Origin of the sequence: Denitromonas halophila (assembly GCF_007625155.1) — a bacterium.
GTDB classification, from domain to species: Bacteria; Pseudomonadota; Gammaproteobacteria; order Burkholderiales; family Rhodocyclaceae; genus Nitrogeniibacter; species Nitrogeniibacter halophilus.
Genome location: NZ_VMNK01000003.1, coordinates 220395 through 330904, shown reverse-complemented (window position 1 = coordinate 330904; position 110510 = coordinate 220395). Strand labels below are relative to the sequence as shown.

Here is a 110510-nt window from a genome sequence, read left to right as displayed (position 1 = left end):
AAGAAACCGGGCTGATCGGTGCGATCGGCGAATGGGCGCTGAACACCGCCTGCCAGACGCTGCAGCGCTGGCGCGGCGAGGGGCTGTGTAATCTGAGCATGTCGGTCAACCTGTCGGCCCGGCAGTTGCGCAACCCGGCCTTGCCGGCGCAGGTGCAAGGCGCGCTGGCCCGCAGCGGTATCCCCCCCGAGCGGCTGGAGATGGAGATCACCGAGAGCGTGGCGATGGAAGATCCGGCGCGCACGGTGGAGATCCTGCGCGAGCTGAAGGCGATCGGCATCAGCCTGTCGATCGACGATTTCGGTACCGGCTACTCCTCGCTCGCCTACCTCAAACTGCTGCCCATCGACTGCCTCAAGCTCGACCGCACCTTTGTGATCGATATCGAAACCGACCCGAACGACGCGGCCATCTGCGCGGCCACCATTCGTCTGGCGCATACGCTGGGCCTGAGCGTGGTCGCGGAGGGGGTCGAAACCGTCGAGCAGGCGCGCTATCTGGATGGCCTCGACTGCGATGTGATGCAGGGCTACTACTTCAGCCGCCCGCTGCCCGAAGATGCCGCGCGGGCCTTCATCATTCATGGCGTGCGCGGCGGCGAGCCCGCGATCTGACGGGCAGCGTCGCACCGAGCGCTGTTTGCACGCCCTCCCATTGCCGCCCTGCCGATCCGGCGATGGGCGCGACACGACGCATCGAGCGTGCCGAGCGTTTAGGTGGCGGACTCCGCCACCGGCCCAAGGCCTCGTCGCCCGGTCAGCCGGGCGACGAGGCCGTGCATGGCGGACGAGGTGAGTTCGGGTGCGTCGACAAGCGTGTCGGCGGCACGGCGAGCCGGGCCGGCGAGGCCAAGCGCCGCGCAGGCCGAGTAAAAACTGAAGACGTTGCGCTGTGGCAGCGCCAGCCGCCCGGCCAGGTCCAGCAGCGGCAGCGGGTGGTTGAGCCACAACGCGGCCATGCGCAGCGCCTGCGGCAGCGGGGTGAGCGCGTTGAGATCGGGCCAATGCTTGAGATACACAGGCTGGTCGAGCGGCGTGCCGCGCGGCACGCGGCCGCGGGCGGTCCACAGCGCCACTTTCCATAGCAAGGCGTCGCGACAGATGAAATCCGGCGCGCAGGTGATGTCAATGTCGGCCGCGACCGGCGCGAGGCGCACTTCTTTGGCCGCCATGCTGACCACGCACAGCGAGCGCAGTGGGCGGTCGGCCATGTTGACGTGCACCGCCCCGTTGCCGGGCGGAATGATCCACTTGCCCCACACGCCGCTTAGCGACACCGCGTGGCCAGTCGCGTCAGCCTGCGCGGCGGCCGATTGCAGATGGCCTTGCAGGAAGTCTTCCGGGGCGTACCAGGCACGTGTCCAGGTGTCGGGGTCGGTGGCGTCGACATCGAGGGCGGTGCCCATCAGCAAACTGGCGCTGTCGTCTTCGATGCCGGTAGCGGTGTCGGTCGTGCCGAGGGCGCCTGCGGCGGGCGCGGAGACCGACTCGGCCACCGGGTCGTCGCTCAGGCGCAGGCGTCGCCGCACGCTGAGCAGCGCACGGGCCATGCCCTTGGCGCGGATCGGTTTGCGCACGAACAGCGCCTCGTTGGTGTGATTCACACTCAGTTCGATGATCGGCACATTCGGCCAGCGCTGATGCGCCTCTTGCAGCCGGCGCGTGGCGTCGCCGCGATCGAGGTCGATCAGGATGGCTTGCGCGCGTTCCGGTTCGACCAGCACGCAGCGCGACTTGACGCCGACCCGGAAGAACTCGCGCAGCATGGCGTGGGAGCGCTCGTCCATCCACGGGGCGGCGATCTTGACCGGATCGAGCATCGGGCCGGCGTCGGGCGGCGTGTCGTCAGTGGCTTCCATGGGGCGCGGTCCAGGGTGAGCAAAAAAGTGCAATGTCATGGCAACGGCCAAAATTCGGCCGACTTGAGCGTGTGGTGAGCCTCGGGCTTATCGTGCCGCAGGCCGCGGTGGAAGCACAAGGATCTGCCCTGGATAGATGCGATCGGGATCTTGGATCAGCGTGGCGTTGTCGCGCTGGATGTCGCGCCACAGGGCCGGATCGCCATAGATGCGGGCGGCGATGCGCGAGAGTGATTCGCCCGGCGACACGTGGTACTCCATGGCGCGCCCCCGGCCGACGGCGAGGTTGTTCAGATGTGGCGGCAGCTGCTGGAGCGGATTGTCACCGGTGATGCGGTAGGCGGTTCCGCCGGCGCGCAGTTCGAGAATGTCGGGCACCGAGATCACTTGTCCGGGCACGATGCGATGCGGATCGGCAATCACCTGGCCGCCCATTCCGAGCTCGGCCAGTCGATTGTTGTAGGCGACCATCTCGCGCCAGTTGCGGCCGTCGCCAGTGAGGCGGCGGGCGATGCGCCACAGCGTGTCGCCACGGCGTACGGTATAGCGCATGGGGCCGCCCTCGTCCGAGGGGCCGGCGGCCGGTTCGATGCCGGCGGCGGGTGCCGCCATGGCCAGCCAGGGTGCCAGCCGTTGCATCAACGCAGCTTCAAGGGCCGGGTCGAAGGGCGCCATGGCGTCGAGCGCCGACAAGGCCTTTTGCGCGCCATCGACATCACCCGTCGCAAAACGCTGCTCGGCGGTGCGTGCCAGGGTGTCGGCCAGCTCGGCATGCGTTTGCGGGCCAAGACGGTCGAGCGACAGCGCTGCAGGATCCTGGTCGAGCGCCTGCGAGAGCAAGGCCGTGCCACCGATGGCATCGCCTGCGCGCAAATGGCTGAGCGCGAGGGCGGCGGTGTCGGTCGGGGCGGGCGAGGGGTGGGCCGTGGGGTCGACGGGCGCAGGCGGCGGCGGGGGGATGACGCCGGGATCGACGGTCGCAGGGGGAGTGGGCGGTGTCGGCGCAATCACCGCCGGTGCCGGTTCAGGTATTGGTTCGGGTTGCGGCGCTGGCGCCGGCGGGCGGACGACAATCGGGTCGGTGGGCGTGGGTGCAGGGGCCGTGTTGACCGGCGCCAGCGCGCTGTCCTCGCCGGATTGCAGCGCCAGCCACGCGCCGCCACCGAGCAGCAGCACGACACCGATCACCATGCCGATGCGGGCACCGCTGCTGCCCGATGCCGCCGGTGCGGCGGCGGTGGGCGGGACCGGCGGCGGCGTGGTCGCCGGCGGTGTCTGGCGGGCAACCATGGGGTCGGCGGCGCGTCCGGCCGGCGCCGGAGCGAGGTCAAACAGGCGGCCGTCGGGCGTGCGCATATGCAGTGCCGGCGCGCCCCATTCGACCGCGTAGCCGCGCGCATACAGAAAGGCACGAGTGGAGGTGAGCGCGGCGTCGACCGGTTGGCCGGCGGCGAGGTAGCGGTAGAAGTGGCGTGCCATCGCCACGGCGGCGCCGTCGGGCACCGGAAACTGCATGGCGATGACGGCCGGAATACCGCGCCGGATCAGGCTCTGCGCCATGCCGCCGAAGGGGTCGCGGGCCGAGGCGGTGGCGCCCATGCAGCTGTTGAGGAAGACCAGCCGCAGCGAGGTGAGGTGGTTGCGCAGCAGCACCGCGAGTTGGCGCCCGGCGATGGTGTCGGCAGTGCCGGGCGTGGTGTCCGATTCGAGCACCAGCACGCCTTCATCATCCACAAAATCGCCGTGGCCGATGAAGTGCAGCACATGCGGGCGGTGTTCGAGCAAGGCGTTGTCGAGGCGCTCAAGCGTGGCGTGGTCGAGCCGCACGGTTTGCATCACGCCGCGTTCGGTGAGCTCGGCCAGCGCGGTGTCGAGATGGGCGATCTCCTCGCCGACCTCCAGGCCGGGGCGGTCGCTTGGCGCGGCGATGGCGATCAGCAGGCGCAGCGGCGGTTCGACGGTGAGCGTCGGTGTGGCGGCGTCCACATCGAGCCAGCGCACCACCGGCAGCATGCGGTCGGAGAACAGAAAATCGTCCTTGGCCGGGCTGTACAGAAACTCCCACGGCAGGCGGGCGAGCTCGGGCGCGTCGGTGGTGTTGATGACAAAGCGCAGGCCGCTGCCGCGTTGCGGATCGATGCTGCGCAGGTTGTCTTCTAGGCAGGTGCGCAGCGGTGAGTCGAACAGCGCGGCGTAGAGCTGCTGGCCGATCTGCCGGGCGTTGGCGCCGGCCGGCAGCAAGGCATCGACCGCGGCGTCGTTGACCGCGCGGCGGGTCGACCCGTCGATGGGCTGGGCGGCGTGCCACAGGCCGTGTTCCAGCGCGGCGGTGTCGAGCGGCAGGCGGGTGGCGGGTTGCTCGCCGGCGGGGGACGCCGGCACGGCCAGGGTGTAGCTGCCCGCGCCATCAAGGCTGAAGCGCAGTTGCACCGACTGGTAGCGCACGCCGCCGGGGTCGGCCTTGGGCGGGGCGGTCGGGGTGCCGTCGGGCGCGGTGTGGCGGCGTACCCGCTCCTGCACTTCGAGCACCACTTCGGCGGTGAGATTGCCCTCCGCCTGCATCAGCGTGAGCGCGCGCAGGTAAGCGGGGATGGTGTCCAGCGGCGTGGGTGCGACCACCACGGGCAACACATGCCAGCCCGGCGTCGGCCATTTGCGGCTGACGATCTTCAGCTCGGTGCGGGTGTAGTGGCCGTCCGCGACGGCGGCGGGCGAGACCAGAAAGATGAACAGTTCGCAGTCGTCGATGGCCTCACGGATGCGGTCATCAAAGCTCGCACCAGCGGGCAGGTCTTCGCGGTCGAAGAACACCTCGTGTCCGGCCGCCTGCAGCCGGCAACACATGTCGTCGGCAATCTCGCGGTAGTCCGAGGCGTAGGACAGGAAGATGTTCAATGGACGCTCAGGTGGCCGGGCTCACTTGAGTATAGTCAGTCGATGACAATGCGCTGCGGCGCGACGGGTCAGGAGGTGGCGGGCGACAGGGAATTGCGGCCGCGCTCGGGGTTGGGTTCGACGACGCAATGTAGCCGCTCCGAGAGCTGATCGGCGCCGCCGATGTAGCTGCCGTCCAGCCAGATCTGCGGCACCGTGACCGGCGTTTTCGGCCCGATGATGGGCTTCACCCGAGCCAGCATTTCGTACAGCGCGCGTGGGTCTCGCACCACGTCGTGATAGGTGTAGGGCATGTCGGCGTGGTCGAGATACTGCTTGGCGCGCTGGCAATGCGGGCAGCTGGCCTTGCCGAAGATGTGGTTGCCGGTTACCGCGGTGCGTGCGGCGGCGGCGTCGATCACCGCCTGGGTCAGCACGCCGCGGTTGAGCGCCTGGCCCTGGCTCACCACGCGGCCCGCGACCATCACGATCGGCGCATGCCAGCCGCCGCGGGCGAGCGGCCGCCACCATTCGGACAGCCAGTCGCGCACGTCCAGCGTGACGGCCACGCCGTCGAGTTCATGCGCCAGGGTGTCGGCGATCACGTCGCGCGTGAGCGCGCATTCGCCGCAGGGAATCTTGACCGCGAAGGGCCCCCAGGCGCCGGCCCAGCGGTAGACCACCACCGCTACCGCGTCGTTGTCGGTCGTCGTCGCCATGCGCTGCCCCCGGTGGATTCGTTGTCTCGAAAGAACAGACCGCCGGCACCCGGCAAGGCTTACATCGTGGCCCGAAACGCCCCCGGCCGGCGCGCCTGCACGAGGCGATCCGGCCGGGGTGGTTGGGGTGCTTGAGGCCCTCAGTACGCCGGTTTGCTGCCTTCCTGAGGCGTGCCCGAGGTGGGCGGGGGCGCCGACATGTCCGGCGGCGGTGCGCTGTCGGCCGGGCGCGGGGTGTTGGCCGGCGGCTCGGAAGATTGCGGTTCGCAAGCCTGCAGCAAGGGCAGGGCCAGCATGGCGAGTAGGGCGATAGATGTGCGTTTCATGGTTGGCTCTCCTGGGTTGATGGCTATTTGAGACGAATGTCGTTCTTGACGCTACGCACGCCGGGCACGTCGCGGGCCAGCTCGCCGGCCCGCTGGATCTCCTGGCGCGTATCGGCGAAACCCGACAGCTGCACCTCACCTTTGAAGGTGTCGACGCCGATGTTCAAGGCACTGACGGTCTTGTCCTTGACGAAGGCGCTCTTGACCTTGGTGGTGATGGCGCTGTCGTCGATGTATTGGCCGGTGCTCTCGCGTGTCGGCGAACCGGCACAGGCGGCCAGTGCCGTGACGAGCGCGAAGACGAGAGTGAGTCGTGGAAGGGTACGCATGATGTTCTCCTGGTGGTTGAGGCTCAGCCGCTGTCGGCGGCTTGCCGGTTCTTGTCGCGCAGGGCACGGATCAGGCCGTCGGCGCCGCCTTGCGCCAGTTCGGTGGCGAAACTGCTGCGGTAGTTGGTGACCAGGCTGACGTTGTTGACCACCACGTCGAAGACTTTCCAGTCGCCGTCGGTCCGGGCCAGCTGGTAGTCCATCGTGATCGGCGGCGCGCCGGCCTGCCGGATCTCGCTGCGCACCGTGGCTTCGTCCTGAGCACCGGCGGCGCGCGAAGGCTTGAAGTGGACCTTCTGGCCGGAATAACCGCCCAGGGCATTGGCATAGGTGCGGACCAGCAAGGTACGGAACTCTTCGGTCAGCGCGTCGCGCTGGCCCTCGTCGGCCTGGCGCCAGCCTTGGCCGACCGCCAAGGCGGTCATACGCGTGAAGTCGAAGTGCGGCGCGATCTTGTTTTCGATCAGGCGCATCGCCGTCTGCCGGCGGTCGGCCTGCGACTCGGGGGCTTCCGAGAGAATGCCCAGCACCTCGTCAGTCACGTTGCGGACCAGGGTGTCGGGGGTATCGGTCTGTGCCGTCGCGGCCAGCGCGACGAGCAACAGCAGGCTGGCGAAGAGGGATCGGAGCATGGGCATGTGCAGTTCCTCCTTTCAGGCGCGCACCCGCCCGACGGGCGGGCCGACCCGTGTGCGGGTCGTCACGGCCGGCGGCTGTGCCGGCCTGTGGCGCTTACTGTTTGGTGCCGCCTTGCTTTTCATGGGCGGTCCATTCCGCCACCGACAGCTTGCCGTTCTTGTCGGTGTCGATGCTGGCGAAGGACGCGCTGGCGTCGGCGGAACGCTTGGCCTCCTCCTTGTTGATCTGACCGTCCTTGTCGCGGTCGAGCTCCTGGAACATCGGCGGCACGGCGTCGGTGCCGCTGCCGCTGGCCGGGGTCGCCGGGGTGGGGTTGGCGGCCAGCGCCGCGAGCGGCAGCGAACCGGCGATCAGCAATGCGGCTAGACTGAGTTTGGAATTCATGACGGATCTCCTGACGAAAATGAGGGATTAGGTTCGTTGCCAAGGCATGCCGGTGCGCTGTCTGCCCGCGCCGTCGCCTTGTGTAGCGAACGATTGAAAGCGTAGGCGTTGGCCCCGGTCGGTCGCTATCGGAGGTGTCGGAATCGCATGTAGGACGATTCCTGCACGGTGGCGACCGGCCCGGGCCGCCACGGAGGAAGCCATGCCGGAACATCCACCCACCACCGAGCCCCGCCGATCACTGGGGCGCCACTGGCGCGGCCTGCTGCTGGGACTGGGCGCCGCGCTGGTCACCGCCTTGCTGGTCTCGAGCCACTGGCAGGCCACTGCCAGCCTCGGCGCACTGCGCCAGTTGCAGCTGCAGGCCGAACGCACCGGCCGGCTCGACAGCCTGCTGATCCAGCTGGTGGATGCCGAAAGCGGCGTGCGCGGTTATCTGCTCAGCGGTGAGCGCGCCTACCTGGAGCCCTATCTCAATAGCCTGGCGACCCTCGACTACACGCTCGAAGACATTCGCCAGGATCTCGCGCCGACGCCCGAAGATCAGAACGCACTGGCGCAGATCCGCGGGCTGGTGGTGCTCAAGAAGCGCCTGTTGGCCGATGCCGTGAGTCGTGGCCGGCCCGGGCCCGAAGGCTCGGCCGAGGGGCGGCGCTACATGAACGATCTGCGCAAGGCGGTGACCGAGCACAAGGGCCGTATCCTGGCGCGCGGGCAGCGCTCGCTCGACGCCTCGATCGCCCATGTCGACGCGACCCGCTGGGTGGTGCTGATCCTCGCCGGTGGCGCCCTGTTGCTGCTGGTGCTGCTGTTCGTCATGGGGCAGCGCCAGTTGCGGTTGCGCGAGCGGATCGCCGATCTGCTGCGACGCGAGAACCGGTGGCTGGACGAGCTGGTGCAGGAGCGCACCGCCGAGCTGTCCGAGCTGGCCAGTTACCTCACCCGCACGCGGGAAACCGAGCAGGCGCGGCTGGCGCGCGAGCTGCATGACGAACTCGGCGCCCTGCTCACCGCGGCGCGGATGGACACCGCCTGGCTGGTGCGCAAGCTCGACCCGGACGCGCTGGCGCCGCACCGCGAACGCTTCGACCGCCTGCTGGAGACACTCGACCAGGGCATCTCGCTGAAGCGGCGCATCATCGACGATCTGCAACCGCCGCTGCTGCGCGAGCTGGGGCTGGTGGTCGCGCTGCGCAGCCTGGCCGAGGATTTCGCCGAGCGCAGCGGCGCCGAGCTGCATCTGGATCTGCCGAAAGGCGATCTGCCGCTGTCGGCGGAAGCTGCCCTGGCCCTCTACCGCATTGCCCAAGAGGCGCTCACCAATATCCGCCGCCATGCCGGTGCGCGTACGGTGACGGTGGCGTTGTCATGCAAGGACGAGGCGGTGCAGCTGAGGATCGAAGACGACGGGACGGGCTTCGTTCCGGCCCGGGTCGGCCGCCGCCACTACGGTCTGGCGGGCATGCGTCACCGCATGCAGATGTTCTCGGGTGTGTGCGAGATCGACAGCCGCCCCGGGGCCGGCACACGCATCCGCGCCCGCCTGCCGCTGGTGGTCGAGTCGGCGTCGGTCAGCTGAGTGCGTCGCTCACTCGACCATCACGCCATGGCGGATGGCGTAGGCGGCCAGTTCGGCGTTGCTGTCGACGCCCAGCTTGTCGAGCAGGCGGGTACGGTAAGTGCTTACGGTCTTCACGCTCAGCGTCAGTGCCGTGGCGATCTCGGACACCGACTCGCCGCGCGCCAGTCGCTGGAAGACCTGCAGTTCGCGCGGCGAGAGCTGCTCGTGCGGCGCGGCCGTGCCATCGCCGGCCAGCTCGTCGGCCAGCAGGCCGGCCGCCCGCGCCGAGACATAGCGCCGCCCCTGCGCCACGGTGCGAATGGCGCGGATCAGCTCCTCGGCCTCGCAATCCTTGCACAGATAGCCGTCGGCACCCTGACGGATCAGCGCCACTGCGTAGCGCTCTTCGGGGAAACCGGTCAGTACCACCACGCGCAAGTCCTCATAGCGCTGGCGCACCGCATGCAGCACGTCGACACCGCTCTGGCCGGGCAGCGCCAGGTCGAGCAACATCACGTCGCAGGGCGTCTCGCGCAGTGCGGCCAGCGCCGCCTCGCCCGACGCCGCCTCGAAGGCGATTTGCAAATCCGATTCTTCGGCGAGCATTTCGCGGAAACCGGCGCGCACGATGTTGTGGTCGTCGACGATGGCGATACGTAGCATGGCCGTACTCTGGCGGGATGGGGGGCTGTCCATGATAGTGCGAGTCGCCCGATGCTGCCCTGCCGCACGGCAGCATCGGGCCGCCCCGGGTTGCCCAGCCTGCCGACGGCTCAGCAGGCGCTGGCGCGCTCGCAGGTCGAGGCCGCTTCGACCGCTTTGACCACCGGGCGCTCGGCCTTCACCCAGCCGCGAATGCCGGCCTCGACGTTGTACACCTTGGTGTAGCCCGCGTTCTCGGTGAGGAAGCGGCTGACCACCGTGCTGCGGTTGCCGCTGCGGCAGATCAGCACCACCGGCTGGCCGGGCTTGGCGATGGCTTGCAGGCGTGCCAGCCAGGCCTCGGGCTCGGCCTCGCCGCGCTTGTCGAAAAAGGTGAGCAGGTGGCTGCCCGGCACGATGCCGGTCTGCTGCCACTCGGGCGCGGTGCGGATGTCGACCACCGGCACACCGTCGGCGCGCAGGCGCTCCAGGGTGGCGTCGTCGATGTTGACCGTGTCCGCCACGGCGGAAAAACTCAGGCCGGCGAGGGCCGCGATCAGCCAGGCACGCATGGCAGTGACTCCGTCTATCAGGAAACGCTGATTATACGCCCGGCGCGGATTGTCGGCGTTCGCGGCGCCCGCGCTGCCAGCCGCGCAGGCTCTCCCACTGGTAGATGGCCAGCCCGGTGAGGATCAACGCGGTGCCGGCCCACAGGCGCGGGCCGGTCTCTTCGCCGTTGAGCGCCTGGCCGAGCAACAGCGCCAGCACCGGTGTCATCAGCGTGATCAGCGCCACACGCGAGGCCTCCATGTGGCGGATGCAGTAGTAATACAGCGCAAAGCCGATTACCGAGCCAAACACGCCGAGGTACACAATGGCCGCGCCGCTGCGTAGCGGAATACTCTGCGGCAGCGTGCCGTCGGTCAGCCACCACAGCAGCGCAAAGCCCGGTAGCGAGACGCTGAGCGTGCCCACCGTGGTGGCCAGCGGCGGGCTGTCGTCGCCGATGCGTTTGAGCCACACCATGGCCGCGGTGTAGCACACCACCGCAATCAGCAGCGCGCCCAGGCCGGCCAGCGCATTCGGCCCGCCGCGCGTGCCGCCATGCAGAAAGATCACCGCCAGCCCGGTCAGGCCCAGGCCGGCGCCGATCAGGCGCGGCCGGGTCAGCGAGCGCTCGCCCAGCCACAGCGCCGCGAGTACGCCGGCCACCAGCGGTGAGAGGCCGAACATGACCGAGATCAGCCCGGAGTGCACATAGCGCGCCGCCCAATAGGTAAAGCCCATGCCGGCGAGCAGGCCGAGGCCGCCCACCACATACGACTGACGCGCCTTGCTGTGCAGCGGAAAACGGATGCGACCGGCCACCAGAATGATTGTGCCGATGACCACGCCAATGACCATGCGCGCGAGCACCGCAAAGGCAAATCCCGTGCCCTCGGTGCTCCACTGGATGGCCAGCGGCGTGGTGGACCAGATCAGGATGACGCCAAGATAGGCGAGTGAGACCGGCATGACGGTGTGCTCGGGAGGTAAGCGTCGAGTCTAGCCGTTGCCCGCCGTGCCGGCCAGCGCGCTTCGTTACTCGAACAGCGCGCCCACGCTCTCGCCGCTGTGAATGCGCTCGATGGCCGAGGCCAGCAGCGGCGCGATGGTCAGCACCGTGAGCTTGTCGAGATGCTTGTGCTCGGGGATCTGCACCGTGTTGGTTACCACGATGGACTCGATCGGTGCCTCGCGCAGGCGCTCGATCGCCGGGCCGCACAGCACGCCGTGCACCGCGCCGGCATGGATCGTCCGTGCGCCGGCTTCGCGCAGGGTTTCGATGGTGGTGATCAAGGTGCCGCCTGTGGAAATTTCGTCCTCAAAAATCACCGCGTCGCGCCCCTTCACCTCACCGATCACCTGGCCCTGCTTCACCTGCGTGTCGCTGATGCGCCGCTTGTCGATGATCGCCATCGGGATGCCCAGCCGCTCCGAGAACCGCCCCGCGCGCTTGGCGCCGCCCGCGTCGGTCGCCACCGCCACCATGTTGGAGATGTCGTAATGCTGGCGGAAATGCTCGGCGATGGTCGGGATCGCGGTGAGGTGGTCCACTGGCATGGTGAAAAAGCCGTGCACCTGATCGGCGTGCAAATCCATGGTCAGCACCCGGTCGGCGCCCGCCGTGCGCAGCATGTCGGCCACCAGCCGGCCGGTAATCGAGATGCGCGGCGCGTCCTTTTTGTCGGAGCGCGCGTAGGAGTAATACGGAATCACCGCCGTCACCCGCCGCGCCGAGGCGCTGCGCAGCGCGTCGAGTGTGATCATCAACTCCATGATGTGATCGCTCACCGGCTCGGTGAACGACTGCACCACGAACACGTCGCGCTCGCGCACATTGGCCATCACCTGCACATGCAGGTTGTCGTTCGAGAAACGGGCGATCTCCAGCGGGCTGAGCGGAATGCCGAGCTTGCTGCAGATTTCGCGGGCCAGCGGATCATTGGAATTGCCGGCGAAGATGCGCAGGGCGTCGTTCATGAGGGGGCTCGTGTCGGGCGGGCGGGAGAAGCCGCCATTGTAAGCCGATGTATCGGCTGTGCCGAGGCATGCGCCACACTAGGACACGTACTGTCACCGTCGGCGTTGTCCTTGCCTGTGCGGAAACACCTCACTCCGTCGGCTGAGTGCCTCGCGGCCCACCAATGGGGTGGTGCGCCAATGCTGCATTGGCGCAGCCGTTTTGTACCCGGTGCTGGCCGTTACTTCAGATTCCCCAGATATGCGGTGATTGTGTCGATATTCTTCTCGCCCAATTGATAGACGGCTGCCGTCATCGGCGCGTAGAAACGCTCGCCCGACATCGTCAGATAACGATGGAGGGTCACGCGCAGGTAGTCCGCTTGCTGCCCGGCCAGTCGGGGCGTCGTCTCGCTGCCGTGCGCGGCTTCACCATGGCAGCGGGCGCAGATTTTGCTAAAGGCGGCCTTGCCGGCCGCCATGTCATTTGCCGTGGCCGGCCGAGGCGCCGGTGCCGCGAGCGAGGAAAAAAACACCACCAGGGCCGCCTTGTCCGCCGGCTCCATCACGCGCATCAAGCCTTCCATGAAAGCGTTCTTGCGTTTTCCGCTGATGAAAGCGTTGATCTGTGCGAGCAGGTAATCCGGGTTCTGCGCGGCCAGGTTCGGCACCTCCGGAATGGAACTCACCCCCTGTGCGCCATGACAGTTGGCACAGAAGGTAGCAAGGCCGCGCCCATGCTCGATCGCCTTGGCGCGGGCTGCTGCATCGTCGCTGAGTTGTGTGAGCAAAACCGCTGCCTCGTCGGCCCAAACCGGAAGCGCCGCCGCCCCCATGCACACGCCAAACATGATTGCCGCCACCCGGCGACGCCAGACCCTGCCCATGACACCCTCTCTTGCAGTTTTGCAACAAAGCGTAAAATTAATCCATATCAAGAATAGGGTTTTTGACCCAGCGCACAAAACCATGGTGCACGGCCGCACATCGCCTTGCTTGTCGTGATTTTGGTCACGCTGGCGTGTGTCATCTACGCAGGATTCAGAACAGGGCGACCCCGTCCTCGTCGTGCGCGGCCGGCTCATCGCCACCCCGCTGGCCGGTTTCGCCGCGCGGCATATCGACGGACTGCTGCTCACGCGCTTCGACTACCGGGTCGAGCGGCCGACTTTCGATGTCGATCCGTTTTTGCTCAACGGCGCACTGGTTGGGATCGCGCGGCTGAAGTTTGGTCGCTCGATCACAGCGGGGCGGTATCGATGGTGGCCGAAGCCGAGTGGTAGGGCCGGTTTTAACCGGCCATCGGTCCTCGTTTTGTCATCGGCTTTTCGACGGTTCGTTGGCCGGGTCTCGCCCCGGCGGGCGACATCCTTTCTTGTAGCGACAAGAAAGGACGCAAAGAAACGCCCCCGCTGTACCGCCGGCTTCGCCGGTCCCCTCTCTCCGCCCGCGGCCGGCGGGTCGTGTCGCAAACTCGCCCTTCGGGCTCAAACAGGCGACACGACAATTCCCGCCGGTCGCGTTCTCCGTTCGGCGGTACAGAAGGGGAATGGCACGCGGGCTCGGCTTCGCCATTGCCCTTGCGGGATGGTGCCGCTTCGTAGCGGTGTAATAGGCGCAGCCGTATTGCACCGAGCAGCGGTTGAAAATGGTGCAATGCCCTTCGGTTACTGCACCCGACGCGTGCTGCGACCGTCCGGCACCCGCAGGGCGCGAACTCAAGGCGCTTGTTGTGCGGACAATCGCTAGTCGATATGTGTCGCATGCTGCGCCATCTCCGCGAAACTGGCCTTTAGCTCCTCAAGTCGGCTCAGAGCCTGCCGGTCCTTGGAGTGCGTCTTGAGGTACTCCTCCAGGTACTTGAGCTCCAAGTGAGCCAGATCTATTCGGGCTCTCTGCAGCCAGTTTGGAAAGCCAAGATGGTGAGTCTCCCAGTTCCGGATCTGGAAGGGGTTCTCGTAGTAGGGCACATCCTCGAAGATGCTTGGATCTATGCCCTTCCGGCTCAGCATGCTTTCAAACTGCTCCTGAAGCGCCTCATCGGCCTTGAGTAAGCCCGCATGCAGTCGCTCGATCCCCTTCAGACTCGCGTGAATGCTCTCGAAAATTTCAGCATAGGTGCCCTGCACGTTGACTCTGAATGAGAGCTGCTCGTGCGAGTGCTCAAGCGTGTTGAGGCGCTCGATGTCGTCCCAGTACCTGGCCATCTCAGCCACGATCTGATGAAGAGCAGCTTCGTCAATCTTGAAGTCGTCCTTCTCGAATAGAGATTCGTGTGCTGCCTTCATAGCCACTAGAGAATCAACGTCGTACGCGTCCGTATCGTCCGTCTCAACGTGATGTGCATAGCAGAGCAAGAGGAGGTTCTCGTAGCCGCGGCGCTCCTCGTCGGTCATCTCGGCGTCGTAGCGTTCTCCTCCCAATGAGGCGGCGCGAATGTGACAAATCTGCGCAACGAACTTGTTCTTGGAGTTAATTAGCTCGTGCGAGCAGCCGGGATATGCGCACTGGTTGCCTGATCGTGCAAACAGCGCACGGATCGTGTCTGTTCGAGGGTTCAGACGTGCCACGACGGTCGCCTGGCTGCACAACGTGTTGTAGGCGTCAAAGGCGACGTATACATCTTGCGATTGACGTATACATTGGAGTCGACGTCAGGGTTGTGTAGCGCGTTCAACACCTGCAGTTCGTGACTGAAGTCGGTGTGCGCCGGGCGGTTTGGAGAAACTGTCATGACGGAAAAGTATATGCCCGAAGAATCGCCAATGCACCTGTCTCGTGGGGCACGGCCTACCCGCCCTCTGCCGCGCCAACCGGAGGACGTACCGGGCGGAAAAAGGGGCTTCGCTGTTTGAGCCCGCAGGGCGAGTTTGCGAAGCACCCCGCCCGGGGCGTCCGGAGGGCGGGAACCCCGTAGGGGCGCGAAAGCGGGCTGTGCTTCTTTGCTTAGCTTTCTTGCACAAGCAAGAAAGTAAGTCGCCCGCCGGGGCGAGACCCGGCCAATCCAAGCCGGCCGAAGGCAATGTAGTAACGAGTCGCCAACAAACAGATCAATACAACAAGAACGGCAACCGAGCCTCCCGCCAAGCCGCTTCATCCGGCGCGGTGATCGCCTCCAGATCCGCAGGCGTAGCAGACGCATCCTCAACCCACCCCCGCAACAAGGGCGAGCCATTGATCAGGTCAATCGCCAGCCGGTCGTACTCATACTCGTAGGCAAAATCCCGCCATAGCGGATAGTCCGCCCGCTGGCGCAGAACGGCCTTGAACGCCAGCGCCTGCAGGCGCCACGGCTGGAAGCGGTCGTGCTGGTAGGCGCCGTCGTCCACGTGAATCTGCACGCCATGGCACTGGGTGCCGGCGTGTTTGTGAAAGGTCGGCTCGAACCAGCATTCGCGCATGCGGCAGCCTTGCAGCCACTGGGGGGCGAGTACGTGCATGTCGCGCAGCAGGGCGGCGGCGTCGAGGTCGGGGGCGCCGAAGACTTCGAGCGGGCGGGTGGTGCCGCGGCCTTCGGAGAGGGTGGTGCCTTCGAGCATGACGGTGCCGGCGTAGGCGCGGGCCATGGAGAGGTTGGGGGCGTTGGGGCTGGGGTTGACCCAGCTGCGCTCGCCGAGGGGCCAGCCGTAGCCGGGCGCGGTGTCGGGCTGCCAGCCGGTCATGGGAATAACCTGGCAGTCGACGTCGAGCCCCAGCGTGGCGACAAACCAGCGCGCCATCTCGCCCATGGTGAGGCCGTGGCGCATGGGCATGGCGCCGGCGCCGACGAAGCTCTGCCAGTCTTCACGCAGGGTGAGGCCTTCGACCGGTCGGCCGGCGGGGTTGGGTCGGTCGAGCACCCACACGGCCTTGCCATGCGCGGCGGCGGCTTCGAGTACATAGCGCAGGGTGGTGATGAAGGTGTAGATGCGGCAGCCGAGGTCTTGCAGGTCGACGAGCAGCACGTCGAAGCTGGCCATCATGGCGTCAGTAGGTCGGCGGACGTTGCCGTAGAGGCTGAAGACGGGGATGCCGTGCGCCGGATCGGTGAAGTCGGGCGACTCCATCATGTTGTCTTGCTTGTCGCCGCGCAGGCCGTGCTGGGGGCCGAAGGCGGCGGTGAGATTCAGGTCGGGCAGGGCGGCGAGGGCGTCGAGGCTGTGGGTGAGGTCGGCGGTGACAGACGCGGGGTGGGCGAGCAGGGCGACGCGTTTGCCGGCGAGCGGGCGGCGCAGGGCGGGCTCGGAGATGAGGCGGTCGATGCCGAATTTCATGCGGTCGCATCCAGGGTAAGCATCAGCGCGAAGCTTTCGCGGTGATGGAAGTCGGGCTGGGCGGCGGGGTGGCGCTGCGCCCAGTAGGAAAGGCTGCCGTCGGTGGTTTCGAGTACGGCGGTGAGCGCGATCTGCAGGGGCTCGCGGCCGTTGGCGGGGAGCATGTGCTGCGGCAGCGTGATCTGCAGGCTCAGGCCGGACTCGTGGTGATCGATACGGATGTTGGCCGACCACGGCGGTGTGGGCGTGTTGCTGCGCTGGCGGTAGGCATCGAAGTCGTACACCGCCCATTGGCGCGAGGGCGAGAAGTTGAACTCGCGGTAGGCCGCCGCGCCGCCGAGCGCGACAAAGGCCTCGAAGCAGGTGTGCTGCCACAGACCGGCGGCCGGGCTGGCCAGGCGCAGTGTGGGAATGGCGAGGCGGTCGGTTGGCCCGGTGAGGACATAGCGCAGGTGCAAGCCGGCGGCAGCATCGAGGCGCGCGTCGGCGGTGAGCTGCAGGCCGGGCGGCGCGGGATGGCGGGGGTGGGGCGACAGGCGTGGCATGGCGGAGACGCTCGCGATCGGGACCGGCGCAGTCTACCGCGATCGCCGCTTCGCCGGCGGTGTCGGCGTCCACGAAAAACGGCGACCTCGCGGTCGCCGTGTCTGACGCGGTGTGACTGCGTGCCTCAGGCCTTGCGGCGACGCAGCGCCAGACCGGCCAGGCCAAGGCCCAGCAGGGCCAGCGAAGCGGGTTCCGGCACATTGTTGGTGCCGCCGCCGCCGATGTCGCCGGCTTGCAGGACGAAGCGCAGGGTGTCCTGATTGAGACCGCCGGACAGGTTCTGAATGTTGCCCGCCGTGCTCAAGGAAGCCCATTGCTGCGTGGTGCCGCAGGTGGCGCCGCAGGTGACGTCATAGGTGCCGGCATTCAGCCCGGTGAAGGTGACACCCTGCCACCAGATGACACCGCCAAACAGGTTCGGGTCGGTGGCAACCGGGAAGTCATAGCTGAAGCCCGGGGTTGAGCTGCTGTCCCAGAAGAAATTGTTGGTGCCGTCAATCAGGCCAGCAGGCTTGACGCCCACCGGGGTGATGTCAAACGCTTTAGTCACGGGGCCATACACCGTGCCGGCGGCGCCGACCAGCGTCAGGTCGGCCTCGTTGACCGGTGTGCCACCGTGGGCATAGGAACCGGTCCAGAATGTGACTTCACCCGGATTGACGCCGGCGACATAGCCGATGGACGTCGTGTGGGCCATGGCGGCGGCTGGCAGGGCCAGACCGATGGCGAGTGCGAGTGTGCGGATTTTCATGTGTGCCCCCTTCGTGTGCTGTGGGTGATGCAGATCACGGATGTCGACCTCACCACAGCATCTTCTAAAAATGTTGGTGCGACATTGTGTCTGATTGACATCATGCATAAGTCGTGCCACTTAAGTATTAGAAGATCGGTAATGTATGAATTAAAACAATGGTTTATGGTGAAATGACTGCTGCTTTTGGGAAGGATTGTGTCGGGTCGCTTCGCCAGCTTGTAAATAATTTCGACACGAATTTTTACCCTGCAACAATCGTATTTATGGCTGAGGCATCGGCGCTTGTTGATGCGGTGTCGCCGGCTATACTCGCGCCATGCGCCTGCCCGTTGTCCCCACCATCGTCATTGCCCAGTTGTTCGGCACTTCGTTATGGTTTTCCGCCAATGCGGCCGCGGGGGATCTGATCCGTGCCTGGGGCGTCGGCCCGGCGGATATCGGCCGGCTGACCAATGCAGTGCAGCTCGGGTTCATTGTCGGCACGCTCGGTTTTGCGCTGACCGGACTGGCGGATCGCTTTGCGGCGAGCCGGATTTTTGCGGTGTGCGCGGTGCTCGGTGCGCTGGCCAATGCTGGGTTTGCGTTGATGGCGTCGGGCATGGGCAGTGGTTTGGTGCTGCGTTTTCTGGTCGGGCTGAGTCTGGCCGGCGTGTACCCCCTGGGGATGAAGCTGGTGGTGAGCTGGGTGCCCGAGCGCGCCGGCCATGCGCTGGCGCAGTTGGTAGGCATGCTCACGCTCGGCACGGCGCTGCCGCATGGCGTGAAACTGGCCGGCGGGCAGTGGCCGTGGCAGGCGGTGTTGCTGACAGCTTCGGTGCTGGCGCTGGTGGCGGCGGTGATGATCTTCCGGCTTGGTGACGGGCCGCATCTCAAGCGTCGCGATGATGCGCCGCCCTTGCGCCTCGGCCGGGTGTTGATGGCCTTCCGCATCCCGACGTTTCGTGCCTCGGCCTTGGCCTATTTCGGCCATCAGTGGGAGCTGTACGCGATGTGGACGCTGGTGCCGCTGCTGGTGGCGGGCACTTCGCTGACCACGCTGGCGCCGGTGTCGGGGCTGAGCTTCGCGATCATTGGCATTGGTGCGCTGGGCTGCATCGCTGGGGGATTTGTCAGCCGGCGGGTGGGCAGCGCGCCGGTGGCCGCGACGGCGCTGACCGTCTCGGCGCTGTGTTGCGCGGCCTTCCCGTGGCTGGCCGATGCCGGGCCGTGGTTGCTGCTGGCCTTCATGTTGATCTGGGGCGCCAGCGTGGTGGCCGACTCGCCGCATTTTTCGGCCATGTCGGCGCGGGCCTGCCCGCCGGAGATCGTTGGCAGCGCGCTGGCGCTGCAGAACGCCTTGGGCTTTGCGGTGACCATGGTGTCGATCGCCTGGGGCACGTCGGTGGTGGCGGACTGGGGGTCGAAGGTGTCGTGGCTGCTGCTGCCGGGGCCGGTGCTCGGTGTGATTGCCTTGTTGCCTTTGTTGCGCAAACGTTCAGCGGGCTGAGTCCATTACCTGCAAACACGCTGCGACGCCCGTGGCGATGCCGTCGGCCATGCGGCGCTGGCGCGCGGGGTCGCGCAGCAGCAGTTCTTCGTCCCGGTGCTTGATCACGCCGGCTTCGAACAGCACGGCTGGTTTCGTGGTGCGGTAGAGCACCACCAGATTGTCGTACCAATGCACGGTGTTGGCCTGATCGGCCCAGGCGCGGCGGCGGGCGTTCTTGTCGGTGGGGACGAAGCCCATGCGCTGCAGCCGTGCGCCGATGGCGGAGGCGCAGGTGAGGCTGGCCTCGGGCGCGGGGTTGTCGTGCGAGACGAACAGCGAGTGGCCGGCCCAAGTGTCGCTGAAGCGCTGTGGTGTGCCTTGCCAGGTCCACGGTGTGAGCTCCTGTTCGCTGACCGAATCGTGATGAATCGATAGAAAGAAGTCGGCCTCAGGTACGGCTTTTGGGCGGTCGCGCAGCGAGGCGATCTGTCCGTCGTCATTCACCAGATGGGCTGCGATGCCGCGGTTGATGAGCGCGGCGGCCACTTCACGGGCGAGATCGCGGTTGAAGTCGAACTCGCTGCGCCCGCGCGCGCTGGTGGCGCCGGGGGCGACGAGGGTGTGGCCGATGTCGACCGCCACCACGGGCGGGCGCGCCTCGGCGGGCAGACTCAGCAGCGCGCTGATCAGGGCAAAGAAGACAGGCGTGGTGCGTGGCATGGCCGCCAGTGTAACGAGCCGGCTGCGCTCACCACCAGCGCATCAGCCCGAACACCGCAAAGCTCACCCCCAGCGACAGCAGCAGATGGCCACTGAGGCGCGCCACCACGGCGGCGACCACGGTGCCGAGCAGGTACGGATTGCCGAGAGACACGTCGACCTGCCCGCCCGGCGCCAGCGCTTCGGGCACGATGATGGCGGTGAGCACGGCGACCGGTACATGGTGGAGCGCCGCCTTGAGCGCGGGCGGAAAGCGCAGGCGGTGACCGAAGACCAGAAAGCTGGCGCGGGTGAGGTAGGTGGCCAGGAACATGCCGGCGAGCAGGGCGGCGATGGTCATGCGGCAGCTTCCCGTGCTTTGCGGCGGTGGTCCATCCACACGCCTGCTGCGACGCCGGCAAAGGCGGCGAGAATCAGCCCGAGCTTGAAGGGCAGGCCGCGCGTCAGCCAGGCGGTGGTGCCGGCGGCCAGCGCGACGACCACTGGCGTGGGCGCGCGCAGTTGCGGCGCGATCATGGCGGCGAAGGTGGCGATCATGGCGAAATCCAGCCCCCAGCCTGCGAGGTCGGGAAACTGCTGGCCCAGCCAGGCGCCGATGGCCGTCCAGGTGAGCCAGTTGAGGTAGAAGCCGCCGCCGGCGCCGAGGGCGTAAGGCAGCAGCGCGTCGTTGCCGCGTTCCATCAGGCGTTTTTCGATGACGGCGAAGACTTCGTCGGTCAGCCAGAAGGCGACCAGCGCGCGCCAGCGCAGCCCCCAGCCTTGGGCGGCCGGGTGCACCGTGGCGCTGTACAAGGCATGGCGCAGATTGACCACGAAGGTGGTCAGCCAGATCACCGGCAGCGCCGCCCCGCCGCTGATCAGGCTGACTGCGATGAACTGCGCCGAGCCGGCGAAGACGATTACCGACATGGCCAGCGCGGCCAGCGGCGACAGGCCGGCAGCCACCGCCGAGGTGCCATAGATGACGCCGAAGGGCAGGGTGCCGATCATCAGCGGCAGGGCGTCGCGGGCGCCGGCGAAGATGGCGTGGCGAATGGTGGTCATCGGTTCAGTGGCTCATGCGGCGACAATGTCGGCGCGGAGGGCGTGGGTGTATTCAGGGCGCGCGCGCATACAGGTATTGTCGACAGTTGAACGCCATCCTGTCACGGACGCGCGCATCGCGTCTTGAACGATTTTGGCAGCGACAGCCGCTTTTTTGACTCAAGGGAGAGCTTATGCCGACCACGGAATTTGTCATCACCGGCCTCGAGACCGATGACGATCTGCGCAATGTGATGAACGCGATCCAGGATTTGCCCTGCATCGAGCACTCCGAGGTCGCGCTCGATACCGGCGTGGCCACCATCGAGCACACGGCAATGCTCGACGAAGGAGATATTCGCGCGGCGGTGGAGGCCGCCGGCTATGCGGTGGTGGATTGAGCGGCCCGGCGGGTGATGACGGCCACTGCGCTCCAGAAGCTCAGGCGCAGGGTCAGCGCGCCGACGCTGCGCAACTCGTAGGCGCCACCGCCGAGCACATGCAGGCCAAACAGCGCGGCGATGATCGCGGTGAGCAGCGCCAGCAACGCGGCACCGCGCACGGCCCAGCGCCGTCGGCGCCATAGCCCGAGGCCGACGGCGGCATAGGCGAAGCCGGCAAGAAAATTGAACCACAGCACGAAGCCGACCACCTGGCCGGCCTCGGCGCCGCCAAACAGCACGCGCCCGCCGCTGAACACGGTGAGCGCGCCGAAGGCGATGGCGAGGGCGGCGAGTACGGCAAGGAGGCGGCGGTGGCACATGTGGGACTTGGTCAGGCGAGGGCCGGCGCGAGGTCGATGGCGCGCCCCTCGCCGGCTTCTTCGTGGGTCTTGCCGTCGCGGATGTGGTAGATGCGGCGGAAGGTGGGGATGATCTTTTCGTCGTGGGTGACGACGATGATGGCGGTGCGGTATTGCGCGGCCATCTGGTTGAGGATGCGTATGACGGCCAGCGCGCGTTCGGAGTCGAGCGGCGCGGTCGGTTCGTCGGCGAGGATCACCGGCGGCTGGTTGGCCAGCGCGCGGGCGATGGCCACGCGCTGCTGTTCGCCGCCCGACAGTTCGGACGGTTGGGCGTCGGCGCGGTGGGCCACGTCCAGCGCGGCGAGCAGCTCGCGTGCGCGGGCGCGGGCGACGGCGTTCTTCTGGCCGGCGAGCATGGGCAGCAGGGCGACGTTGTCGGTCACGTTCAGGAAGGGGATCAGGTAGGGTGCCTGGAAAACGAAGCCGATGTGGTCGCGGCGCAGGGCGCGCAGGTCGGGGGTTTTCCAGCCGTTGTCGTAGATCGTCTGCTCGCCGAGGATCATGCGCCCGGCGGTCGGCTCGATGACCGCGCCCAGGCACTTGAGCAGGGTGCTCTTGCCCGAGCCGGAGGGGCCGATCAGGCCGACCACCTCGCCGGGCGCGACCTGCATGTTGACGTCCTTGAGCGCGTCGACGGCGGTGTTGCCCTCGCCGTAGCGCTTGCGCAGGCCTTCGATGCGGATGCCGTGTTCGGGTGAGTGCATGTCAGCCTCCAATGGCCGCGGCCGGGTCGACCTTGAGCGCGGCGCGAATCGCCATCAGGCTGGCCAGTGCACAGATCGCCATCACCACGACAAAGCCGCGCAGGGCGTCGCCAGGCAGCAGCAGCACGTATTTGGGGAAGATCGGCGCCCACAGCGTGGCGGCGGTCTTGCCGACCATGAAGCCGATCAGGCCGAGCCCGAGCGCCTGCTGCAGGATCATGCCGGCGATGGTGCGGTTGCGCGTGCCGATGAGCTTGAGGACGGCGATTTCGCGGATCTTGCCGAGCGTCATGGTGTAGATGATGAAGGCCACGATAGCTGCGCTGACCACCGCCAGGATGACCAGAAACATGCCGATCTGGCGCGCCGAGGTGGCGATCAGCTTGGCGACCAGAATCTCTTCCATCTGCGTGCGGGTGAACACCGTGAGGTGCTTCCAGCGGCGGATCGGCTCGGCCACCGCCTCGGCGTCCAGCCCCGGGGCGATCTGCACCAGCACGGCATTTACATTGTGATTGCTGCTCTGCGCGTCGGTGATGGCTTCGAGCAGGCCGGGCAGGCCGGGGCGGTTGAGCGCCGGGTTGGCGGCGTTGCGGGCGCGCTCATTGACGATGGCGTCGTTGTCCTTGAGGAACTGCGCTTCCTGCGCGTCCTTGAGCGGGATGAACACCATCGGGTCGCCGCCCGAGGACACGGTGCGGCGGGTCAGCCCGACCACCGTGTAGTTGTGGCGGCGGATGCGGATGGTATCGCCGACGGCAAAGCCGGTCTTGACGTCGGCCACCGCTTCGTAGTGACTGCGGGTGATCCGCCGGCCGGCAATCAACTCGCCCGGCGCGCCCGGCAGGCCGGGCTCGAAGCCGACCACCATGGCCCGCACATCCCGCGCGCCGCGGGCGACCTGCATGGTGAAGTAGGTGACGTTGGCCGCCCGCGCCACGCCCGGCATGCCGCGCACGCTGTGCACCACGTCGTCGCGCAGGCTGGACGATTCGGCGTAGGGGCCCTGGGTGTCCTTCTGAACCACCCACAGGTCGGCGCCGCTGTTGTCGAGCAGGGCGCCGGCGTCGTCCACCATGCCGCGATAGATGCCGGCCATCGACAGGGTGACGCCGATCAGCAGGCCCAGCCCCATGCCGGTCAGCACAAAGCGCGACCAGGCATGCAGGATGTCGCGACCGGCCAGGCTGATCATTGGCGCACCGCGTTCAGGCTGTCGACGATGCGGACGGCGGCGTCCGGTTTCAGCTTACCCTCGCTGTGGACCACGATCCGGTCACCAGTGCTCAGGCCGTCGAGGATCTGCACCTGGCCGTCCGGGCCGGTGGCGCCGGTGCGCACGGCGGTGAAGCGCAGGGCGTCGCCGTCCAGTTGCCACACGCCGGTCTGACCGTTGCGCTGCTGTAGGGCGGCATTGGGCACCACCGGGCCGTTGGCGGCGGCCGGCAGTTGCACCGTCACCTCGGCCATCTCGCCGATCGAGGTGCCGGCCGGCAGCGTCGCAAAAGTGACCTGGGCGAGCCGCTCTTCTGTGATCGCATCGCTGATCAACTCCACCCGCTCGACCTGGCCGGCGAGTCGCTCGCTCGGGCGCGAGCGCAGAACGATCTGCGCCGGCAAGCCGGCTGCTAGCCCCTGCGAGCGGCCCTGGTCGATGCGGGTGCGCACCCACAGGCTGGCCGGGTCGATCAGGCGCAGCGCGGCCTGGCCGGCGACCAGCGTGGTGCCGGGTTCGGCCTCGCGGGCGGTGACCACGCCGTCGACCGGCGCCACCAGCGTCAGGGTGTCGCGTTGTTCGACCAGCGCCTGGCGCTCGGCCTGCAGGCGGGCCAGATCGCCGCGCGCGCTGTCGGCGCTGGCGGCGGCGGCATCGACCGCGGCGCGGGCTGAGGTGTGTTCCTGAGTACGCGCTTCGACCGCGCTGGCGCTGACAAACTGTTGCTGGCCGAGCGAGACATAGCGGCGTGCATTGATGGCGGCCACTTCGGCGCGGGCGTGCATGTCCCGTTGCTGGGCCTGGGCGGCGGCCAGCGTGCTGCGGGTGCGATCGGCCGAGGCGTCGAGCGCGGCAATGCGGGCGTCGAGGTCGACCGGGTCGAGCCGCGCCAGCAACTGACCGGCGCGCACCGTGTCGCCGGCGTCGACCTCGACTTGCATCAGCCGGCCCGGGGCGGTCGGACCCACGGCATAGGCGCGCCGGGCGTCGACGGTGCCGATGCCGAACAGCACGGGTGCGACCTGGCCCTCGGTGACGGTGGCGACGGTGACCCGGACCGGCGCCAGCGGGCCGGAGCGGGCGACCACGTAGGCGAAGCCGGCGAGCAGCATGAGGGCCAGCGGCAGCCAGGCCCAGCGGCGGAGGGCGTCGATTTTCATGAGGCGAGCTCCACAAGGATGGCGGACCGGTAGATTGCGAAGACGGCCTCGGCGGCATGGTGCATGTCGGCGGTGTCGCCACGCAGCATGGCCTGCATCACCAGCCCCTGCAGGCTGCCGATGAACAGGGTGGCCGCGGCGTCGAGATCGAGCCGGGGGCGCAGCGCACCCAGTGCCGCGGCGTGCTGGAGCCGTGCCTGCAGCAGTTGGCGATAGCGGACGAGCATGTCGCTGACGCGGTGTTTGAGCGGCGAGTCTTCGGGCTGTTGCAGCTCATTGAAGATGAAGCGCGGCACCCCCGGGTGGGCGACGACAAAGTCGGTATGGGCCATGAACACCGCCCGCAGCGCGGCCACCGGGTGGTCGTGGTCGTTGGCGGCAGCGTGTAGCCGGGTCATCAGTTGCGCGTCGACCCAGTCAATGACCGCCAGCCATAGCGCCGCCTTGGTCGGAAAATGCTTGAACAGGGCGCCATGGGTCAGGCCGATCGCCGAGGCGATGCCCTGGGTGGTGATGGTGCCCGGCCCCTGGCTGGCCGAGAGGGCAAGCACGGCGGCGATGATCTCGGCCTGACGGGCCTGGGTGGACTGGCGGTCGGCGGTGTGAGGCATGGTGCTATCGCAGTAAGTAAGTAGTTGCTTACCAGTTTAACTGGAATATAAGAAAAGTCTAATTTTTTTGATGTCGTGGTGTGCCGCCGATGCCGGCGCGAAGGCCGGCCTCGCCACCCCGAAGCGCTCGTCGCTGTCGTTATAATCGGCGGCACGTTCTCTTCATGCTGGATGTCCTGTGTCCGATCGCCTCGCCGTCATTCCCCAATATCTGCTGCCCAAGCGCGCGCTGACCGTGCTCGCTGGCAAGCTCGCTGGCCTGCGTGGTGGCAAGCTCACCACCGGCGTGATCCGTTGGTTCATCCGGCGCTACGCGGTCGACATGAGCGAGGCGGCCAATCCGGATCCGGCGGCCTATCCGACCTTCAACGAGTTCTTCACCCGCGCGCTGCGCGACGACGCGCGCACGCTGGTCGACGCGGATTTTGTCTGCCCGGTGGACGGGGCGATCAGCCAGTTCGGGCCGATCCGTGGGGATCAGGTGTTTCAGGCCAAAGGCCACAGCTACAGCTGCAGCGCGCTGCTCGGTGGCGACAAGCATCTGGCCGCCAAGTTTGACGATGGCCAGTTCGCCACGTTGTACCTGAGCCCGCGCGACTACCACCGCATTCACATGCCTTGCGACGGCCGCTTGACCGAGATGATCTACGTGCCCGGCGATCTGTTTTCGGTCAATCCGACCACCGCGCGCGGCGTGCCCGGCCTGTTTGCGCGCAACGAACGGGTGGTTTGCGTGTTCGAGTCCGCAGCCGGCCCGTTTGTGATGGTGCTGGTCGGCGCCACCATTGTGGGCAGCATGGCGACGGTGTGGCATGGCGTGGTCAATCCGCCGCGCCGACCCGACATCACCAAATGGCGTTACGACGACCAGGACATCGTGCTGGCGCAGGGCGAGGAGATGGGCCGCTTCCTGCTCGGCTCGACGGTCGTGATGCTCTTCCCCAAGCCGATGATGGCCTTCAACCCGGCCTGGGCACCCGAAGCCGCGGTGCGACTGGGCGAGCGCATGGGGCGGGCGCTGCCGCCGCCGGTCTTTGAGGCCGAGACCGTGCTGGCGTTGTATGACTGAGACGATTCCGATCCGCTATGTCGAGCCGGTGTTCCGGCCGCCAAGCGAGGCGCAGTCGCTGATTCTGCCGGTGACGGATGGCTGCTCGTGGAACCAATGCACGTTCTGCGAGATGTACACCGCGCCGCAAAAGGCATTTCGCGCGCGTGGCGAAGATGAGGTGATCGACAGCATCCGCCGGGTTGCTGCCCTGTATGGCGATCAGGTGCGACGCGTGTTTCTGGCCGACGGCGACGCGCTGGTGCTGCCCACCCGGCGCCTGCTGGCGATTCTCGAGGCGATCCGCATCCATCTGCCGGCGGTGCGGCGCATCTCCAGCTATTGCCTGCCGCGCAACCTGCGCAAGAAGTCGGTGGCCGACATGCAGGCGTTGGCTGCGGCCGGTTTGCGCATGGTGTATGTCGGTGCCGAATCGGGCGACGATACGGTGCTGGCGCGGGTGAACAAGGGCGAGACTTTCGACACCACCCGCGAGGCGCTCGACAAGCTCGGCGAGGCCGGCATCACCCGCTCGGTGATGATCCTCAATGGCCTCGGCGGACCGGTGTTCAGCGCCCAGCATGCCGAAGCCTCGGCGCGGCTGGCCAATGTCACGCAGCCCGAATATCTCGCCACCTTGGTGGTGAGCTTTCCCACCGGCGAGCAACGCTTTCGGGCGGGCTTTCCCGAATGGGAGCCGCTCGATCTGCGAGGTCTGCTACAGGAAATGGAAGCGCTGCTGTCGCAGCTGGACTTGAAGCGGACGGTGTTCCGCTCCGATCACGCGTCCAACTGGCTGGTGCTCAAGGGTACGCTGGGTGCCGACAAGGCGCGCTTGCTTGCGCAAGTACGCGGGGCGCTTGAGGCGCCGGCGCAAGCCGGGTTGCGGCCGGCCTGGGCGCGGGGTCTGTAGGCGGGGCTAGGCGTTGGTGTCGGTCGATTCGGTTTGGGTGGCGCTGCCGGCCGCGGTGTCAGCTGGCGGGGCCTCGTCGGTGTCCGCGGCGGCGTCGGCCGGAGCGGTGTAAGGCCGGACAGGTGGCGCCGTGCCATCGAGCAGCTCCTGCACCCGTTCCGCCAGAATTGCCGGTTTGAAGGGCTTGAGCATGTAGCCCTGGATGCCCACTTGCATCAGCTTGGCGACAACGCTCCGGTTGCCCTCGACCGTGAGCATCATGATTGGGGTCTGGTCGCCACGTTCGCGAAGGGTTTGCACGAAGGCTTCGCCGCTCATGCCGGGCATGTTCAGATCACAGACGATGACGTCGGCCGGCATGGAGTCGAGCATGACCAGTGCCTGCTCGGCGCCCGAGGCTTCGCCAAAGTGCACATCGAGGTGCTTGAGCGCGCCTTTGACGAAACCACGAATGACAGACACATCGTCGATGACAAGAATGCGTTTTGGGGGCATGGTGCGATCGGGGTTTCAAGAGATGACGACAGCAGGGTCAACGGACGGTGTGCGTTTGATCTTAAGGGTTTTCCCTATATATTTTTGCCTGGGGGCGCGGCATGACAACTCACCAACACGTGCTCAGCATCACGACGCGCGGCCGGGGAACACGGGAGATGACTGACGCCGTCGCCACGGTGGTGCGCGACAGCGGCATCACGACCGGCCTCTGTCATGTTTTCGTGCAGCACACCAGTTGCTCGCTGACAATCACTGAAAATGCCGATCCGGATGTGCGGCGCGATCTGGAGACAGTGATGTCGCGACTCGCGCCCGATGGCGATCCGGCCTATCGGCACGATCTCGAAGGCCCTGATGACATGGCGGCCCATGCGCGCGCGGTGCTGACCGATACCAGTTTGACGGTGCCCGTGGGCGACGCTCGCCTGCGACTGGGGACCTGGCAGGGCATCTATCTGTGGGAGCACCGCACGCAGGGCGCGACGCGCTCGGTGGTCGTTACGGTGATGGGCTGAGCGCGATCACCCCGAGCATGCTGCGCAGGCGCGGCTGATTGACGATCAGGTCGGCCAGGGTGACCTCATCCAGCGCGGCCAGAAACGCCTGCAGCGCGGTATTCAGCGCGCCCTTCAGTCGGCAGCCGGAACTCAGCAGGCAGCTCGACTCGGCGCGAAAGCAGTCGACCAGGTCGAAGCCGGGCTCCATCTGGCGCACCACTTCGCCCACGCCGATCGCCTCCGGCGCCCGGTTCAGACGCAAGCCGCCGCCCTTGCCGCGCGCGCCCTCGACAAAGCCCAGCGTGACCAGTTGATTGACGATCTTCATCACATGGCTGCGCGAGATGTCAAAGGTTTCCGCCACTTCCTTGATGGTCACGCGCCGCTCGGGGCAGGCGCCCAGGGTGATCAGGACGCGCAAGGCATAGTCGGTGTGCTGGGTGATCTGCATGGGGTGTCCGGCGTCGATGGCACAAAGATTAAAGATACATTCGAGTTGACTCTTTAAAAGATACACTTAAAATACATCTTCGTGAAGTCGTTTCATTGACCCCGAGGATTTTTCCATGCGCCGCGACCCCCGTCTCGTCCCCTTGTCCCGCGAACACCATGCCGCCCTGCGGCTGGCCCGCGCGCTGATCAGCGGCACCGGCGTCGCGATGCTGTCGCAGATGCGGCCGGAGTTACAGGCGCACTTTGATGAAGAAGAGCGCGACTTGCTGCCGGTACTGCGCGCCGCCGGCGACCATGCGCTGGTGCGCCGGCTGCTGTCCGAACATGAACAGCTCCAGCGCTTGTTTGACGAGGCCGAAGCTGGCAGGCGCTGCGCCGAGGCGGGCGAGGCCTTGATTGCCCATGTCCGTTTCGAAGAGCGGGAGATGTTCCCTGCCGTCGAGCGTCGCCTGGCCCCGGTCGCCGCCTGAGTCGCGTTCCCGGCCCAAAACATGAATACCCCGAGGCGCCTCAAGGTGCCCACCCCCAGCCCCAAGCCCACCCCGGTGCGTCGTACGCTGGCGCCCGGACCTTTTCCTGCCGGGTGCCTGCGCGCCCGTTGATTTGATTCACGAGATTTCCGATGGCCATTATCCGACTCGAAGAACCCCGCCTCCGCCTGCCGGCCAGCCGCGCCGGCTGGTCGCCTTTCATGGCGATGGCGTTTCGCCCCTTCTACCTGTTCGCGGCACTGTTCGGGGTGGTCGCCATTCTGGCCTGGGTGGCCGGTTTCAACGGCACCGATGCGCTGCCCGGCATGCTGTGGCATGGGCACGAGATGATCTGGGGCTACGCGGGCGCGGTGATCGTTGGCTTTTTGCTGACTGCCGTCGGTTCGTGGACCGGCCAGCCGGCCTTCTCGGGCACACCACTGGCCGGCCTGACCGCGCTGTGGCTGGGGGCGCGCATTGCCGCCTCGACCGAGACCGGTGCGCCCTTGATCACCGGCCTGCTGTCGGTGAGCTTCTTCGTCTGTGCGGCTGCCGCGGTGGCTTTGCCGGTGTGGCGGGCGCGTAGCAAGCGCAATGCCGGCGTGCCCTTTTTGTTGCTGGCGTTCGCGTTGGCCAATGCCTTGTATCTGTTGACCGTCGCCGGCGTGCTGGACATGGATGCCCGGCGTCTGCTGTTCACCGGTCTGTTGCTGGTGGCCGGCTTCATCACGCTGATCGGCTTGCGGGTGATTCCCTTCTTTACCCACCGTGCGCTCAAGCGTCCGCAGGTCAGCCATCCGCGCTGGGCGGGCATTGTCGGTTTGCTGTCGCCGGTGATGCTGGCGGCACTGATTGCCACCGATGCGCCGTCGGTGCTGGCGCTGATCGTTGGCGCAGCCGGCATGGTGTTCAACCTGGTGCTGCTGATGCGCAATGCGCATGGTTCGATGCGCCAGCATCCGCTGCTGTGGGTGTTGTATCTGGGCTACTCGCTGACTGCCTTCGGCATCGGCATGGTGGGGCTGGCCTTGTCGGTGGCACCAGCGCTGATGTCGGCGGCGGTGCATTGCATCGCCATCGGCGGCATTGGTGTGCTGACCCTCGGCATGATGACGCGCACTGCGCTCGGGCACACCGGCCGCAACCTGGTCTTGCCGCCGTTGATGGTGCCGGCCTACGCCTTGATGCTGTTGGCGACGGTGCTGCGCCTTGGGGCAGCCTTCATCCCCGCTGCGTATCAACCGCTGATCCATGCGGCCGGCGCCAGTTTTGCGGCCGCGCTGCTGCTCTTTCTGTGGCGCTACGGCAAGTGGCTGGTGAGCACTCGCATCGACGGTATGCCGGGTTAACCCGGTAGCCTTTTCCCCGAAGGGCGCAGTATCGTTGCGCCATATTCAAGTGGCCCATCGACGGCCGCGATGCGAGGGGGAGAGGGCATGCAGGAACGGGGCAATACGGCACGAATGATTGAAGAGCTGCGCCGGCGTCGGCGTGGCAAGGTGGTGAGCGCCGCCGAGGCGGTGCAGCTGGTGCGCAGTGGCGACACCGTGGCCACCGGTGGCTTTGTCGGCATCGGTTTTGCCGAGGGCATCGCCGTGGCGCTTGAGGAACGTTTTCTCGCCGAAGCGCAGGAGAGCGCCGATGGCGTGGGCTATCCGCGTGACCTGACGCTGGTGTACGCCGCCGGTCAGGGCGACGGCAAGCAGCGCGGCCTCAACCACTTCGGCCATCGCGGGCTGGTCAAGCGTGTGGTGGGCGGGCACTGGGGGCTGGTGCCGCAGCTGCAGGCGCTGGCGGTGGCCGACAGCATCGAAGCCTACAACCTGCCGCAAGGCGTGATCTCCCATCTGTTTCGCGACATCGCCGCCGGCAAGCCCGGCACACTGACCCGCGTTGGCCTGGGCACCTTTGTCGATCCGCGCTTTGGCGGCGGCAAGATCAACGCCGTGACGCAGGAAGACCTGGTGCGTCTGATGCCCATCGACGGCGAGGACTACCTGTTCTACAAGGGCTTCCCGATTCACGTCGGCATTATCCGCGGCACCACGGCCGACCTCGATGGCAACGTGACCATGGAGAAGGAAGCCCTGACGCTGGAGGCGCAGGCCATTGCCATGGCGGCGCATAACAGCGGCGGCATTGTCATTGTGCAGGTCGAGCGGGTGGCTGATCGCGGCACGCTCAACCCGCGCCAGGTGAAGATCCCCGGCGTGCTGGTCGATTGCGTGGTGGTGGCCGAAAAGCCCGAGCACCACGAGCAGACTTTCGGCACGCCCTACAGCGCGGCCTACGCCGGCGAGATTCGTGTGCCGGCCACCAGCGTGGCCTCGCTGCCGATGTCGGAGCGCAAGATCATCGCGCGCCGCGCGGCCATGGAACTGCGGCCGAATGTGGTGGTGAATCTGGGGATCGGCATGCCTGAAGGCGTGGCGGCGGTGGCGGCTGAGGAGTCGATCATCGATCTGCTGACGCTCACTGCCGAGCCCGGCGTGATCGGCGGCATTCCGGCCGGTGGCATGGACTTTGGCGCGGCGGTGAATACCGAGGCGATCATCGATCAGCCCAGCCAGTTCGACTTCTACGACGGCGGCGGGCTGGACCTCGCTTTTCTCGGCTTGGCGCAGGCTGACCGGCAGGGCAACCTCAACGTGAGCAAGTTCGGCAGCCGTATCGCCGGCGCTGGCGGCTTCATCAACATCAGCCAGAACGCCAAGCAGGTGGTTTTTGTCGGCACCTTCACGGCGGGCGGGCTGGAGATCGCGGTCGAGGACGGCCAACTGCGCATCGTGCGCGAGGGCAAGTCGCCGAAATTCATTGAGCAGGTCGAACACCGCACCTTCAGCGGCGATGTGGCCAACCAGCGCCGCCAGCCGGTGCTCTACATCACCGAGCGCTGCGTGTTCCGCCTGACCGAGCGCGGGCTGGCGCTGATCGAGATCGCGCCGGGCATCGACATCGAGCGCGACATTCTCGCCCACATGGGTTTTGTGCCGCTGATCGAAGGCGCGCCGAGGCTGATGGACGCCCGCATCTTTGAGGAAGGCCACATCGGCCTGCGCGCGATGCTGCTCGACCGGCCCATCGAGGCGCGGCTGCATTACGATGCCGATCAGGATCTGTTCTTTGTCGACCTCGAGCGCTACACCGTGCGTGATCGCGCCCAGATCGAGCAGATCCGCCAGCGCGTGGCCGAAGAGCTCGCGCCGCTGGGGCGGCGGGTGCGGGCGGTGGTCAATTACGACCATTTCGACATCGACCCCGATCTGCTCGAAGACTACGCGGTCATGGTGCAGTCCCTGGTCGATACCTACTACACCACCGTGGTGCGCTACGCTTCCAGCGGTTTTGCGCGGGTCAAGCTGGGCGAGGTGCTGGGCGAAGATGGCCGCCTGTTTTCGACCTTGCAGGAGGCTCGCGCGGCACTGCGCGAGTAATCGATAGGCATTCGTCGTAGGATAAGGGCGGGGTTGCTGGTAGACCCCGCCCTTATTTGTCGACTTTCAGGAGGCCTTCATGACTGGCGTGTCCCCCGATGTGCTTGACCAGGCGTTTCGCGCCGCACGCACCTTCAATGCTTTCAGCGGCAAGGAAGTGCCCGACGCGCTGTTGCGCGAGTTGTACGAGCTGCTCAAATGGGGGCCGACCTCGATGAACTGTCAGCCCGCGCGCTATGTGTTCGTCAAGAGCGAGGCGGCCAAGGCGCGTCTGGCGCCAGCGCTGGCACAAGGCAACGTGGCCAAGACCATGGCCGCGCCGGTCACCGTCATCGTTGCCACCGATACCCGTTTTCATGAACACCTGGTAACGCAGTTTCCGGCTAACGCCAAGGCTGGCGAAATGTTTGCCGGCAACACCGCGCTGGCCGAGAGCACCGCGTTTCGTAATGGCACGCTGCAAGGGGGCTACCTGATCCTTGCCGCGCGCCTGCTCGGCCTCGACTGCGGCCCGATGAGCGGTTTCAATGCCGACACGCTCAATGCCGAGTTCTTCCCCGATGGCCGCTACACCGCGAACTTCCTGGTCAATCTTGGCTACGGCGATCCGGTGGCTAATTATCCGCGCGGCCCGCGTCTGGACTTCGAGACGGTCGCGCAGATTCTTTGAACAAGCTCAGATCCCGTATTGGTGCACTGCCTTGCGCAAACGCTCGGTGATGCTGTTGAGCCCGGCCACGGTCGCACGGGTTTGCGTGACGACCGCGACGTTCTGGTCGGTCATGTTGGCGACGCGCTCCACGTTTTGAGCGAGCAAGGTCATGGCCGACTGTTGTTCGCTGGATGCGTGCGAAATATCCGTCACCATGCCGACCGTGCTTTGCATTTCCTCGTTGATCTGACGCAACGCGCCTGAGGCTTGTCCGACCAAATCGACGCCATTTGCCACCTGGGCTGCGCCGGAGCGCATGCCATTCACCGCCGTATCCGTTTCATTGCGGATGCTATTGACCATGGAGCCAATTTCATTGGTTGCCTGGGATGTGCGCTCTGCCAGTTTTCGGACTTCATCGGCTACGACAGCAAAGCCACGGCCTTGCTCACCCGCGCGTGCCGCCTCAATGGCTGCATTCAGCGCCAGCAGGTTGGTCTGATCTGCAATCTCTTTAATGACGCCAGTGATCCGGCTGATTTCCTCCGAGCGCTCTCCTAAGCGTTCGACGTGTTCGGCCGAGCGGCTGACGGTCTCGGCCAGGACGTTGATGGTCTGGCACGCATCGTCGGTGATGCGCGCGCCGGCGGCAGAGGCTTTGGCGGCGTCGAATGCCTTGTCTCGCGTGCTGCCGGCGTTGGCAGCGACTTCTCCAATCGAAACCGTGACTTCTTCAATGGCGGCGGCGGCCGACGATGTCGCCTCGCTTTGAGCGCGGGCCGAGTGCTCGACGTTCTCGACGCCCGCTTTGACGTCGAGGTTTGCGGCGTTGACCTGATTCGCCACATCGCTGACCCCTTGAAGCATCGCCTGGATGCTGGAGGCGAGCTTGTCCGCCTTGCGTCCGACCGCGCCCACAACGTCGCGTCGCGGCATGTCGAGGCGCTTACGTAAATCACCGGTACACAACACGTCCTCAAGCCAGTTCGAGATGGTGCCGAGGTCCGAACTGGTGCGAGGTGCGTACCACAGGATGAAGAACAGCGCGTGGGCAGAGACAATGCCGGCAAGCGCCCAGGCGAGCCAACCCGGTACGTCCAGGCTGGACAGTCCGATCAAGCTGGCTGCCGCGAGTAGTGTGAACATCCCCGACAGCATCATCTGGAATCGTAATGAAAGCGCGGCGTTGAGCCAGGCCGCGCGATGATGTACGACGCGGCCATGTTCGATGTCGAGCTTGCTTTCCCCTTTGCGGATACGTGCGTACGCTGACTCAGCGGCGGCGATCTCGTTTTTTGATGGAACGCCACGCACCGATTGATAGCCAGTGACCCGGCCGTTTTCCCTCACCGGGGAGACGTTGGCAACCACCCAGTAGTAGCCGCCATCTTTGCGTCGATTCTTGACGACACCGCGCCAGGGGCGCCCACGTTTCAGGTCGGCCCACATGTCGGCAAAAGCGGCTTGCGGCATGTCCGGGTGACGGACCAAATTGTGGGACTGGCCAATCATTTCGTCGGGTGGATAGGCGCTGATACTCGCAAAAATATCATTGACCTCGACGATGATGCCTTTGAGGTCGGTACGCGAGTATATGAAGGCCCCTTCGGGTAGGCGGGTCTCCACCTCGGTGACGGGTAGATTGACTTTCATGTAGCGCTTTTCCTTCGTGTTGTTCTGTCGAGACTACGGTAGCCTCATCCGGAATGAGCTGATGGTGCCGGCTATAGCGAAACGCCTAGAAGCACAGCGTCCCACCAGACAGCAAAATCGACCTCTCAGCGGGACTATCGTCAAGGGGAGCGGGAGGCTTTAGTGTCTTTAATTGGAGCGTCACAAGCCATAACGTTGGTAATAGAGAAAATACATAACGTGTGTCTTGTGCTGGACGGGAGGAAGGCGATTCGTTCGGTATCGACGAAAAAAAAACCGGGCAATGCCCGGCCTGTCTTTCGTACTGCGTGGACCATATTATTGCAACCGGACCTCAACACGACGGGCTTCGGCGGCGTTGCCATCGCCCAGTGTCTCTGCCGGCTTGCTGAGCAAGACCTTGTCCGCCGGAACGCCGGCCGCGAGCAGTGCGTTGAGCACGTTCATGGCGCGGGTCTTGGCGATTTCGGCGTTGACCTCGGCGCTGCCGGAGGCGTCGTGAAAGCCCGAGACCAGCACCACCATGGTGCCGAGCTTGTCGGCAGCCATCTGGGTGAAGCTGGCCAGGTCGGCGGCGGCGACATCGCTGAGACCCGTTTCGCCGACGGCGAAATACACTTTGACCTGAGCGTCGCCCTGTGGGGCCACGTCGGTAAAGGCCATGGCTTCGGTCGGTACGCTGTCGGCGGCGGCGCGCATCACCTCGGCGATAGGCGTCGGTGCGGCTTCTACCACGGGCACGGCGGTGGCGCGGTTGAGCGAGTACACGCCCATGCCGATCACCAGCCCGATCACCAGGGCGAGCAGTCCGAACAGAACGCCGAGTACAACGCGCAGATCATCATCTTCGTCTTGCATGGTTCTGACCTCGAATCAAAAAAATGAAATTGGCAAGTGGCGGCATTCTAACGTGTTGAAATCGCCGCGTCTGCCGCGCAAATGTGTCAAGCCGTGGCGATGACCTGGCCGTGTTCGCGGGTGGCATGGAAGCCGACGTCCGGCCATTTTTCCATGGTCACCTGCAGGTTGTAGCGGGTGGTGGCCAGATACACCGGGTTGCCGTCGACATCGGTGCCCAGGCGCATGGCCTGTTCGCGCTCGAACTTGCGGCGAGTGGCTTCGTCCTTGAAGGTCAGCCAGCGCGCGGTGTAGATGTCGGCGGTCTCGAAAATGGCATCGACCTTGTATTCGTCCTGCAGGCGCTGGGCCACCACCTCGAACTGCAGCTGACCCACGGCGCCGAGCAGCATGTTGCCACCGATGGCCTCGAAGACCTGGATGGCGCCTTCTTCGCCCAGCTCGATCAGGCCCTTGTGCAGTTGCTTGGTCTTGAGCGGGTCCTTGAGGCGGGCAGCGCGGAACATCTCCGGCGCGAAGTAGGGGATGCCCTTGAAGTGCAGCGCCTCGCCTTCGGTCAGGGTGTCGCCAATCTGCAGCTGGCCGTGGTTGTGGATGCCGATGATGTCGCCAGCGTAGGCCTCTTCCATGTGCACCCGTTCGTTGGCCATGAAGGTCAGCGCATTGGCGATCTTGAACTCACGGCCCATGCGTTGGTGACGGGTCTTCATGCCCGGCGCGTACTTGCCTGAACACACGCGGAAGAAGGCGATGCGGTCGCGGTGGCGCGGGTCCATGTTGGCCTGGATCTTGAACACGAAGCCCGAGAACTTCGGCTCGGCCGGCGCCACCATGCGTGCGCCGGCGTCGCGCGGCTGCGGCGGCGGCGCCCAGTCGAGCAGCGCCTGCAAAATCTCCTGCACGCCGAAGTTGTTGATACCGGAGCCAAAGAACACCGGCGTCTGTTGACCGGCGAGGAAGGTTTCGAGCTTGAACGGGCTGCTCGCGCCTTCGATCAGCTCGACGTCGTCACGCACCTGGCCGATTTCGCCGGGGAAGAGCGTGTCGAGCTGCGGGTTGTCGAGGTTGGTGATGATCTCGGCCGCGCTCTTGCGCTCCTCGCCCGGGGTGAAGCGCAGGATGCGGTTTTCGAGCAGGTGGTACACGCCGCGGAAGGCCTTGCCCATGCCCACCGGCCAGGTCACCGGCGCGCACTCGATCTTGAGCACTTCCTCGATTTCCTGCAGCAGGTCGAAGGGCTCGCGCACCTCGCGGTCAAGCTTGTTAACAAAGGTGATGATCGGCGTGTTGCGCAGGCGGCACACGTCGAGCAGCTTGATGGTCTGCGCTTCCACGCCCTTGGCGGCGTCGATCACCATCACCGCCGCATCCACGGCAGTGAGCACCCGGTAGGTGTCTTCCGAGAAGTCTTCGTGGCCCGGGGTGTCGAGCAGGTTGATAGTGTGGCCCATGTAGTCGAACTGCATCACCGAGCTGGTCACCGAGATGCCGCGCTGCTTTTCCACTTCCATCCAGTCCGAGGTGGCATGGCGGGCGCTCTTTCGCGCCTTGACCGTACCGGCCAGCTGGATCGCACCGCCAAACAGCAGCAGCTTTTCGGTCAGCGTGGTCTTGCCCGCGTCGGGGTGGGAGATGATGGCGAAGGTGCGGCGGCGCTCGGCTTGCTTGAGCAACTCGGGCGGGAAGGGCGTGGCAGTCATGAAGATGAAGTCCGATGGGCGCGCACGGGGGGCCGTGTCGCCGAGGCAAACGCAAAGCTGGGCTTTTACCGAAAGCGGGGCGGCGGATCAAGCGGCATCGACCGATGGCACGATCCGGCCGCGCCGAGCGGCGTGAGCCCGAAGTGTCCTGCCCCGCGCGCGAGGCGTCAACGCGCGTGAGGGCGCTTGCCGGTGCGACATGCGATTCGGCTACAGTGCGGGCTGTGTTGGCCGATATACTTTTCCATGCTTTCACCGTCCGTGATCTGATGCCCGACTTCCGAGAACTGTCCGCCCTGGTGCGATCCCGCGTGCCGCTGGTGTGTATCGAAACCGTCGAAGAACCCAAGGTGCTGCGACTGATCGACCGCCTGGCGCGCGAAGACAACCATGACCTGTATTGCTGGAGTGTGGCCGACGGCCTGAGCCAGCAGAACTTCCGCTACGGCCCGGCCAAGTCCGCCAACACCTTGTTTGCCACGGTCGGGGATGTGCCGACTACCATGGGCCACAAGGACGGTCAGCGCCGGGCGATTCCCGACACCCGTGGCCTGGAGCCGGCCCTGCACTACATCGACAAGGATGCCAGCCGCGGGCTTTACGTGCTGCTCGATCCGCATCCGTTTCTCGACGACCCGGTGGTGCTGCGCCTGATCCGCGAAGTGGTGCTCAATCATCCGGTGTCCGAGCGCACCCTGGTGCTGGTCGCGCCGCGCGTGAGCTTGCCGACCGAGCTGGCGCGCCATGCCGCGCACCTGAAGCTGCGCATTCCGGACCTCGATGGCGTCAAGCAGTTGCTGCGCGAGGAGCTGGATTTCTACCGGCAGCAGAACGACCGATCGGTACGCGGCGAGTCGGCCATGGTGAATTCGCTGCTTCACCAGGTGCTGGGCTTGCCGGAAGAGGATGTGCGCCGCCTGCTGCGCAACGCAGTGCGTGACGACGGCCTGATCACCGTCGACGATCTCACCCGCGTCATCCGCCACAAACAGGAGATGCTCGGCGGCACCGCGCTGTCGGTCGAAATGACACCTTTGGGTCCCGACGACATCGGCGGCCTGAGCCAGCTCAAAAGCTGGCTGACCAAGCGGCGGCCGGTGTTTACCGGCGAACGCAGCGCCCCCGGCCTGCCGATACCCAAGGGCATGCTGCTGCTCGGCGTGCAGGGCGCGGGCAAAAGCCTGGCCGCCAAGGTGACGGCTGGCAGCTGGCGGGTGCCGCTGCTGCGCCTCGATATTGCCAGCCTGTACGACAAATACACCGGCGAAACCGAGCGCAAGCTGCGCGAGGCGCTGGAGAGCGCTGAAGCCATGGCCCCCGCGGTGCTGTGGATCGACGAGATCGAGAAAGCCCTGGCCAGCGGCGGCGATGGCGATGGTGGCGTGTCGCGCCGCCTGCTCGGCCACCTGCTGACCTGGATGAATGAACAGCAGGCGCGCCTGTTTCTGGTTGCCACCGCAAACGACGTCACTGCCTTGCCGCCCGAGTTGCTGCGCAAGGGGCGATTCGACGAGATCTTCTTCGTCGACCTGCCCTCGCCCGCGGTCCGGCGCGACATTCTGGATATCCACCTCAAGCGGCACGGTCATGATCCGGCGCGCTTCGATGTCGACGCGCTGGTGGTGGTCACCGACGGTTTCTCGGGTGCGGAGCTTGAACAGCTGGTGGTCGCCGGCCGCTATGAATGCCTGGCCGACGGCAGTGAGCTTGAGACGGCGCATCTGGTCGCCGAGGCGGCGCGGACCCGGCCGCTGTCGGTCATCATGGCGGAGCAGATCGCTTCGCTGCGCGAATGGGCGGCGGCGCGCTGTGTGGCGGCGGACTGAGTCGGGCGATGCGTCGCACCTGCTCGCGACGGTGCACGCCGGCGCTCGTCGGAGCCGGGCGTCGCCACAGGGGGCAGTCTCCGTCGTCGGCGATTGCTCAAAACCATTCCTGCTGAAGGGTAATTGCGTATGCTGTCGATGTCCCCTCAACGCCGAATGCCACTGAATGCGCGCTGATTCTGACGCCCAACCCACGCCCACCGCGCGAATGCGCCCCTCGCTGGTGCGGGGCTTGATGCGTCAGTTCGCCTTGCTGATCGTCGCGTGTTTTGCGGTGTTCGGCGCCGCTTTCTATGGTCTGATCCTGAAGCCCTCGACCACCGAACTGGCACGCAGTGCGGTGCATCAGGCCACCACCACCATCGACGCGCAGATCCAGCGTGACTTTCGTCAGGTCGAGCGCATGCTCGAGACCGCCGCGGCCTGGGGCAAGGCGGGCGTCTTTGATGTCGACACCCTGGCCGAGTTCAACCGTGTGTTGCGGCCCATGCTGAAGACCGATCTGCGGTTGTCGTCGGCGCTGCTGGCCAAGGAGGACGGGCGTGAGCTGCTGTTGCTCGAGACGGCTGATGGCCAGTGGCGAAACCGGGTCACTGGTTTGCCAGGGGCGGTTGAACGACATCGGACCATGCGGTGGTCTGAGACCGGCGAGCTGGTCAGCGATGCGGTCCTGAACAGCGACTACGAACCGCGAGGGCGGCCCTGGTTTCTTGGCGCCATGGCGACGCCGGCCGATGGCGCGCTGGCGTGGACGCCGCCCTATCAGTTCTTTACCACCCGCGAACCCGGCATGACGGTGTCCACCCGATGGACCGCGCCGGATGGTCAGCGTCGGGTGCTGGCCTTCGACGTATTGCTCTCGGACCTGTCCCGACTGACCACGGGCATGCGGGTCGGGCGGCGCGGCGGGGTGGCGATTCTGACCGACGCCGGCGAGGTGCTGGGCTTGCCGCACTCACCACGCTTTGAGGTGGACGATGCGGTGCGGGCGGCGGTTCTCCAGCGCGTCTCGGCGCTCGACGTGGCGTATTTGAGCGACGGCGTGAAGGCGTGGGAGGCGGCGGCGCGGCCCGTCGGCAATGTCGCCTTCATGCTCGAGGGCCGGCGTTGGCGGGCCGAGTTTCTTCCGTTGCATCTCGGGAGCAACGCCCTGTGGGTGGCAGCGTTTGCGCCCGACGCTGACTTCGTGCCGGCGCGAGCGCGCGATGCGGTCATTTTCGTGGCCCTGATGCTGGGCGTCATCGGACTTGGCCTGTTGATGGCAGTGCGGGTGGCCGAACGGGTGCGCCACCCCTTGCAGGCGCTGGTGGCGCAGAGCGAGCGGATCGGTCAGCTTGACCTGGCGCCCGGGCCGCCGATTGAAGGCCACTGGCGCGAAATGGCCGCACTGGTCGACAGCCAGGGGGCGATGCGGGTCTTGCTGGAGGATGCCACCCGGCGTCTGGCCACGGCCCGCGACGCGCTCGAAGACAAGGTGGCCGAGCGCACACGCGAGTTGGCCGGCAAACAAGCCGAACTGGCTGACCAACTGCTGTTTGTTGAAGTCCTGCTCGACACGCTCCCCAACCCGGTGTTTTACAAGGGGCCGGATGCGCGCTTTCTGGGGTGCAACCGCGCCTTCGAAGACAGTTTTGGCGTGCGCCGCGAGGCCTTGCGCGGCAAGACGATCGTCGAGCTGGACATCTTTTCGCCGGTCGAGCGGAAGGCGATTCACGCCGAGGACATGCGCCTGATCGCGACCAGCGCCTCGCGGGCCCGCGAGCAGGTCATTGTTATGGCCGATGGTTTGCGCCACGACACCTTGTACTGGGTGCAGGGTTTCCGGCTGGCGGACGGCCAGCCCGGCGGCCTGCTCGGGGTGGTGGTCGATATTTCAGACACCAAGGCGGCCGAACGCCGCGCCCGGGACGCCGAGGCGCAATTGAGCCGGATCCTCGAATCCAGCCCGATTGGCGTGGTGCTGACCAGCGAAGGCAGCGTGCCGGTGTTCGCCAACTGGCGCGCTTGCGCGCTGGCCGGGTTTTCGCGCGAAGCGTTCATGCAGACGCCGGTGCTCGAGCGCTATGTTGATCCGGCGCAGCGGCGCGCGGCGCTGGCGGCGCTCGATGCGGGCGAGGTGGTACGCGACCGCGAGGTGGCGCTGCGCCGCGCCGACGGCAGCATCTACTGGGTGCTGCTGAGCATGGAGCGCGGCGTGTTTGGTGGCCAGCCCGTGGTGCTGAGCTGGACCTACGACATTACCGAGCGCCGCGCCGCCGCGCGCCAGTTGCGCAAGCTGTCGCTGGCGGTCGAGCACAGCCCGGTAATGGTGGTCATCGCCCGGCGCACGGGCCCGCTCGAATACGTCAACCCGCACTTCACCCAAGTCACCGGCTACACGGTGGACGAAGTCGCCACTGGCTTGCCCTTGGTTCAGTGCGTCGAAGATCAGCCCTGCGACGTCGAAGCCGAGGCATGGCAGGCCGTGTCGGTGGGTGAGGAGTGGCGCGGCGAATGCCGGCTGCGCCGTCGTGACGGCACCTCGGTGTGGGTCAGTCTGGCGATGAGCGGCCTGGCCGAGCGCGATGGCCAGATCAGTCACGGCATCTGGGTGCTCGAAGACGTGTCGGCACGGCGTGCGGCGGACGCGGCCTTGCGCGAGGCCAAGCTGGCGGCCGAGGCCGCGACGCAGGCCAAGAGTCGCTTCCTGGCCAACATGAGCCACGAAATCCGCACCCCGATGAACGCCATCATCGGGCTGTCTCACCTGTGTTTGGGCGGTGATCTGCAGCCCGCCCAGCGCGACTATGTGAGCAAGATCCACCAGGCCGGCACCGCGCTGCTCGGGGTGATCAACGACGTATTGGATGTGTCACGCATCGAGGCGGGGGGCCTGTCGCTGGAGCAGTCGGTGTTCAGGCTGAACGAGGTGCTGGCACAGTTGATGGCCTTGTTCGGCGAGCAGGCGCGCGCCAAGCAGCTGGCGGTGCAGCTGTCCGTCTCGCCCAGCGTGCCCAATACGCTGGTCGGCGACGGCATGCGTCTGGGGCAGGTGTTGGTCAACCTGGTGGGCAATGCGATCAAGTTTACCGAGCGTGGCGAGGTGGCGGTCACCGTGCGCGCCGATCCGCCCAGAAACGCGCGTGTGCGCTTGCAGTTTGCGGTGCGCGATACCGGCGTGGGGCTCACGCCGAGTCAGATCGAGGGCTTGTTTCAGCCCTTTGCCCAGGCCGACGATTCCACCACCCGCAAATTCGGCGGCACCGGGCTCGGCCTGTCGATCTGTCGCCAGCTGGTGCGGCTGATGGGTGGCGACGTGGTCGTGCATAGTGAGCCGGGCCAGGGCAGCACTTTCTTGTTCGACGTGGAACTCGGCGTCGGTGCCGCCGGCGACGTTGCGCGAACCCCCCGGGTGTCGCCCGCCGCCGCCCCGGACCTCACTGGCTTGCGTGTGCTGGTGGCCGAGGACAATCTGGTGAATTTGCTGATCGCCGAAACCCTGCTGGCCGAGCAGGGCGTGCTGGTCGACACCGCCGGCACCGGGCGTGAAGCGGTCGATCGCGTGATGCGCGCCGACGCGCCGCCCATCGACGTAGTGCTCATGGACGTTCAGATGCCGGAGATGGATGGCCTTGAAGCCACGCGTCAGATTCGCGCCGATGCGCGCTTTGCCGCGCTGCCGATCATTGCCATGACCGCACACGCCATGGCCGATGAGCGGGCGCAGTGTCTCGCGGCCGGCATGAACGATCATCTCGCCAAGCCGGTTGATCCGCCCTTGTTTCTTGCCACGCTGGCCCGCTGGGCCGGCCGTGCGCAGATACCGGATGCCGCGCCGGCACCCACGCCTGAGCGCGGCTTCCCTGACATCGCTGGGCTCAACGTCGAGGCCGGTCTGTTGCGGATGATGGGCAAGCCCGCGCTGTATGCGCGCATGCTCGCTTTGTTCGAGCGCCAGCATGGCGACTGCGGCACGCAGTTGCGTGCCCGTGTGGCCGAGGGCGACCTGATCGGCGCCGCGCGGTTGATGCATACCCTGCGCGGTGCGGCAGGCAGCCTGGGCGCCGATGCCCTGGCGGATCAGGCCGCCGCGATCGAAGCCCTGGCGGCGCAAGGCCGTGCGCCCGATGCCGAAACTCTCGATGCGCTCGCGCAATCCATTGCCGCCCTGGTGACGGCGATCCGGGCGACGCCCTTGCCCGGCGCCTCGCCTCGCGCCGACCTCTGAGGGCCGCCCTGATCAGCCGATCATTTTGCCCGGCAGCCAGGTCACCAGACCGGGGAAGGTGTAGAGGCAGATCACGGCTGCGCACATCAGCAGGAAGTAAGGCAGGGCGTAGCGCGCCACCTCGGTGATCTGCCGCCCGGTCATGGCTTGCAGCACGAACAGGTTGAAGCCCACCGGCGGCGTGATCTGTGCCATCTCCACCACCACCACCACGAACACGCCGAACCACAGCGGATCGATGCCGGCCGTCTGGATGGTCGGCAGCAGCACGGCCATGGTCAGCACCACCACCGAAATACCATCGAGAAAGCAGCCGAGCAGGATGAAGAAAACGGTCAGCGCCACCAGCAGCCAGCCCGTCGACAGCCCCAGCCCCGAGATCCACTCCGCCAGATGGCGCGGCAGCCCGATGTAGCCCATGGCCAGCGTCAGAAAGGCCGATCCGCCGAGGATGAGCCCGATCATGCAGTACAGGCGGGTGGCGCCCATCAGGCTGGCAAAAAAGCTCTCGCGGGTGAGCGAGCCTTGCGCGGCGGCGATGATGAAGGCGCCGATCACGCCCAGCGCCGCCGCCTCGGTGGCGGTGGCCACGCCGGTGTAGATCGAGCCGAGCACCGCGCCGATCAGCAGTACCACCGGCATCAGGCCCCAGGACGCGCGCAGCTTGTCGATGAAGGCGGTGCGGCCTTCGCCGGCGGGGATCTTGTCGGGGTTGAGCAGCGACCAGACGATCACCCAGCCCATGAACAGGCCGGCCAGCAACAGGCCGGGCAGCACGCCGCCGATGAATAGCTTGGCGATCGATACATCGGCCGACACGCCATACACGATCATGATGATCGATGGCGGAATCAGCAGCCCCAGCGTACCGGCGCCGGCCAGCGTGCCCAGCGCCAGCGAGGTCGGGTAGCCGCGACGCTCCAGCTCGGGCAGGTTGATCTTGCCGATGGTAGCGCAGGTGGCGGCGGACGAGCCCGACACCGCGGCGAACAGCGTACAGCCGAGAATATTGGCATGCAGCAGCCGCCCCGGCAGGCGTTCGACCCACGGCGCCAGGCCGCGAAACATGTTCTCCGACAGCTTGGTGCGAAACAGCACCTCGCCCATCCACAGGAACAGCGGCAGGGCGGTGAGCGTCCAGCTCGAGCCGATGCCCCAGATCGCCACCGCCATGCCGTCGCCCGGCGCGCGCGACGTGAACATCAACATGCCAAGAGCGCCTACGGCGATCAGCGACAAGCCGATCCACACTCCGCTGGCCAGCAAAACGAGCATGACCAGCAAGAGCAGGCCGGCAACCATCAAGTCCATGGGATTACTCCATCCGCGCCGGTTCTTGGCCGGCGTTGGCGAGGCGGGCGCAAGGCCGGCCCAGCGTGGTCATCACCAGATCGTCGAGCATGGCAATGAGAAAAACCGTCGCGCCAATGGCCAGCGCCAGTTGCGGAATCCACAGCGGCGTGGCGTCCACGCCCTGCGAAATGTCACCAAAGGCGTGGGACTGCCAGGCCAGACGCAGGCTGTACCACGCCAGTGCGCCTGACACGCCGGTGCCAATCAATAGCGCGACCCACTGCAGCACGCGCTGAACGCTGCCGCCGATGCGGTCGATGAGCAGCGTGACGCGGATGTGCTCGCCATGCTTGAAGGTGTAGGCCAGCGCCAGAAAACCGCAGGCCGCCATGGCATAGCCGGCGTAGTCGTCGGTGCCGCGCAGGTAGATGCCCAGCGGGCGGGTGACGATGCCGGTGGTGACCATCACCAGCGTGGCAATCATGCCGACCGCGGCGAGCGCGCCAGCGAGTCGGTACAGGGTGTCGAGCGTTGTACGCATGCAGAATTCCCCGAAGAAATACAGCACGGGGGCGCATGGCCCCCGTCGTGGTCTTACTGCGCGGCGCGGTAGGCGTCGAGCACCGACTTGCCGTCGGCGCCGGCACGCTCAAGCCATTCGGCCGTCATCGTGTCGCCGACCTTCTTGAGATCCGCGCGCAGGGCATCGCTGGGCGGCAGCACCTGCATGCCGTTTTTCTTGAGTTGATCGACATACCACGCGGTCTTCTCTTCGGAGACCTGCCAGCCGCGGGTTTCGGCGGCGGCCGCGGCCTTGAGCAAGGCCTCGCGGGTGCCGGCGTCCAGGCCGTCAAAGACTTTCTGCGACACGAACACCATGTTTTTCGGCAGCCAGGCCTGCACATCGTAGTAGTGCGACAACTGCTCCCAGCTCTTCGAGTCGTAGCCGGTCGAGGAGGAGGTGATGTTGGCCGACACCACACCGGTGGCCAGCGCCTGAGTCAGATCGGCGGCTTGCACGGTGACCGGCTGGCCGCCCATCAGTTCGATCATGCGCGCCACGGTCGGACTGTAGGAGCGGATCTTCATGTTCTTGAAGTCACCCATCGCGGCCACGGCGCTCTTGCTGTAGATGCCCTGCGGCGGCCACGGCACGGTGAACAGCAGCTTCAGGCCGTGCTTGGCCAGACGCGCTTCGACCGCGCTGCGCGAGACCGACCACAGCTTGGCCGACTCGGCGTAGCTGGTGGCCAGAAAGGGCACGGTGTCGAGTGCGTACATGGCGTCTTCGTTGGCCAGCGAACTGATCAGCAATTCGCCGATCTGCGCCTGTCCGGCCTGCACCGCGCGCTTGATTTCCGGCCCCTTGAACAGCGCACCGCCCGGATGCACGGTGATCTTCAGCTGGCCGGCGGTGGCGCTGGCCACGTCATTGGCAAATTGCTGAATGTTCTCGGTGTGAAAGTTGGTCGCCGGGTAGGGCGTGGGCATGTCCCAGGTGGTTTGAGCCAGGGCGGCCGTGCTCAGGCCGAAGGCGGCGACGGTGGCGCACAGGGCGGAACGGAAAGGCTGGGTGGATCGCATCGGTGTCTCCTCGCGGGGCGTTCGTGCATGCGAACGCCTGGGGTTATTGGCTGCGGCACAAGGGTGTTTTCTTTTTGCCGGCCTTGCAACTTTGGTGTTTTGTCTATAATTTGTCAACAAAATATCGATGAGGTGACAACAACATGCCAAAAACTTTGCTCCCCGATGGCCGCCCCGCGCCGAGCCGCATCGTCTCTTCAGAGCACTTGGTGTCGGCCAAATCGCCCGAGCTGTCGGAGTTTGAGTACGGCATGATCGTGGCGTGGCATGGCTTTTCGCGCTGGATGATGCGCTGCATGGCCGCCGCCGGCTTCGAGGACATGACCACCATCGATGTGCTGGTGCTGCACCATGTGGTGCATCGTGAGAGCGCCAAGCGCCTCGCCGACATCTGCTTTGTGCTCAACGTCGAAGACACCCATGTGGTGTCTTACTCGCTCAAGAAGCTGCTCGCGCTCAAGCTGGTCACCAGTCATCGCAAGGGCAAGGAGGCGTTCTACAGCGCCACCGACGACGGTCGTGATGCCTGCCTGCGCTACCGTCAAGTGCGTGAGGCCTGCCTGATGCCCGGTTTCTCCGGCTCGACCGAGGAGAACGCGCACATCGGCGATCTCGCCCGCCTGCTGCGCACGCTCTCCGGGCGCTACGATCAGGCGGCCCGCGCCGCCTCGACCTCGAGCCTGTGAGCATGCGTATTCTCGATCTCGGTGACGCCGCGTTGACGGTCGAGTTCGGTGACGCCATCGATCCAGCGCTGCAGGCCCGGGTCAATGCGCTGGACGTGGCAATCGAACGCGCCCGCGCCGCGGGGCAACTCGGTGGCGTGATTGAGACCGTGCCCACCTTCCGCTCGCTGACGGTCGTCTACGATCCGCTGCTGACCCGTCGCGCCACACTTGAAGCCGCGTTGGGCGAGTTGATCGACGCGGCCGACCACGCTCCGGTCGGCGATGGCCGCCACTGGTGCCTGCCGGCCTGCTACGGCGGCGCGTTCGGGCCCGATCTGGCCGACGTGGCGGACGCCGCCGGCCTGACGCCCGAGGCCGTGATCGATGCGCACAGCACCACCGAATACGTGGTCTACATGCTCGGCTTTCTACCGGGCTTTCCTTTCATGGGCGATGTACCCGCGGCCTTGCAACTGCCCCGCCGCAGCGAGCCCCGGCTGCGCGTGCCACCCGGCAGCATTGCCATCGCCAACGGTCTCACCGCCATCTACCCCTGGGAGAGCCCCGGTGGCTGGCACTTGCTCGGCCGTTGCCCGGTGCCACTGTTCGATGCCACGCGCGATGCGCCGGCCCTGTTGGCCGCTGGCGACCGGGTACGCTTCACGCCGGTCAGTGTCGATGAATTTGACCGACTCGATGCCGAACTCAAAGCCGGTCGGCTCGATCCGCAGCAGTGGTGCTCGCCGCCCGGGGTGACATCATGAGCGCGCTCGAGATTCGGTCGCCCGGCGCGCTGGCGTCGATTCAGGACATTGGCCGTCGTGGCTGGCGGCGTATTGGGGTGCCCTGGGCCGGTACGCTGGCGCCGCAGCTATTGCGCATCGCCAACACGCTGGTCGGCAATGACGCGCTGGCGCCGGCCATCGAATGCTTCGATGGGGGCCAGCAGTTTGTCGCCCGCGAGGGCGCGGTTCGCCTCGCCGTCGCCGGCGATGCCCAGCTCGAACACCTCACCGCCGAGGGCAAGCGTTCGCTTGTCGCCTGGCGCAGCCTCACGCTGGCCGACGGCGAAACGCTGCGCGTGGTGCACACTGGCACCGGCAGATTGGCGGTGGTCGCAGTGTTCGGTCTGGCCCGCCCCTTGGTGCTCGGCAGCGCCGCCACCTATGCGCGGGCGGCGCTGGGCGGGCTGGAGGGCCGGGCGCTGCAAGTGGGCGACCGTCTGAGCGTGATCGAACCGGCGCCCACTCCGGAACACCATTTGCGTCAGCTGCCCACGCCCGACGCGGGGCCGATACGTGTCGTGCTCGGGCCGCAGGCGGATCACTTCGCGCCGGCGAGCATCGAGGCCTTTTTGAGCATGCCCTTCGAGGTCACCGCCGAGGCCGACCGCATGGGCGTGCGCCTGGCCGGCGAGGCGCTGCTGCATCGCGACGCCGCCGCGCGCGAGATCGTGTCGGATGCTGCCGTGCCCGGCGCCATCCAGGTGCCTGGCAACGGCCAGCCCATTGTGCTGCTGGCCGACGGCCACACCGCCGGCGGCTACCCGAAAATCGCCACCGTCATCACCGCCGATCTGGCGCGGCTGGCCGAGCGCAAGCCGGGCGAGGCGGTTCGCTTTGTTGCGGTGAGCGTCGCCGCGGCCGAAGACCTCGCCCGCGCGGCCGAGCAGGCGCTGCAAGCGCGCCTCGGCAACATCGTGCCGTTGGCCGGTGACGGCATGATCGACCTCGACGCGCTGTATTCCCGCAACCTGCTCAGCGGCATCATCGATGGCCGCGACGACGATGGAGACGCCGCATGAAACTCAACCTCAACGCCGACCTCGGCGAATCCTTCGGCGCCTGGTCGATGGGGGCCGACGAGGCCCTGTTGCCCATCGTCGATTCGGCCAACATCGCCTGTGGCTTCCATGCCGGTGACCCGCTGGTGATGCGCACCACCGTGCGCACCGCGCTGGCCAGCGGCACCACGCTCGGTGCCCACCCGGCCTTCCCCGATCTGCAAGGCTTCGGCCGGCGCAAGATGCACGTGTCGCCCGATGAGCTCGAAGCCCTGCTGATCTACCAGATCGCCGCGCTCGCGGGCATGGCGCAGGCCGAAGGCGGCCGCATCACCCATGTCAAACCGCATGGCGCGCTCAACAACATGGCCTGTGAAGACGCCATGTTGGCCGACGCGGTGGCCCGCGCCGTGCGCGCCTTCGACCGCAGCCTGATCCTGCTCGCACCTGCCACCTCCGAGCTTGCCACCGCCGGCGAGCGCGCCGGCTTGCCGGTGGCGCTCGAAGTCTTTGCCGACCGAGCCTACACCCCGCGTGGCACGCTGGTGCCCCGCAGCCAGCCCGGTGCGGTGCTGCATGACCCGGCCGAGTGCATCGCCCATGTCCGCCGTCTGCTTGCCGCCGGTGGTTTGGTCGCGCTCGATGGCACCGTGCTACCGACGCCGATTCACAGCATCTGCGTGCATGGCGATAATCTGGAAGCGGTTGACACCGCCCGCGCCCTGCGCGCCGCGCTGGAGGCCGACGGCCATGTTATGGTCGGCCTTCCGGACATGATTTAGGGGTTTGTCATGCGCTTGCTGATCCTCCTGCTCGCCGCTGCAGCGCTCACCGCCTGCGGCGCGGAAACCGCCACCAGCGCCGCCACGGTGGCCGCCGCCAAGGCCAAGGAAGTCGAACAGGCCCAGGCCGTGAAAGCGCAGGTGCAGACGCAACTCGATGCCGCCAATGCGCAGGCGGCAGCGCGCCTGGAAGCCGCCGAAAGGCAATAGCGCATCTGCGCCGCCGGTGCCATGGCGTGATTTGCCGCATCATGACCCGACCCGATCTCGATCTCATCATCCGGCCCGCCGGGCCGTCCGAGCTTGACGTGGTGCTCGCGCTCTACAATGTCTCGCGGGCGATGGCGGGGTGCTTCAACGGCGGTGACGCGACGCGCGTGGAATTCCTGGGGAGCATCGACGGCGAAGACGTCCATGTGGCCACGCGGGCGGACAACATCGTCGGCTTTGCCTCGGTGTGGGTGCCCGAGCGCTTCATCCACCACCTGTATGTGTCACCCGCGCACCAGCGCGCCGGTGTCGGCAGCGCCCTCTTGCGTGCCTGCGAGGCGCGCTACGGTCGCCCCCTGTCGCTCAAGTGCGTGACCCGCAACGTGCGGGCACGGTGCTTCTACGCACAACACGGCTGGCGCTGCGAGGCGGGCGGCGTCGGCGAAGACGGGCCGTGGGAGCATTGGCACTCGCCCCTGGCGTCACCGCCCGGACGTTGAGGTCAGCCGGCGCGTCCGGCGCGGCTGTGTGAGACAGGTATGGCCCCAGGTATCGCGGGGCCTTGCGGCATCCCGGTCGGGTGCGCCAAGCGCATCGCGATGGCCGATCTGCAGGGGCGCGCCTCGCGGGAAGCCGCCCGGCCCGCTGAACAGCTGACTGAAGAAGCCGCGCGTGGAGAGTTCGAACGCCTCGCCCCAGTCGGGCGGCGGTCGGAAGTCCTGACCGGCCTGGTGGTTCTGGCCGAGCCGATCATAGGCGGCCCGTTTCTCCGGGTCGGAGAACACGGCGTAGGCCTCGTTGCCCGCCTTCATGCGGGCTTCCGCGTTGGCTTCCTTCGAGATGTCCGGATGGTATTTGCGGGCCGGGCGGTGAAAGGCCTTCTTGATCTCGGCCGCAGACGCATCCCGGGAGACGCCAGAGGGTCTGGTAGTAGTCATGGAATGCGGAGCGATCGACGCGCCATCGACGAGCCATTCCCGGGCGGCGATGCGCGAGGAAGGCTGGCAACGATGACTATTACAGCATGCCGCTTAATGCCCGTCATGAAAGGCCGCCGCGTCGGCGGCACGTCGCTGCACCGTCGCGAAGGTCGACCGGCCTTGCGTCCGGGAGTCGTTGCTGAAAACCGGCAAAGGCGCCGGGCGCGGTGCGCGCCGGCTACCCCGGTGTTGGCGCCCCGGTGATCGCCGGCAGTCGGCGGCGCACATTGACCGACACCTCCATGCCCAGATAGTCACTCGGGTCGCCGGTCCAGCCGCCTGATACGGGGGCGGCCTGCTCGGGGGTGCGGGTGAAGGCGACGCGGATGAGGTCGGTGCCGCCGAACAAGGTGTTGGTCGGGTCGAAGGGCACCCAGCCGGCGCCGGGCAGGTAGACATGCAGCCAGGCGTGGGTGGCACCCGAGCCCAGGGTGCCGCCGCCCACGTCGAGACTCTGAACGCCTTGCCCCACCACCTCCAGGCCGTTGGCGCTTTCGTCGTCAAGCGCCGGATCATAGATGTAGCCGGACACAAAGCGCGCCGCCATGCCAAGGCCGCGTGCGGCTTCCATCATCAACAGCGCAAAGTCGCGGCAGGTGCCGCTGCGCAGCGCGAGCGTCTGGGCCGGGCTCTGGGTGCCCATGGCGTCGCGGGGGGCGTAGCTGAAATCGGCGCGGATGAACTGGTTGATATTGGACAGCACGTCGCGGGTGTGGATGGTGCCGCGCTGTGGCATGAAGCCGGCAACCCAGTCGCGCACGATGGCGGCGTCGTTCGGGTATTGCAGGGCGAGGAAGCCGGAGAGGTTGAGTTGATCGTCGGGCGCGTACTCGAAGGGGTAGTTTTCGGCGGCCGGGTCCACCGGCAGTTCATGGTTTTTTACCCCCAGATGCTCAATGGCAAAGCGCGCCGTAAAGCTCAGCGTGTCGGCCGGCACCAGAGGTTCGACCACCGCCACGGAGTTGGAAAAGACGTCGTGGATCCAGTGTTGCCGGCAGTGGGGAGAGGCGGTTAGATCGGCGTACAGCACGCGGATGTCATGCGCTGCGCGGGGGTGAAACGCGACCCGGTGGGTGCCGAATGTCACCTCCTTGGCGTAGCGATAGGTGGTGACGTGCTCAACTTCAAGGATGACGGACATGGGGCGAACCAGCAAAAAAGTGATGCCCATCATCGCTGATTGCGTTGGGATCTTGAAGCGCCGGCAGGAAATAGCGCACGGGTGGGGTCGCTGTGGCGAGCCGGCGCCGACTCAATGCGGGCTTATGGCGCGGTTGCGATCAAGGCCTTGGCATGCCCGACGACGCGCAGGCTTGGCCTTGCTCGTCCAGGCAGGACAGCCCCGGCGGAAACAGGCCGTTTTCGCCATGTCGGGCGAGGGTTTCCGGGTCGGGCAGGCATTGCAGTTTGCCCTTGTCCGAGGGCAGAGGCGTGCCGTTGAGCACATGCGAGAGCATGAACACCTGCGTGAAGGTGGTGAAGCGCTCGTTGTAGATGGCGTTGTGATCGGGGATGACTTTTTCGCCGGTCTTGACCACCAGGAAGGGGTAGTTTGCAGCGTAGCTTGCGCTTCCCGAGGGGCTCGGAACGGCCTTCAAGCTGAGGGGGTTTTTGCTCGGGTCGTCATCGCCGCCGTATTGATTCTGGCCGGCCTGAACCGCGAAGACGCCGCCCATGAGTTGCAGCAAACCTTGCTGTCCCCAGTTGGCGGTGGGTTCGAGGTAGGGGCAGCCGCAGTCGGAGGTGTCGACGACGTGCGGTGGGGTGCCGCCAGTGGTTTCGTCGATCAGGTCGTGGGTGATATAGCGCGCGTTGTGGCCGATGGTCTGGCGCATGCTGGCGAGCTGTGCGGGCGACTTCGCGTGCTGCAGCACGGAGTTCATCGCGCGGCCGGCGGGGAAGGCCAGCCGGGTGGCGGCGTCGGCCTCGGAGGTGACAATCATCATTGTCGGGCGCTGGGTCGGCTCGTAGCAGCGCTGGGTGGCGATATGAAACAGCGGCTCGTAGAGCGAGCCTTCAAAGGCGGGATTGACCAGCATCACGAAGTCGCCAAAGCTTTTGACCTTGACGTATTGCGTGCCGGCGGCGGCGTCGCCGGTGCGCGCGGCGCGTTCCATCAGGGCGTGGGACAGGGCGGAGTAAACCACCAGGCCGCCGAAGCTGTGGCCGGTGATGACCAGTTGCGTGCGGAGCGGGTCGGCGGTTTTGCCGAACTGGCGGCTGTCGCGGTAGTCATTGAGGCGGGTGAGGAGTTCGAACACGCCGCCACGGCCGACCCGCGCTGCGGTGTCCTTGCGCGACCAGAACGACAGGTTGTTGAGCGCCGTGCCAAAGGGCAGTCCGCGCCAGCCCAGATAGACGCCGACCACGGCGCGCTGGGTGGCGGGGTCATCGCTGCGGATTTTTTTCTCGGCCAGATCAAGCCGTTCGACCAGCCGCGAGAAACACACCACGTTGTTGTCGCAGGGGCTGGCGTTGTGCTTCCAGCCGTGGGCGTAGACGTAGATCAGCGTCTCGCGGCTCTTGCGTTTGAGGTCGGCGAGTAGTGTGAACAGGGCGTCCATCTGGCGGCGGTCGGCGAACCAGCCCTGATCGTCGAACTCGACGAAAGAGAGGAAATAATCGCCTTTGTCTGCCGGATCGGCGGCGCCGGTCTTGTCGCGGAAGGTGCTGGTGTAGTGGCGGTGCTGGAGCGCCGGGGCGGGAAGGGTGGTGTTGGCCGTTTCGCAGGGCGGCAGCGTCGTTGGCGCTGCACTGCCATCGGTCAGCAGGGCCGACACTTCGCAATCGACCCCCGTCGGCGCAGACCCCGCCGGAAGGGCGACGCGGTAGGGCGTGAATTGCGCACACCCCGACAGCAGCAGGCTGATCAACAGCAGGCCCAGAAGGCGTAGATGGGTCATGCGCGTTCCCCCGAATCAGATGGCGCTTCTGAGACTTTCCCCTGATGCGACTTGACCGTAACACGAAGGGCGGGGTGGCGGTGGTATTGAGCGGCGCCCCGCTTGAGGCCCGACCGGACGCGATGTGGGGTTTGAGTTTCCGCGTTTTCAAGCGATAGGGATCGGGCCGCCCGGTGGCGCGGTGGGGCTCAGGCGGCGGTGGCGCGGGGCTTGACGCCCTTCAGTGCCTGGTAGATCTGGTCAGGCTTGAAGGGCTTGCGGATAAAGCCGTTGATGCCCACGCTGACCAGTGCGGCAATCTTTTCGCGGTCGGTCTCGCCAGTGAGCATGACCACCGGCGTGCCTTTGTCGGTCTCGCGTAGTTGGGTGACGAAGGCTTCGCCACTCATCTTGGGCATGTTCTGATCACACAGCACCACATCGAAGGCGGTGCTCTGGCAGACGGACAGGGCTTGTTCGCCGTTGTTGGCTTGATGCACTTCAAAGCCGGCGTCACGGCCAATGGCCGACACCAGCGCCCGAATGGCGTCCATGTCGTCGACGATCAGCAATTTGCGGGGAGGCATCGTGGCGTACCTGTTGCGAAAGAAAGGATGCGTCGATTAACGGCGAGTCAACAATCGGACTTTAGGCGTAGATGCACGGTGGGTGCGCGTGTTGAAGCGCGCAGCAGGAGCCGGGTGCGTGGCTATACTGTGTCTCATATGCAAAAACACTGGGACGGCGCCAGCCCCGCGCTGCAATCGCCCGAAAAAGGAGACTCGATGAGACTGCACCGTGTTGCCGCCGTGATGCTGGCTGGCTGGATTCTGGGAGGGTGCGCGCTGGCGCCGTCGGTGAAGTCGGTGCCGCTGGCCGACGCGCTGGAGCAGCAGGCGTCGGCGGGGCCGTTGGCGCTGGTGTCGGGCGAGGTGCTCACCAGTAATGACGCGGCCTTCGCCGCCAAGCTGCGGGCGATCGAGTCGGCCACGCAAAGCCTCGACCTGGCCTACTACATCTTCGCGGACGACTACACCTCCGCACGGCTCAGCCAGGCCCTCATCGATGCCGCCGGGCGCGGTGTGCAGGTGCGGCTGCTGGTGGATTATTTCAGCGCCTACAAAGACCTCGACCGTTTCAGCTGGCTGGAGCAGGCCGGGCGTGGGCGTATCGCCGTGCGGTTCTACAATCGGCCGACGGTCGAGATCATCAAGGATGCGGCCTTCCTCACGCTCAGCTGCGCCGATGTGGGCGCGACGGGCAGCGCCTGCGACGAGGCCAAGCTGACCGAGGTTGGCCGCCGTTTTGCCCCCGGCGCGGCGGGCGCGCCGAGCGTGCTCAACCGCAGCGTGGCCGGTTCGGGGGTGTTCCTGTCGGGGTTGTATGGCAAGCACGCCAAGCTGATGGCCTACGCCGTGACCCGCGGGCAGGCAATCGACGCCGACGCGCTGGCGGCCGGCGCGGGCAGCGCCAACGCCGATCAGACCGCCAGGCTCAAGGAACTGGGCAAACTCTATTTCCGTGCGCGCTACATCGGTGGCGTGGACGGTTTGGCGGCCAAGTTCAAGCTCGCCGTGGTTCGCCTGGCCTTTGCCGAGCAGGTCAATCCGGTGTTCGATGCGGTGAGCAGCTATTTGCCGCTGGCACGCCAGAACGATGCGCTGGCCCAGCGCGACTGGGACTATCTCACCGAGTTCCTGCACCACAAATTCCTGCTGGCCGACGGGCGCACGCTGGTGCTGGGCGGGCGCAACGTGGCCGACGAATACCACATGTCGCCCAACCCGCTGGCCGACAAGTACATCTTCATGGATACCGATGTGGCGCTGACACTGGCCGATCGCACGCCTGCGCTGACCGCCAGCTTTGACCGCCTGTGGGGGCTGAGCAGCATGGTGGCCCGGCTGGACGAGGTGCGCCAGCACGCGCCCAATGAGCTGCTGGCAAACTTCGGTGTGGTCGAGGCGGCGCAAGCGGCTTGCAGCCAGGGCAAGGATGCGGCCTGTGTCGATCGCTATCTTGAGAAGCATTTCGTGCCCGTGTCGGCGCGGCTGGATGCCGTTGGTGAGCAGCATCGCGCGCGCCTGAAAACCTACGCGCGCAACTATCGCCCGAGCGTGGCGCCGAAACCCTTGCGGATCGACGCCGGTGCCCGGATCGACTACCTGGAGAATCTGCCGATCGCGAAGGGGGAACGCAGCTATGGCGCTCGGCACGACCACGAAGCGGCGTCGAGCAAGCATATTCAGGCCCTGTGGCGTGCTGCCTTGCGCGAGGCGTGCGCCGCGCCGGTCACCGCACGCCAGCCGGTGATCATTCACAACGCCTATTTCTTCTTGCCGGCCAATCTGCTGCAAGACGTCGCAGCCATGCTCGACGGGCGTCGCGCGTGTGCGAGTGTGGATCTCACCTTGCTGACCAATTCGCTGGCCACCACCGACCTGAACATCGTCAATTTGCTGGCGGTCTGGCAGCTCAAGGCGCTTGCCGATCATCTCAAGGACACCGGGTCGGCCGAGGGCGCTGCCACGCTGCGCTATCTTGAGTATCAAAAGGGCGACGATGCGCGACTGTCGCTGCACTCAAAAGTGATGGTGTTCGGCCCGGACATCTTCATCGGCTCCGCCAACGCCGATGTGCGCAGCCTGATGATGGATAGCAACAATGGGGTCTATGTCCGCAATGCGCCGCAGTTCGTCGCCCGCTATGTCGAAAGTCTGCAGGCGCTGATCACCACGCCAGGCAAAGTGGCCAACAACACCGCCCTGATCGGCCGTGACGCGGCGACGCTCGCGGTGGAGATGAATGATCTTGTGGATCAGTTGCTTGCCCGCTATGCCGGCGAGGATCGCCTCGACGACACCCAGCGGCGCGATCTGAAGGCGCGCATTCTGGCCACTACTGAGCGGGTCTACGCCTTGTCGCGGCGGATCATGCAGGGCGACGCGGCGGCCGCCGACGAATTCAACGCCTTGTTCAAGGCAATCTGACCGCCTGCGCCAGCTGCGCCTGCCAGGGCGCGGCCGTAAGGCGCTCGACAAACCACTGCAGCGCGCGGCCGTCGTGGTCGCGGCGCCAGGCCAGATGCAGCGGCTCCTGGAGGCGACTGGCATCGGTCTGACGCCTGACCAGCCGGCCGTCAGCCAGTGCCTCGGCCGCCAGAAAGTAGGGCAGATGGCCCACGCCCAGGCCGGCAATCTGCGCCTCGAGCTTGGCGTGATGGTCCGGCACCACCAGCGTGTCCTGACCGATCACCATCCCCGCGCTGCGCGCCTGCATGGTGCGCGTCGTATCGGCCAGCACCACTGCGCGATGCTGGCTTAATTCCTGTGCGCTCAGTGGTTCCGGCAGGGCGGCCAGCGGATGATCCGGCGCCATGCAGAAGATCATCGCGGCCTCGCCCAGCGGCCGGGAGACGAAACGGGTGTCGCGCGGCGCCTCGCCCGAGGCCCCCACCACCAGATCCGCGCGGCCGGCGCCGAGCGCATCCCAACTCCCCGCCAGCACCTCACCGCTGAAGCGCAAGCGTGTGCCGTGGTTCGCCGCGTCGAAGTCCCGAATGAGCGGCAGCATCAGCGCGAAAGGCACCAGCGCGTTGAGCGCGATACGCAGCTCCACCTCCCAGCCGGTCGCCACCCGTTTGGCGCGGCACTCCAGCGCGTCGGCGGCTGCGAGTAGCTGGCGACCGTCGGTAAGCAGCGAGCGACCGGCTGGGGTCAGCAGGGCGCGCCGGCCGACACGCTCGAAGATGGCGTAGCCCAGATCGTCCTCCAGTCGCCGTACGGCGTGGGTCAGCGCCGAAGGCACACGATGCAGTTGTCGCGCCGCCGCGGCAAAGCTGCCGGCGGTGTCGATGGCGTCGAGCATGAGCAGGGCGTCGAGGGTGAGTTTCATGTTGAATCTAGCTCAACAAATTGATCAAAATTTGTCGGTTTTTATTATCGATGGCTTTCCTGATAATGCATTCACAGTGAAGTAAATTCAATTGCGGCGTTGCCAAAGTCGGCCATTGCGCTGGCGGGTGATGCCCCGACAGGAGAAATCATCATGAAGAAAATCGCCATCGTGTATCACAGTGGCTACGGCCACACCGCCCGCCAGGCCGAACATGTCGCCAAAGGCGCCGCCTCGGTCGACGGCGTGCAAGTGCAGCAGATCGGCGCCGACGCGGTCGACGCCCACTGGGACGACCTGGCCGCCGCCGACGCCATCATCTTCGGCGCCCCGACCTACATGGGCAGCGTGTCCGCCCCGTTCAAGACCTTCATGGACGCCAGTTCAAAGGTGTGGTTCGGCCAGGGCTGGAAAGACAAGCTCGCCGCCGGTTTCACCAACTCGGCCTCGCAGTCGGGCGACAAGCTCAACGCGCTGGTGCAGCTGTCGGTCTTCGCCGCCCAGCACAGCATGACCTGGGTAAACCTCGGCCTGATGCCGGGCAACAACCACAGCAAAGGCTCGGTCGAAGACCTCAACCGCCTCGGCGGACAGCTCGGCGCCATGGCGCAATCGAACTCCGACCAGGGCGCCGAGGCCATGCAGGACTCCGACCTGCGCACCGCCGAGCATCTTGGCGCGCGCGTGGCCCAACTGGCGCTGCGGATGGGGTGATCGTCTGCTGCAGCCTTGAATGAAGAACGGCCCCGCCATGTTGGTGGGGCCGTTTTGCGTCTGGGCTTGGCGCGGGCTTTTTTTGGAGAGACTGGGCAGCTTAGGTTGGGTGCTTGTTTCCGAAACGGGCCGAGCGGTTTATGCTGAATGCGTTCGAGTGGGAATGTCGTATTTCAAGACCTGACCCCGACGATTCACCGAGCTCGGAGACGAAGGCGGCGATGGTGGTGAAGTGCGGGCAGCTGTCGCCGGAGACGGCCATGAACAGCACGTTGTGAGCACAGGCGGCAGCGATGGTGCGTGAGCTGCTCAAGCCGCGCGAATAACCGAGCAACACGATCTTGAGGAGCACCGCCGGATCGAAAGCAGGCGCGCCGCAGGCATCGTTGCAAAAGCGCTCGCGAAGCGCGGACAGATCAAGCTCGTGATCGACCAGATGACACAGCGCAAACTCGAAGGAGCCGGGCACGACCTGCGCCGCAAAATCCACCGGGACCATCTTCAGGCCGTAGTCGGGTGTCTTGAAGCGTGGCATCGCGAGACTCCGCAAAGGCGATGCCTGATTATACGAAAAGCATTATCTGGCAGGGGCGGGGTGAGGAGGTTTTTCTACAGCCTCAACGCCAAGGTAAGCGGCGGCTGGTGTGGAGCGGCGTTTGCGCAATCATGGCGAAGCCATGCGCAAAAAGCCGCGGAGCACCAGACGTCCGAGTGAGCGTAAGCGAACGGCTTGACCGCATTGTTAGCTGCCTCTCGCCACTGTGAGGCTGTATTTCGGTGATGCCTTCTTGTTGTTGAACTCGGGTAGTTCACCGTGCTCTTCAACGAACCGAGCCATGCACTCGTACTCAAATTTTGCCACCTCGCCCATTACGCGAAGATCGCCCGGCTCATTCGACGTTACCGAACACTCGAAAGAAGCCACTGCCACGAATAGCTGTTTGAGAAGTGCATCGTAATCTTGATGCTTGTACCGAACCCGATCTGCCCCGCCATGCTTTGGGGCGCCAACCCAAGTGCGATCAAACTGCTGCAGCCTACCTTTCAGCCCAGCTTTGGAGTTGGTCATTCCGATGTACACCACTTCATTCCGCCAGGAGAACGGTTCACCGTGCTCTATGCCAAGGCCGATCGCGCAAACGTAAATGCCTGGATAGCGGACTCCAGCAAGTTCGTTGCGCTTCGACCAAACACTCCAATTTGAGAATCGTTCTTCGAACATTTACACAGCTAACGTAGAGCTAAACGGCCGCCGGAGCGCGAAGCGCGGAGGGAACCAAAATGCGTAGCGTTTTGGCGGTCCGATTTGAGCGCCGTGTTAGAGCTGGATTTTTCCATAATGTACCTATTTGTTATTTGCGCGCAATTCCTTGACACCAAAAAACAAACTAGCCAAGCACATTGCAACACAGAAGCCAATCCCGGCTGCGTATATTGAAACCCACAACTCGAAATTGGTCGGATCGGTGCTGAGGGGTATTAACGTGACACCCCCTCTGCCACCAACTCGCAGAACTCCGCTCTCCAAACCCGCCTGGCGCTCATGATAAAGAGCGAGAGCCCCTGCCGCAGAAAATGCAGCGCCGAAGAACATCGAACGCGCTGATATGGTTGAGGCAATCATTGGAAAGCTCTAACGTGGAGCTAACCGGCGCTGTGCGGCTTTATCGCGCAGCGTCCAGCGACCGAAGGGAGCGAGGTTGAGCGCATTGTTATGCCCTTGAGCTCAGAAGCTCTGCAATTTCTTGCGCTATTTCTTCGATGGTGTGCGTTGCCGTGCTTCGGGCAACTTTGTCGGCTAGGGAGGGACTGAAATCCACAACCTGTTGTTTAGTGATGTTGTGCCAGATTGGCAACAGTACTTGTTCACCAGATACTGTTTTTGTCACAATTCCATCAAGCTCGTAGTTCGTCCAACCTTTTCTAATAAAGGATGGCGATAGCACGACTAGACCTACTCTACTATTTGCTAGCCCCTTGTCGATTTTTTGTCTCAGGCTATCCCCAATTCTGAGAGTCATTTCGTCATACCAAACGTTGAGTCCTTTCCCGACTAGGGCATTGGCTAACGGCCGAACAAAATTATCCTTGTCTTCCGATGCATGAGAAATGAATACGTCGTGGGTTTCTCCACCAGATTCTGTTGGTGGGGGAACGTTTTGACGAACAAGGCTTGGAATTTCCGACAAAGGCCGTTCTTGTATTTCAGGTAAGAGACCAGGGAGAACCCGAACCGATGCATTTGTGCTGCCCTGTAGCCCTTGCATGTCAACTACTACGTACCAATGACCAGAACTTGTGATTTGTAGCCGAATAGGTGAACGCTTGGCTAGCCCCCCGATAAAGCGATGACGTCTGCCGTTTTTATAATTTGAAAACTCGGAGCTTGTCATCAGGCGAACATTGGCACCGCTTGTTAACGTCACCTCCACGATTTCGCCACTTTTTCGACTTCCAAGGTCATATTGAAGAAAGTTCAAAGTGTTTCTCCTGTGTTGGCATAACGTTGTAGGTAAGGGGCGCTGCGCGGCGCTCTATCGCGCAGCATCCAGCGACCGCAGGGAGCGGCCTTGACCGGAATGTTAGGTGTGACCATAACGGGTGGCCAACTCAGAGCAAGCTGCAGAAAACAAGGAATAGTATTTTTCCTCGGCTTCAGGTGAGCCAAGGCTTTCAAGTAAGAGCTGAAGAGCGGGGAATGTTTCTGAAGCAGCAAAATTACTCAGTTCTTGAAGAGATGTAGGGTGTAACTCAAATACTGGCTCGAGAGTGCCTGAGTTTCTAATGGCATAGTCGATAACCCATAGGCAATAAACCGCTTTCTCGACAGAAGGAAGTGAGTCATAACCCTTGGCGGCTTTGTTTTGAATAACTACATCGCCTGTATCCAGTAGCCACGTTTCGTAGTCGATCACTGCAGACACCTAACTGTTAAGTAGACGACAAAACGGCGTGTACACGATTTATGCGACAGGTGGAGAATCTGGATTCCTCTCTCAACCTATTGATTTTATTTGCAGTAGATGCTGATGTTGCCGTCGCAATGTCGGATAAGACTTTTAGCACGTCACTTCTCCTCGCTTTCGCCAGCTTGCCGAAACACCCAACAGAGGCCGCAAAAAAGCCCCGACGCCAGCCCGTCCACACCCCCACCAGATATCCACAGAGATTAAACCCGACCGCCCCGTAAACGGCAAGCGCCACCCACAAGGGATGCCTGCATCCCCTTCGGGTGGCGCACCATCCAGCAGTCATTCGGGATCAAGTCTTGAAACCCAATAGGTCAGACCCGGCCAGCGCTACCCCGCCTGAATCAGCGGCGGCTCATCCATCAATGCGATCTGTTCGCGCAGATTCAGGATGTGGTCTTGCCAGTAGCGGGGGCTGTCGAACCAGCTGAAGGCGTGGGGGAAGGCAGGGTCGTGCCAGCGCTGGGCGATCCAGGCGGCGTAGTGGATGAGGCGCAGGGTGCGCAGGGCTTCGGCGAGGTGGCGCTCGGCGGGGTTGAAGTCGTGGAACTGACGATAGCCTTCGAGCACGACGTCGAATTGCCGGCGTTGCTGGTCGGGTTCGCCGGAGAGCAGCATCCACAGGTCTTGCATGGCGGGGCCGCTGCGGGCGTCGTCGAAGTCGACGAAGTGCGGGCCGTCGGGCGTCCACAGGACGTTGCCGCCGTGGCAGTCGCCGTGCAGGCGGATCTGGGCGACCGGGCCGGCGCGGTCGAAGCAGCGCTGGACGCCTTCGAGCGCCTGGTCGACTACGCTGCGCCAGCTGGTTTCGAGTTCCATCGGCAGATAGGGCGTGGCGAGCACGGCGTCGCGCGCGTCGAAACCGTAGGTCTGCACATTGATGGCGGGGCGGTGTTCGAAGGGCCGCATGGCGCCGACGGCGTGGATGCGGGCCATGAAGCGGCCCATCCAGCGCAGCACGTCTTCGTCTTCAAGCTCGGGCGCGCGGCCGCTGCGTCGCGGGAAAATGGCGATGCGGAAGCCGCCGGCGGTGTTGAGCGTGTTGCCGTTGATCGTCAGTGGCGCAACGACCGGGATTTCGCGCTCGGCCAGTTCGGCCAGAAAGCGGTGCTCCTCGCCGATGGCCGCGTCGCTCCAGCGCTCGGGCCGGTAGAACTTGGCGATGACCGGCGGCTTGTCGTAGATGCCGACCTGAAATACCCGGTTTTCGTAGCTGTTGAGCGCCAGCACGCTGCCGTCGCAATCGAGCCCGAGTGCTTCGAGGGCGTCGAGCAGGTGCTCCGGGGTGAGCGTGGCGAAGGGCGCGTCGAGATCGCTCATGAGCGTTCTTCGGTTGGGTCGGGCGAGTAGGGCTCGCGCAGGTCGACGGGTTTTTGGGCCTTTTTGCGCATGCGCAGGTTGAGCATTTCGACGGTGACCGAGAAGGCCATGGCGAAGTAGATGTAGCCCTTGGGCACATGGTTGCCGAAGCCGTCGGCGATGAGCACGACGCCAACCACCAGCAGGAAGGACAACGCGAGCATCTTGATGGTGGGGTGCTCGGAGACGAATTCGCCGATGGGTTTGGCGAAGAACATCATCAGCCCCACCGAGGCGACCACGGCGGCAATCATCACGCCCAGGTGATTGACCATGCCGATGGCGGTGATGATGGAGTCGAGCGAGAACACCAGGTCGATGACGATGATCTGCGCGATGACGGCGGCAAAGGTGCTGGCCACCGCCTTGGAGGCGCTGCCTTCTTCGCCCTCGAGTAGTTGGTGCACTTCGCCGGTGCTCTTCCACACCAGGAACAGGCCGCCGGAGACGAGAATCAGGTCGCGCCCCGAGAGGCCGTGCTCGATGATCGGCACTGTGAACAGCGGCTCGGTCATGCCGGCCAGCCAGGACAGTGCGGCGAGTAGGGCGATGCGCATGAACATGGCGAGGAACAGGCCCAGCCGGCGCGCAAAGTCGCGGCGCTCGCGGGGGAGTTTGTCGACCAGGATCGAGATGAAAATGATGTTGTCGATGCCCAGCACCAGCTCCAGCGCGGTGAGGGTGAAGAAGGCGACGATCAACTGCGGGTCGGTGAAAATTTCGAGCATGGAATCCTCAATGGCGGCGTTGCCGGCCCCTGCCGACAACGACGCGCCATGATACCAAGGCGCGGCGTCGCCACCTGTCGCGTCGCGCTACACTGCGGCCCATGAACGACATGAATGATTCCGACGCCCTGTTCAGCGGGCAGATGGTGGCCGCGCTGCGCGAGGCCCGCCATGTGGTGGTGCTGACCGGCGCGGGGGTGTCGGCCGAGAGCGGTGTGCCGACCTTTCGCGATGCGCAGACCGGGCTGTGGGCGCGTTACGATGCCACCGCGCTGGCCACGCCCGACGCGTTTCGGGCCGACCCGGCGCTGGTCTGGGGCTGGTATGAGTGGCGCCGCGCGGCGATGATGCGGGCGGCCCCCAACCCGGCGCACCACGCCATTGCCGCGCTGGCCAAACAGGTGCCGGCGCTGACCGTGATCACCCAGAACGTGGACGACCTGCATGAGCGTGCCGGCAGCGCCGGCGTGGTCCACCTGCATGGGCGCCTGATGCAGCCGCGCTGTTTTCAGTGCGGCACGCCCTGGCGCTACCCGGTAGGCATCCCGGACGAGCCCGAAGGCGGTCGCCGGGTGACCCCACCCGACTGCCCGCGCTGCGCCAGCCCGATACGCCCCGGCGTGGTGTGGTTTGGCGAAGGCCTTCCGGCCGACGAGTGGCAATCCGCGCTGGCGGCGGCCGCCGGTTGCGACCTGATGCTGGCGATTGGCACCTCGGCCATGGTGTATCCGGCCGCTGAATTGCCGCAGATCGCGGTGAATACCGGCGCCTTGCTGGTGCAGATCAACCCGCAATCGACCAGTCTGGACGGCATCGCGCATTGGAATCTGCCGGGCGCGGCGGGCATCACCTTGCCGGCCCTGCTGCACACCGCTTTTGCCGATGGCATGAACGAAACGGCTTAAGGCCAGTCTTTTAAAGGCGCCCGCGCGGCGCTGTAACCGAATTGGGAGAGAGCATGCAACTGAACGATAAAGTCAGCCTCATCACCGGCGCGGCCGGCGGCATCGGCCTCGGCATTGCCAGGCGCTTCATCGCCGCCGGAAGCAAGGTCGCGATTGCCGATATCAATATGGATGCCGCCCGTCAGGTGGTCGCCGAACTGGGCGAAGACCGCGCCATGGCGGTGGCCATGGATGTGACCGACGAGGACGCGGTCAACGCCGGCGTGCAGGCGGTGGTCGATCGCTGGGGCCGGGTCGATGTGCTGGTGTCGAATGCCGGGGTGCAGATCGTGCATCCGATAGAGGACTTCCCCTTTGCGGCCTGGAAGAAGATGCTCGCCATCCACCTCGACGGCGCCTTTCTCACCACCAAGGCCGTGTTGCCGCACATGTATGCGCAGGGCAGCGGCAGCGTGCTGCTGATGGGCTCGGTGCACTCTAAACTCGCTTCGCCGCTCAAGTCGGCCTATGTCACAGCCAAGCACGGCCTGATGGGGCTGGCGCGGGTGATCGCCAAGGAAGGCGGACCCAAAGGCGTGCGCGCCAACGTGATCTGCCCGGGTTTCGTCCGCACGCCGCTCGTCGACAAACAGATTCCCGAGCAGGCAAAAACGCTAGGCATCTCGGAAGAAGAAGTGGTGAATAACATCATGCTCGGCGGCACGGTGACCAAGGAATTCACCACCATCGAAGACGTGGCCGAAGTGGCGCTCACCTTTGCCGCCTTCCCGACCAATGCGCTCACCGGCCAGTCGCTGATCGTCAGCCACGGCTGGCACATGGAGTAAGCGGGCGTGGCAAAAGCGAAGCCGCACGGGTTTGAGCAAGTCGCGCTCGCCTTGCAAGGCGGCGGCGCGCTGGGCGCTTACCAGGCCGGCGCGTATCAGGCGCTGGCGGCGCGGGGCATCGTGCCGGATTGGGTGGCGGGGGTGTCGATTGGTGCCATCAACGCCGCCATCATTGCCGGCAACGCACCTGAGACGCGGGTGGCGGCACTCGAAGGCTTTTGGCAGCGCATTACGCGGTTTTTGCCCGGCAATATGGCTTTGCCCGAGCCGCTGCTGCCGGCGGCGGTGAACAACCTGATGTGGGCCGGCCGCAATCTCACCTTCGGCCAGCCCGGCTTCTTCACCCCGCGGCTGCCGCCGCCCTACCTGTGGCCCGACGACCGGCCCGAGGCGCTGAGTTATTACGACATCGCCCCGCTGCGCGACACGCTCTGCGAGTTCGTCGATTTCGACCGCCTCAACGACGGCCCGGTGCGCCTGTCGGTGGGGGCGGTGGACATCCACAATGGCAACTACATGTATTTCGATAACCGCGAGCGGCGCATCGGCCCGGAGCACATCATGGCCTCCGGCGCGCTGCCGCCGGGCTTCCCGCCGGTGGAAGTCGAGGGCCGCTTCTACTGGGATGGCGGGCTGGCGTCGAACACACCGCTGGACTATGTGCTGCACCACACCCCCCGGCCCGACACGCTGATCTTCCAGATCGACCTGTGGCCGGCCCATGGCGAGCTGCCGCGCAATATCCGCGATGTGGCCGAGCGGATCAAGGAGATCCAGTACTCCAGCCGCACGCGTTTGAGCAGCGACCACATGGTGCGAGAGATGCAGATGAAGCGTCGGGTACGTGAGTTGCTGGCTCGGCTGCCGCATGACACCGACGCCCGGGATCTGCTCGACGCCATGGAAAAGGACTGCGCCGGCGGCGTGGCGACCATCGTGCACCTCATCTATGAGAGCCGTCCCTACGAGCACGAAAGCAAGGATTACAACTTCAGTCGGCGCATGATGGAAGAGCACTGGCACAGCGGCGGCCACGATGTGAATCGCGTGTTGATGAGCCCCGGGGTGTTGGAGCGGCCTGACGACCACGAAGGCATTCGCGTCTTCGCCAGTGACCGGGTGTGACATCGCCCGCGTGCCGGACGCGCTAGACTAGCTGCATTCAGGATCGACTGGAGGAGATGAGCATGATCAAACCATCCCGTATCCTGCCCGGCCTCGCGCTGGGCCTTGCCGTCACCTGTGCGCAGGCCGAGCCTGGCCCGCTCAAGACCTACGACCCGCCGCTCGACCCGGCCTTTGCCGAGTTGATCCGCAACGCCGACCTTGAGGCAGGCGCGGCTTTTTTCGAGCGCAAATGCTCGCAATGCCATGACGGTTTCAAGGAAGGCGGCGACTTCAAAGGCCCGCACCTGTGGAACGTGATGGGCCGCATGTCGGCCGCGCGCGAGGGCTTCCGCTACTCGCCGGCGATGCGCGAGGTCAAACGCAAATGGACCTATGCCACGCTCAGCTACTACCTGCAGGACACCGAAACGGCCGTGCCGGGACGAGAGATGAATTTTGTCGGGATCTCGGATGACGCGACGCGCGCCAATGTCGTGGCTTATCTGCGGACCTTGAACGACGCACCGCCGCCGCTGCCGTGATCGACGCCGTCCTCGGTGCGCTATTCGAGGCGGTTGGCGAGGCCGTGCTTTGGCTGTCCAGCCGGGTGGCGGGTTGGCTGTTTGATCTGAATGCGGTCGATGCGCGTCGTGTCGGCGAGTGGGTCGTGCTGGTGTCTTTTGTCGTGATGCTTTTTCTGCTGACGGTGGTGGCGCCATTGCGGCGGTCGGTGCCTTCGGCATCGGGGCGTTGGTCGGGTCTCGCCCCGGCGGGCGAGTAACTTCTTTGTCGCGACAAAGAAGTCACCAAGAAAACGCCCCCGCTGTACCGCCGGCTTCGCCGGTGCCCTCGCTACGCCCGCGCCCGGCGGGTCATGTCGCAAACTCGCCCTTCGGGCTCAAACACGCGACACGACAATTCCCGCCGCTCGCGGGCTTCGTTCGGCGGTACAGAAGGGGAAAGGGCGCGCGGGCTCGGCTTCGCCATCGCCCGCTTGGGAAAGCGTCACTCCGTAGGTTGGGCGGCTTGCCGCCCACCAAGCAGCGTTTGTCGTGCAATACGATGGTGGGTGGCAAGCCACCCCGCCTGACGCTGCCGTAGGGCGGGAACCCCCGCAGGGGGCGCAGAAGCGGGCCGTGCTTCTTTGCTTGGCTTTCTTGCACGAGCAAGAAAGTAAGTCGCCCGCCGGGGCGAGACCCGGCCAATATCGAGGCGAAGCGCCTACCGCCGTGACCATTGTCAGCGTGCGGCCGACGCGCCGGTGGCCGGGACGGCCTATGCCTCCGGCACCGCCCGAATCGCCGGCAGATCCTCTCCTTCGGGAATGAACCGCAATGCCACCCCGTTGTTGCAATACCGTTGCCCGGTCGGCGCGGGGCCATCGCCAAAAACGTGCCCCTGGTGGCCGCCACAGCGAGCGCAGTGGTATTCGGTGCGCGGCACGATCAGTTTGAAGTCGGTCTTGGTTTCGACGGCGCCGGGCAGCGGCTGCCAGAAGCTGGGCCAGCCGGTGCCGCTGTTGAACTTGGTGTCCTGGGTGAACAGCGGGGTGTGGCAGGCGGCGCAGATGAAGGTGCCGGCGCGTTTTTCGGCGTTGAGCGGGCTGCTGCCGGCGCGTTCGGTGCCTTCTTCAAACAGCACGTGGCATGAGTCGGCGGGGAGAACGGCTTCCCAGTCGCGGCGAGTGTTTCCGGTCATGATGTCTCCTTCGGCAAGCGGTGAAGAGGGGTCAGGCTTGTGGACCGCGAGAATGCGCGACAGTTGCGTTCATTCTCGAAGCCGAAAAGCTTCGCATGTTCACTACCTTGTTCACGGGCGCAAGCGGTCAGCTGCGGCTCCCAGGTTCAACCGGGTCGGCGGGCGGTCATGGTGTCCAGCCAGGTGGTGAGCACGGAGCGCGCGATGGCGGCCAGCTGCGGGCCGTGCAGCGCGGTGGCAGCGCGCAAGGCGGGCAGATTGATGCCGGCGGCGGTCAGCTCTGCCGTGTGGCCGATGAGCCATTGTTCGATTCGGCTCGGGTCCATTTCAAGATGGAACTGCAGTGCCAGCGCATGGTGGCCGACCGAGAAGGCCTGGTGCGGTGTGTCGGCCGAGGCGGCCAGCCAGGTCGCGCCTTTGGGGATGTCGAAGGTGTCGCCGTGCCAGTGCAGCACGGGCAGATCGCCCACCGCGGCCAGCGGTGAGGCGCAGCCGGCTTCGGTGAGCTGGAGCGGGGACCAGCCGAGTTCTTTGTGTTTGCCGGGATACACCCGGGCGCCCATGGCGGCGGCCATCAGCTGGGCACCGAGGCAGAGCCCGAGCGTGGGCGCACCGATGCTGATGCGCTCGCCGATGGCGTTGATTTCTTCGCTGAGATAGGGGTAGCGATCGGTTTCGTAGGCGCCAATCGGGCCGCCGCAGACGATGAGCAGATCGGCGGTGCGCAGGCGTCGCGGATGGGCGTCGACGCCGGCATCGACCGTTTCGATGGTGTAGCCCCGCTGGCGCAGCGGCCCCTCGAACAGCCCCAGGTCTTCAAATGCGACATGACGCAGGACGAGCGCGCGGGGCATGGTGTTTATCCTTTATTGAAGCGCTGCCGGGCCGCGAGACCAAGCAGGCCGGTGAGCATCATCAGGGCGGTGGTCGGCTCGGGCACGGCGGTCACGGGTTGACTCAGGGCCGGGATGTTCAGGGTGGCCACGCCGGTGTCTTGCACGGTCGACCAGCCCAGGTTCAGAAAGGATGCGCGATAGGGGCGTCCGTTGCAACCCGCGCCGGTGAAGCCAGCCTGTTCGCAGGCGAGTTCGGACACGATGTGGGTGCCCGTCGGATCGATGATGGTGCTTTGCACGCCCATTGACAGCGAAATCCCGCCCCGATCGCTCAGGTCGTTACCGGCCACATCGAAGAAGTAGCCGCTGGCCATGGAGCCGCCGACGAGGTTGGCTTGCAGGCCGACGAGACGGGTGAGCGGGTCGATCTGACCGCCTGTGACCGCAAAGCTGGCAATGTGCGTGCCGTTGTTGGCGCCGTAGCTGCCATTGGTGCTGCCAAAGTCGAATACGCTGTCGGAGTAAAGGTCGATCACCCCGCCGGTAAAACCGTTGCTGAGCAGGCCGACTTCGCCGGTAATGTTGTAGCTGACGGTCAGGTCGTGGCTGGACGTTGGCGCACCGACGATCTGATAGGCACCGTGTTCTTCGAATGCGAAGCCAAGTGACTGCCACGAGAATGCCTGCTCAATGAAGCCGGCACCGGCGACATTGAGCGAGGACACGAAGCTGGCATCGGACCAGCCGGTGCCGGCGGCGTTGAGGTACCAGCCGCTGGTGGCCTGAGCCGATTGGGAGAGGGCGGCGAGGGCGGTGACAGCGGTCAGCAGGGTCAGACGGGTGGCGCGCATGCGGGGCTCCGGTCGGGGGAAAATGCGAACCTGCATATCCTAGCGCAAACCGCAATGCTGATCGCATTGTTTTATTCGTTTGGCACTCAGTCGTTGGATTCCAGCCAGCGAAGTGCGCCGGCGCCCGCAGCCCGCCCCGTGGCGAGGCAGGCGGTCAGCAAATAGCCGCCGGTGGGGGCGTCCCAGTCGAGCATCTCGCCGGCACAGAAAATGCCGGGGTGTTCCGTCAGCATCAGCGCTTCGTCCAGCCCGGCAAAGCGTACGCCGCCCGCGGTGCTGATGGCCTCGTCGATGGGGCGCGGCTTTAGTACTTGCAGCGGAAGTGCCTTGAGCGTGGCGGCGATACGGGTGGGGTTGTCGAGTGACTCGGCAGTGAGCACTTCACGCAGCAACCCGGCCTTGACGCCTTTGAGGCCAACGCTGCGTTGCAGGTGGTTGCTGAGCGAACGGCGGCCGCGCGGGGCGGCCAGCGCCTGGCGCAGTTGTGCTTCGCTGTGGTCGGGCAGGAGGTCGAGTGTGATGCCAACCGGTCCGTCGGCCAGGGCGTTGCGCAGCGCGGCGCTGAGGGCGTAGATCAGCGGGCCTTGCAGGCCGGCGGCAGTGACCAGGCATTCGCCTTGGCGGTGGTGCATATGACCGGCGGTGTCGGTGAAGCGCAGGGCGACGGTTTTGAGCGGCTCGCCAGCGAAGCGTTCGCGAAAGTGCGCGCTCCATGCGAGTTCGAAGCCGCAGTTGCTGGGAGCCAGTGGGGCGATGTCGATCCCGGCGAGCGATAGTGCTTCGGTCCATCGACCGTCGCTGCCCAGGCGCGCCCAGCTGCCGCCGCCGAGGGCGAGGATGGTGGCGTCGGCGCGGTACCTGGTGGGGCCGGTGGGGGTGTCGAAGTGCAGGCTGCCGTCCTCGCCCCAGCCGGTCCAGCGGTGTCGGGGGTGTAGTCGGACGCCCGCCGCGCGCAGGCGCTGCAGCCATGCGCGTAGCAGCGGTGCCGCTTTCATGCCGATTGGAAACACCTTGCCGGAGCTGCCGATGAACGTGTCGATGCCCAGCCCGGCCGCCCAGGCGCGGATGGCATCGGCGCCGAAATCGGCGATGAAGGGGGCGAGGTTCTCGCGCCCTGCGCTGAAGCGATCCAGAAAGGCGCTTGCCGGTTCGGCGTGGGTGAGGTTGAGTCCGCCGCGACCGGCCATCAGCAGTTTGCGGCCGGGGGTGGGCATGCGTTCGAACACGTCCACGGCGATGCCGGCCTGGGCGAGCGTTTCGGCGGCCATCAGCCCGGCCGGGCCGCCGCCGATGACGGCAGCGCGCGGGGAGGCTTCAGTGAACGGGTGAGGCACTGGCATGGCGGTGGCGAGGACGGTCGACAAGCGGGGATGATACCTGCCCCGCTGCGTGTGGCGTCACATGTGTTTGCGTCACCGACTTGCACGATGCTGCCATGCACCATAGGCTGAAGGCTAGGTTTGGGCTGGCGTACCCGCGCGGCTCGAACGCCCGACGGAAATTGTTTGAATGCACGGAGATGCCATGCTGGAAAATTTGATGAATACCGAGAAAGTGACCGCCTACGCCACCGACTGGGGCTTGAACCTGCTGTTTGCGCTGATGATCTTCATCGTCGGTCGCTGGGTCGTGCGTGGCGCGGTGGCCGTGGCGCGCCGGGTGCTGAACCGCACCGGGATGGACGAGATGCTGTCGCATTTTGTGTTGTCGATCCTGCACGGTGTGTTGCTGCTGGTGATCGTGGTGGCGGCGTTGAATCGGCTGGGGGTGGATACGACCTCGCTGGTGGCGCTGATCGGTGCGGCCGGTCTGGCGATTGGTTTGTCGCTGCAGGATTCGCTCAAGAACTTCGCGGCCGGGGTGATGCTGATCGTGTTCCGGCCGTTCAGGGCGGGGGATTTTGTCGAGGCGGGCGGCACGACCGGGGTGGTGGAGAAGATCAACATCTTTAGTTCGACCTTCCGCACCCCCGACAACCGCGAAATCATCGTGCCCAATGGTGCGATCTATGCTGACGTGATCACCAACTACTCGGCTCGCGAGACGCGGCGCATCGATCTGTTGATCGGTATCAGCTACGACGACGATATTCGCAAGGCCAAGGCGGTGGCCGAGGCGGTGGTCACGGCCGACGAACGTGTGCTGACCGATCCCGCGCCGGTGATCGCGGTGGCCGATCTGGCCGACAGCAGCGTGAACCTGCACATCCGCCCGTGGGTCAAGACGCCGGACTACTTCCTGACCATGTGCGAGCTCAAAGAGAAGATCAAGATCGCCTACGACGAAGCCGGCATCTCCATCCCCTACCCGCAGACCGATCTGCATGTGCATCAAACAGCGCCGAGCGTGCTCGCCCCGGCGGCGCCGGCCGGCACGAAGCCGGCGCAACTCGAAAGCGACTGAGCGTGGCCTCAGGCCGGGTGCGGGTAGTCCGTCACCTGGCTGTCGGGCTCGGTGATCGGCGCGCCGGCTGTCAGCGTCAGCGGCAGCACGCCCGCCCACACCGGCCAGCCAAGGTCGGCCTCGTCATCCTTGACGCCACCCGTGCGGATTTTGGCGGAGGCCTCGGTCAGCTTCAGGCGCAGCACGGTGGTGGCGTTCAATTCCTTGTCGGTGACCGGCCGCAGGCTGTCCCAGCGCGCCGGCGCGACCTTGTCGATGAAGGCTTGCATGGTGGCGAGTTTGTGGGCGTCGTCGTCCACCAACTCGAACCGGCCGTAGGCGACCACCGACCGAAAATTCATGGAGTGGTGAAAGGCCGAGCGCGCCAGTACCAGGCCATCGACCTGCGCCAGCGTGACGCAGGCGTCGCTGTCGGTGAGTGCCTTGAGCATGCGCGAGGCGCGCGCGCCATGGATGTACAGATACTCACCCACCCGCCAATGCGCGGTCGGCATGGCGTGCACCGTGCCGTCGAGCATGAAGGACACGTGACACACCCAGGCGTCATCGATGATCGCGGCCAGGGTGTTGGCGTCGTAGTGGCCGCGCTCGGGGTGGCGCCGTAGTTTGGTGCGGGCGCTGGGGGCGGTGGTTTGGGGCATGGCAGTGTCCAGGTCAGTCGGTGAGCAAACGGGGCAGGCAATGCAACTCGGATTTGACCGAGTTGGCAATGAAGCAGGCGTCGTGGGCCGCATGATGAAGCGCGGCGTGTTCGTCTTCGGTGGGCGCCCGGCCGTGAAAGCGGACGGCCGGCTTCAGGGTGACCAGGGTCATCATCAGCCGCCCTTCCGGGCCGGCCGCCATCACGCCTTCGGCGGCATCTTCGTAGTGATCGACGCAGAAGCCGGCGCGGCCGGCCAGTGACAGAAACCACAGCATGTGGCAGCTCGAGAGCGCGGCGACAAAGGCTTCTTCGGGGTCAACCGCGTCGGTGTCCGAATACGGCACAGGCACCACATGAGGCGAAGACGAGCCGGCGAGCGTCAGGCCGCCGTCGAAGTGGATTTCGTGACGCCGGCTGTAGCGGTTGTCGGTAAAGACTTGATCGCCGCGCTGCCACACGACGGTGGCGGTGTAAGTGCTCATTGAGGCCTCCGGGTAAGTGTGGCCAGATTAGCGGTTCGCTGGCACCATGCGAAGTGCCACAAACAAACCAAACCTTGGGGCCACGATGAATCTTCACTGGTTGCTTGCATCGCCCCGGCCGGACGGTGTGCCCTGTCAGCGGCTGCTCTATCAAGGCCTGCGCGCCGCGATTCTCGATGGGCGGCTGGTGGCCGGCGCGCGTTTGCCGGGCAGCCGTCAGTTGGCGTCGGAACTGGGCATTGCGCGCAACACCGTAATGTTCGCCTACGAGCAACTGGCCGCCGAGGGCTGTTTGCTGGCCGATCGCCAGGGCACGCGGGTGGCCGCCTTGGCGGTGGCACCGAGCGCGGTGGTGAAGGCCCCCGCATGGCCGGCGCTGGCGCGTCGTGCCGCGCTCGCGGAGTCGGCGCCGGCCGGACCGGAATTGGGGGCGTTTGCGCCCGGCGTGCCCGATGTGGCGAATTTTCCGTTTCGCGCCTGGCGCGGCTGCCTGGATCGGGCCTGGCGGGCCGCGCGGCCGCGTCATCTGGGCTATGCGGCACCCGGTGGCGAGCCCGAGTTGCGCGCGGCGCTGGCGGAGTATCTGGCGACGGTGCGTGGTTTTCGGGTGCGCCCCGAGCAAGTCATCGTCACCGCCGGCACGCAGGCGGCGCTCGATCTGTGCGCCCGCCTGCTGGCCGACAATGGCGAGACGGCCTGGGTCGAGAACCCCGGCTACCCGGCGGCGCGCACCGCTTTGGCGATGGCGGGGCTGGTCTTGCATTCGGTGCCAGTGGACGGCGAAGGCATGGCGCCGATGACGGCGGATTGGCAGGCGCATCCACCGCGTCTGGTGCTGGTCTGCCCGGCCCACCAGTACCCGTCGGGCGAGGTCCTGAGCCTGCCTCGACGCCTGGCCTTGATCGACGGGGTGTGCCGCAGCGGCGGCTGGATCATCGAGGACGACTACGATAGCGAGTTCGCCCGCGGCGGGCCGGCGCTGCCCGCGCTGTTTGGCTTGCAGCCGGATGCGCCGGTGGTCTACACCGGCACCTTCAGCAAGACGCTCTATCCCGGTTTGCGGTTGGGTTATCTGGTAGTGCCCGAGGCGCTGGCCGATGTGTTCGCGGCCGCCTCGGCATCACTGGCGCGGTCGGGGCAGGGGATTGAGCAGGTTGCGCTGGCGGACTTCATTCAGCGCGGCCACTACACCACGCATCTGCGTCGTATGCGACGCCTCTATCTGGCGCGACAGCAGGCGCTACGGACCGAGCTGGCGCGAACGCCGGGCCCGGAGACGGCGATTCGTGGCGGCGCCGCCGGCTTGCATGTGGTGCTGACGCTGCCCGATACGCTGGCCGATACCGCTGTGGCGGCGCGGGCGGCCGAGCGGGGCGTTGTGGTGCGCGCGCTGAGCCGCTACGCCTTGCCGCCCATGCGCTGTAATGGCCTGCTACTCGGTTACGGCGCGGTGCCTGAGGCGCAAATGCCCGAGGCGGTGCGGCGCCTGCGCTGGGCCATGCAGCCCGATTGAGTCAGCCCGTGCCGTGGGCGGGGTCACCGGGTGTGATGTTTTGCGCGATGCGCCAATGCACGCCACTCGGATCGGTGAGGGTGAACTCGCGCATGCCCCAAGGACGGTTCTCTGGTCGACCGAGTTTGACGCCATACACATCGGCCAGACGTGCGTCGTGAGCGCGTTGCCACCAGGCGTCGACATCGGCGACCAGCAAATGCAGGGTGAAATTTTCGGCCACGATGGCGAGGTAGTCGTTTTCGAGCAGGAACGCGGTACTGCCACATTGGAAATGGGCCAGATCTGGCGAGGCCCAGACGCGGTGGAAACCGAGATCAAGGTAGAAGCGCTGCGAGCGCTCGAAATGCCGCGCGGGGATGAAGGCTTTGATTTCGAGAGCATCCAGATTCGGCATGCGCGTCTCTCCTGGCGAGGCCGTGTTTCCAAAAGAGTGCCCTGCCTGGGCCCATTTCTGCAAGACTCGCGTTAGCCGCCGCGTTTGTTGCACTTCGTAACCGATCTGCGCGCTGCTCTCCCGTGCGTGGCAAGATGAAGCCGTTAAAGGTGCGCGCACTTTTGCAACATGAGGTGCGTAGCCTGGCCGGCCTGGCATCAACTCGCGGCCGCCGGTGTGTGTTGGTATCCCCCTCAGGAAGGAGAAGAATATGAAAAAGATGCTTATCGTTGCTGCCATGGCAAGTGTATTGGCGTTGCCCGGATGCACCACGACCGAAACGCAGAACAAAACCATTGGTGCCGTCTCTGGTGCCGTGCTCGGCGGTGTTGTCGGCAACCAGGTGGGGGGTCGGCGCAGCACGGTGGTGGGTGCCGCGCTGGGCGGCGCTTTTGGCTATCTGATCGGCTCCCAGGTCAAAGTGACCGAGCAGCCTGATGGCTCGGTGAAGCTCGATATCCCGGGCGCGGTGTTGTTCGACACCAATAGCGCGCGGGTCAATCCGGCCTTTGCGCAAACCCTGGACCAGATCGCCGGCACCCTCAACGAGCATCCGAATGCGATGGTCAACGTGGTCGGCCACACTGACAGTACCGGCGCCGCCGAATACAACCAGCGCCTGTCACTGGATCGCGCGACCAGCGTGACCAACTATCTGCAAGGCCGCGGGGTGGCGCCGGGGCGTCTGACGCCGACCGGGCAGGGCGAGGTGATGCCGATTGCCGACAACAGCACGGCTGACGGGCGTGCGCAGAACCGTCGGGTGGAAATGTTCGTGCGCTGAGCGTTTGACCCCTTCAGTCGAAGGATGACGGCGCGGCCTCCCGACGGGGGGCGCGCCGTTTTTACGTGTTGGCGCCGGCGTTGTGATTGGGGGGGATGGCGATCCGGCGTATCCTGAGCGCCCCGCCATTGCCACAGTGTTGTCTCATATGAAGATCGATGATCCCTTCGGGCGTAGCGCTCAGAAACAGGAACAAAACTATGTCTCCGTGCGCAAGGCCTTGCAGACCGCAGGCGTCACGACGCCGGCGCTGGCAGAGCAGTGTTTGCAAGGGATCACCCGCAAGGCGCTGATCAGTTCGGCCGTGTTGGCTGTCCTGGTCGCTGTGGTGGCGTTGCTGTATCCGCGCGGCCTGTCAGCGGCGCTGGTGTGCGCCGGCGTGGGCTGGCTGTGGATCAGCGTGACGGCCGTCAACGGTCGCCGTCACGTGCTGCGTTACCGCAAGGAAGAATTCGGCGACTAAGTGCTGGCCGGGGTGAGACTCGCAATGAACTCGGCCGTGGCGGCGATCACCGCGTCGGGCTGGTCGGCGTGGGGCGAGTGCCGGCAGTCGGGCAAGGCCAGCAGGCGGACATCGGGCGCGCCGTCGGCAATGCGATCGATCTGTGCCAGGGTGGCGTATTCGTCGTCCTCGCCTTGAATGGCGAGCACCGGGCAGTCGATGCCGGGGAGCAGGTGTTCGATGTTCCAGTCGCGGAAGGCTGGGTCCAGCCACACATTGTTCCAACCCCAGAAGACCGCGTCCGGATCGTCGTGGTGGCGGCCGAGGCGGTCGCGCATGGGTGTCGTCTCATAGCGCGCCCGTGCTTCCTGAATGCCGGCGATGGTGATGTCTTCGACCATCACGTGCGGTGCCAGCACCACAATGCCGCTCAGCGCCGTGGCGGTGGCGCCGGCGCAGATCAGGGCAATCGAGCCGCCGTCGGAGTGGCCGAACAGCACCGGCCGTTCGATGGCCAGCGCATCGAGCAGCGCCGGCAATATACGCAAGGCCTCGGTATGCATGTAGTTCACCGGGCGCGGGAGCTCGGCCGGGCTTGAGCGGCCATAGCCGGCGCGCGAGTAGACCAGTGCATCACCGCCCACCGCGTCGGTCAGCCGCTGCGGAAAATCCCGCCATATGCTGATCGCGCCCAGCCCTTCGTGAAGGAATACCAGCGTCGGCGCGCCTGCGCGGGGTGTGGCCGCGTGAAGGCGAACGTAATCCAGCGTTTGGTCGAGCAGGGATAGGGTTGGCATGGGGGCAGTTTAGTTGGCGCGTTCGAAGCGCAGATGAATCCAGTTGGCTCGCTCGGCGATGAAGGGGCGCTGCAGGCGCTGACCGAGGAAGGCGGCTTTGGTGATCAGTTTTCGGACGAATGAGCGCGGGGCTGCCTCGCCCAGGGGGTGATTGCAGTGTACACAGGGTTCGTCTTGGGAATATGTGCCGTAGGGATTGCCGGCCTGATCCATCAGCCATGTGCTGAGCGCGTTGGTGCGCTCGCGGGTGCTGCCGATCAACGAGCGTTCAGCCAGATGCAGCGATGGAAACAGGTTCGCAAGACGCGCCTCGTCGAAGCGATTGACATGGCCCCAGGGCGGATTGGTCTGGCCGCAGTGGCTGCAGGTGGTGCGCCCGACGCGAATATCCTGATCGAAAGGGACGCCGATCAGCAGTGTGCTGCGGCAGACGCGGGCGAGTTCGGTGCATGCCCGCTCCAGTGCAGGCGAGGGGATGTGCTCAAGCACCTCGGCGCAAAAAACCAGATCGAAGCATCGGTCCGGAAAATCAAGCGCTGCGGCATTGCCAGCAACGGAGTTGATTTTTGGGTGCGTGATTCTGGGTTGGCTCAGATCAAGCGCAGTGACGTTGTCGAAACGCTCGGCCATCAGCAGGGAGAAGTGGCCGTCACGCGCACCGACGTCAAGCGCTGATGCGCCATGCTTTGGCATCAAAGCAAGGAGATCGTCGGTTCTAAGACGCTCCGTTCCGCTTGCCCGATAGGCGTCCATGTCGCTCATGCTGACGATCCGTCAGAGGTGGGCCGTCAGCCTAGCGAATGCGCCGGCGACGTGTCCAGTGCTTACCGTGGCTGCGGGGCTTTTCCTGGGGCGGTTCGACTTTGGTTGGTGAACGCCGGCTTTTGCGGGGGCGTGAGCGGCCGGTGAGGCGCACCAGCGCGACCAAGGACCGGAAGCCAATGAATAACATCACCAGGGCGATGAAGGCCGGATGCGTCAGGGTATCCCAGACCAGGAAAGCAAATTTGGCGATCGCGTTCCGGCCAGACTCGGCATCCCATGGCGCGTCGTCCGCTTTGCTGGCTCGCTCGGCAGCATGGGCCATCCACGGCGGAGGGGTATCTTCGGCGGTGCGCTCGGCGATCATCAGTCGGGTGGTGGCGGTGTCGTCAATGCCCAGGGTTTCGAGGAGTTCGCGGCCGGCCTGGTTGATGGTGTCGTTGAGCTTCCAGTCCAGCAGTTCGCTTACCTGGGCGCGCACGTTGCGCATCCGGTCCATCAGGTTCTCGTCGTCGGCAAACCAGGCCTTGGCGCCGGGGTCGTCGAAGGCAAGGTCGTCGAGGCCGTTTTCGGTGTGGGTAAAGGGCATGGCCTCGGGCTTCTTGGCGCCGCCGCGTTGACGATCCGCGGGGCTGATCATGGCCTCGCTGGTGGGGAGGTCAGCGGTGCTGATCTCCGGCGGAAGGGGCGCATGCCGGTGTGCGGCCTCAGCGGCGGGGCTCAAGGTGTCGTCGGCCACGAAATCCAGGGCGTCAGGGTCGCGATGGGCGCCAGGGACTGTGCTCGTGAGTTGAGGCGCGCTGTCTGCGAGCGGCATGGCGCTGGCTGGACTGCTCAAGCTGAGGCACCAGAGAGCAAGCATGACTCTGGGCGCGGCGCAAAAAAAAGGACTCATGCTCGACAGAAGCAAACGCTGAGCCAGCTTTGCAAGCTATTGTTTCAGTGAAGTTTTTGTATTCCGTGTCAGCCTTGTTGGCGGTGCGTGTCAAGTTTACTGACGATCAGCGCGCGCGCCGAGGCTGTTGTCGGCGCGTGCGGGGAGCGTGGCGGTGACCCGGACACCGTCGTCCGATGGCAGGTTCCGGGCGGCGAGTTTGCCGCCATGGAATCCCGCAATCAATTGCGCCACATAGAGTCCAAGGCCGAGATGCGGCTCACCGCCAGGGTCGGCGCTGCGCCCGGACACCATCGAGTCGAAGAGCTTGCCTTCGAGCGCACTGGGCAGGGTGGGACCGTGATTGCTCACACTCAGTTCGGCCTGCGTGTCGGTCAGCGTGAGTTCGATCTTGATTGGTTGGCCGGCCGAGGTGAAGTCGATGGCATTGCTCACCAGTTTGTCGAGCATCTGCGCGGCCAGATCCGGTGCGCCGCGAACCCACACGGGTTGATCGGTGAGCCTGTCGTCAAAGCGCTGACTGGCGTGCGCGAGGCGGTAGCCGCTGAGGCATTCGGCGATCACGGCGCGCAGCTCGAACCATTCGGGGTCGGTGGTGGCGAGAGCTTGCTCCATGCGGGTGGCTTCGCTCATGCGGGCGAGAATCCGGGTCAGTCGGTGCAGGCCGGCATGGGCGCGATCGAGATAGGTGGCCGCTTCGGGCGGGAGTGCTTCGAGTTGCAGGTTTTCAAGCGATGAGCGCACCACGGCGACCGGCGTGCGCAACTCGTGCGAGAGCCGGCTGGCCATGGATTCGAGGTATTGGTGGTGTTGCGCGAGGCGGGCGAGCAAGGTGGAGAAGCTGCGCGACAGGTCGCCCACTTCGTCGCCCGCGGTTGATGCAGCGGCGAGGCCGGTGATACGGCCGCGGGCGTCGATCGCGCTTTCGGCCTCGTCGCGCAGGCTGCGGATGCGCCAGGACAGACGTGAAGCGAAACCGAGCACAACGATGGCAGCAATCGCCAGGCCGGCAAAAGTCAGCCAGGCGAGGCGTTCGACGGCCGCGTCGCGCACGGCCTGGATCGCCAGCGTGCTCTCTTCGACCACCACCGCGCCTTGCACCCTGTCGGCGACCCACACCGGATGCGCCGCCGCGACGATCAGCACATCGCTACCACCGACCGGGCGTAGCCAGGAGGTGGTGGCGCCGAAGAGGGTGCCGGAGATGGCTTGACCGCTGGGCGGCGGAATGTCGGCGAGCCGGGCGGCGATGTCGTCGGGCCGGTAGCCCACACTGCCGAGCAAGCCATGCCAGAACTGGACGAGCGGGGCCGGCGAGGCGGCTGGCGGCGGGGCCAGTGAGCCGGTATGGGTGAGTACGTCGAGATCGCGGTCGACGACCCAGATACGTGCGGTATTGCGCTCCAGCGCGCGCAGGATGGCGGCCACTTCCGCGGCGCCATCGATGGTCGGCGCCGGCGGCGGGGCAGCGAATGGTGCTTCGGTCGGCGTCTGCTGCGGCATTGCCGCAATGGCCAGCTCCAGCACCTCTTCGCCAGGCAGCAGGGAGTCGCTCAGGCTGACCATGCTGCTGCCGGGCGGGCGGCCGAACAGCTGAGGGCGTTCATGCAAGGCGGTGGCCACGGCGCGGGCCGTGGCGATCAGGCCCTGGCGCTGGCCGTCGAGCAGAAACCGCTCCATTTCCTGCACATATTGATAGCCCACCCACGGCAGCGCGAGCAACACCAGCGCCATCAAGGCGAGTTTGCTGCGCAGACTGATGCGAATGGGTTTCACGGCAGGGTGTCGGGCGGTGGCATGGATCGTGTCGGCAGCGTGAGGCCCGCAAGGTGTTTGGGTCAAGCCCTGGCCGACGATAGCATTGGTGCAATGACGCGGCCGCCGGGTTTTACGGATCAAAACGTAACCAATTCCTCAAGGATTACGGCATATTGCATGGTACAAAGTATGCTGATGTTGCAACGTGACATGCTTCGGGAGCAATAAGGGATGGGGCCCCTCTACGCGATTATTTTTTCTGGTGATTTGCTCGACGGTTTTGCCCCGGCGCAGGTCAAGGCGCGCTTTGGCGAACGCTTTGGCTTGAAGCCGGCGCAGCTGGCGCAGGTTTTCTCCGGGCGTGCCATTACGCTCAAAAAAGGCCTCGATGCAGAGCAGGCGCGCCGCTATCTGGCCGAGTTGACGGCGATGGGTTTGAACGCCCGTTCGCAGTCGGCGACTGGGCCGGTTGCCACGACGGCGGCACCGGCAAAGGCTGCGCCTGCGACGCCAAGCGCGCCGGGGTATCGCATCGTCTTTGACGGCAAGGTGTTGCCCGGTTTCTCGCGCGAGTCAGTGATGCGCCAGTCGGCCAGCCGCTTGCGTTTCGATGCGCGTCAGCAAGCGCTGCTGTTTTCGGGCCAGACGGTGACCATCAAACGCGGCCTGATCGAAGAAAAGGCCCGGACCTACATCAAGACCTTGCGTCAGATGGGCATGGATGTGTCGGCCGATCCCGCCTTGCCGCGCCCGGATCGGCTGCCGTCCGAGATCTCCGAGCCCGAAGCGGCGACAGAAGCGAGTTTGATGGAGACCCAGTTCAGCGCTTCGGTGCCCTACAACGTTCAACACAGTTTTGACAGCAGCGAGTCGCTCGACATGATCCGCGCCGCGCTGGGTGAAGCCGATGATAACCCGCCCCTGGGTAATCCGCGTTCGGCCATGATGCAGACGGTGATCAACCCGGAAGCCATCCGCGAGTACGAAAGCGCATTGGCCGACGATGACGACGCCTTGGCGGCATTGCGCGCGGCCCATGACGCGCCAGCGGCAAAGCCGGTTCAGAAACCCGTCACCAAGGTCGATTTCGATTTCACGGCGCCGCCACCTGCCAAGGCCGCGCCCGTGGCGCCCGTCGAACCGCCGCCGGCACCACCTCCCCCCGCGCCAGCCAAGCCCGCTGGCATGCCGGCACCGCCGCCCAGCCTGGCGCCCGAAGTCGTGCCGCCAGCCGCCGCGCGCACCACCAGTGCGGGTACGCTTGTCGCCGGCCTCGTGCTTGCCGTGGTAATCGCCTTGGTGCTGTTCTATCTCAACGGCGGCTGACGCACCATCGCTGGGGGCTCAGGCTTTCCAGCGGTAGCCCGCGCCGTAAACGCTCTCGATCCGGTCAAACCCCGGGTCGAGCGCGGCAAATTTTTTGCGGATCCGCTTGATATGTGAGGTGATGGTGCCGTCGTCCACTACCAGGTGCGCGTCGGCCATCAGCTGATCGCGATTCTTTACATGCCCCGGATGTCGCGACAGGGTATGCACCATCCAGAACTCGGTCAGCGTCAGGGGTACCGACTCGCCGCGCCAGCGAGCGCTCAGGCGGCTGATGTCCAGTTTGAGGTCGCCACGATCCAGCTGTTCTTCGGTGGGTTTTGCTTCGGCCAGGACTTCCACACGACGAAACAGTGCCGCCACGCGGGCCAGCAGGTGCGGCAGGCTGATGTCCTTGGTCAGGTAGTCATCCGCGCCCAGACGCAAGCCCGACACCACGTCGAAATCGCTGTCGCGGGCGGTCAGGAAAATGATCGGCAGGCGCTGCGACAGCGCGCGCAACTCGGCGCATAGCGTAAAGCCACCCTCGGGTTCGTTGCCCAGGCCGATATCGATGATCGCCAGCTCTGGCAGGCGGTCGCGAAAGGCGGCCAGTGCGCTGGGCCGATCGGCATAGGCCGACACCTCGTAGCCCTGGCGTGCAAAGGCATCCGAGTAGTTGGCCCGGATGGCGGCTTCGTCTTCAACAATGGCGATTCGGCGTCCCATGGGGCGCTACTTTAGCACCGCCGGCGGCCCCTCCGCTTACTGCCATTTTTCGGCCACATTTGATCAGCGCTTTGCCCTATTCGGTGCCCGAAGGGGGCTGTTTTCCTCGTTTTAATGGTTGTGTCCAAAAACGCCCATGAACGGAGAACGCCATGACCCCCGCCCCGCTCGCATTCCGAGATCGCGCCCGAGAAGTTGCTGAATTGCTCGCCCGCCTGCTGCTGATGTTCATCACCGGGCTTGGCGTGAGTCTGGCGCTCGGCGCGCTGGTGCTGTTGCTGGCGGGGCCGGCCGAGGCGGCGAGCCGCGACGAGGGCGCGGTACAGCAGGGCACGCTGTTGTTCCGCGGTGCCGGCGGCGATCCGGTGGCCGCCCCCTTGCTGCATACCGACGTCACGCTGCGGGTCAGTGGCCCGATCGTGCGCGCCAAGGTGGTGCAGCGTTTCCGCAACCCGGCCGACGACTGGCGCGAAGGCACGTATGTGTTCCCGCTGCCGGAGAACGCAGCGGTCGACCGCATGCGCATCCAGGTGGCCGACCGGGTGATCGAGGGCGAAATCCAGGCGCGTGCGCAGGCCCAGGCGACCTATGAGAAAGCCAAGGCTGAGGGCAAGGCGACCGCGCTGGTGTCGCAAGAGCGACCGAATATTTTCACCACCCGCGTGGCCAACATCGGCCCGCGCGATGAGATCCGGGTCGAGATCGAATATCAGCACACGCTGGATTATTCGGTGGCCGAGGGCGTGGGCCGCTACAGCCTGCGTTTTCCGATGGTGGTGGCGCCGCGCTACATCCCGGGCAAGGTGATCGCCGATGAGGAGAGCGGCGCGACGACCGGCACCGATGTGGTGCCCGATGCCGCGGCCATCCTGCCGCCGATGATGCTGCCCGACGAGGCCGGCCCGGTCATCAATCCGGTGAGCCTGAATGTGTATCTCGATGCCGGGGTGCCGATTGCCGCGGTCGACAGCCCCTTTCACCGCGTGCGTGTCGATACACTCAAACCCTCGGTGCGCCGCATTCGGCTGAGCGAGGGGCGCACCCCGGCCAACCGTGATTTCGTTCTCAACTGGACGCTCGCTGCCGGCACGGCGCCGTCGGCCACGCTGTTTGTCGAGCCCGGCAAGGATCGCGATCACGCGCTGCTGATGCTGGTGCCGCCGGCGCCGAGTGCGGTCGGCAAGCGGCTGCCGCGCGAGGTGGTGTTCATCATCGACACCTCCGGCTCAATGGAAGGCGAGTCCATCGTCCAGGCGCGCGAGGCGCTGTCCATGGCCCTGGCGCGGCTGGACGCCGAGGACCGCTTCAATGTTATCGAATTCAATTCCACCGCCTCGGCGCTCTACACCTCGGCTCAGTCGGCCAGCCGGGCCAATGTTGACCATGCGGTGCGCTGGGTGCAGCGCCTGCGCGCCAATGGCGGCACGGAGATGGCCGGCGCGCTGGATCTGGCGCTCGACGGCGGGCGCAACGCCGACCGGGTGCGGCAGATCGTGTTTTTGACTGATGGCGCGGTCGGCAACGAGGCGCAGCTGTTTGGCATGATCCAGCAGCGCCTGGGCGACTCGCGCTTGTTTACCGTGGGCATCGGTTCGGCACCGAACAGCCACTTCATGCGCAAGGCGGCGCAGGCCGGGCGGGGCACCTTTACTTACATTGGCAAGATCGAGGAAGTGCGTGCGCGCATGTCCGAACTCTTTACCAAGCTGGAGTCGCCGGTGGTCAAGGGGCTGAGCATCACCTGGCCGAGCGGCGCGCGGGCCGATGCCTCACCCGATCCCTTGCCTGATCTGTATCTGGGTGAGCCGGTGGTGGTGGCTGCGGCGATTGACCGCACGGTGGGTGGCGAAGTGCGCCTGAGCGGCGACGCCGGCGACATTCACTGGACCAGCTCGCTGGCGCTCGATGACGCCAACCCCGGTGAAGGCATGGGCGTGTTGTGGGCGCGGCAGAAGATCGACCACTGGATGGACACGCTCGCCGACGGTGCCGACGAGGCGGTCGTGCGCAAGCAGGTGCTGGCCCTGGCGCTGGAGTTCCAGCTGGTCAGCAAATTCACCAGTTTCGTGGCGGTCGACAAGACCCCGGCGCGTTCCGCCGACGCGCGTCTCCAGTCCGGCGCCGTGCCGGGGCTCCTCCCGGCGGGCTGGTCGCCCTCGGGGGTGGTTGGCGAGTTGCCGCAAGGCGCCACCGATGCGCGCTGGCATCTGCTGCTGGGCCTGATGGCGCTGGCCGCGTTCTTCCTCACCCGTACGTCACGCGTACGCCAACTGAGCATGAAGGGGTAAGTCATGAGCACCGTTTGCCACAATTGCAGTCATCATGAATTTCTCGGCGTCGAATGCGCCTGGCCGGCGCCGACATGCCGGGAGGGCGCCGTGCCGCGCCGTCAGCGAATCGTGTCCTGGAGTATCAAGGCGATTGCCGCGGTCAGCCTGCTGGTCGCGCTGTCGCAATTCGGTCAGGCCGGCTACATCCACGCCAAGGCCTGGCTGGCGCAGACCTTGATCAGCCAGGCCTGGCACAAGACGCTGGCCGGCGCGTCGCAGGTCAAACCCTGGCCGTGGGCCGACACCTGGCCGGTGGCGCGGCTGAGCGTGCCCGCGCGCGGGGTTGAACTGTATGTGCTGGCGGGTAGCCAGGGGCGTAGCCTGGCCTTCGGGCCGGGACATGTGTTCGGCACGGCCGATCCTGGTGCGGCTGGCAACAGCGTAATCGGTGGTCATCGCGACACGCACTTTGCCTTTCTGGAGTGGGTGCAGGCCGGCGAGGCGGTCGAGGTGGAGATGCCGACAGGCGAGGTGGCGGTGTATCGCATCACCGATCAGCGCGTGGTCGACAAGTCCGACACCGGCGTGCTGGCATCCCCGCCGGATACGCATCGCCTCACGCTGGTGACCTGCTACCCCTTTGACGCGCTGCGTGCTGGCGGCCCGTTGCGCTATGTCGTGACGGCGGAGCAGCCCGGCGCGAGCGAGACCTTGTAGGTCTCAACCGGACACGAAAACGACAAAGGCGCCCACCGGGCGCCTTTGTCATGGGTGCGACGCGCGCCGATCAGGCGCCGAGTTCGTAGCGCAACAGCCCGCGCTTGCCGGCGCCGAGCTTGAGGGCGTGCTCTTCCATCGAAGTGCCCGAGCACAGCTGCAGGGTGTACTCGCCGGCCGGCAGCGGGCCCAGCGTGATGTTGCCATGCGCGCGTGCCAGCAAAATGCGGCGACCGGCCGCATCCAGCACTTTGACCTGGATCGCCTTCTCGGCGGCTTCGGTGCCGGCGCTTGCCGCGGGGCGCAGCTTGAGCGGGAACAGTTCCGGGTGGGCCTCGTCGTGCTCGTTCTGGCGGGCGCTGCGCTTGGCGGCCGAGCTGCTGACCGAGGCCTTCTCGGTCATGGCGGGCGCCGCCGTGGTGGCTGCGGAGGCTGCGGTGGGGACGGCTAGCGCCATGGCGGCCGTGCTGAGAATCTTGCGGACGTTGCTTTCCGTTCTTCGGGTCATGCGGTGCTCCAGGACGCCGCTGGCTCTAGGTGGCCGGCGGGCGGGTCAGGGTCGGTCGAGGCTACATGGGGGCGCGAGTAAAAACTTCAAGTCCTCATGTTGGCACTATGGAACGCAAATGTGACCGGCATGTTTGTGGCGAGTTCTCGATCGTTACAATTGTAAAGGCGGTTTTACAAAAGCCCCGATTTGGGCTGCGGTGATCGGGAAAGGCGTCGGCCATCCGCGGACCGGCGCGCACTGGTGCGTCAGATCCGGGCTAGAATCCTCAGATTGGAAAGTGGATGGCGGCGACCGCTGCCCGTGGATATCGCATGTCTGGAACCCTGTTTATCGTCACCGCGCCGTCCGGCGCCGGCAAAACGACCTTGGTCAAAGGCCTGCTCGAGCGCGACGCCGCGGTGCATTTGTCCATTTCCTACACGACCCGTCCGCCGCGGCCGGGTGAGGAGAATGGGCGCGAGTATCATTTTGTGGACGTCGCCAAGTTTCGCGAATTGCGCGATCGGGGCGAGTTCCTCGAGTGGGCGGAAGTGCATGGCAATTACTACGCCACCTCGCGTGTCTGGCTGCAGGCGCAGATCGACGCGGGGCGCGACATGCTGCTCGAAATCGACTGGCAGGGTGCGCAGCAGGTGCGCAAGGCCTTTCCGGGTGCGGTTGGCGTTTTCGTTCTACCACCTTCGACCGAGGAGCTCGAACGCCGCCTGCGCGGCAGGGGGACCGACAGCGAAGACGTGATCGGCCGGCGCTTGCTTGCCGCGCGGGGCGAGATGCGTCATGTGGCTGAGTTCGATTACGTTATAATTAACAACGAATTGCCCGCAGCGCTGGACGACCTGGTGGCTGTCGTGCGCGCCGCCCGGCTGCGCTATGCCAATCAGCATGCGCGTTTCCCGACTTATTTTGAATTCCTCGAGAAGGATTGAGTTCCCATGGCCCGTATTACGATTGAAGATTGTCTCAAGCGTATCCCCAACCGCTTTCAGCTCACCCTGGCCGCGACCTATCGTGCGCGTCAACTGACCAACGGCAACGAGCCGCAGATCGAGATTGACCGCGCCGATCGCGACAAGCCAACGGTGATCGCGCTGCGCGAGATCGAAGCTGGCAAGGTCGGGCTGGAAGTGCTCAACCGAGGCCAGGCGTAAGCGTGCGATGACGCACCGCGGCGCCGGCATCTGAACTGAGCAGATCAGGTCTTTTATGGATGTCGGCCGCCCGGTCCCGATGCCTTTTGGCCCGCCCGTGTCCAGCGTTCCGACGCTGGATTTCGAGCGGCTGAAGGCCAAGATCAGTACCTATTTGCGGCCTGAAGATGTCGGTCGCGTTGAGGCGGCCTATCATTTTTCGGCAGCCGCCCACACCGGGCAGTACCGCATCAGCGGCGAGCCCTACATCACGCATCCGGTGGCGGTCACTGAACTGGTCGCCGAGTGGAATCTCGACGCGCAGGCGCTGACCGCCGCGCTGCTGCACGATGTGATGGAGGACACCTCCGTCACCAAGGCGGAAATCACCGAGCGCTTCGGCCGGGTCACCGCCGAGCTGGTTGATGGGCTGTCCAAGCTCGACAAGATCGAATTTCGTTCCCAGGAAGAGGCGCAGGCGGAAAACTTCCGCAAGATGCTGCTGGCGATGGCCACCGATCTGCGGGTCATCCTGATCAAGCTGGCGGATCGTCTGCACAACATGCGCACGCTGGACTTCGTCCGCCCGGCCAAGCGCCGCCGCATTGCCAGCGAAACCCTCGAAATCTACGCGCCGATCGCCAACCGGCTGGGCCTGAACGGCCTGTACCGCGAGCTGCAGGAACTGTCGTTCATGCACAAGCATCCGCTGCGCTACCAGGTGCTGGCCAAGGCGATCAAGGCGGCGCGCGGCAATCGTCGCGAGGTGGTGGGCAAGGTGCTCACCGCGCTGGAGGCGCGTCTGCCGCAATGGGGGATTTCGGCGGAGATTCAGGGCCGCGAAAAGCACCTTTACGGCATCTATCGCAAGATGATCGAGAAGCGGCTGTCCTTCTCGCAGGTGCTCGATATCTACGGCTTCCGGGTGATCGTTCCCGACGTGCCCTCGTGCTACCTGACCATCGGTTCGCTGCATGCGCTGTACAAGCCGGTGCCAGGCAAGTTCAAGGACTACATCGCGATCCCCAAGGCCAACGGTTATCAGTCACTGCACACCACCTTGATCGGGCCGTATGGCACGCCGGTGGAGGTGCAGGTGCGTACCCGCGCGATGCACCATGTGGCCGAGTCGGGCGTGGCCTCGCACTGGTTGTACAAGGATGATGAATCCAGCCTGTCGGAGCTGCATCAGCGCACGCACTCGTGGCTACAGTCGCTGATCGACCTGCAGTCGGCGTCGGCCGAGGCTACCGAGTTCCTCGAGCACGTCAAGATCGACCTTTTTCCGAGCGAGGTGTATGCCTTCACGCCCAAGGGACGCATCCTGTCCTTGCAGCGCGGCGCAACGCCAGTCGACTTCGCTTACGCGGTGCATACCGACATCGGCAATCGCTGCGTGGCCTGCCGGGTCAATGGCGATCTGGTGCCGCTGCGCACCGAGCTGCGCAATGGCGATCAGGTTGAGGTGATTACCGCCGCCCATGCCAGCCCCAACCCGGCCTGGTTGAGCTATGTGCGCACTGGCAAGGCACGGGCGCAGATCCGGCATTTCCTCAAATCGGCGCAGCATGACGAAGCGGTGGCGCTGGGCGAGCGACTGCTCAACCAGGCGCTGCGCGAGCACGGGCTGACGCTGGGGCAGATCAGCGTGTTTGCCTGGGACCGCTTCCTGGGCGATGCGGGCGTACGCGATCGCCGCGAGATTTTTGCCGATATCGGTCTGGGCAAGCGCCTGCCGGTGATCGTCGCGCGACGGGTGGCCGAGGCGCAGGACCAGGAGTCCGGCCGACCCGACGTAATCAAGCCCAAACCCTTGGGCGCGGTGTTGATCCGTGGCAGCGAGGGCACGGCGGTGCAGCTGGCCAAGTGCTGCCACCCGATTCCGGGCGATGACATCATCGCCACCATCCGCAAGGGCCAGGGTCTGGAGGTGCACACCGACGACTGCCCGGTGGTGGCTCGCCGTCGCGGCGACCGCGGGCGCTGGATCGACGTCGGTTGGGAGCCGGCGGAAGGGCGATTGTTCGAGGCCACGATCCGGGTGCTGACTATCGACAATCGCGGGGTGCTGGCCAAGGTGGCGGCGGCGATCGCCGACGCCAACGCCAACATCCTCAATGTCACCATGGATGTGGAGCAGGCGCCTTACACTGCCTTGCAGTTCGTCCTTGAAGTCGAGAACCGGGTGCACCTGGCGCGGGTGATCCGGGCGGTGCGGGTACAACAGTCGGTGACCCGGGTTTCGCGGCTAAAGAGTGATCAGCGCCGCTGAATGGCTGGCGCATTGGCGGCGACTTGCCTAGAATCGCGTCGCTGAATCAGGAGAAAGCAATGGCACTGTACGAATCCGAGCACACCAAATTCATGCGCGAGTGGATGGCCAATCACCCGCAAGAGAAGAAAGAGCAGCAAGCCGGTCGCGCCCTGTGGTGGGACAAGCCGCAGGACACCGACGCCCGCGCGCGCAACAGCGAAGCCAGTGTGCCGAGCAAGCCGTACTACTATCAGACGGACTGATGCCTCACGTGTTTTTGAGGGTGGCCGCGCAACGCGCCACCTGATGCCTTGACGCTGCCGCATCGACTGGCCGTGGTCGATCTGGAAACCACCGGAGCCCATCCGGTACGCGACCGGATCACCGAAATCGCCATCGTCCTGCTTGAAGACGGTCGCGAGCTTGAGCGCTGGAGTTCGCTGGTGCGGCCCGGGGTGCACATTCCGGGCATGATCCAGAGCTTCACTGGCATTACCGATGCGATGGTGGCCGATGCGCCCGAGTTTTCCGAGCTTGCCGACACCGTCCTCGCCTTGCTGGACGACGCCGTGTTTGTGGCCCACAATGCCCGGTTCGACTACGGCTTCCTCAAGACCGCCTTCGCCGCTCTCGACAAACCCTTTGATGCTGCGGTGCTGTGCACCGTCAAACTTTCCCGCGCCCTGTATCCGCAGCATCATCGCCACGGGCTCGACGCCCTGATCGAGCGCCACGGGCTGGTATGCACCGCCCGCCATCGCGCCATGGGCGACACCGAAGTGTTGTGCCAGTTTCTCGATCAGGTCCGCAGTGCCTTCCCGGCCGATACGCTGGAGAACGCCGTGGCGCGCGCCATGAAACAGCCCGCGCGGCCGCCGGGCCTGCCGGAGGGGGTGCTGGAAGGCATTCCGGACAGCCCCGGGGTCTATTTCTTTTACGGCGAAAACGATCTGCCGCTCTACATCGGCAAGAGCAAGCGCATGCGCACCCGCGTCATGTCGCATTTCGCCGCCACCCGGCTCAGCGGCAAAGAGGCGGAACTGGCGCGGCAGGTGCGGCGGGTGGAGTGGGAGCAGACCGCCGGCGAGCTGGGGGCGCTGTTGCTGGAGGCCTGCCTGGTCAAGCACGACACGCCGCTGCACAATCGACAGTTGCGCAAGAACGACGAGGTGTTCGGTCTGCGCATCCTGCCCAGCAACAAGCGCAAAGCCACGGTCCTCGAACGCGTGCCCCTCGCCGAGGGCGATCCGCGTGCCTGGGACAGCGTGCATGGGGCCTTCCGTACCCGCAAGGAGGCGGACAATCTGCTCCGGGAGCTGGCGTATCTGTATCAGCTCTGCCCGCGCCGGCTCGGCCTCGACAGTGGTCGCAACGGCGCCTGTATGGCGTATCAGATGAAGCGTTGCGCCGGTGTCTGTGCCGGCAAGGAAACCCCGGAGCAGCACGATGCACGTCTACTCGGCGCGTTGGCCGGCAAGGGGCTCAAGCCATGGCCGTGGGCCGGACCGGTGCTGCTCCATGAGCGCGACCCGGCGACCGGCCTGAGCGCCTGTCACCTGCTCGACGCCTGGTGTTATCTGTCGACGGGCGCGACCGAGGAAGAAGCCCGCGCCGCCTTGCCTGCGGCCCGCTATGCCTTCGACCTCGATATCTATCGCCTGCTGTTGCGCTGGTTCGATGCGCCGGCGCATCGTCAGGCCGTGAGCCCCGTCACCAGCTGACGTGCACGTCATGGCACTCTTTCCGGCCTGGTTTGATCGCAATCAAGTCAAACCGTTGTTCGCGGGTGTCCAATAAGAACCCACACGGTTTTTAGGGACTTTAAGTCCGATGGACGTCGCCCGTCGCGGTTTTCTCCGCGGCCGTTTCCGCCAAGTTGCTGCCGAGCCTCGCCCCCCTTGGGCGCTGGCGGAGGCAGATTTCATCCCGCTGTGTTCGCGCTGCGACGATTGCGTGGCCGCCTGCCCGACCCGGGTAGTGCGCGTGGGTGACGGCGGCTATCCCACGATCGACTTTTCCCTTGGCGAGTGCACCTTTTGCGGCGATTGCGCTGCGGCCTGTGAAACCGGCGCAATCCGGCGTGAAGCGGGTGCCCCGGCGTGGGCAATGAAGGCACATCTCGGCGAAGCCTGTGTGGCCCGAAAGGGCGTGGAGTGCCGGATTTGTGGTGAGAACTGCGAGGCCGGCGCCATTCGTTTCCGGCCCGCCCTGGGCGGTATTTCCCGCCCGGAAATGAACGAAGGCACATGCACCGGTTGTGGCGCTTGCGTAGCGCCATGCCCTGTCGGCGCCATTGCCGTCAGCAACCCGATGGAGAGTCAAAGATGAAAATCGCAAGTCTTGTGGTTCGGGTCAGCCCCGAACACATCCGGGCGCTGACAGAGGCGCTACTGGAAATTCCCGGTGTTGAAGTGCATGGCGCAGCGCCAGACCAGGGTCGCTTGATCGTGACCGTGGAGGACGGCGAAGGCTACTCGACAATGGATTCCATTCTGGCAGTCAACCTGAACAAGATGGTGCTCGGGGTGACGATGGCTTATGAATATACCGATGAAGGTCTCGAATTGCAGGAACAGGAGGCGTGAAATGACTATGGATCGACGTGGTTTCATCAAGGCCAATGCCGTTGCGGCGGCTGCGGCAACAGCGGGGATCAGCCTGCCTGTGACGGCACAGGCGGCAAATGCGACGGCAACCGATGTTCGCTGGGACAAGGCAGCCTGTCGCTTCTGCGGCACCGGCTGTTCGGTGCTGGTGGGCGTGCAGAAAGGACGCGTGGTCGCGACCCAGGGTGACCCGGATGCGCCGGTGAACCGTGGCCTGAACTGCATCAAGGGCTACTTCCTGTCCAAGATCATGTACGGCGAAGACCGCCTGACCAAGCCGTTGCTTCGCATGAAGGACGGCAAGTACAACAAGAACGGCGAGTTCACGCCGATCTCTTGGGATCAGGCCTACGACATCATGGCCGAGAAGTGGAAGGCCGCGATCGCTGCCGACCTGAAGGCCAACGCTGGCAAGCCGGCCGACCAGATCACCTCCAGCATCGCCATGTTCGGCTCCGGCCAGTGGACGGTGTGGGAAGGCTATGCTGCCGCCAAGCTTTGGAAGGCCGGCTTCCGCTCCAACAACATCGACCCGAACGCGCGCCACTGCATGGCCTCGGCCGTGGCTGGTTTCATCCGCACCTTCGGCATTGACGAGCCGATGGGTTGCTACGACGACATCGAGAACGCCGACGCCTTCGTGCTGTGGGGCTCGAACATGGCCGAGATGCACCCGATCCTGTGGTCGCGTCTGACCGACCGTCGTCTGACCCACAAGGGCAGCGAGGTGCATGTGCTCTCGACTTTTGAGCACCGCTCCTTCGAGTTGGCCGACAACGGCATGATCTTCACGCCGCAGACCGACCTGGCGATCCTCAACTACATCGCCAACTACATCATTCAGAACAAGGCAGTGAATCTTGAGTTCGTGCAGAAGCACGTTAATTTCAAGAAAGGCAACGACGACATCGGCTACGGTCTGCGCCCGACCGACGAGCGCGAAAAGAACGCCAAGAATTCCAGCAAGGTGGGCGGCGCAGCACCGATCAGCTTCGAGGAATACGCCGCGTTTGTGGCCGACTACACCCTCGAGAAAACTGCCAAGCTCTCTGGCGTGCCGGCTGAGCGCCTCGAGAGGCTCGCTCAGTTGTATGCCGACCCGAGCAAGAAGGTTGTCTCGTTCTGGACCATGGGTTTCAACCAGCATACCCGCGGGACCTGGGCGAACAACATGATCTACAACATCCACCTGCTGACCGGCAAGATCTCGACCCCGGGGTCAGGCCCGTTCTCGCTGACCGGCCAACCGTCCGCGTGTGGCACGGCGCGCGAAGTGGGCACCTTTGCCCACCGTCTGCCGGCCGACCTGGTGGTGATGAACCCGGCGCACCGCGCCACGTCCGAGAAAATCTGGAAGCTGCCCGAGGGTTTCCTCAATGGCAAGATCGGCTTCCACGCCGTGCTGCAGAGTCGCATGCTCAAGGACGGCAAGATCAGCTGCTACTGGACCTCGACCACCAACAACATGCAGGCCGGTCCGAACATCAACGACGAGATCTATCCGGGCTGGCGCAACGAGAAGGCCTTCGTGGTGGTGTCCGATTGCTACCCGACCGTCTCCGCGCTGTCGGCCGACCTGATCCTGCCGACGGCGATGTGGACCGAGAAGGAAGGCGCCTACGGCAACGCCGAGCGCCGCACACAGTTCTGGCGTCAGCAGGTTGCCCCTCCGGGTGAGGCAACGTCCGATCTGTGGCAGTACATCGAGTTTTCGAAGCGCTTCAAGGTCGAGGAAGTGTGGCCGGCCGAGATGATCGCCAAGATGCCGGAATACAAGGGCAAGACCTTGTACGACGTGCTCTACGCCAACGGCCAGGTCAACAAGTACCCGATGTCGGATGTCGCCAAGGCAAACGATCATGCCTGGAAGGGCTACATGAACGACGAGTCCAAGGCGCTCGGCTACTACCTGCAAAAAGGCCTGTTCGAAGAATATGCGGCGTTCGGCCGCGGCCACGGACACGACCTGGCTGACTTCGATGCCTATCACAAGGCGCGCGGCCTGCGCTGGCCGGTGGTCGATGGCAAGGAGACGCTGTGGCGCTTCCGCGAGGGCTACGACCCGTATGTCGAGAAGGGCTCCGACATCCAGTTCTACGGTCACAAGGACAAGCGCGCCGTGGTCTTTGCGCTGCCCTACGAGAATCCGCCCGAAATGCCGGATGCCGAGTACGACATGTGGTTGTGCACCGGCCGTGTGCTGGAGCACTGGCATACCGGCTCGATGACCCGCCGGGTGCCCGAGCTGCACCGTTCGGTGCCGGAGGCGCAAGTCTTCATGCACCCGGACGACGCCGCGCGGCGTGGCCTGCAGCGCGGCATGAAGGTCAAGGTGACCTCCCGCCGCGGCGACATGGTGGCGCAACTCGAAACCCGTGGCCGCAACAAGCCGCCGGTTGGGCTGATCTTCGTGCCGTTCTTTGACGAAGGCCGCTTGGTGAACAAGCTGACGCTCGATGCGACCTGCCCGATCTCGAAAGAGACGGACTTCAAGAAGTGCGCAGTCAAGGTCACCAAAGCCTGATATCGACCCATCTGAGTGAATGAGGGTAGTCGCGTGCGAGGCAGAGCATCGCCTCGCACGAGACGCCGCACACCATGAGCACGCAAAACACTCGTCCATCCGCGAACAGCAAATCCAGTCAGGCGCGTCGTCGTTTCCTCAAGGAAATGGCCGGCGCGGCAGGCGGGGCGTGCATGTTGGCCTTGGGCGTCGGACTCTACGGCGCGGAAGCCTCCGCCCGTCCGGCGGAGGCCATCCGGCCACCTGGCGCGCTGCCAGAGCAGGATTTCCTGGCGGCCTGTGTGCGTTGTGGACTATGTGTGCGGGATTGTCCTTTTGACACCTTGAAGCTCTCCGAGTTGGGCGATAACGTAGCAACGGGCACGCCTTTTTTCGAAGGGCGGAAAGTACCCTGCGAGATGTGTGATGACATTCCCTGTGTCAAAGCCTGTCCGACCGGTGCGCTTGATCGTGAACTCACGGATATTGGCAAGGCACGCATGGGCCTGGCAGTGTTGATCGACCAGGAAACCTGCCTGAACTTTCTCGGTTTGCGTTGCGATGTGTGTTATCGCGTTTGCCCGGTCATCGATAAGGCCATTACGCTTGAGCTGGTGCACAACCCGCGCTCCGACCGGCATGCGATGTTGCTGCCGACGGTCCATTCGGAACACTGCACCGGCTGTGGCAAGTGCGAGCACTCCTGTGTGTTGCCGGAAGCGGCGATCAAGGTCTTGCCGCACAAGCTGGCGCAGGGCAAGTCGGCCGAGCATTACCGCAAGGGTTGGGTTGAACGCGAGGCCGCAGGCGGTTCCCTGATTGGCGAGCAGCACCAGTTGCCGATGCGAGGGCTGGAGGATCGCAAGTACGGCGATACACGTGTGGCGCCGGGTTATGTGCCGCCGTCTGACGCGCCGGTTAAGCCGGGCGGTATTGATTCGGGGTGGAAGCCATGAGTGCCGCCAGTCATACGCAACCGGCGGTTCCGCCGGCGCCGACTGAGGCAAGCTCGCGCGCGTCAGTAATGACGCGCCCGGGGGCTGAGGCAGTCAAGGTCAAGGGCTGGCTGCGGGCGCATAAGTGGTTGTTGCTGCGTCGCGTCGTGCAGTTGGGCATCTTGGTGCTGTTCATGCTCGGGCCGTGGTTCGGTTTATGGATCGTGAAGGGCAATCTGTCGTCGAGTCTCACCCTTGGGGTGTTGCCGCTGACCGATCCCTACCTGCTGCTGCAATCGGTGGCGGCGGGGCAGGTGCCGTACAAGGAAGCCTTGCTGGGCGGCGGCATTGTGGCGGCGTTTTATCTGCTGTTTGGCGGTCGGTTGTTCTGTTCCTGGGTGTGCCCGGTGAACATGGTGACCGACGCGGCAGCGTGGTTGCGGCGGCGGCTGGGCATCAAGGGCGGCAAGGTGCCTAGCGAGTACACGCGCTACTGGTTGCTGGGTTTGACTGTGCTGGCCTCGGCACTGACCGGGAGCATTGCCTGGGAATGGGTCAATCCGGTGTCGATGTTGCATCGCGGACTGATCTTCGGATTCGGTCTGTCCTGGGGCATCGTGCTGGGTGTGTTTCTCTACGATTTACTGATCGCCAGCCGTGGCTGGTGTGGCCATGTGTGCCCCATGGGCGCGTTTTATGGTGTGTTGAACTCGGCGGCGTTGATCCGGGTCACGGCAGACAAGCGCTCCGGGTGCGACGATTGCATGGACTGTTTTGCTGTTTGCCCGGAACCGCAGGTTATCCGGCCAGCATTGAAGGCGGTGGCGCAGGACCACCCATTGATTCTTGACAAAGACTGTACCAGCTGTGGGCGTTGTATCGACGTTTGCGGCAAGGATGTATTTAGATTGACCACCCGATTCGATAGGAGCGAGTCATGAAAAACAAGACCCGTAATCTCGTAGTCGCCTTGCTGGCAACCATGAGCCTGGGCATTTCTCTCGGCGTTCAGGCAGCTGATAACGTTCAGTCCCTTCGGGGTCGGGATGTTGCCGCACCAGAGCTGGACCCGGGCGGCTATGTCGTACCCAAGGATCATGCGCCAACAGCGCGGGACTATGTCCAGCAACCGCCGTTGATTCCGCACAAGGTCGAGGGCTATGAAGTCAGCACCAACTTCAACAAGTGCATGGACTGCCATTCCTGGACGCGCTACCGCGAAACCGGCGCAACCAAGGTCAGCCTGACGCACTTCAAGGATCGCGACGGCAAGGAGTTGTCGAACATCTCGCCGCGGCGCTACTTCTGCAGTCAGTGTCACGTGCCGCAGACCGACGCACCGACCCTGGTCGATAACACCTTCAAGAAAGCCGAAGGCTTGCGCTGATCCACCGCTTCAAGGGAGCTAGATATGAGCTACGACAATAACAGGGGCGGCCTCTGGGGACGCCTGCGCGGAGCCGGGCTCGGGCTGGTGTTGCTGGTGTTCGTGGCGGGCATCCTGTTCTGGGGCGGTTTCAACACCGCCATGGAATGGACCAACCGCGAGGCGTTCTGCATCTCCTGTCACGAGATGGAAGCGAACGTCTATCAGGAATATCGCAACACGATCCACTTCTCGAACCGAAGTGGTGTGCGAGCGACGTGTCCGGATTGTCATGTGCCGAAAGACTGGACGCACAAGATTATTCGCAAGATCCAGGCCTCCAAGGAGCTGTGGCATCACTTCCTCGGTACGGTCGATACGCCCGAGAAGTTCAATGGGAAGCGCCTGCAGCTGGCCCAGAACGAATGGGCGCGGATGAAGGCGACGGATTCGCGCGAGTGCCGGAATTGCCACAACTTCGAGTATTTCGACTACTCGATCCAGGGGCGTCGTTCGACACGCATGCACCAGGACGGCTTCTCCGAAGGCAAGACCTGCATTGACTGTCACAAGGGGATTGCCCACTCGCTGCCGGCCGTGGAGCAGGATATCGGCAGCGACAAGGGCGGTGCCGCGCCGGAAGTCTTCCATCCGACGGAAGAAAAGCCGGCCGGCGCTCAGAACTGACGCTGCCGGAGCAAGAAACGAATCGGGCAAAGGGCCGCGCAAGCGGCCCTTTTTTTCGCGCCTTCGATTTGATTTCACACATATCCTTTTACGCCCCAATGTGATTGAATCGCGGCCATGCTGGAAGTCACTGAACTCGCCTGCCTGCGCGGCGATCGTATGTTGTTTGCCGATGTTGCCCTGACCGTCCGACCCGGTGAGTTGGTTCGTATCGCCGGCCCGAACGGGGTCGGCAAGACCAGTCTGCTGCGCTTGTTGTGTGGGCTGGGCATGCCCGAGCACGGTCAGGTGAGCTGGAAGGGGGTGCGTATCGACCGCGCCCGCGAGGCCTTCCATCGCGACACGCTCTATCTGGGCCACGCCGCGGCCCTGAACGATCTGCTCAGTCCGCTTGAAAACCTGCGCTTCGCGGCCGCCTGTCATGGTCTGAGTGCCGATGTCGGCCAGTCCGAACTGGCGCTCGAGCGCATCGGGCTCGGCCCCCAGCGCGACTTGCCCGCCAAAGTGCTGTCTCAAGGGCAGCGTCGTCGCGTCGGGCTGGCGCGGCTGTATCTGTCCGAGAATGTGCCCTTGTGGATACTTGATGAGCCCTTTACCGCGCTGGATGTCACGGCCGTGCGCGATCTGGCTGAGTGGCTCGACGCCCATTGCGCCCGGGGCGGCATGGTGGTGATGACGACGCACCAGGATGTCCCCTTTGCCACGCCGATGCGGACGGTCGATCTTGCGGAGTCGGCATGTTGAGCGTTTTTCTTGAAGTGCTGCGCCGCGATCTGCTGCTGGCCTGGCGCAATCGTGCCGATGTGCTGGTGACCCTGTCGTTCTTCACCATCGTCGCCTGTTTGTTCCCTTTTGGTGTCGGCGCCGAACCGAATCTGCTGCGGACCATCGCGCCCGGCGTGTTGTGGGTCGCGGCGCTGTTGGCAACGTTGCTGTCGCTGCACCGGGTGTTCTCGCAGGACCACACGGACGGTGTGCTCGAGCAGCTTTTGCTGTCGCCGGAGCCTCCGGTGCTGTGGGTGCTGGCCAAGGTCCTGGCGCACTGGCTGACCACCGCCGTGCCCTTGGTCATTGCCGCGCCGGCACTGGCCTTGCTGTTTGATATGACGCAAAGCGCAACCGGGGTGCTGATCCTATCCTTGCTGCTCGGTACGCCGATCCTGTCGCTTTTGGGCGGAGTGGGCGCCGCGCTCACGCTGGGGCTTAGGGGGGGGGGCATGCTGCTCGCGCTCCTGGTCTTGCCCTTGTTCGTGCCGATCCTGATTTTTGGGGCGGGCGCGGTGGATGCTTACCTGTCGGGCACGGGGGCGAATGCGCATTTGATGCTGCTGGGCGGTGGATCGCTGGCGGCGCTGGCGCTGGCGCCGTGGGCGTGTGCCGCCGCCTTGCGAATCGCGGTAGAGTAGGCCCCCGAAAAACTTGCGGTCGTCTTGCCGCAGCTACTGATTTCCTAAGGCCATGGAATCCGGACAACGCTTCAGTCTCTTTCGTTACGCCGCACCGAACGTGTTCTACCCGCTCGCGGGGCGTCTGGCGCCCTGGTTTGCGGCCGCCGCGGTGGGCTTCACCTTGATCGGCCTGTATCTCGGCTTTTTTGTGGCACCGACCGATGCGGTACAGGGCGAGGTGTATCGGGTCATCTTCATTCACGTGCCGGCGGCCTGGATGTCGATGTTCATCTATCTGATCATGGCCTTCTGGTCGGCGATCGGGGTTGTTTTCAACACCCGCCTGTCGGCCATGATGACGCAGGCGCTGGCGCCAACCGGCGCGATGTTCTGTTTCGTCGCCTTGTGGACCGGCGCCTTGTGGGGGCGGCCGACCTGGGGCGCGTATTGGGTCTGGGATGCGCGGCTGACCTCGCAGTTGCTGCTGCTGTTTCTGTATTTCGGCTTCATGGCCCTGACCCGCGCAATTGAAGACCCCCGTCGGGCCGACAAGGCCGGCGCCATTCTTGCGCTGGTCGGCGCGGTGAACGTGCCGATCATCTATTTCTCGGTGAAGTGGTGGAACACCCTCCATCAGGGCGCATCGGTCAGCCTCACCAAGGCGCCGAGCATGGCAACCACCATGTTGATGGCCATGCTGGTGATGGCGTTCGCCTCGTGGGCCTATACGATCGCCGTTGTGCTGTGGCGGGTGCGCTCGCTGATTCTCGAGCGTGAGCGCCATACCGACTGGGTGGGCGAGGTCCTGGATGCCAGGGGGGCGCAGGCATGAACTGGCAGTCGATGTCTGATTTCTGGTCCATGGGTGGGGCCGGGTTCTTCGTTTGGGGTTCCTATGGCGTCACATTTGCTTTGATCGCGCTGGAACTTGTCGTGGTGTTACGCCGTCGGAAGCAAGTGGTTCATCGGTTGCAGCGGCTGCGTCAGGCCATGAAGGCCAGTGCGCGGCGCAAGGAGATTCAAGAATGAAAGCCAGACAGAAACGTCTGATCCTCGTGGTGGCAGGTGTCGCCTTGCTTGGCGGTGCCGTGGCCCTGGTATTGTCTGCATTCCAGCAGAACCTGGTGTTCTTCCATACGCCGACCGAGGTGGCCGAAGGCAAGGCGCCGCAAGGGCGAACCTTCCGTATCGGCGGCATGGTCGAGGATGGCTCGATCAAGCGCGACGCCGACGGCATCACCGTGCGCTTCGCCATTACCGATACCGCCCGTTCGATTCCCGTGGCTTACAAGGGCCCCTTGCCGGACCTGTTCAAGGAAGGCAAGGGAGCCGTGGTGCAGGGCGCGCTGGGGGCTGACGGCCAGTTTGCGGCCACGGAAGTGCTGGCCAAGCACGACGAAAACTACATGCCGCCCGAAGCGCAGGACGCCATCGACCAGGCACACAAAACAGCCGCGACGGTGTCGCAATGATTCCAGAACTCGGACATTTCGCGCTCATTCTGGCTTTCCTGGTCGCGCTGGTGCAGGGCGTCGTACCGCTGGTCGGCGCGCACCAGTATCGCTCCGCCTTGATTGCCGTGGCGCGGCCCGCCGCGGTGGCGCAGTTTGCCTTCATGGCCCTGGCGTTTGCCTGTTTGACCTGGGCCTTCGTGGCCAACGATTTTTCAGTGGAGTACGTTGCCCAGCACTCCAATACCAAACTGCCCGTGCATTACCGCGTGACGGCCGTCTGGGGCAGCCATGAGGGCTCCTTGCTGCTTTGGGGGCTGATCCTGGCGGGGTGGACGCTGGCAGTCGCGATGTTCTCGCGCACGCTGCCCGACATTTTCGTCGCCCGCGTGCTCGGCGTGCTTGGCTTGGTCAGTGGCGGGTTCATCTCCTTCATCCTGTTTACGTCCAACCCCTTCAACCGTCTGTTGCCGGGTGTCGCCGAGGGCCAGGACCTCAACCCCTTGCTGCAAGACCCGGGGATGATCATCCATCCGCCGCTGCTCTACATGGGCTATGTCGGGTTCTCGGTGGCCTTCGCCTTCGCCATTGCCGCGCTCATCTCCGGCCGGCTGGATGTCGCCTGGGCACGCTGGTCGCGCCCCTGGACCAGTGTGGCGTGGGTATTCCTCACCTTGGGTATCGCGGTGGGCTCGGGCTGGGCCTACTACGAACTGGGCTGGGGCGGCTGGTGGTTCTGGGACCCGGTCGAAAACGCGTCCTTCATGCCTTGGCTGGTGGGCACGGCGCTGATCCATTCGCTGGCGGTGACTGAAAAGCGCGGCGCCTTCCGCAGCTGGACGGTGTTGCTCGCCATCGCCGCGTTCTCGTTGTCCTTGCTGGGCACCTTCCTGGTCCGTTCGGGTGTGCTCACCTCGGTGCATGCCTTCGCCACCGACCCGCGTCGCGGCATGTATATCCTCGGCTTGCTGGTGCTGGTGATCGGCGTCTCGCTGATGCTCTTCGCCTGGCGCGCGCCCAAACTCGCTGGCGGCGGCAAGTTTGCCCTGGTGTCGCGCGAGTCGGTGTTGCTGGCCAATAACGTATTGCTGTCGGTGGTTGCCACCTCGGTGCTGCTCGGCACGCTCTACCCCTTGTTCCTCGATGCGCTCAATCTGGGCAAGATCTCTGTGGGCCCGCCGTACTTCGAGTCGGTGTTTCTGCCGCTGATGGTGCCGGTCGTCTTGCTGATGGCGATGGGGCCCCTGCTGCGTTGGAAGGGACACGACGTCGGCGTCGTCCTGGGCAAGCTGGCGCCGTGGTTTGTCGCCAGTGTGGTGCTCGGGCTGACCGGTGCGTGGATGGCCGGCACGATGAGCTGGCGCATGATCGTCGGCATGTCGCTGGCCGCCTGGGTACTGATCGTGAATATCGTGCTGCTCGTCGAGCGTCTGCGTGAGCGGCCGGGTGCCGCGGCCGGCGTGCGCCTGAGCGGCATACCGCGCGCCTGGTGGGGCATGTGGATCGCTCACGTCGGTATCGGCTTCTTCATCATCGGGGTCGCCATGGTCAATGGCACGCAGACCAACATCGACGTGAAAATGCAGGTGGGTGACACGGCCACGCTGGCCGGCTACGACTTCGAGCTGACCGCCATCACCGATGCGCCCGGCCCGAACTATGCGGCAGCCCAAGGGACGCTGAAAGTCACCCGCGACGGTCAGTCGGTCGCGACGCTCACGCCGGAAAAGCGGATCTACCTCGCGCGCCAGATGCCCATGACCGAGGCCTCGCTGGATATCGGCCTGTTTGGCGACATTTACGCCTCGATGGGCGAGATGATCGATGACACGACCTGGATTGTGCGCCTCTATCACAAACCTTTTATCAGCTGGATCTGGTTCGGTTGCTTGCTGATGGCTTTCGGTGGCGGATTGGCAGCGGCCGACCGACGTTATCGCCGGCTGGCAGCACGTACTGCCCCTGACGCCGGCGCGCGCCAAACGGCCTGAAGAGTCCTATGAAAGCCAAGTTTCTTGTTCCCCTGTTTCTGTTCTTGCTGCTGGTGGGTTTCCTCGGATTCGGCCTGAGCCTGAATCCGCGGGAAGTCCCCTCACCGCTCATCGACAAACCCGCGCCGGATTTCACCCTCGCGCGTCTGGATAACCCCGAGCAAACCCTCGCGCTGGCCGACATGAAAGGCCAGGTGTGGTTGCTCAACGTGTGGGCTTCGTGGTGCGTCGCTTGCCGCCAGGAGCATCCGGTGCTGGTGGCGCTCGCCAAGCGCAAGGAAGTGCCTCTGGTCGGGCTCAACTACAAGGAAGTGCGCGGCGACGGCGGTATCGACATGCGCAAGGTGGCGGCCGAGAACGAATTGCCGATGGCCATCGAGCGCGCCCGTGGTTGGCTGCAGAGCCATGGCGACCCCTACGACGTGAGCATTCTCGACATCAATGGCCGTGTCGGCATCGACTTTGGCGTGTATGGCGTGCCCGAGACCTTCCTCATCGACAAGCAAGGCGTGATTCGCCACAAGCACATCGGCCCGATCACGCCCGATGCGCTGCGCGACACCATCCTGCCCAAAGTGGCCGCCCTCAAGGCGGAATCCTGATCATGCGACGTTTCCTTCTGGCCTGCGGGCTGTCTTTGTTCGCGCTCGTTGCGCACGCCAATACGGCCGAGCCCGTCGCACCGGACCAGGCGCTTGAAGAGCGCGTGATGGCCTTGTCGCACAAGCTGCGCTGTCTGGTCTGTCAGAACCAGTCCATCGCCGAGTCCGACGCGGACCTGGCAGTGGACTTGCGCGGTCAGGTGCGCGAACAGCTGAGCGCCGGAAAAAACGAAGACGAAATCGCCGACTACATGGTGGCCCGCTATGGCGACTTCGTGCTGTATGAACCGCCGATGCGTGGCAGCACGTTGCTGCTGTGGCTCGGCCCACTGGTACTGGCCGTGGTCGGCATTGGTGTGCTGATGCTGCGCCTGTCGCGCCGCAACAAAGAGAGCGCTCCGGTGCTGAACGAAGCGCAGCGCGCCAAAGCACGCGCCCTGCTTGAAAAAGATGACAACAACGGAACACAGGCATGACTAGCTTCATCGTATTTGCCGTACTGCTGGTGGTGGCGGCCCTGTTGATGGTGGTGGTGCCGCTGTTCCGCAACGCCTCTGGCGCCCAGCTTGACGACGACGCCAATGCATTGCAGACCAAAACGGCGCTGTCGGTCCTGCGCGAACAACTCGCCGAGCTCGACGCGGACGTCGCTGCAGGCGATATGTCGCAGTCCGACTATCAGCGCACCCGGGACGAACTCGAACGCCGCGCGCTGGAAGAGGGCGAGACCCGTTCGGGCACCTTGAGCGGGAAGCCGGCGCGGGGCTGGGGTATGGCGACGGCCTTGCTGATCCCCCTGCTTGCGGGCGTGATCTATCTCGATATCGGCAGCCTGGATGGGCTGGACCCGACCCAGGTCGGTGGTGAAGACACGCATCAGGTGACACAGGAGCAGGTCGAAGAGATGGTGGCCACGCTGGCCGAGCGCCTCAAGCAAGACCCGGAAAATGCCGAAGGCTGGTTCATGCTGGCCCGCTCGTATAGCGCCATGGGCCGTTTCGCCGATGCCGCCACCGCTTATGGCGAGCTGGCCAAGCGCATGCCGGATGAAGCGCAGGTCTATGCCGACTGGGCCGATGCGCTGGCCGCCGGCAACAACCGTTCGCTGGTGGGCGAGCCGTCGCGCCTGATCGACAAGGCCTTGTCGCTGGAGCCGGACAATATCAAGGCGCTGGCGCTGTCGGGCAGTGCGGCATTCCAGGCGTCCGATTTCGCCAAGGCCGCGGCACAGTGGGAGCGCATGCTCGCTCAGTTGCCCGCTGAAAGCGAGTTGGCGACCTCCATTCGTCAAGGCATCGCCGAGGCACGTCAAAAGGCCGGGATGGCGCCAGCAGCAGCGGCGCCTGCGGTCGCGCCGGGTGCCGGTATTTCGCTGGCCGGGACGGTGGCGTTGTCGCCGGCTCTGATCGAGAAGGCCAAGGCGGACGACGTGGTGTTCATCTATGTCCGGCCCGAGGGCGGTGGCATGCCGTTCGCGATCTTGCGCAAGACGGTGGCGGATCTGCCCGTGCAGTTTGATTTTGCCGGGGTGCCTTCCATGGCCGGGGATCGCCCGATTCCCGCCACGGTGGAAATCGGTGCCCGGGTCTCCAAGAGCGGCAATGCCGGGGCTCGCCCGGGCGATCTGGACAGCAGCGTGCTGGCGGTGCCGCCAGACGCCAGCGGGGTGAATCTTCTGATCGAGACCGAGCTGGCGCAATAATAAAAACCCGGGGTGACCCGGGTTTTTATTTAGTCGGCCACGACGGGCGCCGGACTGTCGACCCCCGCAAACCAGGTGCCCTGAATCGCTTCGTGCACCCGGTTGAAGCCCAGCTGCAACTCATCGACAAAGGCGTGCAGCCGGTCGGGCGAGTCGGCCAGATTGGCGGCGTCCTCGGTCGCCAGCATGCCGAGCAGTTCAGTGACACGCTGGCAGGCCAGCGTTGCCCTGGGCAGGGTATACAGCTTGCGATGAAGATTGTTCAGGCAGCGGTACAGGGCGCGCGGGAACTGCGGGTTGAGCAGGATGAAACGCACCACATCGGGGCCGCGCACCCGCAGGCGCACATGCTGACGGTACATCTGATAGGCCGACAGCGATTTGAGCACGCTCATCCACTGCAGGTTTTCGAAGGGGGTGAGGTCGTCCGGTGTGCGCGGCAGCAGATTGGCCGAGCGCACGTCGAGGATGCGGGTGATCATGTCGGCGCGTTCGAGGTAGCCGCCGACCGCGCAGAAGGTGCGTGCGGGGGTGTCGCTCAGACTGCCGTCGAGCATGCCGGTCAGTGATTGGCAGCCGCGGATGACCACGCGCAGGAAGTCGTCAAGACGGCGCAGATCGATGGTGCCGCTGAAGATCTCGCTGCATTCGAGGAACAGCCGGTTCACTTCTTCCCACACTTCGCGCGGCATGACTTCGCGTGTGGTGCGCAGGTTTTCCCGTGCGGCGGAGAGCGCGCCCAGGACGGAGCCCGAGTAGCGGCGGTCTGCGCACAGGAAGGCGAGCACATTGGCGGCGTCTCGCTCGGTGTAGTACTCGTCAAAGATATCGTCGGCGCCGCTGATCGAAATCAGCGATGACCAGCCGAGTGTGGCGGTGCCGGGGAAGTCGAGCATCAGGTGGCGACTGACCCGCACCAGGCGGGCGGTGTCTTCGGCGCGCTCCAGATAGCGCGCCATCCAGTAAAGGTTTTCGGCTACACGTGACAGCATGTTTTCAGCTCCCTTGTCCTTGTGTTTGTCCCTGTCCGGAGGTGTCGACGATCCAGGTGTCCTTGCTGCCGCCACCTTGCGAGGAGTTGACGACCAGCGAACCCTTGACCAAGGCGACGCGGGTCAGCCCGCCGGTGGTTACATAGGTGTCGGTGCCAGAGGACAGGATGAAGGGGCGCAGATCGACATGCCGCGGTTCGATGGCGCTGTCGGTGAGCGTCGGGGTGACGGACAGGCTCAGGGTGGGCTGGGCCATGTAGTTGCGTGGGTTGGCCTTGATCAGTTCGGCGAAATTGGCGCGTTCTTCGGCGGTTGCGTGTGGGCCAATGAGCATGCCGTAGCCGCCGGACTCGTTGGCCGGCTTGACCACCAGCTTGTCAAGGTTGGCCAGCACATAGTTTCGATCGTCCTCGCGCATGCACAGATAGCTCGGCACGTTCGGCAAGATGGGTTCGGCATCGAGGTAGTAGCGGATGATCTCCGGCACATAGGCATACACCACCTTGTCGTCGGCCACGCCGGCGCCGGGGGCATTGCACAGGGCGACCGTGCCCTTGCGCCATGCGCGCATGACGCCGGGCACGCCGAGGGTCGATTCGGGGTTGAAGGCCTCGGGGTCGATGAACAAGTCGTCGACCCGTCGGTAGATCACGTCTACATGCACCAGACCGTCGATGGTGCGCATATACACGCAGTCGTCGGAGCCCACGATGAGGTCGGAGCCTTCGACCAGATCAACGCCCATTTGCTGCGCCAGGAAGGCGTGCTCGTAGTAGGCCGAGTTGTAAATGCCGGGCGTGAGCACGACGATGTTCGGCTCGTTGATCTTGCGCGGCGACATCGCGGCGAGCATGTCGTGCAGCTGCGCCGGATAATCGTCAACGGGCAGGATGCGGCCGGTCTGGAACAGCTCGGGCATCACGCGCTTGCTGACGTTGCGATTCTCGAGCATGTAAGACACGCCGGATGGAATGCGCAGGTTGTCTTCGAGCACGTAGATGGTGCCGTCCTTGTCGCGTACCAGATCGGAGCCACAGATGTGCGCCCAGATGCCGCCCGGCGGGTGGATGCCGACACATTGCTGACGGAAGTTGACGGATTGCTCCAGCAGCTCGGCCGGGAACACGCCGTCCTTGATGATGCGCTGCTCGTTGTAGAGGTCGTCAATGAACAGGTTGAGCGCCTTCACGCGTTGCTTGAGGCCGGCCTCGACGTGTTCCCACTCGTGGCTGGGAATGATGCGCGGCACGATGTCGAACGGCCAGGCGCGGTCGATCATGTCGCCATCGGAGTACACGGTGAAGGTGATGCCCATGACCTGGATCGCCACTTCGGCGGCCGTTTTCAGATCGCGAACTTCCTTTGCGTCGATCGAGCTCAGGTAGTCGCAGACGGCCTGGGCGGCAGGACGGGGTTTGCCCGCACTGGCCAGAAGCTCGTCGTACAGGCCTTCGCAGGCGTAGTCATTCCAATTAATTTGCGGCATGGCTCCTCCGTGAGGACGGTGCATACCAAGACTGATGCATGCACTGGTTTGGGGCGTTTCCCTCGCCCGTCGTTTCCACGGCGGGCACTTCACTACTATACGCCTGCGCTCAGAACGCCCACAGGGCGCCATTTGAGCCTGTACTGACCGCACTTTCCGGGGCTGTTTCAGTCGCCGGGCGGCGCGCCGAGCTCAGGCGTGCTGGAGAACTTGCAAGAAGTGTTCCGGCGACAGAGCCCGGTGATAAAAATAACCTTGGGCCATGTCGCAGCCATAGTGGCGGAGCTGTTCTGCCTGGGCGGCGGACTCGACCCCCTCGGCCACGACTTGCAGATTCAGGTTGTGGCCGAGCTGCACAATGGTGCGGACGATGGTGTCGCTGTCCGGGTCGCAGTTCAGGTCGGCGATGAAGGCCCGGTCGATCTTCAGGTGGTTCACCGGGAAGCGCTTCAGATAGGCCAGGCTGGAGTAGCCCGTGCCAAAGTCGTCGATCGACAGCCCGACGCCGAGGCTGGCAATGCCGGCCAGGCTCTCGCGGGTGATGATGTTGTCTTCCATCAGCACCGATTCGGTGATCTCCAGAATCAGGTGCTCGGCGGGCAGTCCCGTCTCGGTCAGGATGGTGCGCACCATCTCGGTCAGTCCGGGGCGACGAAACTGCACGGCCGATAGATTGACTGCCACCGGAATGGGCCGGCCGCAGGCCTGCGCCCATTTGCACGCCTCGTGGCAGGCCGAGCGCAGCGCCAGCGCCCCCAATGCTTGAATGTGGCCGAATTTTTCGGCGACCGGAATGAAGGCGTCAGGGGCGATGCGCGTGCCGTCGGGCTCAATCCACCGCGCCAGCGCTTCGGCGCCGACCAGTGCACCGGTGGCCAGGTCGATCTGCGGCTGATACCACCACTGAATGTACCCGTTGCGCAAGGCGGTGCTCATCCGCGATTCCAGATCGAACTGGTCTTCGAGTTCGTGGTTCATGTCGGCGGAGAAGAAGCGGTAGTCGCCGCGGCCGGCGTTCTTGACCTGATAGAGCGCCACGTCGGCTTTTTGCAGCAGGGTTTCGACACTGTTGCCGTCGTCGGGGAACATGGCCACCCCCATCGACACCGAGATGCGCAGCGAGCGCCCGTCGAGGGTGACCGGTTCGTCCATTTCGCGTTGCAGCTTCTCGCACACATGCGCCGCGTCGGCCGCGCTGGCCAGTTCGGGCAGCAAGATCACGAATTCGTCGCCGCCCTGACGGCTGATGGTGTCGGTTTCACGCAGGTGCGGCATCATCCGGCCCGCAACGGCGATCAGCAGCAGATCGCCAATCGGGTGGCCGAGGGTGTCATTGACCGTCTTGAAATGGTCCAGATCCATAAACACGACCGCCACCCGGTTGCCCATGCGGCGGGCCCGACTCATGGCGCGATCGAGCCGGTCGGTCAGCAGGGTGCGGTTGGGCAGTCCGGTGAGGGTGTCGTGGGTCGCCATGTGGCGGATGTGTTCCTGGGCGACGCGCTGCTCGGTGATGTCCTGCATGGAGGCGATGAAGCGCAGGGGCACGCCCTGCTTGTCACGACGCACCACCTGGCCGCGTTCGCGCACCCAGACGGTGGTGTCGTCGGCACGCACCATGCGATGTTCGCTCTCAAAGTGCGGCGTATGGCCCGACAGATGCTGCTGCAACAGCGAGGAGACGCGTTTTCGGTCGGCCGGGTGAATGTGCGCTTCCCGGACCTGGGGGGCGTTTGCGCTGGCCTCAAGGCCGAGGATGGCTCGCCAGCCCGGCGCATAGAAGGCCTCGCCACTGCGAAGATCGAGATCCCAGACCCCTTGGCCGGCGTTGTCCAGCGCCAGATGCCAGCGTTGCTCGAACTCCGCGAGCGTGTCGCGCTGTTTGCGGTACTGACCCAGCGCCCACATCAGCCCGACCAGCGCGGCGGCCAGTAGGCAGAGGACCAGTACGCCGCTCCAGACCTGTTTTTTGTATCGCTCGTAAATGGTCGGCGTGAAGTCGATCAAATCGGTGCCGGCTGGGATCGTGGCGCGGCGGATCTGCCAGCGCTGAAGTTGCGGCCACCGGTAGCGCGCAGGCGCGGGCAGCAACTGCACCCCAGCTCCGGCGTCGTGGCCGTTCAACAGTTGCCGGATCAGGCTGGCCACCGTTTTGCCGGTCTGTGCGCCGGCCGAGACGCGCCCGCCCACGCAATCGCTTTGCAGCAGGATCGGTTCATAAATGCAGAACATCGGCACGTTAGCCGCGCGCGCAAGTTGCCGGCCGAAGGTGGCGGGAATGAGCCGCTGCGCCTTGCCGTCGCGGGAGGCGCGCAGGTAGATCAGGGCCGTGTCGCGGGGGGCGGTCGCCACCTCGGCGAACAGGGCATCGGCGTCCTGAACCGTGATGAAGCGCACGGTGACACGGCCGGCCAATGGCGCAAGTTGGGCGCGCGCCGCGTCGAGCGCCGCGACATCGCCGCGGCCCGTCCCGGCGATCACCCAAAGCGTGTGGGTGTTTGGCAGCATGGCGAGTGCATCGGCAGCGGTTTCGGCAATGGCCAGGGTTTGGCGCAGCGAGAATTGGCCGGTGTCGAGGGTGGCGGGGATATCGATGAAGTCGCTTTCGATCTGGATGACCGGGCCGTCGCTCAACCAGCGGCCATGCTCGCGCATGAACTGCTTGCTGGGCAAACCGCTCAGGATTACCGCATCAAAGGGCGGCCGCGCGTCGTGCTTGAGTTTGAGTGCCTGATTGATGAGTCTGGCGCGGGCCGGATCATAGTTGTCGATCATGTCCAGATAGATGTTTTCAAGCACGATGCCGGGCTGCTCGTCCGTCTCGGAAAACCCTGCGCGCAGCCCCTTTTCAAGCAGAATTTCGTAGGGGGTATCACGGTTGCCGAAAAAAACGCTCAGTACCCGAAGGCGCACGCCAGCGTCAGTTGCCGCGGCCGCGTCGGCCCGCGCTGCGCCATGGGGCAGCAAGAACAGGCAGGCCAGCAGCAGGCAGTATTGACGCATCCAGACCCTCGGGTGATGTGTCTTCGGCATGGCCCGTGGACAGGGCCGTGATCTGGGCTATGGTAGCCGCTTACCCGCGATGCGTGATAGACGCAAGGCGGGGCGGGGCGCTGAACCGGTGGTGTTTTGTGTCGTCGAACGCGATAGTGGCAAGTCGATTGCGCCAGGCAGTGGGACGAGGGAGTGGTTTGAATGAGCGATGCGCAAGCGCCTGAGCCGGCGCGGTTCGGCACGATTCTGGGGGTCGCCGCGGGCGAAGTGGCAGTCTATTCCTCGCACTATCCGTCGGCCGATCATGCCGAGTACCCCGACCGCCACAGTTATCGCAGCTATCTCGATGGCGAGTACATGGGCTACAAGTGGCAGTGCGTCGAGTTGGCCCGGCGTTGGCTGTATCTCAACAAGGGCTATGTGTTCGACGACGTGCCCATGGCCTATGACATCTTCCGGCTGCGCTCGGTGCGGGTGGTGAAGGACGATCGTCGCCTGCCGCTGCACACCTTCCACAACGGTGCCCGGCGCCACCCGGTGCCGCGCTGCGCGAACTGCGCCGGGCGACGAACGAGCTGCACGCCATGTTCATGCACGCGACCC

At 65.2% G+C, this 110510-nt stretch carries 115 protein-coding genes (3 of these 115 running past the window's edge); 56 read left to right on the top strand and 59 right to left on the bottom strand.

Annotated features, from left to right (window positions below; all coding sequences use genetic code 11):
* Window positions 1-614 carry the end of a PAS-domain containing protein gene (locus FHP91_RS03690; protein ID WP_246116226.1) on the top strand. The gene continues 2722 nt to the left of window position 1, outside the view, so the window shows 614 of its 3336 coding nt (coding positions 2723-3336); the start codon falls outside the window, past its left edge; it ends in the stop codon at window positions 612-614.
* A gap of 98 nt (window positions 615-712) precedes the next feature.
* On the opposite strand, the gene FHP91_RS03685 is transcribed toward FHP91_RS03690, so the two are convergent.
* The 7 genes from FHP91_RS03685 to FHP91_RS03655 form a co-directional block, all read right to left on the bottom strand.
* Window positions 713-1858 (bottom strand): hypothetical protein, encoded by a 1146-nt coding sequence (locus tag FHP91_RS03685; RefSeq protein ID WP_144308298.1) that lies wholly within the window; start codon window positions 1856-1858, stop codon window positions 713-715.
* 87 nt (window positions 1859-1945) lie between these two features.
* Entirely contained in the window at window positions 1946-4753 is a 2808-nt protein-coding gene (locus FHP91_RS03680; RefSeq protein ID WP_144308297.1) for a CHAT domain-containing protein, read from the bottom strand.
* Window positions 4754-4821: 68 nt separating this feature from the next.
* Entirely contained in the window at window positions 4822-5451 is a 630-nt protein-coding gene (locus FHP91_RS03675) for a glutaredoxin family protein (RefSeq protein ID WP_144308296.1), read from the bottom strand.
* Between the two features lie 140 nt (window positions 5452-5591).
* Window positions 5592-5777, bottom strand: coding sequence for a hypothetical protein (locus tag FHP91_RS03670; protein WP_144308295.1), 186 nt, complete (start codon window positions 5775-5777; stop codon window positions 5592-5594).
* 23 nt (window positions 5778-5800) lie between these two features.
* Complete coding sequence (locus FHP91_RS03665; RefSeq protein ID WP_144308294.1) at window positions 5801-6106, bottom strand: BON domain-containing protein; 306 nt, start codon at window positions 6104-6106, stop codon at window positions 5801-5803.
* Between the two features lie 23 nt (window positions 6107-6129).
* Complete coding sequence (locus FHP91_RS03660) at window positions 6130-6738, bottom strand: MlaC/ttg2D family ABC transporter substrate-binding protein (RefSeq protein WP_144308293.1); 609 nt, start codon at window positions 6736-6738, stop codon at window positions 6130-6132.
* 100 nt (window positions 6739-6838) lie between these two features.
* The gene (locus tag FHP91_RS03655; RefSeq protein WP_144308292.1) at window positions 6839-7129 is read right to left on the bottom strand and encodes a hypothetical protein; all 291 of its coding nucleotides are present in this window, start codon (window positions 7127-7129) and stop codon (window positions 6839-6841) included.
* Window positions 7130-7331: 202 nt separating this feature from the next.
* Between FHP91_RS03655 and FHP91_RS03650 the strand changes: the two genes are divergently transcribed.
* Window positions 7332-8708, top strand: coding sequence for a CHASE3 domain-containing protein (locus FHP91_RS03650; protein WP_144308291.1), 1377 nt, complete (start codon window positions 7332-7334; stop codon window positions 8706-8708).
* A gap of 9 nt (window positions 8709-8717) precedes the next feature.
* On the opposite strand, the gene FHP91_RS03645 is transcribed toward FHP91_RS03650, so the two are convergent.
* The 9 genes from FHP91_RS03645 to FHP91_RS21410 form a co-directional block, all read right to left on the bottom strand.
* The gene (locus FHP91_RS03645) at window positions 8718-9353 is read right to left on the bottom strand and encodes a response regulator (protein WP_144308290.1); all 636 of its coding nucleotides are present in this window, start codon (window positions 9351-9353) and stop codon (window positions 8718-8720) included.
* Between the two features lie 110 nt (window positions 9354-9463).
* Window positions 9464-9904 (bottom strand): rhodanese-like domain-containing protein, encoded by a 441-nt coding sequence (locus tag FHP91_RS03640; protein ID WP_144308289.1) that lies wholly within the window; start codon window positions 9902-9904, stop codon window positions 9464-9466.
* A 31-nt stretch (window positions 9905-9935) separates the two neighbouring features.
* On the bottom strand, window positions 9936-10850 hold the full coding sequence (locus FHP91_RS03635; RefSeq protein ID WP_144308288.1) for a DMT family transporter: 915 nt from the start codon (window positions 10848-10850) through the stop codon (window positions 9936-9938).
* A 66-nt stretch (window positions 10851-10916) separates the two neighbouring features.
* Window positions 10917-11858: a ribose-phosphate diphosphokinase gene (locus tag FHP91_RS03630; RefSeq protein ID WP_144308287.1), complete on the bottom strand. Its 942-nt coding sequence runs from the start codon at window positions 11856-11858 to the stop codon at window positions 10917-10919.
* A 221-nt stretch (window positions 11859-12079) separates the two neighbouring features.
* Entirely contained in the window at window positions 12080-12724 is a 645-nt protein-coding gene (locus FHP91_RS03625) for a c-type cytochrome (RefSeq protein ID WP_186301431.1), read from the bottom strand.
* An 858-nt stretch (window positions 12725-13582) separates the two neighbouring features.
* Complete coding sequence (locus FHP91_RS03620) at window positions 13583-14407, bottom strand: hypothetical protein (RefSeq protein ID WP_144308285.1); 825 nt, start codon at window positions 14405-14407, stop codon at window positions 13583-13585.
* 480 nt (window positions 14408-14887) lie between these two features.
* Window positions 14888-16090, bottom strand: a complete 1203-nt coding sequence (locus FHP91_RS03615) for an exo-beta-N-acetylmuramidase NamZ family protein (RefSeq protein WP_144308284.1) — start codon at window positions 16088-16090, stop codon at window positions 14888-14890.
* Window positions 16087-16635 (bottom strand): DOMON-like domain-containing protein, encoded by a 549-nt coding sequence (locus FHP91_RS03610; RefSeq protein ID WP_144308283.1) that lies wholly within the window; start codon window positions 16633-16635, stop codon window positions 16087-16089. The genes FHP91_RS03615 and FHP91_RS03610 overlap by 4 nt, the downstream gene beginning before the upstream one ends.
* Before the next feature lie 125 nt (window positions 16636-16760).
* Complete coding sequence (locus FHP91_RS21410; RefSeq protein WP_246116209.1) at window positions 16761-17387, bottom strand: PEP-CTERM sorting domain-containing protein; 627 nt, start codon at window positions 17385-17387, stop codon at window positions 16761-16763.
* A 319-nt stretch (window positions 17388-17706) separates the two neighbouring features.
* Here FHP91_RS21410 and FHP91_RS03600 point away from each other — a divergent pair, with 319 nt between their 5' ends.
* Window positions 17707-18876 carry an MFS transporter gene (locus FHP91_RS03600; RefSeq protein WP_144308282.1) on the top strand — a complete coding sequence of 390 codons (1170 nt, stop codon included), beginning with the start codon at window positions 17707-17709 and terminating at the stop codon, window positions 18874-18876.
* On the opposite strand, the gene FHP91_RS03595 is transcribed toward FHP91_RS03600, so the two are convergent.
* The 3 genes from FHP91_RS03595 to FHP91_RS03585 are packed head-to-tail and all read right to left on the bottom strand — an operon-like array spanning window position 18865 to window position 20622.
* A complete protein-coding gene (locus FHP91_RS03595) occupies window positions 18865-19578 on the bottom strand; it encodes an N-acetylmuramoyl-L-alanine amidase family protein (RefSeq protein ID WP_144308281.1) in 714 nt (237 codons plus the stop codon). The genes FHP91_RS03600 and FHP91_RS03595 overlap by 12 nt on opposite strands.
* A gap of 28 nt (window positions 19579-19606) precedes the next feature.
* Window positions 19607-19918 carry an AzlD domain-containing protein gene (locus tag FHP91_RS03590; protein ID WP_144308280.1) on the bottom strand — a complete coding sequence of 104 codons (312 nt, stop codon included), beginning with the start codon at window positions 19916-19918 and terminating at the stop codon, window positions 19607-19609.
* Window positions 19915-20622 (bottom strand): AzlC family ABC transporter permease, encoded by a 708-nt coding sequence (locus FHP91_RS03585; RefSeq protein WP_144308279.1) that lies wholly within the window; start codon window positions 20620-20622, stop codon window positions 19915-19917. The genes FHP91_RS03590 and FHP91_RS03585 overlap by 4 nt, the downstream gene beginning before the upstream one ends.
* A gap of 173 nt (window positions 20623-20795) precedes the next feature.
* On the opposite strand from FHP91_RS03585, the gene FHP91_RS03580 reads away from it, so the two are divergent.
* The gene (locus FHP91_RS03580) at window positions 20796-21002 is read left to right on the top strand and encodes a heavy-metal-associated domain-containing protein (protein WP_144308278.1); all 207 of its coding nucleotides are present in this window, start codon (window positions 20796-20798) and stop codon (window positions 21000-21002) included.
* Here the strand turns inward: FHP91_RS03580 and FHP91_RS03575 are convergent.
* The 5 genes from FHP91_RS03575 to FHP91_RS03555 are packed head-to-tail and all read right to left on the bottom strand — an operon-like array spanning window position 20984 to window position 25097.
* Entirely contained in the window at window positions 20984-21364 is a 381-nt protein-coding gene (locus FHP91_RS03575; protein ID WP_144308277.1) for a hypothetical protein, read from the bottom strand. The two genes, FHP91_RS03580 and FHP91_RS03575, sit on opposite strands and share 19 nt — an antisense overlap.
* Window positions 21365-21375: 11 nt before the next feature.
* Window positions 21376-22110 carry an ABC transporter ATP-binding protein gene (locus FHP91_RS03570; RefSeq protein ID WP_144308276.1) on the bottom strand — a complete coding sequence of 245 codons (735 nt, stop codon included), beginning with the start codon at window positions 22108-22110 and terminating at the stop codon, window positions 21376-21378.
* A gap of 1 nt (window position 22111) precedes the next feature.
* Window positions 22112-23305, bottom strand: a complete 1194-nt coding sequence (locus FHP91_RS03565; RefSeq protein ID WP_144308275.1) for an ABC transporter permease — start codon at window positions 23303-23305, stop codon at window positions 22112-22114.
* Window positions 23302-24486 (bottom strand): efflux RND transporter periplasmic adaptor subunit, encoded by a 1185-nt coding sequence (locus tag FHP91_RS03560; RefSeq protein ID WP_144308274.1) that lies wholly within the window; start codon window positions 24484-24486, stop codon window positions 23302-23304. The genes FHP91_RS03565 and FHP91_RS03560 overlap by 4 nt, the downstream gene beginning before the upstream one ends.
* Window positions 24483-25097, bottom strand: a complete 615-nt coding sequence (locus FHP91_RS03555) for a TetR/AcrR family transcriptional regulator (protein WP_144308273.1) — start codon at window positions 25095-25097, stop codon at window positions 24483-24485. The genes FHP91_RS03560 and FHP91_RS03555 overlap by 4 nt, the downstream gene beginning before the upstream one ends.
* 178 nt (window positions 25098-25275) lie before the next feature.
* On the opposite strand from FHP91_RS03555, the gene asd reads away from it, so the two are divergent.
* A complete protein-coding gene (gene asd, locus FHP91_RS03550) occupies window positions 25276-26166 on the top strand; it encodes an archaetidylserine decarboxylase (RefSeq protein ID WP_144308272.1) in 891 nt (296 codons plus the stop codon).
* Window positions 26159-27058, top strand: a complete 900-nt coding sequence (locus FHP91_RS03545; protein WP_144308271.1) for a radical SAM protein — start codon at window positions 26159-26161, stop codon at window positions 27056-27058. Before asd ends, FHP91_RS03545 begins: the two co-directional genes overlap by 8 nt.
* A gap of 6 nt (window positions 27059-27064) precedes the next feature.
* Here the strand turns inward: FHP91_RS03545 and FHP91_RS03540 are convergent, their stop codons facing one another.
* Window positions 27065-27553 carry a response regulator transcription factor gene (locus tag FHP91_RS03540; RefSeq protein ID WP_144308270.1) on the bottom strand — a complete coding sequence of 163 codons (489 nt, stop codon included), beginning with the start codon at window positions 27551-27553 and terminating at the stop codon, window positions 27065-27067.
* A gap of 158 nt (window positions 27554-27711) precedes the next feature.
* Here FHP91_RS03540 and FHP91_RS03535 point away from each other — a divergent pair, with 158 nt between their 5' ends.
* Window positions 27712-28071, top strand: coding sequence for a secondary thiamine-phosphate synthase enzyme YjbQ (locus tag FHP91_RS03535; protein WP_246116208.1), 360 nt, complete (start codon window positions 27712-27714; stop codon window positions 28069-28071).
* On the opposite strand, the gene FHP91_RS03530 is transcribed toward FHP91_RS03535, so the two are convergent.
* Window positions 28055-28504: an Rrf2 family transcriptional regulator gene (locus tag FHP91_RS03530; RefSeq protein WP_144174242.1), complete on the bottom strand. Its 450-nt coding sequence runs from the start codon at window positions 28502-28504 to the stop codon at window positions 28055-28057. The two genes, FHP91_RS03535 and FHP91_RS03530, sit on opposite strands and share 17 nt — an antisense overlap.
* A gap of 115 nt (window positions 28505-28619) precedes the next feature.
* Between FHP91_RS03530 and FHP91_RS03525 the strand changes: the two genes are divergently transcribed.
* The 4 genes from FHP91_RS03525 (at window position 28620) to FHP91_RS03510 (ending at window position 33080) form a co-directional block, all read left to right on the top strand.
* The gene (locus FHP91_RS03525; protein WP_144308268.1) at window positions 28620-28976 is read left to right on the top strand and encodes a hemerythrin domain-containing protein; all 357 of its coding nucleotides are present in this window, start codon (window positions 28620-28622) and stop codon (window positions 28974-28976) included.
* Between the two features lie 152 nt (window positions 28977-29128).
* Window positions 29129-30325: an NnrS family protein gene (locus tag FHP91_RS03520; protein ID WP_144308267.1), complete on the top strand. Its 1197-nt coding sequence runs from the start codon at window positions 29129-29131 to the stop codon at window positions 30323-30325.
* An 87-nt stretch (window positions 30326-30412) separates the two neighbouring features.
* Complete coding sequence (locus tag FHP91_RS03515; protein WP_144308266.1) at window positions 30413-32410, top strand: acyl CoA:acetate/3-ketoacid CoA transferase; 1998 nt, start codon at window positions 30413-30415, stop codon at window positions 32408-32410.
* A gap of 79 nt (window positions 32411-32489) precedes the next feature.
* Window positions 32490-33080: a malonic semialdehyde reductase gene (locus FHP91_RS03510; RefSeq protein ID WP_144308265.1), complete on the top strand. Its 591-nt coding sequence runs from the start codon at window positions 32490-32492 to the stop codon at window positions 33078-33080.
* A gap of 6 nt (window positions 33081-33086) precedes the next feature.
* Here FHP91_RS03510 and FHP91_RS03505 read toward each other — a convergent pair whose 3' ends face one another.
* The 3 genes from FHP91_RS03505 to FHP91_RS03495 form a co-directional block, all read right to left on the bottom strand.
* A complete protein-coding gene (locus FHP91_RS03505) occupies window positions 33087-34715 on the bottom strand; it encodes a methyl-accepting chemotaxis protein (protein ID WP_144308264.1) in 1629 nt (542 codons plus the stop codon).
* A gap of 318 nt (window positions 34716-35033) precedes the next feature.
* Window positions 35034-35573, bottom strand: coding sequence for an OmpA family protein (locus FHP91_RS03500; RefSeq protein ID WP_144174227.1), 540 nt, complete (start codon window positions 35571-35573; stop codon window positions 35034-35036).
* 86 nt (window positions 35574-35659) lie between these two features.
* Complete coding sequence (locus FHP91_RS03495; RefSeq protein ID WP_144308263.1) at window positions 35660-37273, bottom strand: peptide chain release factor 3; 1614 nt, start codon at window positions 37271-37273, stop codon at window positions 35660-35662.
* Window positions 37274-37542: 269 nt separating this feature from the next.
* On the opposite strand from FHP91_RS03495, the gene FHP91_RS03490 reads away from it, so the two are divergent.
* Entirely contained in the window at window positions 37543-39099 is a 1557-nt protein-coding gene (locus FHP91_RS03490; RefSeq protein WP_144308262.1) for an AAA family ATPase, read from the top strand.
* A gap of 166 nt (window positions 39100-39265) precedes the next feature.
* A complete protein-coding gene (locus tag FHP91_RS03485) occupies window positions 39266-43306 on the top strand; it encodes a PAS domain S-box protein (protein WP_144308261.1) in 4041 nt (1346 codons plus the stop codon).
* Window positions 43307-43318: 12 nt separating this feature from the next.
* On the opposite strand, the gene FHP91_RS03480 is transcribed toward FHP91_RS03485, so the two are convergent.
* From FHP91_RS03480 to FHP91_RS03470, 3 genes are read right to left on the bottom strand one after another with little or no spacing between them, the layout of a single operon-like run.
* A complete protein-coding gene (locus FHP91_RS03480) occupies window positions 43319-44617 on the bottom strand; it encodes a TRAP transporter large permease (protein ID WP_144308260.1) in 1299 nt (432 codons plus the stop codon).
* A gap of 4 nt (window positions 44618-44621) precedes the next feature.
* The gene (locus FHP91_RS03475; protein ID WP_144308259.1) at window positions 44622-45140 is read right to left on the bottom strand and encodes a TRAP transporter small permease; all 519 of its coding nucleotides are present in this window, start codon (window positions 45138-45140) and stop codon (window positions 44622-44624) included.
* A gap of 53 nt (window positions 45141-45193) precedes the next feature.
* A complete protein-coding gene (locus FHP91_RS03470) occupies window positions 45194-46183 on the bottom strand; it encodes a TRAP transporter substrate-binding protein (RefSeq protein WP_144308258.1) in 990 nt (329 codons plus the stop codon).
* Between the two features lie 143 nt (window positions 46184-46326).
* Between FHP91_RS03470 and FHP91_RS03465 the strand changes: the two genes are divergently transcribed.
* From FHP91_RS03465 to FHP91_RS03440, 6 genes are read left to right on the top strand one after another with little or no spacing between them, the layout of a single operon-like run.
* The gene (locus tag FHP91_RS03465; protein WP_144308257.1) at window positions 46327-46869 is read left to right on the top strand and encodes a winged helix DNA-binding protein; all 543 of its coding nucleotides are present in this window, start codon (window positions 46327-46329) and stop codon (window positions 46867-46869) included.
* Between the two features lie 2 nt (window positions 46870-46871).
* Window positions 46872-47615, top strand: coding sequence for a 5-oxoprolinase subunit PxpB (pxpB, locus tag FHP91_RS03460; protein WP_246116207.1), 744 nt, complete (start codon window positions 46872-46874; stop codon window positions 47613-47615).
* Window positions 47612-48655, top strand: a complete 1044-nt coding sequence (locus FHP91_RS03455) for a 5-oxoprolinase subunit C family protein (protein ID WP_144308255.1) — start codon at window positions 47612-47614, stop codon at window positions 48653-48655. The genes pxpB and FHP91_RS03455 overlap by 4 nt, the downstream gene beginning before the upstream one ends.
* A complete protein-coding gene (locus tag FHP91_RS03450) occupies window positions 48652-49416 on the top strand; it encodes a LamB/YcsF family protein (RefSeq protein ID WP_144308254.1) in 765 nt (254 codons plus the stop codon). The genes FHP91_RS03455 and FHP91_RS03450 overlap by 4 nt, the downstream gene beginning before the upstream one ends.
* A 9-nt stretch (window positions 49417-49425) precedes the next feature.
* On the top strand, window positions 49426-49626 hold the full coding sequence (locus tag FHP91_RS03445; RefSeq protein ID WP_144308253.1) for a hypothetical protein: 201 nt from the start codon (window positions 49426-49428) through the stop codon (window positions 49624-49626).
* Window positions 49627-49667: 41 nt separating this feature from the next.
* The gene (locus FHP91_RS03440; RefSeq protein ID WP_144308252.1) at window positions 49668-50126 is read left to right on the top strand and encodes a GNAT family N-acetyltransferase; all 459 of its coding nucleotides are present in this window, start codon (window positions 49668-49670) and stop codon (window positions 50124-50126) included.
* Here FHP91_RS03440 and FHP91_RS03435 read toward each other — a convergent pair.
* From FHP91_RS03435 to FHP91_RS03420, 4 genes are all read right to left on the bottom strand, one after another.
* Window positions 50109-50564 (bottom strand): DnaJ domain-containing protein, encoded by a 456-nt coding sequence (locus tag FHP91_RS03435; RefSeq protein WP_246116206.1) that lies wholly within the window; start codon window positions 50562-50564, stop codon window positions 50109-50111. The genes FHP91_RS03440 and FHP91_RS03435 overlap by 18 nt on opposite strands.
* Before the next feature lie 220 nt (window positions 50565-50784).
* Window positions 50785-51747 (bottom strand): transglutaminase family protein, encoded by a 963-nt coding sequence (locus tag FHP91_RS03430; protein ID WP_144308251.1) that lies wholly within the window; start codon window positions 51745-51747, stop codon window positions 50785-50787.
* Window positions 51748-51886: 139 nt separating this feature from the next.
* On the bottom strand, window positions 51887-53509 hold the full coding sequence (locus FHP91_RS03425; RefSeq protein WP_144308250.1) for a hypothetical protein: 1623 nt from the start codon (window positions 53507-53509) through the stop codon (window positions 51887-51889).
* Between the two features lie 188 nt (window positions 53510-53697).
* Window positions 53698-54075 (bottom strand): response regulator, encoded by a 378-nt coding sequence (locus FHP91_RS03420; RefSeq protein WP_144308249.1) that lies wholly within the window; start codon window positions 54073-54075, stop codon window positions 53698-53700.
* 198 nt (window positions 54076-54273) lie between these two features.
* Between FHP91_RS03420 and FHP91_RS03415 the strand changes: the two genes are divergently transcribed.
* Window positions 54274-56478, top strand: a complete 2205-nt coding sequence (locus tag FHP91_RS03415; RefSeq protein ID WP_144308248.1) for a phospholipase D-like domain-containing protein — start codon at window positions 54274-54276, stop codon at window positions 56476-56478.
* Here FHP91_RS03415 and FHP91_RS03410 read toward each other — a convergent pair.
* Window positions 56465-57382, bottom strand: a complete 918-nt coding sequence (locus FHP91_RS03410; protein WP_144308247.1) for a LysR family transcriptional regulator — start codon at window positions 57380-57382, stop codon at window positions 56465-56467. The genes FHP91_RS03415 and FHP91_RS03410 overlap by 14 nt on opposite strands.
* 153 nt (window positions 57383-57535) lie before the next feature.
* Between FHP91_RS03410 and FHP91_RS03405 the strand changes: the two genes are divergently transcribed.
* On the top strand, window positions 57536-58096 hold the full coding sequence (locus FHP91_RS03405; RefSeq protein WP_144174180.1) for a flavodoxin family protein: 561 nt from the start codon (window positions 57536-57538) through the stop codon (window positions 58094-58096).
* 100 nt (window positions 58097-58196) lie between these two features.
* Here the strand turns inward: FHP91_RS03405 and FHP91_RS03400 are convergent, their stop codons facing one another.
* From FHP91_RS03400 to FHP91_RS03375, 6 genes are all read right to left on the bottom strand, one after another.
* Window positions 58197-58631, bottom strand: coding sequence for a transposase (locus FHP91_RS03400; protein ID WP_222105096.1), 435 nt, complete (start codon window positions 58629-58631; stop codon window positions 58197-58199).
* 207 nt (window positions 58632-58838) lie between these two features.
* Window positions 58839-59318 carry a hypothetical protein gene (locus FHP91_RS03395; RefSeq protein ID WP_144308246.1) on the bottom strand — a complete coding sequence of 160 codons (480 nt, stop codon included), beginning with the start codon at window positions 59316-59318 and terminating at the stop codon, window positions 58839-58841.
* Between the two features lie 490 nt (window positions 59319-59808).
* Complete coding sequence (locus tag FHP91_RS03390; RefSeq protein ID WP_144308245.1) at window positions 59809-60576, bottom strand: DUF1883 domain-containing protein; 768 nt, start codon at window positions 60574-60576, stop codon at window positions 59809-59811.
* A 102-nt stretch (window positions 60577-60678) separates the two neighbouring features.
* Window positions 60679-61011, bottom strand: coding sequence for a hypothetical protein (locus FHP91_RS03385; protein WP_144308244.1), 333 nt, complete (start codon window positions 61009-61011; stop codon window positions 60679-60681).
* 384 nt (window positions 61012-61395) lie between these two features.
* Window positions 61396-62385 (bottom strand): serine/threonine protein kinase, encoded by a 990-nt coding sequence (locus FHP91_RS03380; protein WP_144308243.1) that lies wholly within the window; start codon window positions 62383-62385, stop codon window positions 61396-61398.
* Window positions 62382-63152, bottom strand: coding sequence for a TerC family protein (locus FHP91_RS03375; RefSeq protein WP_144308242.1), 771 nt, complete (start codon window positions 63150-63152; stop codon window positions 62382-62384). Before FHP91_RS03375 ends, FHP91_RS03380 begins: the two co-directional genes overlap by 4 nt.
* 110 nt (window positions 63153-63262) lie before the next feature.
* On the opposite strand from FHP91_RS03375, the gene FHP91_RS03370 reads away from it, so the two are divergent.
* From FHP91_RS03370 to FHP91_RS03350, 5 genes are all read left to right on the top strand, one after another.
* A complete protein-coding gene (locus tag FHP91_RS03370; protein ID WP_246116205.1) occupies window positions 63263-64057 on the top strand; it encodes an SIR2 family NAD-dependent protein deacylase in 795 nt (264 codons plus the stop codon).
* 53 nt (window positions 64058-64110) lie between these two features.
* Complete coding sequence (locus tag FHP91_RS03365; protein WP_144308241.1) at window positions 64111-64884, top strand: 3-hydroxybutyrate dehydrogenase; 774 nt, start codon at window positions 64111-64113, stop codon at window positions 64882-64884.
* 6 nt (window positions 64885-64890) lie between these two features.
* Entirely contained in the window at window positions 64891-66009 is a 1119-nt protein-coding gene (locus FHP91_RS03360; protein WP_222105095.1) for a patatin-like phospholipase family protein, read from the top strand.
* Between the two features lie 62 nt (window positions 66010-66071).
* Window positions 66072-66533 (top strand): c-type cytochrome, encoded by a 462-nt coding sequence (locus FHP91_RS03355; RefSeq protein ID WP_186301430.1) that lies wholly within the window; start codon window positions 66072-66074, stop codon window positions 66531-66533.
* Entirely contained in the window at window positions 66530-66772 is a 243-nt protein-coding gene (locus FHP91_RS03350; RefSeq protein ID WP_144308239.1) for a hypothetical protein, read from the top strand. The genes FHP91_RS03355 and FHP91_RS03350 overlap by 4 nt, the downstream gene beginning before the upstream one ends.
* Window positions 66773-67266: 494 nt before the next feature.
* Here FHP91_RS03350 and msrB read toward each other — a convergent pair whose 3' ends face one another.
* The 4 genes from msrB to FHP91_RS03330 form a co-directional block, all read right to left on the bottom strand.
* Window positions 67267-67689 (bottom strand): peptide-methionine (R)-S-oxide reductase MsrB, encoded by a 423-nt coding sequence (gene msrB, locus FHP91_RS03345; protein ID WP_144308238.1) that lies wholly within the window; start codon window positions 67687-67689, stop codon window positions 67267-67269.
* Window positions 67690-67835: 146 nt separating this feature from the next.
* On the bottom strand, window positions 67836-68543 hold the full coding sequence (locus tag FHP91_RS03340; RefSeq protein WP_144308237.1) for a glutamine amidotransferase: 708 nt from the start codon (window positions 68541-68543) through the stop codon (window positions 67836-67838).
* Between the two features lie 5 nt (window positions 68544-68548).
* Entirely contained in the window at window positions 68549-69376 is an 828-nt protein-coding gene (locus FHP91_RS03335; protein ID WP_186301429.1) for a PEP-CTERM sorting domain-containing protein, read from the bottom strand.
* A gap of 86 nt (window positions 69377-69462) precedes the next feature.
* Window positions 69463-70716 carry a TIGR03862 family flavoprotein gene (locus FHP91_RS03330; RefSeq protein ID WP_144308628.1) on the bottom strand — a complete coding sequence of 418 codons (1254 nt, stop codon included), beginning with the start codon at window positions 70714-70716 and terminating at the stop codon, window positions 69463-69465.
* A 184-nt stretch (window positions 70717-70900) separates the two neighbouring features.
* On the opposite strand from FHP91_RS03330, the gene FHP91_RS03325 reads away from it, so the two are divergent.
* The gene (locus FHP91_RS03325; RefSeq protein WP_144308235.1) at window positions 70901-71779 is read left to right on the top strand and encodes a mechanosensitive ion channel family protein; all 879 of its coding nucleotides are present in this window, start codon (window positions 70901-70903) and stop codon (window positions 71777-71779) included.
* 8 nt (window positions 71780-71787) lie between these two features.
* Here FHP91_RS03325 and FHP91_RS03320 read toward each other — a convergent pair whose 3' ends face one another.
* Both FHP91_RS03320 and FHP91_RS03315 read right to left on the bottom strand, forming a co-directional pair.
* On the bottom strand, window positions 71788-72420 hold the full coding sequence (locus FHP91_RS03320) for a pyridoxamine 5'-phosphate oxidase family protein (protein WP_144308234.1): 633 nt from the start codon (window positions 72418-72420) through the stop codon (window positions 71788-71790).
* A gap of 13 nt (window positions 72421-72433) precedes the next feature.
* The gene (locus FHP91_RS03315) at window positions 72434-72904 is read right to left on the bottom strand and encodes an OsmC family protein (RefSeq protein ID WP_144308233.1); all 471 of its coding nucleotides are present in this window, start codon (window positions 72902-72904) and stop codon (window positions 72434-72436) included.
* 85 nt (window positions 72905-72989) lie between these two features.
* On the opposite strand from FHP91_RS03315, the gene pdxR reads away from it, so the two are divergent.
* A complete protein-coding gene (gene pdxR, locus FHP91_RS03310; RefSeq protein ID WP_144308232.1) occupies window positions 72990-74417 on the top strand; it encodes a MocR-like pyridoxine biosynthesis transcription factor PdxR in 1428 nt (475 codons plus the stop codon).
* 1 nt (window position 74418) lies between these two features.
* On the opposite strand, the gene FHP91_RS03305 is transcribed toward pdxR, so the two are convergent.
* Complete coding sequence (locus tag FHP91_RS03305) at window positions 74419-74814, bottom strand: VOC family protein (protein ID WP_144308231.1); 396 nt, start codon at window positions 74812-74814, stop codon at window positions 74419-74421.
* Between the two features lie 250 nt (window positions 74815-75064).
* Between FHP91_RS03305 and FHP91_RS03300 the strand changes: the two genes are divergently transcribed.
* Entirely contained in the window at window positions 75065-75637 is a 573-nt protein-coding gene (locus FHP91_RS03300; protein ID WP_144308230.1) for an OmpA family protein, read from the top strand.
* A gap of 148 nt (window positions 75638-75785) precedes the next feature.
* Window positions 75786-76100 carry a hypothetical protein gene (locus tag FHP91_RS03295; protein WP_144308229.1) on the top strand — a complete coding sequence of 105 codons (315 nt, stop codon included), beginning with the start codon at window positions 75786-75788 and terminating at the stop codon, window positions 76098-76100.
* On the opposite strand, the gene FHP91_RS03290 is transcribed toward FHP91_RS03295, so the two are convergent.
* The 4 genes from FHP91_RS03290 to FHP91_RS03275 all read right to left on the bottom strand — a co-directional run bounded on the left by FHP91_RS03290 (window position 76097) and on the right by FHP91_RS03275 (window position 80309).
* The gene (locus tag FHP91_RS03290; protein WP_144308228.1) at window positions 76097-76876 is read right to left on the bottom strand and encodes an alpha/beta fold hydrolase; all 780 of its coding nucleotides are present in this window, start codon (window positions 76874-76876) and stop codon (window positions 76097-76099) included. The genes FHP91_RS03295 and FHP91_RS03290 overlap by 4 nt on opposite strands.
* 9 nt (window positions 76877-76885) lie before the next feature.
* Window positions 76886-77638 carry a class I SAM-dependent methyltransferase gene (locus FHP91_RS03285; RefSeq protein WP_144308227.1) on the bottom strand — a complete coding sequence of 251 codons (753 nt, stop codon included), beginning with the start codon at window positions 77636-77638 and terminating at the stop codon, window positions 76886-76888.
* Window positions 77639-77669: 31 nt separating this feature from the next.
* Window positions 77670-78377: a hypothetical protein gene (locus tag FHP91_RS03280; protein ID WP_144308226.1), complete on the bottom strand. Its 708-nt coding sequence runs from the start codon at window positions 78375-78377 to the stop codon at window positions 77670-77672.
* A 252-nt stretch (window positions 78378-78629) separates the two neighbouring features.
* Complete coding sequence (locus tag FHP91_RS03275; protein WP_144308225.1) at window positions 78630-80309, bottom strand: ATP-binding protein; 1680 nt, start codon at window positions 80307-80309, stop codon at window positions 78630-78632.
* A gap of 213 nt (window positions 80310-80522) precedes the next feature.
* Here FHP91_RS03275 and FHP91_RS03270 point away from each other — a divergent pair, with 213 nt between their 5' ends.
* On the top strand, window positions 80523-81617 hold the full coding sequence (locus FHP91_RS03270; protein WP_144308224.1) for a hypothetical protein: 1095 nt from the start codon (window positions 80523-80525) through the stop codon (window positions 81615-81617).
* An 18-nt stretch (window positions 81618-81635) separates the two neighbouring features.
* Here FHP91_RS03270 and pdsR read toward each other — a convergent pair whose 3' ends face one another.
* The gene (gene pdsR, locus FHP91_RS03265) at window positions 81636-82325 is read right to left on the bottom strand and encodes a proteobacterial dedicated sortase system response regulator (RefSeq protein WP_144308223.1); all 690 of its coding nucleotides are present in this window, start codon (window positions 82323-82325) and stop codon (window positions 81636-81638) included.
* Window positions 82326-82477: 152 nt separating this feature from the next.
* On the opposite strand from pdsR, the gene FHP91_RS03260 reads away from it, so the two are divergent.
* Together FHP91_RS03260 and FHP91_RS03255 are read left to right on the top strand one after the other, a co-directional pair.
* Window positions 82478-84613, top strand: coding sequence for a marine proteobacterial sortase target protein (locus FHP91_RS03260; protein ID WP_144308222.1), 2136 nt, complete (start codon window positions 82478-82480; stop codon window positions 84611-84613).
* Between the two features lie 3 nt (window positions 84614-84616).
* A complete protein-coding gene (locus tag FHP91_RS03255; RefSeq protein WP_144308221.1) occupies window positions 84617-85312 on the top strand; it encodes a class GN sortase in 696 nt (231 codons plus the stop codon).
* Window positions 85313-85382: 70 nt separating this feature from the next.
* On the opposite strand, the gene FHP91_RS03250 is transcribed toward FHP91_RS03255, so the two are convergent.
* Window positions 85383-85820, bottom strand: coding sequence for a hypothetical protein (locus FHP91_RS03250; RefSeq protein ID WP_144176380.1), 438 nt, complete (start codon window positions 85818-85820; stop codon window positions 85383-85385).
* 314 nt (window positions 85821-86134) lie between these two features.
* Here FHP91_RS03250 and gmk point away from each other — a divergent pair, with 314 nt between their 5' ends.
* The 21 genes from gmk (at window position 86135) to ccmI (ending at window position 104435) form a co-directional block, all read left to right on the top strand.
* A complete protein-coding gene (gene gmk, locus FHP91_RS03245; protein WP_144308220.1) occupies window positions 86135-86749 on the top strand; it encodes a guanylate kinase in 615 nt (204 codons plus the stop codon).
* Between the two features lie 6 nt (window positions 86750-86755).
* The gene (gene rpoZ / locus FHP91_RS03240) at window positions 86756-86971 is read left to right on the top strand and encodes a DNA-directed RNA polymerase subunit omega (RefSeq protein WP_144176378.1); all 216 of its coding nucleotides are present in this window, start codon (window positions 86756-86758) and stop codon (window positions 86969-86971) included.
* Window positions 86972-87050: 79 nt separating this feature from the next.
* Window positions 87051-89222 carry a RelA/SpoT family protein gene (locus tag FHP91_RS03235; RefSeq protein ID WP_391525290.1) on the top strand — a complete coding sequence of 724 codons (2172 nt, stop codon included), beginning with the start codon at window positions 87051-87053 and terminating at the stop codon, window positions 89220-89222.
* Between the two features lie 59 nt (window positions 89223-89281).
* Window positions 89282-89467, top strand: coding sequence for a DUF3460 family protein (locus tag FHP91_RS03230; protein ID WP_144308219.1), 186 nt, complete (start codon window positions 89282-89284; stop codon window positions 89465-89467).
* Window positions 89468-89515: 48 nt separating this feature from the next.
* Window positions 89516-90925, top strand: coding sequence for an exonuclease domain-containing protein (locus FHP91_RS03225; RefSeq protein WP_144308218.1), 1410 nt, complete (start codon window positions 89516-89518; stop codon window positions 90923-90925).
* A gap of 109 nt (window positions 90926-91034) precedes the next feature.
* Window positions 91035-91532 (top strand): ferredoxin-type protein NapF, encoded by a 498-nt coding sequence (gene napF / locus FHP91_RS03220; RefSeq protein ID WP_144308217.1) that lies wholly within the window; start codon window positions 91035-91037, stop codon window positions 91530-91532.
* Complete coding sequence (locus tag FHP91_RS03215; protein ID WP_144308216.1) at window positions 91529-91789, top strand: chaperone NapD; 261 nt, start codon at window positions 91529-91531, stop codon at window positions 91787-91789. Before napF ends, FHP91_RS03215 begins: the two co-directional genes overlap by 4 nt.
* Window position 91790: 1 nt before the next feature.
* Window positions 91791-94334: a nitrate reductase catalytic subunit NapA gene (gene napA, locus FHP91_RS03210; protein ID WP_144308215.1), complete on the top strand. Its 2544-nt coding sequence runs from the start codon at window positions 91791-91793 to the stop codon at window positions 94332-94334.
* Between the two features lie 74 nt (window positions 94335-94408).
* The gene (napG, locus tag FHP91_RS03205) at window positions 94409-95269 is read left to right on the top strand and encodes a ferredoxin-type protein NapG (RefSeq protein ID WP_144308214.1); all 861 of its coding nucleotides are present in this window, start codon (window positions 94409-94411) and stop codon (window positions 95267-95269) included.
* A 68-nt stretch (window positions 95270-95337) separates the two neighbouring features.
* Window positions 95338-96189, top strand: coding sequence for a quinol dehydrogenase ferredoxin subunit NapH (napH, locus tag FHP91_RS03200; protein ID WP_246116204.1), 852 nt, complete (start codon window positions 95338-95340; stop codon window positions 96187-96189).
* Window positions 96186-96635: a nitrate reductase cytochrome c-type subunit gene (locus tag FHP91_RS03195; RefSeq protein ID WP_144308212.1), complete on the top strand. Its 450-nt coding sequence runs from the start codon at window positions 96186-96188 to the stop codon at window positions 96633-96635. Before napH ends, FHP91_RS03195 begins: the two co-directional genes overlap by 4 nt.
* A gap of 24 nt (window positions 96636-96659) precedes the next feature.
* Window positions 96660-97301 carry a NapC/NirT family cytochrome c gene (locus FHP91_RS03190; RefSeq protein WP_144176368.1) on the top strand — a complete coding sequence of 214 codons (642 nt, stop codon included), beginning with the start codon at window positions 96660-96662 and terminating at the stop codon, window positions 97299-97301.
* Between the two features lie 117 nt (window positions 97302-97418).
* A complete protein-coding gene (gene ccmA, locus FHP91_RS03185) occupies window positions 97419-98045 on the top strand; it encodes a cytochrome c biogenesis heme-transporting ATPase CcmA (RefSeq protein WP_144308211.1) in 627 nt (208 codons plus the stop codon).
* On the top strand, window positions 98039-98707 hold the full coding sequence (ccmB, locus tag FHP91_RS03180; RefSeq protein WP_144176366.1) for a heme exporter protein CcmB: 669 nt from the start codon (window positions 98039-98041) through the stop codon (window positions 98705-98707). The genes ccmA and ccmB overlap by 7 nt, the downstream gene beginning before the upstream one ends.
* 52 nt (window positions 98708-98759) lie before the next feature.
* On the top strand, window positions 98760-99521 hold the full coding sequence (gene ccmC / locus FHP91_RS03175) for a heme ABC transporter permease CcmC (RefSeq protein ID WP_144308210.1): 762 nt from the start codon (window positions 98760-98762) through the stop codon (window positions 99519-99521).
* Window positions 99518-99718, top strand: a complete 201-nt coding sequence (ccmD, locus tag FHP91_RS03170; protein WP_144176364.1) for a heme exporter protein CcmD — start codon at window positions 99518-99520, stop codon at window positions 99716-99718. The genes ccmC and ccmD overlap by 4 nt, the downstream gene beginning before the upstream one ends.
* A complete protein-coding gene (ccmE, locus tag FHP91_RS03165) occupies window positions 99715-100161 on the top strand; it encodes a cytochrome c maturation protein CcmE (protein WP_144308209.1) in 447 nt (148 codons plus the stop codon). The genes ccmD and ccmE overlap by 4 nt, the downstream gene beginning before the upstream one ends.
* Window positions 100158-102131, top strand: a complete 1974-nt coding sequence (locus FHP91_RS03160; protein ID WP_144308208.1) for a heme lyase CcmF/NrfE family subunit — start codon at window positions 100158-100160, stop codon at window positions 102129-102131. Before ccmE ends, FHP91_RS03160 begins: the two co-directional genes overlap by 4 nt.
* Before the next feature lie 8 nt (window positions 102132-102139).
* Window positions 102140-102733, top strand: coding sequence for a DsbE family thiol:disulfide interchange protein (locus FHP91_RS03155; RefSeq protein WP_144308207.1), 594 nt, complete (start codon window positions 102140-102142; stop codon window positions 102731-102733).
* Between the two features lie 2 nt (window positions 102734-102735).
* A complete protein-coding gene (locus tag FHP91_RS03150; RefSeq protein WP_144308206.1) occupies window positions 102736-103209 on the top strand; it encodes a cytochrome c-type biogenesis protein in 474 nt (157 codons plus the stop codon).
* Complete coding sequence (gene ccmI, locus FHP91_RS03145) at window positions 103206-104435, top strand: c-type cytochrome biogenesis protein CcmI (protein WP_144308205.1); 1230 nt, start codon at window positions 103206-103208, stop codon at window positions 104433-104435. Before FHP91_RS03150 ends, ccmI begins: the two co-directional genes overlap by 4 nt.
* 29 nt (window positions 104436-104464) lie before the next feature.
* Here the strand turns inward: ccmI and FHP91_RS03140 are convergent, their stop codons facing one another.
* The 3 genes from FHP91_RS03140 to FHP91_RS03130 form a co-directional block, all read right to left on the bottom strand.
* Window positions 104465-105427 carry an alpha-E domain-containing protein gene (locus FHP91_RS03140; protein ID WP_144308204.1) on the bottom strand — a complete coding sequence of 321 codons (963 nt, stop codon included), beginning with the start codon at window positions 105425-105427 and terminating at the stop codon, window positions 104465-104467.
* Between the two features lie 4 nt (window positions 105428-105431).
* Entirely contained in the window at window positions 105432-106913 is a 1482-nt protein-coding gene (locus FHP91_RS03135) for a circularly permuted type 2 ATP-grasp protein (protein WP_144308203.1), read from the bottom strand.
* Window positions 106914-107105: 192 nt separating this feature from the next.
* The gene (locus tag FHP91_RS03130; RefSeq protein ID WP_186301428.1) at window positions 107106-109916 is read right to left on the bottom strand and encodes a putative bifunctional diguanylate cyclase/phosphodiesterase; all 2811 of its coding nucleotides are present in this window, start codon (window positions 109914-109916) and stop codon (window positions 107106-107108) included.
* A gap of 192 nt (window positions 109917-110108) precedes the next feature.
* On the opposite strand from FHP91_RS03130, the gene FHP91_RS21255 reads away from it, so the two are divergent.
* On the top strand, window positions 110109-110510 hold the 5' portion of the coding sequence (locus FHP91_RS21255) for a hypothetical protein (protein ID WP_222105094.1). Its footprint extends 69 nt past the window's final position; only the first 402 of its 471 coding nucleotides appear in the window; it begins with the start codon at window positions 110109-110111; the stop codon falls past the right edge of the window.
* Window positions 110492-110510, top strand: the start of a protein-coding gene (locus FHP91_RS03125; RefSeq protein ID WP_222105093.1) for a glutathionylspermidine synthase family protein. Its footprint extends 1055 nt past the window's final position; only the first 19 of its 1074 coding nucleotides appear in the window; its start codon is at window positions 110492-110494; its stop codon lies off the right edge, out of view. Before FHP91_RS21255 ends, FHP91_RS03125 begins: the two co-directional genes overlap by 88 nt.

Bases quoted from the DNA above. Each gene is read 5' to 3' on its own strand.
- FHP91_RS03580 (WP_144308278.1), top strand. From the start codon at position 20,796: ATGCCGACCACGGAATTTGTCATCACCGGCCTCGAGACCGATGACGAT.
- FHP91_RS03330 (WP_144308628.1), bottom strand. From the start codon at position 70,716: ATGCCAGTGCCTCACCCGTTCACTGAAGCCTCCCCGCGCGCTGCCGTC.
- FHP91_RS03575 (WP_144308277.1), bottom strand. From the start codon at position 21,364: ATGTGCCACCGCCGCCTCCTTGCCGTACTCGCCGCCCTCGCCATCGCC.
- FHP91_RS03420 (WP_144308249.1), bottom strand. From the start codon at position 54,075: ATGCCTCCCCGCAAATTGCTGATCGTCGACGACATGGACGCCATTCGG.
- FHP91_RS03425 (WP_144308250.1), bottom strand. From the start codon at position 53,509: ATGACCCATCTACGCCTTCTGGGCCTGCTGTTGATCAGCCTGCTGCTG.
- FHP91_RS03315 (WP_144308233.1), bottom strand. From the start codon at position 72,904: ATGAGCACTTACACCGCCACCGTCGTGTGGCAGCGCGGCGATCAAGTC.
- ccmA (WP_144308211.1), top strand. From the start codon at position 97,419: ATGCTGGAAGTCACTGAACTCGCCTGCCTGCGCGGCGATCGTATGTTG.
- FHP91_RS03155 (WP_144308207.1), top strand. From the start codon at position 102,140: ATGAAAGCCAAGTTTCTTGTTCCCCTGTTTCTGTTCTTGCTGCTGGTG.
- ccmI (WP_144308205.1), top strand. From the start codon at position 103,206: ATGACTAGCTTCATCGTATTTGCCGTACTGCTGGTGGTGGCGGCCCTG.
- msrB (WP_144308238.1), bottom strand. From the start codon at position 67,689: ATGACCGGAAACACTCGCCGCGACTGGGAAGCCGTTCTCCCCGCCGAC.
- FHP91_RS03665 (WP_144308294.1), bottom strand. From the start codon at position 6,106: ATGCGTACCCTTCCACGACTCACTCTCGTCTTCGCGCTCGTCACGGCA.
- FHP91_RS03635 (WP_144308288.1), bottom strand. From the start codon at position 10,850: ATGCCGGTCTCACTCGCCTATCTTGGCGTCATCCTGATCTGGTCCACC.
- FHP91_RS03480 (WP_144308260.1), bottom strand. From the start codon at position 44,617: ATGGACTTGATGGTTGCCGGCCTGCTCTTGCTGGTCATGCTCGTTTTG.
- FHP91_RS03510 (WP_144308265.1), top strand. From the start codon at position 32,490: ATGACTGGCGTGTCCCCCGATGTGCTTGACCAGGCGTTTCGCGCCGCA.
- FHP91_RS03525 (WP_144308268.1), top strand. From the start codon at position 28,620: ATGCGCCGCGACCCCCGTCTCGTCCCCTTGTCCCGCGAACACCATGCC.
- FHP91_RS03645 (WP_144308290.1), bottom strand. From the start codon at position 9,353: ATGCTACGTATCGCCATCGTCGACGACCACAACATCGTGCGCGCCGGT.
- ccmC (WP_144308210.1), top strand. From the start codon at position 98,760: ATGGAATCCGGACAACGCTTCAGTCTCTTTCGTTACGCCGCACCGAAC.
- FHP91_RS03435 (WP_246116206.1), bottom strand. From the start codon at position 50,564: ATGACTACTACCAGACCCTCTGGCGTCTCCCGGGATGCGTCTGCGGCC.
- FHP91_RS03130 (WP_186301428.1), bottom strand. From the start codon at position 109,916: ATGCGTCAATACTGCCTGCTGCTGGCCTGCCTGTTCTTGCTGCCCCAT.
- FHP91_RS03445 (WP_144308253.1), top strand. From the start codon at position 49,426: ATGCGCTTGCTGATCCTCCTGCTCGCCGCTGCAGCGCTCACCGCCTGC.
- FHP91_RS03495 (WP_144308263.1), bottom strand. From the start codon at position 37,273: ATGACTGCCACGCCCTTCCCGCCCGAGTTGCTCAAGCAAGCCGAGCGC.
- FHP91_RS03215 (WP_144308216.1), top strand. From the start codon at position 91,529: ATGAAAATCGCAAGTCTTGTGGTTCGGGTCAGCCCCGAACACATCCGG.
- FHP91_RS03490 (WP_144308262.1), top strand. From the start codon at position 37,543: ATGCCCGACTTCCGAGAACTGTCCGCCCTGGTGCGATCCCGCGTGCCG.
- FHP91_RS03160 (WP_144308208.1), top strand. From the start codon at position 100,158: ATGATTCCAGAACTCGGACATTTCGCGCTCATTCTGGCTTTCCTGGTC.
- FHP91_RS03505 (WP_144308264.1), bottom strand. From the start codon at position 34,715: ATGAAAGTCAATCTACCCGTCACCGAGGTGGAGACCCGCCTACCCGAA.
- FHP91_RS03585 (WP_144308279.1), bottom strand. From the start codon at position 20,622: ATGACCACCATTCGCCACGCCATCTTCGCCGGCGCCCGCGACGCCCTG.
- FHP91_RS03415 (WP_144308248.1), top strand. From the start codon at position 54,274: ATGAGACTGCACCGTGTTGCCGCCGTGATGCTGGCTGGCTGGATTCTG.
- FHP91_RS03535 (WP_246116208.1), top strand. From the start codon at position 27,712: ATGACTGACGCCGTCGCCACGGTGGTGCGCGACAGCGGCATCACGACC.
- FHP91_RS03140 (WP_144308204.1), bottom strand. From the start codon at position 105,427: ATGCTGTCACGTGTAGCCGAAAACCTTTACTGGATGGCGCGCTATCTG.
- FHP91_RS03570 (WP_144308276.1), bottom strand. From the start codon at position 22,110: ATGCACTCACCCGAACACGGCATCCGCATCGAAGGCCTGCGCAAGCGC.
- FHP91_RS03625 (WP_186301431.1), bottom strand. From the start codon at position 12,724: ATGGGCAGGGTCTGGCGTCGCCGGGTGGCGGCAATCATGTTTGGCGTG.
- FHP91_RS03370 (WP_246116205.1), top strand. From the start codon at position 63,263: ATGAATGATTCCGACGCCCTGTTCAGCGGGCAGATGGTGGCCGCGCTG.
- FHP91_RS03615 (WP_144308284.1), bottom strand. From the start codon at position 16,090: ATGAAATTCGGCATCGACCGCCTCATCTCCGAGCCCGCCCTGCGCCGC.
- FHP91_RS03630 (WP_144308287.1), bottom strand. From the start codon at position 11,858: ATGAACGACGCCCTGCGCATCTTCGCCGGCAATTCCAATGATCCGCTG.
- ccmD (WP_144176364.1), top strand. From the start codon at position 99,518: ATGAACTGGCAGTCGATGTCTGATTTCTGGTCCATGGGTGGGGCCGGG.
- FHP91_RS03395 (WP_144308246.1), bottom strand. From the start codon at position 59,318: ATGTTCGAAGAACGATTCTCAAATTGGAGTGTTTGGTCGAAGCGCAAC.
- FHP91_RS03400 (WP_222105096.1), bottom strand. From the start codon at position 58,631: ATGCCACGCTTCAAGACACCCGACTACGGCCTGAAGATGGTCCCGGTG.
- FHP91_RS03530 (WP_144174242.1), bottom strand. From the start codon at position 28,504: ATGCAGATCACCCAGCACACCGACTATGCCTTGCGCGTCCTGATCACC.
- FHP91_RS03405 (WP_144174180.1), top strand. From the start codon at position 57,536: ATGAAGAAAATCGCCATCGTGTATCACAGTGGCTACGGCCACACCGCC.
- ccmB (WP_144176366.1), top strand. From the start codon at position 98,039: ATGTTGAGCGTTTTTCTTGAAGTGCTGCGCCGCGATCTGCTGCTGGCC.
- FHP91_RS03475 (WP_144308259.1), bottom strand. From the start codon at position 45,140: ATGCGTACAACGCTCGACACCCTGTACCGACTCGCTGGCGCGCTCGCC.
- FHP91_RS03675 (WP_144308296.1), bottom strand. From the start codon at position 5,451: ATGGCGACGACGACCGACAACGACGCGGTAGCGGTGGTGGTCTACCGC.
- FHP91_RS03520 (WP_144308267.1), top strand. From the start codon at position 29,129: ATGGCCATTATCCGACTCGAAGAACCCCGCCTCCGCCTGCCGGCCAGC.
- FHP91_RS03560 (WP_144308274.1), bottom strand. From the start codon at position 24,486: ATGAAAATCGACGCCCTCCGCCGCTGGGCCTGGCTGCCGCTGGCCCTC.
- FHP91_RS03320 (WP_144308234.1), bottom strand. From the start codon at position 72,420: ATGCCCCAAACCACCGCCCCCAGCGCCCGCACCAAACTACGGCGCCAC.
- FHP91_RS03325 (WP_144308235.1), top strand. From the start codon at position 70,901: ATGCTGGAAAATTTGATGAATACCGAGAAAGTGACCGCCTACGCCACC.
- FHP91_RS03295 (WP_144308229.1), top strand. From the start codon at position 75,786: ATGAAGATCGATGATCCCTTCGGGCGTAGCGCTCAGAAACAGGAACAA.
- FHP91_RS03610 (WP_144308283.1), bottom strand. From the start codon at position 16,635: ATGCCACGCCTGTCGCCCCACCCCCGCCATCCCGCGCCGCCCGGCCTG.
- FHP91_RS03540 (WP_144308270.1), bottom strand. From the start codon at position 27,553: ATGCCCCCAAAACGCATTCTTGTCATCGACGATGTGTCTGTCATTCGT.
- FHP91_RS03670 (WP_144308295.1), bottom strand. From the start codon at position 5,777: ATGAAACGCACATCTATCGCCCTACTCGCCATGCTGGCCCTGCCCTTG.
- gmk (WP_144308220.1), top strand. From the start codon at position 86,135: ATGTCTGGAACCCTGTTTATCGTCACCGCGCCGTCCGGCGCCGGCAAA.
- FHP91_RS03655 (WP_144308292.1), bottom strand. From the start codon at position 7,129: ATGAATTCCAAACTCAGTCTAGCCGCATTGCTGATCGCCGGTTCGCTG.
- FHP91_RS03365 (WP_144308241.1), top strand. From the start codon at position 64,111: ATGCAACTGAACGATAAAGTCAGCCTCATCACCGGCGCGGCCGGCGGC.
- FHP91_RS03565 (WP_144308275.1), bottom strand. From the start codon at position 23,305: ATGATCAGCCTGGCCGGTCGCGACATCCTGCATGCCTGGTCGCGCTTT.
- FHP91_RS03195 (WP_144308212.1), top strand. From the start codon at position 96,186: ATGAAAAACAAGACCCGTAATCTCGTAGTCGCCTTGCTGGCAACCATG.
- FHP91_RS03285 (WP_144308227.1), bottom strand. From the start codon at position 77,638: ATGAGCGACATGGACGCCTATCGGGCAAGCGGAACGGAGCGTCTTAGA.
- FHP91_RS03260 (WP_144308222.1), top strand. From the start codon at position 82,478: ATGACCCCCGCCCCGCTCGCATTCCGAGATCGCGCCCGAGAAGTTGCT.
- FHP91_RS03300 (WP_144308230.1), top strand. From the start codon at position 75,065: ATGAAAAAGATGCTTATCGTTGCTGCCATGGCAAGTGTATTGGCGTTG.
- FHP91_RS03515 (WP_144308266.1), top strand. From the start codon at position 30,413: ATGCAGGAACGGGGCAATACGGCACGAATGATTGAAGAGCTGCGCCGG.
- FHP91_RS03340 (WP_144308237.1), bottom strand. From the start codon at position 68,543: ATGCCCCGCGCGCTCGTCCTGCGTCATGTCGCATTTGAAGACCTGGGG.
- napH (WP_246116204.1), top strand. From the start codon at position 95,338: ATGACGCGCCCGGGGGCTGAGGCAGTCAAGGTCAAGGGCTGGCTGCGG.
- FHP91_RS21410 (WP_246116209.1), bottom strand. From the start codon at position 17,387: ATGAAAATCCGCACACTCGCACTCGCCATCGGTCTGGCCCTGCCAGCC.
- FHP91_RS03305 (WP_144308231.1), bottom strand. From the start codon at position 74,814: ATGCCGAATCTGGATGCTCTCGAAATCAAAGCCTTCATCCCCGCGCGG.
- FHP91_RS03410 (WP_144308247.1), bottom strand. From the start codon at position 57,382: ATGAAACTCACCCTCGACGCCCTGCTCATGCTCGACGCCATCGACACC.
- FHP91_RS03355 (WP_186301430.1), top strand. From the start codon at position 66,072: ATGATCAAACCATCCCGTATCCTGCCCGGCCTCGCGCTGGGCCTTGCC.
- FHP91_RS03450 (WP_144308254.1), top strand. From the start codon at position 48,652: ATGAAACTCAACCTCAACGCCGACCTCGGCGAATCCTTCGGCGCCTGG.
- FHP91_RS03375 (WP_144308242.1), bottom strand. From the start codon at position 63,152: ATGCTCGAAATTTTCACCGACCCGCAGTTGATCGTCGCCTTCTTCACC.
- FHP91_RS03640 (WP_144308289.1), bottom strand. From the start codon at position 9,904: ATGCGTGCCTGGCTGATCGCGGCCCTCGCCGGCCTGAGTTTTTCCGCC.
- pxpB (WP_246116207.1), top strand. From the start codon at position 46,872: ATGCGTATTCTCGATCTCGGTGACGCCGCGTTGACGGTCGAGTTCGGT.
- napF (WP_144308217.1), top strand. From the start codon at position 91,035: ATGGACGTCGCCCGTCGCGGTTTTCTCCGCGGCCGTTTCCGCCAAGTT.
- FHP91_RS03660 (WP_144308293.1), bottom strand. From the start codon at position 6,738: ATGCTCCGATCCCTCTTCGCCAGCCTGCTGTTGCTCGTCGCGCTGGCC.
- FHP91_RS03230 (WP_144308219.1), top strand. From the start codon at position 89,282: ATGGCACTGTACGAATCCGAGCACACCAAATTCATGCGCGAGTGGATG.
- FHP91_RS03430 (WP_144308251.1), bottom strand. From the start codon at position 51,747: ATGTCCGTCATCCTTGAAGTTGAGCACGTCACCACCTATCGCTACGCC.
- FHP91_RS03590 (WP_144308280.1), bottom strand. From the start codon at position 19,918: ATGACCATCGCCGCCCTGCTCGCCGGCATGTTCCTGGCCACCTACCTC.
- ccmE (WP_144308209.1), top strand. From the start codon at position 99,715: ATGAAAGCCAGACAGAAACGTCTGATCCTCGTGGTGGCAGGTGTCGCC.
- FHP91_RS03465 (WP_144308257.1), top strand. From the start codon at position 46,327: ATGCCAAAAACTTTGCTCCCCGATGGCCGCCCCGCGCCGAGCCGCATC.
- FHP91_RS03190 (WP_144176368.1), top strand. From the start codon at position 96,660: ATGAGCTACGACAATAACAGGGGCGGCCTCTGGGGACGCCTGCGCGGA.
- FHP91_RS03380 (WP_144308243.1), bottom strand. From the start codon at position 62,385: ATGAGCGATCTCGACGCGCCCTTCGCCACGCTCACCCCGGAGCACCTG.
- napA (WP_144308215.1), top strand. From the start codon at position 91,791: ATGACTATGGATCGACGTGGTTTCATCAAGGCCAATGCCGTTGCGGCG.
- FHP91_RS03255 (WP_144308221.1), top strand. From the start codon at position 84,617: ATGAGCACCGTTTGCCACAATTGCAGTCATCATGAATTTCTCGGCGTC.
- FHP91_RS03545 (WP_144308271.1), top strand. From the start codon at position 26,159: ATGACTGAGACGATTCCGATCCGCTATGTCGAGCCGGTGTTCCGGCCG.
- FHP91_RS03485 (WP_144308261.1), top strand. From the start codon at position 39,266: ATGCGCGCTGATTCTGACGCCCAACCCACGCCCACCGCGCGAATGCGC.
- FHP91_RS03685 (WP_144308298.1), bottom strand. From the start codon at position 1,858: ATGGAAGCCACTGACGACACGCCGCCCGACGCCGGCCCGATGCTCGAT.
- napG (WP_144308214.1), top strand. From the start codon at position 94,409: ATGAGCACGCAAAACACTCGTCCATCCGCGAACAGCAAATCCAGTCAG.
- FHP91_RS03135 (WP_144308203.1), bottom strand. From the start codon at position 106,913: ATGCCGCAAATTAATTGGAATGACTACGCCTGCGAAGGCCTGTACGAC.
- FHP91_RS03600 (WP_144308282.1), top strand. From the start codon at position 17,707: ATGCGCCTGCCCGTTGTCCCCACCATCGTCATTGCCCAGTTGTTCGGC.
- FHP91_RS03470 (WP_144308258.1), bottom strand. From the start codon at position 46,183: ATGCGATCCACCCAGCCTTTCCGTTCCGCCCTGTGCGCCACCGTCGCC.
- FHP91_RS03235 (WP_391525290.1), top strand. From the start codon at position 87,051: ATGCCTTTTGGCCCGCCCGTGTCCAGCGTTCCGACGCTGGATTTCGAG.
- FHP91_RS03455 (WP_144308255.1), top strand. From the start codon at position 47,612: ATGAGCGCGCTCGAGATTCGGTCGCCCGGCGCGCTGGCGTCGATTCAG.
- FHP91_RS03555 (WP_144308273.1), bottom strand. From the start codon at position 25,097: ATGCCTCACACCGCCGACCGCCAGTCCACCCAGGCCCGTCAGGCCGAG.
- pdxR (WP_144308232.1), top strand. From the start codon at position 72,990: ATGAATCTTCACTGGTTGCTTGCATCGCCCCGGCCGGACGGTGTGCCC.
- FHP91_RS03335 (WP_186301429.1), bottom strand. From the start codon at position 69,376: ATGCGCGCCACCCGTCTGACCCTGCTGACCGCTGTCACCGCCCTCGCC.
- FHP91_RS03440 (WP_144308252.1), top strand. From the start codon at position 49,668: ATGACCCGACCCGATCTCGATCTCATCATCCGGCCCGCCGGGCCGTCC.
- FHP91_RS03650 (WP_144308291.1), top strand. From the start codon at position 7,332: ATGCCGGAACATCCACCCACCACCGAGCCCCGCCGATCACTGGGGCGC.
- FHP91_RS03150 (WP_144308206.1), top strand. From the start codon at position 102,736: ATGCGACGTTTCCTTCTGGCCTGCGGGCTGTCTTTGTTCGCGCTCGTT.
- pdsR (WP_144308223.1), bottom strand. From the start codon at position 82,325: ATGGGACGCCGAATCGCCATTGTTGAAGACGAAGCCGCCATCCGGGCC.
- FHP91_RS03595 (WP_144308281.1), bottom strand. From the start codon at position 19,578: ATGCCACGCACCACGCCTGTCTTCTTTGCCCTGATCAGCGCGCTGCTG.
- FHP91_RS03500 (WP_144174227.1), bottom strand. From the start codon at position 35,573: ATGCAAGACGAAGATGATGATCTGCGCGTTGTACTCGGCGTTCTGTTC.
- FHP91_RS03290 (WP_144308228.1), bottom strand. From the start codon at position 76,876: ATGCCAACCCTATCCCTGCTCGACCAAACGCTGGATTACGTTCGCCTT.
- FHP91_RS03270 (WP_144308224.1), top strand. From the start codon at position 80,523: ATGGGGCCCCTCTACGCGATTATTTTTTCTGGTGATTTGCTCGACGGT.
- FHP91_RS03250 (WP_144176380.1), bottom strand. From the start codon at position 85,820: ATGACCCGAAGAACGGAAAGCAACGTCCGCAAGATTCTCAGCACGGCC.
- rpoZ (WP_144176378.1), top strand. From the start codon at position 86,756: ATGGCCCGTATTACGATTGAAGATTGTCTCAAGCGTATCCCCAACCGC.